Here is a 110694-nt window from a genome sequence, read left to right on the forward strand (position 1 = left end):
CCACAGGCCGACCACCACCAGGGCTGCCGGTCCCGCGAACTCGTACACCCCACGACGGTAGGTGCCGTCAACCCCTGGTCCCGGCAGGGTCTCCGGCGTGTCGAGCACGGGGAATCACACTGCTGTGATTCCACCCCCGCCCGGGCGCGTCGCCCGCCAGCGCGCGAGCAGCCCGCCGGGCACCTCCTCGGCGGTCAGCGCGAAGGTCCGGTGGTCCCGCCAGACGCCCTGGATGTGCAGGTAGCGCTCGCGCACGCCCTCGTCCCGGAAGCCCAGCTTCTCCACCACGCGCAGCGAGGGGCCGTTCTCCGGGCGGATGTTGATCTCGACCCGGTGCAGGCCGAGACCGCCGAAGCAGTGGTCGGCGGCCAGCGCCACCGCGGTCGGCGTGATGCCGAGGCCGGCGACGTGCTGGGAGATCCAGTAGCCGATCGACGCCGAGTACAGCGAGCCGTAGGTGATCCCGGAGACCGTGAGCTGCCCGACCAGCGCGCCCTCGTGCTCCACCGCGAACGGCAGCGACCCGCCCTGGCGCCCCTGCCGGTCCAGCGTCCGCACGAACTGCCCGAACGTCGGCCGCCGCCCCTCCACCGGCACCGGCGAGGTCGCGTCCCACGGCTCGAGCCAGCCCGCGTTCTCCGCACGCAGCCGCATCCATGCCGCCTCGTCCGACCGGCGCAGGGCGCGCAGCCGCACCGGCCCCTCGGTCAGCACCACCGGCCAGCCGCCGGTCATCAGCCCTCCAGCACCAGGCAGTGCACGACCTGCCCGGCACCGATCACGGTGTCCTGCTCGCCGACCACCGCGAGCGCGTTCGCCTGCGCCAGCGCACCGATCGACCAGGTCACCGGATCGCCCACCGGCGTCACCCGGTAGCCCTCGCGCGGGGTGCCGACCACCGCGGCGGGCACGAACTGGCGCACCCCCTCCGGCGAGGACCACGCCACCTCGGCGCGCGCGGTCACCGACGGGCGGAACAGGTCGGTGTGCCCGGCCATCGCCCGCAGCGCCGGCCGCACGAACACCTCGAAGGCCACCTGCGCCGCCACCGGGTGCCCGGGCAGCGCGAACAGCGGCACCGGTCGGTCGTGGCCGCCGTCGCTGCCGCTCACCGTGCCGAAGCCGTGCCGGAACCCCGGCGACATCGCCACCTGGTCGAACCGCACGGTGCCCAGCGGGGCCAGCACGTCCGCCAGCGTGTCGTGCGCGTACTCGGACAGGCCACCGGTGGTCACCACCACGTCGGCGCGCACCAGCTGGTCCTCCAGCGCCTCGCGCAGCACCGCCCGGTCGTCGGTCACCACGCCGACCCGCACCGGTGCGGCGCCGGTGTCGCGCACCGCCGCCTCCAGCGCGTGACCGGCCGCCTCGTACACGCCGCCGTCCCGCCCCGCGGCACCCGGCTCGACCAGCTCGGAGCCGATCGACACGATCACCACGCGCGGGGCCGGGTGCACCCGCAGGCGTCCACGACCCAGCGCGGCGGCCACCGCGAGCTGACGGGCGGCCAGGCGGGTCCCGGCGGCCAGCACCACCCGGCCCGCGACCGCGTCGGCGCCGGCGGCGCGCACGCCCTCGCCCGGCACCGGCAGCCGGTGCAGGGCCACCCGCACCGACCCGCGATCGGTGTCGTCGGCCGGCACCACCGCGTCGGCGCCCCCGGGCAGCGGCCCGCCGGACGCGATCCGGACCGCCTGGCCCGGCGCGAGCCGCAGCGCCGCGGGATCACCGGCGAGCACGTCGTGCGCGACCGGCACCACCACGGGCGCCCCGGGCACCGGCGTGCGCAGGTCACCGGTGGCGACCGCGTAGCCGTCGTACGCCGCGACCGGGACCGCCGGCACGGAGGCGGGGGCGACCAGGTCCTCCGCGAGGATGGTGCCCGACGCGTCCGCGAGCACGACGTCGAGCGGGGCCACCGGCCCGACCGCGGCCAGCACCGCGGCGAGCTGGTCCTGCACGGATCTCATGAGCGCATTCTGCACGCACCGGGGCGTGCGGCCCACGAGGCGGCCCGGGGCGTGCCGTGATCGGCGCGTCCCGGGCCCCCGTGGACGTCGTGGCCGGTCAGGAGTCCAGACCCGCCACGTACTCGACCAGCCAGGAGCGGAAGTCCGGCCCGAGGTCGTCCCGGTCGGCCGCGAGCCGCACCGTCGCCTTGAGGTAGTCCAGCCGGTCACCGGTGTCGTAGCGCCGGCCGCGGAACACCACCCCGTACACGCCGCCGCCCTGCTCGGCCGGCATGTCCGCCAGCGTCGCCAGCGCGTCGGTCAGCTGGATCTCGCCACCCCGGCCGGGCTCGGTGCGCCGCAGCACGTCGAAGGCCGCCGGGCTGAGCACGTACCGGCCGATCACCGCGAGGTTGCTCGGCGCCTCCTCCACCGGGGGCTTCTCCACCAGGGCGGTCACCTGCACCTGGTCCGGGTCGTCGCCGCCGTCGACCGGGCGGACCGCCGCCGCGCCGTACAGCGAGATCTGCGAGGGCTCCACCTCCAGCAGGGCGATCACCGATCCGCCGGTGCGCTCCTGCAGGGCGATCATCGTGGGGAGCAGCGGGTCGCGGGCGTCGATCAGGTCGTCGCCCAGCAGCACGGCGAAGGGCTCGTCGCCCACGTGGTCGGCGGCCTGGAGCACCGCGTGGCCCAGGCCCTTCGGCTCGCCCTGCCGGACGACGTGCACGTGCGCGAGCTCGGTGGAGGCGCGCACGGCCTCCAGGCGGGCGGTGTCGCCCTTCTTCTCCAGCGCCCGCTCCACCTCCGGCGCGGAGTCGAAGTGGTCCTCGATGGACCCCTTGTTGCGGCCGGTGATCACGAGCACGTCGTCCAGGCCCGCCGCGGCGGCCTCCTCGACGACGTACTGGATGGCGGGCTTGTCGACGACCGGGAGCATCTCCTTGGGCGTCGCCTTGGTGGCGGGCAGGAAGCGGGTGCCGAGTCCGGCAGCGGGAATGACAGCCTTGTGGATCGTCATGTCCGGACACTAACCGTGAGCCCGAGGTCCTGCCTGCCCTGACACAGATTTGTCACACTAGGAGTCATGAGCGCCGTGGCCCAGCCCTATCCGCACGCCCACGAGGGGCAGGAGGTGACGGAGACCAAGGACGAGATGCGCGGTCTGCTGCGCGCCGCCCGCGCCGCCCGCTCGCCCCGCCGACGGTCCGAGGCCGCCGCCGCCCTGGTCGACGTGCTGCTCACGCTGCCCGCGCTGGAGGGTGCCCGCACCGTCGCCGCCTACTCGGCCCGCCCCACCGAGCCGGACACGCTGCCGCTGCTCGACGCGCTCGACGCCCGCGGGATCACCGTGCTGCTGCCGGTGCTCGGCGCCGGGCTGTCCCGCGAGTGGGCGCGGTACGCCGGTGCCGACGACCTGCTCCAGCGCGCCCCCGGGCGTCCCACCGAGCCGAGCGGGCCGACCCTGGGCGCCGAGGGCCTCGCGCAGGCCGACCTGATCCTCGCCCCCGCGCTCGCCGTCGACACCGCCGGCACCCGGCTCGGCCAGGGCGGCGGCTGGTACGACCGCGCCCTCCAGCACGCCCGCCCCGGCGTGCCCGTGGTCGCGGTGGTCTTCGCCGAGGAGGTCTACGACGCCGACCGCCTGCCGCTGCCCCGCGAGGAGCACGACCGCCCGGTCGACCTGGCGATCACCCCGGAGCGCTGGCTGCCGCTCGGCGGCTGAACCTCCCGGTGAGGGGGCTGGACGACCGGCGTAGTATTGGCACTCGGTCCTGCGGAGTGCCAGCCGCGGTCGCGTCTCGCCGCGACGCCCGGCACGCCGCCACCCATCCGACCCTGACGTCCTCGCGGGAGACAGCAGTGCCCACCTACGCCTACACCTGCACCGAGTGCGGCCACGCGTTCGACATCCACCAGGCGTTCAGCGACGCCGCCCTGACCGAGTGCCCGAACTGCGGCGGCAAGCTGCGCAAGGTGTTCTCCAGCGTGGGCGTGGTCTTCAAGGGCTCCGGCTTCTACCGCACCGACTCGCGCTCCTCCGGCGGCAAGTCCACCGCGACCGCGACCAGCAGCACCCCCGCCGCGCCGAGCACGCCCTCGGCCCCGGCCGCGTCCTCGACCGGCTCCTCGACCAGCACGTCGTCGACCTCGACCTCCTCGTCCGGGTCGTCCGGCAGCACCGCCGCCGCGAAGCCCGCCGCCGGCTGACACGCTTCCGGGCGGCTTTCCGCTCCACGGGCGGGCGTCGAGCCGTCCACAGGCCGATCAACCCGTCGTCGTCCCCAGATCGCGCCTGCGCGACCTGCCGGGAGGATCCGGGGCGACCTAGCGTCGCGCCATGCTCCCCTTCACCTCGGCACCCTGGCTCCGCCTCCGAGCGTGGGCGTGGCGGCTGCGCGCCCCGCTGACCGCCGTCGCGCTCGCGCTGGCCGTCGTGCTCGTGCTCGCCCGCCTCGGCCCCGCGCCGCCGGCCACGCTCCCCGTGCTGGTGACCGCCCGCGCGCTGCCGGCCGGCGCCACCCTCGGCCCCGGCGACGTCGAACGGCGCGCGGTGCCGCTCGCCCTGGTGCCCGACGGGCTGGTCGCTGCCACGAGCACCTGGCCGACGCCTGGCGACGACTCCGCGGCCGACAGCGGTGCCCGGGCGCTCACCGGCCGCCGGCTCGCCGTCGCGGTCCCCGCCGGGCTGCCCCTCGTGCCCGGTCTGCTCACCGACCCCGCCGCCGAGCGGCCCGCCGGGTCCGTCGTCGTCCCGGTCCGGTTCGCCGATCCCGCGCTCGCCGCGCTGCTGCTGCCCGGCGCCCGGGTGGACGTCGTCGCCGCCCCGCCGGTGGACGGCGCCCCGGCCGAGCGGGTCGCGCAGGACGTGCTCGTGCTCGACGCCCCCGGGTGCGTGGCGGCCGACGAGGCCGGGGGCGCGGGCGGCGGGTCGGGCGGTGCGGGTGGATCGGGCGGTGCGGGCGGGTCGGGCGGTGCGGGTGGGTCGGGCGGCGTCGGCGGGTCAGGCGGGGTCGGGACGGGCGGGTCGGGGACCGCGGGGTGCGTGCCGCGGGACGGGCCGGTGCTGCTCGCCGTGCCGCCCGACCAGGCCGTCGCGCTGAGCGGTGCCGCGGCCTCCGCCGTGCTCAGCGCGGTGATCGTGGGATGATGCCGACGTTCGCGACATTCCGGATGTCAGGAGCAGACCATGAGCGACGTGCTGTCCAAGGGGCTGGGCGCAGCGAGCGAGCGGGCCCGTGGCCTCGCCGGCGTGTTCCAGGGGTTCAAGGACTTCATCTCCCGCGGGAACGCGATCGAGCTGGCCGTCGGTGTCGTCATCGGCGCCGCGTTCGGTGCGATCGTCACCGCCCTGCAGAACGGGCTGATCTCCCCGCTGATCGCGGCCATCGGCGGCAAGTCCGACATCGCCGGCCTGTGGCAGGTCACCATCCGCGAGAACAACCCGGCCGATCCGTCGGACGACGCGATCATCCAGTTCGGGCTGATCTTCGACGCGCTGCTCAAGTTCCTCATCACCGCGGCGGTCGTCTACTTCTTCATCGTGCTGCCGCTGAACAAGCTTGCCGAGCGACGCAAGAAGGGCATCGAGGAGGAACCGGCGCGCCCCTCCGAGGAGATCCTGCTGCTGCAGGAGATCCGCGACCTGCTCGCCGCCCAGCCCAGCGCGGCGCTGCGTCAGGACACCGGCACCTCCTCCGGGGGCGGCGCGCACGCCGCCCCCAGCACGCCGGACGCTCCGAGTGGCGCCGCAGGGCAGCCGCCGAGCGTCTGATCGGTAGGCGCCCCGACCGAGGGGCGTCCGGCCGCGCTGCGACCGTCCTGCGCGTGGCCGTCAGGCGTCCGGCCGCCGAGCGTCCAACCGTCTGGCGCACGGAGACAGCGAGCCGGTCGAGCCACCTCCCTGTGCGGCTCGACCGGCCGCCCCGGCTCAGTCGAGCCGGACGGCCTGCCCCGAGCGCGCGGAGGCGTAGACCGCCTCGATCACGCCGATCGACCGCCGGTTGACCTCCAGCGTCACGCGGGGCTCACGCCCGTCGCGGACCGCCGCGAGGAAGTCGAGGTACTGCGCGCGGTGGGCGCCCGACAGCCGGGTCGGGTCGGCAGCGGTCGATCCCGCCGCCTCCGCTGTCCTCCCGGCGTCCTGCGCGGCGGCCGCGACCTCGTCCAGCACGACGCCGTCCACCTCGCGGCGCAGCAGCACCAGCGCGTCGTCGTCGATCACCGCAGAGCCTCGGTCTCCGTGCACGTGCAGCCGCGCGGACAGCCCGGGGTTGGCGGCGGTGGTGGCGTGCACCACGCCGAGGGCGCCGCTCTCGAAGGTGATCAGCGCGACCGCGACGTCCTCGACCTCGATCCGCTCGTGGGCGAGCACGGCGGTGCGGGCGACGACCTCCACCGGGCGGCCCAGCGCGGCGATCAGCAGGTCGAGGGTGTGCACGCCCTGGTTCATCAGCGCGCCGCCGCCGTCCAGCGCCCAGGTGCCACGCCAGTCGCCCGAGTCGTAGTAGTCCTGGCTGCGCCACCAGTCGATCGCGGCGATCCCGGAGGTGATCCGTCCGAGGTCACCGGCGGCGACGGCATCGAGCACCCGCTCCGTGGACGGGTCGAAGCGGTGCTGCGAGATCACCGTGACCGTCCGGCCGGAGCGCTGCTGGGCGGCGATGATCTCGTCGGTGCGGGCGACCGTGGTCTCGGCGGGCTTCTCGACGATCACGTGCGCGCCGGCGTCGAGCGCCTGGATCGCGACCTCGCCGTGCAGGCCGGTCGGGGTGCACACCACGACGACGTCGAGTCCGGGCAGCGCGTCCAGCGCCTCGCCCAGCGATCCGAAGGGCGTGCCCCCGCGCTGGTCCGCGAGCGCCTGCGCCCGCTCGATCACGGTGTCCACCACGGCGACGAGCTCGACCTGCTCGGTCAGGGTGCTGACCACGAGGCCGTGGTGGCGGCCGATCACGCCGGCGCCGACGATGGCGAGGCGCAGCCGGTCGGGTGCGGGGGCGGGGTGGGTGCTCACGGGTGGCGGGTCCCTTCGTGGTCGGACGTCGGGCACGCCGCTCACCCAGGAGTCGGGCGGCGGGCACCGTGCCCCGATGCTCGCCGACCTGCTCGGCAGTGCACGAGCCGTTGCCGGGTGTTGCCGGGCGCCGCGCCTAGGCTCGGGGGGTGCCACGACGCCCGACGATCTACGACGTCGCCCGGGAGGCCGGTGTGGCGGCCTCGACGGTGTCGCGTGCCTACGGGCGTCCGGGCCGGGTGTCGCCGGAGACCGCACGCCGGGTGCTCGCCGCCGCCGCGCGCCTGGGCTACCGGGAGCGTCCGTCGGCGCCCGCGTTCCCGCCGTCGGCGCAGGCGCCCACGCGCACGATCGGGCTGGTGGTGCCGGACGTGACCAACCCGTTCTTCGGTGAGGTCGTCGCCGGGGCCGCGGAGGCCGCGCACGAGGCGGGCTACCTGCTGACGCTCTCGGACACCGGGGAGTCGGCGCAGACCGAGCGCGCCACGGTCGAGCAGGAGATCACGCAGGTGGACGGGCTGGTGATCGCCGGGTCACGGATGAGCGACTCCGCGCTGCGGATGATCGCGAAGCAGCGACCGGTGGTGCTGCTGCACCGGGTGATCCCCGAGGTCGGCTGCGTGGTCGGCGACGACCTGCTCGGCGCCCGGCAGGCGGTGGAGCACCTGGCCGCGCTCGGCCACCGCGACCTCTGCTACCTCGCGGGTCCTGAGGCGAGCTGGACCGACGGCGTGCGCTGGCGCGGGCTGCACGAGGCGGCCGGAGCGCTGGGCCTGAGCGTGCGGCGCGTCGGCCCGCACGAGCCGACCACTGCGGCGGGGGCGCGTGCCGTCGAGCGGGTAGCGACGTCCCGGGCGACCGCGGTGATCGCCTACGACGACGCGCTGGCGATCGGGCTGTCGCGCGGGCTGGCCCGCCTCGGCCTCGACGTGCCCCGCGACGTCAGCGTGCTCGGCTTCGACGGCACCGCGCTCGCCGCGATGGTCGACCCGCCGCTGACCACGGTCTCCGCTCCCCTGGCCGACCTGGGCCGCGCCGGGGTGCGGCTGTGCCTCGACCTCGCCGCCGGGGTCCGCACCGACCTGCCGACGACGGTGCTGCCGGTGGCGCTGGTGCCGCGGGCCTCGACCGCCCCGCCGCGCGTGGTCTCTCCCGCGCTGCGCTCCCGTGCGCACGGGCAACTCCCGGCAACGGCTCGGCCACGGGGTGCCACGCTCCCAGGATGATCGGCATGACGCCCGACGCCGACCGCCCGGACCCCGCCGTCACGCCCACGCACGCGCCGACGCCCACGTCGGATCGCGACCCCGGTGCGGCGCCCGCAACCGCGCCCGGCTCGACGTCCACGTCCGCCTCCGCATCTCGCCCCGCACCCGGTGACGGTGCCCCGCGCCGGCTGTCCCGCGCGACGGACGGCCGGCCTGCCGCCCCGGTGCGGATCGCCCACCTCGGCCTGGGCAACTTCTTCCGCGCGCACGCCGCCTGGTACACCGACCGCGCCACCGCCGACCCTGCCCGCCCCGAGCCCACCACCCCCACCGACCGCGCCGCGGACGCGTGGGGTATCGCCGCCTTCGCCGGGCGCAGCGGCCCTCCGGCAGGGCTGGCCGAGCAGGACGGCCTCTACACGCTCCTCGTCCGGGACGCCGACGGCGCGCACCCGGAGGTCGTCTCCGCGATCAGCGCCGTGCACGCGGCCACCGACGTCGCCGCCTGGCACGACGTGCTCACGCTGCCGGACCTCGCGATCGTCACCAGCACCGTGACCGAGGCGGGCTACTGCCGGGCGGGCGACGGCGGGCTGGACCTCGCCGACGCGCGGGTGCGCACCGATCTGGCGGCCCTGCGCGCCGAGGCCGGGCCGGTGGCGACGCTCACCGCGCCGGGCAGGTTCGTCAGCGGTCTGCGCGCGCGCCGGGCGGCGGGGCTGGGCGGCGTGACGTTCGTGCCCTGCGACAACCTGCCGGACAACGGCGTCGTGGTGCGGCGCGTGGTGCTCGACCTGGCCACCGCCGTGGACCCCGATCTCGCCGGGTGGATCGCGCGGACCTGCTCGTTCGTCACGTCGGTGGTGGACCGGATCACGCCGCGCACCACCGACGTCGACCGCGCCGAGGTGCTGGCCGCCACCGGTGTGGACGACCCCGCCTGCGTGGTCACCGAGGGGTGGTCGGAGTGGGTGCTGTCCGGTGAGTTCGTCGCCGGGCGTCCCGCGTGGGAGGCCGCCGGGGCGCGGTTCGTGCCGGACGTCCGCCCGTGGGAGCGCCGCAAGCTGTGGCTGCTGAACGGGGCGCACTCGCTGCTGGCCTACGCCGGACCGCTGCGCGGGCACACCACCGTCGCCGAGGCGGTCGCCGACCCCGAGGTGCGCGGCTGGGTGGAGCAGTGGTGGGACGAGGCCGGTGCGCTGCTGCCGCTGCCCGCCGACGAGGTGCGCGCCTACCGGGAGGCGCTGCTGCGCCGCTTCGCCGACCCGCAGGTGCGGCACCTGCTGGCCCAGATCGCCGCCGACGGCTCGCAGAAGCTACCGGTGCGGATCATGCCGGTGCTGCGGGCAGCCCTCGCCGCCGGCGACGTGCCGGCCGGCGCCGCCCGGGTGCTCGCCGCGTGGACCCTGCACCTGCGCGGCTTCGGCGCCCCGGTCTCGGATGACGGCGCCGCCGCCCTGCGCGAGGCGATCCGTGACGTGCCGCTGCCGGGCGCGGTGCACGCGGTGCTGTCCACGCTCGGTGTGCCGGACAGCCGCCTCGCGGCGGTGGTGCTGGCCGACGCCTGCGCCCTCTCCCCCGCCTGAACCCGCCCCGACCCGCGCGGACCCGCGTCAGAGCTTGAACGTCTGCCGCGGGTTCACCGTCACCAGGTCGTGCGCGATCCGCGCGGCCTCGTCCTCGGACAGCCGGTGCCGGACGACGAGGTCGGCGAGGTAGGCGCAGTCCAGCCGCCGGGCCATGTCGTGCCGGGCGGGGATCGAGCAGAACGCCCGGGTGTCGTCGATGAACCCCGAGGTCCGGGTGAAGCCGACGGTCTCGGTGACGGCGCCCTGGAACCGGCGGATCGCCTCCGGCGCGTCGAGGAACCACCACGGCGCCCCCACCCGCACGCTCGGGTAGAAGCCGGCGAGCGGGGCGATCTCCCGGGAGAGCGTCGTCTCGTCCAGGGTGAACAGCACCAGGTGGAAGCCCTCGGCGGTGCCGAAGCGGTCCAGCAGGTGCCGCAGCCCGCGGGTGTACTCCGCCGCCACGGGGACGTCGCAGCCGACGTCGTGGCCGAAGCGGGCGGCGGTGGGCGCGTGGTGGTCGCGCAGCACGGACGGGTGCAGGGTCATCACCAGCCCGTCCTCGACGGACATCCGGGCCATCTCGACCAGCAGGTGCCGGCGCAGGGCCACGCACTCCTCACCGGTGGCGGTGCCGGCGCGGGCGGCGGTGTAGATCCGGCGGGCCTCGGGCAGGTCCAGGGTGAGCGTCTCGACGTCGGCGTGGCTGTGGTCGGCGGACACCGCCCCGTGCTCGACGAAGTACCGGCGGCGGGCCTCCAGCGCGCGCACGAAGCCGTCGTAGTCACCGGTGTCGGTGCTTGCGGCGGCGGCCAGGTCGTCCATCAGCGCGGACCAGCCCACGCGGGCGGGCTCCAGGTAACGGTCCGGGCGGAAGGTCGGGAGCACGCGGGTGCGCACGGCGGGGTCGGCGGCGATCGTGGCGTGGTGGGCCAGGTCGTCGCAGGGGTCGTCGGTGGTGGCGAGGACGTCGATCCGGAACCGGTCGAGCAGGGCGCGCGGGCGCAGGTCGGGATCGGCCAGCCGCTCGCCGATCCGGTCGTAGAGGTCGTCGGCGGTCTCCGCGCTGGGCGTGGTGCCGATGCCGAAGACCTCGGTCAGCGACTGCTCCAGCCAGTACCGCGAGGGGGTGCCGGCGTAGACGTGCCAGCGCGCGCAGAACGCCCGCCACGCCTCGCGGCTCTGCTCCGGGGTGAGCGGGGTGCCGCCGACGCCGAGCCGGTCCAGCGGGACGCCGGAGGCGTGCAGCAGGCGGGTGACGTAGTGGTCCGGGGTGACCAGCAGCGAGGTCGCGTCGTGGAACGGCAGGTCCTGCGCGGGCCAGGCGGCGGGCACGTGGCCGTGCGGGCTGATGATCGGCAGGTCGCGCACGTGGGCGTGCAGCCGGCGGGCGACCGCGCGGGTGGCGGGGTCGGGCGGCAGCAGGCGGTCGGGGTGCAGGGTCTCGGCCATGCGCCGATCCTCGGACCGGTGCCGTGCGGCGGGCACACCCTTGCCGCGAGTTGCCCGGCGGACCCGGCCTGTACGGTCGTGCCGTGGCAGCGTCGTCGACCCCGGGCCCCCGGCCCTCGATGTCCGACGTGGCCCGCGAGGCGGGTGTCGCCGTGTCGACGGTGTCCCGCACCTACGCCCTGCCGGGCCGGGTCGGCGCCGACACCGCCCGCCGGGTGCGGGAGGCCGCCGATCGCCTCGGCTACTCCCCCGACCCCCGCCCCGCGCGGACGCCCGCACCGGGGTCGCGACGGGCGATCGGCCTGGTGGTCAGCGACGTCACCAACCCGTTCTACGCGGAGATCATCACCGGGGCGAGCGCGGCGGCACGGCAGACCGGGCACCGGCTGGTGCTGCTGCACACCGGCGAGCGCGCCGACCGCGAGCGCGAGACCGTCGAGGGCGCCGCCGCCCGGCTGGACGGTCTGGTGATCGCGTCCTCGCGGATGTCCGACGCCGATCTCACCGCCCTGGCCGCCCGCACCACGGTCGTGCTGCTGAACCGCACCGTCCCCGGGGTGGCCTGCGTGGTCGCGGACACCGCGCGCGGCGTGCGGGCGGTGGCCGAGCACCTGGCCGGGCTGGGGCACCGCACGCTGCTCTACCTGGCCGGCCCGGCGACCAGCCGCACCGACCTGCTGCGCTGGCAGACGCTCGAGCGCGCCGGACGGGACCTCGGGCTCGACGTGCGCCGGACCGGCCCGCACGACCCCACGCTCGCCGCCGGGGCCGCCGCCGCCGCGCTGGTGCCCGCCACCGGGGCCACCGCGGTCGTCGCGTACAACGACGCCATGGCGGTGGGGGTGATGCGCGGGCTGCGCGCCGCCGGGATCGCCGTGCCGGAGCAGGTGTCGGTGTCCGGCTTCGACGACGTGGCCCTCGCCGACCTGGTGGACCCTGCGCTGACCAGCGTCGCCGCCCCGCTGCGCCGGATGGGCGCGACCGGGGTGCGGAACTGCGTGGCGGTGGCGCGTGGCGCCCGGCCGACGGGGGTGCCGCTGGTCATGCCGGTGCGGCTGGTCCCCCGCGCGTCGACCGCACCGGCGGCGGGCTGAGCCTCACCAGTCGTGCACGGTCCCGTCGGCCAGCCGGTTGTACGGCAGGTAGGCGGTCTCGTAGGGGAACTTCCCCGCCTCGTCCACGTCCAGGTCGACGCCGAGCCCGGGGCGGTCGCCGGGGTGCAGATAGCCGTCGACGAAGGTCATCCCCTGGTCGAAGACCGCGTTGGTCCGCGACCCGTGCGGCATGTACTCCTGGATGCCGAAGTTGTGGATCGCCAGGCCGACGTGCAGCTGGGCGGCGAACCCCACCGGCGAGATGTCGGTCGGCCCGTGGAACCCCGACCTGATCTGGTACATCGCCGCCAGGTCCATCACCTTGCGCAGCGGTGTGATCCCGCCGAAGTGCGTGGAGGCGGCGCGCACGTAGTCGATCAGCTGCTCGGTGATCAGGTGCTGGAAGTCCCACGCGGTGTTGAAGACCTCGCCGATCGCCAGCGGCGTGGTGGTGTGCTGCCGGACGAGCCGCAGCGCCTCCTGGTTCTCTGCGGGCGTGCAGTCCTCCAGCCAGAACAGGTCGTAGGGCTCCAAGGCCTTGCCGAGCCGGGCCGCCTGGATCGGCGTCATGCGGTGGTGCCCGTCGTGCAGCAGCGGCAGCGCGGGGCCGAACTCGTTGCGCACCGCCTCGAACACCGTCGGCAGGTGCCGCAGGTAGGCGCCGGTGTCCCAGTCCTCCTCGGCGGGCAGCGCGCCGCGCTGGGCGGGCTCGTGGTCGTAGCGCTCCGCACCGGCGTCGGCGGGGCCGGACTGCGAGGCGATCCCGTAGATCTTGTGCAGCCCCGGCACCCCGGTCTGCACCCGGATCGACCGGTAGCCGGCGGCCTGGTGCGCGCGGATCGAGTCGAACAGCTCGGGCACGTCCACGCCCGACGCGTGCCCGTAGGCCATCAACCCGGTCCGGCTGGCGCCGCCGAGCAGCTGGTACACCGGCATCCCGGCGGCCTTGCCCTTGAGGTCCCACAGGGCCATGTCCACCGCGCCGATCGCGGCCATGGTCACCGGCCCGCGCCGCCAGTACGACCCGCGGTAGAGCAGCTGCCAGGTGTCCTCGATCCGGCTGGCGTCCCGCCCGATCAGCATCGGCACCACGTGCTCGCGCAGGTAGGCGACCACCGCCAGCTCACGGCCGTTCAGGGTCGCGTCGCCCAGGCCCACCAGCCCGTCGTCGGTGACGAGCCGCAGGGTGACGAAGTTGCGGTTCGGGCTGGTGACGACGACGTCGGCGGTCACGATCTTCATCGCGGGCTCTCCTGCGCTGGTGGGCGTCCCGCAGCGACCTCGCAGCGGTCCTCCCACCGAACCGTGCCCGCGCACCTGCGACAACCCGTTGCCACCGGTTGCCGCCCCACGGCGACGCGCGCCCCGACGGTGGGAGGATGTCCGGGTGAGCACCCCCACCCCCGACGACCGGGCGACCCGCCAGGACGACGCCCCGCTGATCCCGGACCGCAGCGCGGACGACACCGACACCGGCTGGGGCGACCGCGACGCCGACTCGAACGACGACCGCCTGCTGCGCGACGTCCCGCCGCACTGGTGAACCCGGCGCGCTGACCGCCGGCCCCGCGCGGCTCAGCCCAGCGGGCGACCCAGCGCGCGCTCCACGGCCGTCCGCACCACCGCGTCCACCCGGGCGCTGCGCCGGGTGAACCCCAGCTCGCGCCGCACCGCCGCGACCAGCTCGGCGTCGGTGCGCTCGGCCCCGTCGGACCGCAACCAGACCACGATCTCGTCCACCTGGTCGTCGGAGTAGGCGCTGATCGGCATCCCGGCGCGCACGGCCGGTCGGGGCGTGCCCGGCACCGGCAGCATCGGCTGCACCACCTGCATCGCCCCGGTCATCGGGGCGGCGGCCTCCATCACGCCCGGGATCGCGGCGGCGGACCCGGGCGGCGGACCCACCGGCGCGGGCTCGGCGGCCGGCTCCGGCTCGGGCGCACCGCCACCGGCGGGCAGACCGGCGTCGCCGGGCAGGCCGATCGTGGCCATCATCTGCGTGGTCGGCGCGACCACCGGGTCGTCCAGCGTCGGGATCAGCAGGCGTCCGCGCTCGCGCTCGGCCCGCGCGTCGGCCAGCCGGCGGTCGGCCACGGCGTGCAGCGCGCGGCGGATCCGGTCGACCTCGGCCTCCGGGTCGAGGAACGCGGCGGCGGACCACACGCGCAGCACCGTCCAGCCGAGGCGCTCCAGGCGCTGGGCCACCTGACGGTCACGCACCCGCACGCTCGGCTCGTCCACGTAGGCGGCGTCGTCGGTGAGCACGGCCACCAGCAGCTCGCCGGGCAGCTCGGGGTGACCGACCGCCATGGGCAGGTGCAGGCCGCCGGGCAGGCCGTGGTCGAGCTCGACCACCAGACCGTGCCGCCACAGCCGCTCCGCGAGGTCCACCACCAGCCGGTCCGGGACGGCAGCGGCGACCTCGGTGCTCTCGACGGGTGCCTCGGCCTGCGCGGTCTCGTCCTCCGGGACCACCGGCTCGATCGCGCGCTCGGTCTGGCCCTGCGCGCGCCGCTCGGCGAACCGCAGCAGGTCCGCGAGCAGCCGGGGGCCGGGTCCGCGCAGCCGCGCCGGGTCGATCTCGTCCGCGCCGATGCTCGACACCACGTCCAGCCGGTGCCGGGTCACGCCCAGCGCGGCGAGCAGCAGCGCGGCGCCACCGGGGTCGCTGACCGGGCCGAACTTGTGCAGCACGCGACCATGCGGGGTCTTGCCCAGGCCGAGGGACAACACCAGCGCGTCGCGGCGCAGCCCGGCCACGTTGGTCAGGTCGGTGACGACGAAGGGCTCCGGCCGGCTGCCGTCCAGGCAGGCGGCGAGCGCCGGGCTCTCCCGCACCTGGGACAGCACCGCCTCGCGCACCTGGGCGGTGTGCAGCGGGGACCCGGTGACCACGGCCAGCGACTCCTCCGGCCGGGTGAGCGCGTGCTCGATCACCAGCTCGACCACCCGGTCCACGTCGGCGCGGGTGCTCGGCACGGTGCCGGTGTCGTCCGGCATCCCCCGGCCGTCGACCAGGTGGTGCCCGACCGCCGCGGCACCCGCGGGCAGCGGGGTCGGGCTGAGCACCCCGGCGTAGCCGTGCGCGGCGAGGAACGCGGTGAGGTAGGGGTCGCGGCGGGAGGCGGCGGCGTGCAGCGGCACCGTCGGCAGCACCCGGGCCAGCTCGCCGATCGCCGATCCGGAGGCGCACCGGCTGTCACCGACCACGACCACCTGCCGACCACGGGCCAGCGCGGGCAGCGCCACCTCGATCGGCAGGTGCGCGGCGGCGTCCAGCACCACCAGGTCGACCGTGCGGGTCGCGGGCAGCACCTGCGGCACCAGCATCGGCGCGGCGGCGATCACCGGGCGCAGCCGGCGGGCGACGTCCGGGTAGCGCTCGAAGGTCTCGCGCAGCCCGGCCATCCGGTCCTCGACCAGCTCGCCGAACAGCGCCTCGGTCTGCTCCGGGTGCGCGGTCATCGCCGTGCGCGCGTGCCCGGCGGCACGGGCCCGCACCGGTCCGGCCAGCGCGGTCACGTGCGCCAGGTCCAGCTCGCGGTACTCCTGCGCGATCCGGCCCAGCGTGCGCCCGTCGTAGCCGGCCAGCGCCGGGTCGGCGGTGAGGATCTGCTCGAAGACGGTGCTCCACCAGGCCAGCTCGAGCTCCGCGCCGACCAGCGCGGCGGACTCGGCGGACAGCCGGCGGTCGGACAGGTCGTCCAGCAGGTCGCCCAGGCCGTCCGCGTGCAGCGAGCGCACCAGCCGGGTCCGCTCGGGCAGCACCGCCAGCGCCTCGCGGCCGTCGAGCAGCCGGCGCACCCGGTCCAGCACCTCGCCGATCGGGCGGGTCAGCATCTGGCCGCCCTCGGGCGTGGCGACCAGCACCCGGGCCAGCACCTCGATGTCGGCGCGCACCTCGCGGTGCTCCGCCTCGATCGCAGCCAGACCCTCGGGCAGCCGGGGCCAGCCGCCGGCCGGGCAGTGCGCCTGCCAGATCTCCCGCTGGTGCTGCACGTCGATCAGGGCGGTGTGCAGATCGGCCACCGGGCGCCCGGGGCGCACCAGGTCCTTGGCCTGCTTGCGCAGCCGGCGACGCAGCCAGTAGCCCATCGCCACGCCGTGCTCGGACCGCCAGTGCTTGCTCGCCGTCGCGGCCACCATGTCGGCGGCGCTGCGCTCGAAGACGATCGGCTGGAACACGTCCAGCGCACCGCGCACCCCGGCCAGCACGTCCAGCTGCTCCGCCCAGGCGGCCAGCGTGGTCGCGGGCGTGAAGCCGGTGACCTCCGCGACCTCGGCGATCCGGCGCTCGATCGCGGGCAGCCCGCCGTGACCGGCCAGCCGCTCCACCCGGGCCAGCGCGTCGGCGGCGGCCTGCTCGCTGTCCAGGTCCGCGCCGTACCAGGGGGTGTCCACCGGGCGCAGCGAGAACGCGCCCGCGCGGGCGGCCTCGGTCAGCTGGGCGGCGACGGCGGGGCGGCGCTCGGCGTCCAGCGCGCGCGCCACCTCGACCGTCAGCCGCACCGTCGTGCGCGGGGCGGGGCGGGCGGAGGTCAGCCGGGCCAGCGCCTGGAACGCGTCGTAGGCCGAGGCGCCCCACGGCTGGCGCTCGACGTGCAGACCGTCCACGTAGCCGCGCAGCCGCTCGCGGTGCTGCACCAGGGCGGCACGGGTCTCGGCGGCCCGCGCGGTGTCGCCCGGGTCCACCTCCAGGGTCATCGCGCCGAGCATCCGGCGGCCGGCGGCGGCGCGCCAGGCGGCGTCCGGGGCGATGTCCAGCACGATCTCGCCCACGCCCAGCGTCTCCAGGCGCTCGCGCAGCGCGACGGCGGCGCGTCGGTGGCCCGGCACGTAGAGCACGGTGCGCCCGCCGGCCGCCGCGTCCGCGACCAGCGCGGCCAGCGTGCCGGTGACGTCGCTGCCCGCCGGGGCGTCGACGAACAGGTGGCTGCCCTGCGCCACGACGTCCAGCACGTGCCGCTGCGCCGGGTCCAGGTCGCCGATACCGCGCTCGGTGGCCGGGTCGCGGTCGCCGCGCACCGGATCCGGCAGCGGCACCGCCAGCGCTTCGGCGGCCTCGGCCACCCCGGCGAGCGCCGCCACCACCTCGTGCCGCTCCAGCGCGGGCGCGAGCTTGTCCAGGTCGTCCACCAGCACCTGGCCGGGGTGCACGAAGGTGCCCACCACGATCCGGTCCACCAGCGTGAAGTCGTCCAGCACCGCACCGCCGAGCGCGGTCAGCCGGGAGATCGCGTCACGGGGGTCGAAGCCCGAGCCGGTGAACGCGCTGCGGGCCACGGCGCCGGGGTCGAGCAGGGCCCCGCGCGAGCGCAGCGCCCGGGCCAGCACCGGGTTCACCTCGAGCGAGGGCTCCAGGGTGAGCTCGTAGTCGCTCTCCGCGGTCCCGCGGGCGCTCAGCGACACCGGGCGCAGCAGCACCGGGGCGCGCACCGTGCGGGCGGTCGGGGCGGTCGGCTGCTCCGGGGCGCCGTCGGCGTCGTCGGACCGGGTGCCCGCGTGCTCCTTGGTGGCGGTGGCGAGCGCGGCCACGTCGTCGCTGGCCACGTCGGGGGTGGTCCGCTCGGTCCAGGTGGCGACGCCGATCGCCAGGTAGGTCGGCGCGATCCCGTACTGCTGGGCGTAGGTGCCCGCACGGGCGGCCACGGCACGGGCCCGGCGACGGGCGGTGCCGAGCGCGGCCCCCTCGCGCACCAGGTTCGACAGCCGGGTCTCGCGCCCGGCGAACAGCTGGGCGATCCCGGACGGGTGGGCGGCCGACAGGTCGAGGGCGGCCTCGCCGAGCAGCTCGACGTCGGCGAGCGTCGACCCGCCGGCGGCCTCGACCAGCGCGGCGCGCCAGGTGCTGGTGGACCCGGCGACCAGCTCCTCGGCCGACGGCGGCTCGACCAGCACGGGGCCGGAGGCGGCCTCGTCGGTCGCCTCGGCCTCGGCGGGCTGGACGGGGTCGGTGCCGGTCGCGGGCGTGCGGGCCTCGGCCTCGCCGGGAGCGGGGGTCCGCCCGGCGGGGTGGACGGTGCGGCGCACGGGGACAGTCACCCCGGCACGCTAACCGCCCGGGGCCGACGATCGGGGCGTGACGCGCCGCCGTGGCCGATGATGACGCGGTTCGCGGGTCTCGCGGAGGGGGTTCGTCCGGCGCTTCGCGGGGGCTGAGCCACACCTGCGCGCCGGGAAGATGATGTCGGTGCGCACCGCGCAGGGGGCAGGCGATGCGCACCGACTGGAAGAACTATGGCCCGCGGGTCGTACAGCGGTCAACCACCTGCGTGGCATCCGGGTGACCGCTCACACAGCGAGGTCACAGCGACGGGCCATCCGCGCAGGTCGGATCTTGAGGATGTGACGCAGGTCACACGGAACCGGTCCCGGCGCTCGGGGCTGCCGTGGCTGCCGACGGGGCCCGCCAGCCGTCGCCAGGCCCCGCCGACGCACCCTGTCTACCGGCCGCCGACCGGTCGCGTGCGCCCGCGTAGGGGATTCCACTGCCCGCGAGGGATATCCCTGCGCGGAGCGTGGGGCGTCCGGCACGATCGACGCATGTCCGCCGCCCGACGCCTGAGCGCCTCCGTCGTCCTCGCGCTGCTGCTCGGTGGCGCCCTCGGCGGCTGCACGCCGGACGAGCGGCACACCGTCGTCGGCACCGCCCACCGCCCCGACCCCACGGGCGGCACCACGCTCGTCGACGCCGAGGACCCGTACTACGAGCGGCTGGGGCTCAACCTCGACATGGTCCCGGTGGTCGGTCCCGACGGCGAGCCCGCGGACCTCGCCGACGGCGACACCGTCGAGGTCGTGATCGACGGCTCCTGCGCCGAGTCCTTCCCCGTGCAGTGCCCCGTCAGCGAGATCCGCATCATCGACTGACTCTGGCGATCAGGCCGATCAGCGGCTGATCAGCCAGAGGATCGTGTCGTGGATGTGCTTCGCCTTGTCGTTCCCGCGGAACGTCGCCTCCACGCTCGCCTGCCCCGCCGAGATCACCACGGTGGCCGAGGACGAGAACTTGCCGAACATCGACTTGTCCGACAGGAACGACACCGACTGGATCGACCGGATCGGCAGCGAGGTCACCGCCGACTTCCCACCCAGGAACGAGTTGTCCTGGAAGACCACGCGCAGGCTGGTCACCGCCACGAACCCGGTGCCGCCACCGTGGCAGTCGTACACCGCGTACACCTGCTCCCCGGCGATCAGGCCCGCCAGGATCGACTGGAGCTGCTCGGGCTTGTCGTGCGGGATCTGCTGGGCCTCGGTGCTCACGGGCGGGTCCTCCTGCGTCGTTCGTGCCGGCGCGGGTGCGCCGGTGGGTCGATGCTAGGGAGTACGCGGGCAGGTCAGCGACGGTGGCGCGGGCAGTGTCAGTCGTTCAGCGCTGCGGCGGCCCACCGCTCCTCGACCAGCCGGCAGATCCGGTCCGCCATCCGCTCCTCCCCCTCGCCCGCCCGCGGCTCCACCGCCAGCACCTCCTCGGTGCCGTCGGCCCGCGGCAGGCACAGGTGCACCGTCGTGCTCGTCCACGGCCACGCCGCCACCCAGCGCACGTCCGCCCCGCGCGGGTGCCCGTCCACGAGCCCGAACCGCCGACGCACCTCCCGCGCCACCCGCCGCCCCGACCCCTCACGCAGCACCGTCACCTCGCCGACCACCACCACCCGCTCCGCGGCAGCGGCGTCGACTGCGTCCAGGTACGGCAGCAGCCCGAACGCCACCGTCCGGTCCAACGTCTCCGCGGGACCGCCCGACGGACGCTCCGCCCTCGACGGCTCCCACAGCACCCGCCCGCCGACCCGCCGTACCCGCGCCACCAGCGCGCCGCACCCCTCCTCCCCGCAGGAGCACGTCCCGAGCACCACGTCCCGCCCCGCGGCCGTCGGCAGCAGGCGCGACGACAGCGGCGGCAGCAGCCGGTCCGGGTCGGGGCCGCGCGGGTTGCGGCAGCGCGCGAGCAGGTCTTCGCCGTCGACCAGGTAGCGCACCGACGGGGCGCCGTCGTCGAAGACGGTGTCCAGGCGCAGGGTCGAGACGCGCGAGTGATGGAGGTGGTGCGGGCCGGGGTGCGGCGTCGAGGTCATCGGTGCGGCGTGAGGTGCCGGGTCCCGTGAGGCGGTCGAGGTGGTGGTGCAGAGGTGCGCCTGGGCAGATTCGAACTGCCGACACCCGCTTTAGGAGAGCGGTGCTCTATCCCCTGAGCTACAGGCGCGCGGGACGACGCCGAGCCTACCGCCTCCTACCCGCTCGCCGACTGGCGCACCAGCGCGTCCCCCGGCCCCGACGAGATCACGTCCCCGTCCGGCAGGAACAGCATCCAGTGCTCCATGTCCGGCACCGGCGACGGTCCGACCCGGAGGGTCACGTCACCGCTGAACGCGATCGTCAGCGACGGCCCGAGAGGGTCGAACACCGCCTCGACGATGCTCTGCCCGTCGATCCGCGCCACCGCCCGCTCCATGGTCGGCCGGCAGTCGTCGGCGGTCGCGAGCAGGGAGCCGCCGCGCCAGATCGTCCAGTGCCCGCCGTACACCCAGAGGTGGTGCTCACCGACGACGGTGCCGAGGGAGTTGGTGCGGCGACCGCCGATCTGCAGGGTGGCGAAGCTGCCGTGGCCGACGTCCGGCTCCCACACGCGCCGGCCCTGGAGGTCGCGCAGCACGGATGTCAGCGCTGTCCGGTCGTCCTCGTCCGCCACGGTGCTCCTCTCGGTCTCTCGGCACGGTAGCGCGACGCGGTCCCCGTCATGCAGAGGGTTTCCCGGCTCACCCCGCCGCGCTGAGCACCGCCTCCGCACCTCAGGCCACGGCCCGAGCGGGCCCGACCCGTGCGGAGCCGGTGATCGGCGCGCGGGGGGGGACGGGCCAGCCGGACCTCCCCCGGGGCCCGGCCGACCCCACCGCCGGTCAGCGGTAGCAGTGCCAGCCGTTCCAGGTGCTCGTCGGGTTGAGCGCATACACCCCCGACCCGTACCAGTGCGAGCACGCCTGGTTCATGTCCACGCTGTAGAGCGCCGACATGAGGTTGCACCGCCACCCGTTCCAGGCGTTGTTGATGTTGACCGCGAACGACGCGGCACCGAACTTCCACGTGCAGTACTCGGCGATGTGCGCGTCGTTGCCGACGAGCGTCGCCGCCTGGGCGGGCGCGGGCCCGACGACGGCGATGCCTGCGGCGAGCGCGGCGGCTGCGAGGAAGCGGACCGTTCGACCTGTGCGCATTTCGACCTCCGGTGAAGGGTGAGCGGCAGAGCCCTGGTGACGACCGGTGCGCGACGCCGCGCGGACGTCGTCGGCCCGGTCGCGCCCCACGATGTCCGCGCCTCCGCCCGTCCGGGCGACGTCCGGGTCCGGATCGGACACTCCGGACCCCGATGACGTGGTTGTCTGGCTCCGACACGTGCTGCACACGTCCAGATATCCGGATCGCAGGGGCCCCGGTGTCTCAGCAGAACGCCCGCGCGGACGACGACGCGCCACGACCGTCCGCGGACGACTCGGCCGAGCGGTTCGCGCGCGACCTGCGCGAGCTGCGTCGCGCCGACGGAGACCCGACGCTGGCCGCCCTCGACCGCCTGTGCGGCGTCTCGAAGTCGGTGCTGTCCGACGCGTTCAGCGGACGGGTCCTGCCGACCGAGCGCACCGTCGAGCGGGTGGTCCGCGCCCTCGACGGCGACGTGGACGCGTGGCTCGCCCGGCGTCGACGGCTCGACCCGGGCGCGCGGGTGGATCGTCGCCCCGCACCCGGTACCCCGGTGACGGTCCGGCGGCGCACCGCCGTGGGCTGGGCGGTGGGCGCCGCCATGGCCGGGTCGGCGATCACGCTCGCGGTGGCGTGGGCGGTGTGGGCGCCGGCCGGCGCGAACGCCGAGGGCCCCCGGTTCGCGGTGGCGAACGGCACCGATCCCGCCCAGACGCCCTGCGTCGAGGATGCCGCGGTCGTCGCGAGCGAGACCCGGCAGCGCGACACCCAGCTCCAGATCGTGTACTCCGAGGCCTGCGAGGCCGCCTGGGCGCGCATCACCCGCTACGACGGCGACTCGGCGGGGAACACCGTGTCCGCGAGCACCTTCCGCCAGATCGCCCCGGACGCCTCCGACCGGCAGGACACCACCGAGCCCGACGCGCAGAGCGCCTACACGACGCTGATCGTGCGCAGCACCCCGCAGACCCGCCTGTGCGCGGTGGGGTCGATCAGCGTCCCGGGCGAGGAGATCGACCTGGGTGCACCCGTCTGCGTGTGATCCCCCTCGGGTCGGAGGACCCAGATCCACCTAGGACCTCCGTCCCAGATCACCCCCACGCCGGTGCTGTCTTCGGGGCAAACCGGACACCATCCGGCCGAACGCACAGGTGAACCGGGACCTACGACCTGGGCGGATGCCCCCGCGTAGTTGAAACATTGAGAACGCCATCACAAGCCCCCGCACGAACGAAGGCACCACTCATGACCACCACCGCCGCACGCCCCGACGAGACCGTCGAGGCCGGCACCGTCGTCCGTACCAGCGAGGACGTCGTCCGCTCCGTCACGGTCCGCCGCCTGCTCGCGGCGCTCCGCCTCACCGTCGGCTTCATCTTCCTCTGGGCGTTCCTGGACAAGATGTTCGGCTTCGGCTACTCCACCGCGTCGGAGAACGCCTGGATCAACGGCGGCAAGCCGAGCCAGGGCTTCCTGACCATGGGCACCATCGGCCCGTTCAAGGACGCGTTCTCCTCGATGGCGAGCCCGGCCACCGACGTGCTGTTCATGCTCGGCATGCTGGCCGTCGGCCTGGCCGTGATGCTGGGCATCGGCCTGCGGGTCTCCGCCGTCGCCGGCCCGATCATCATGGCGATGATGTGGCTGGCCGAGTGGCCGCTCCAGTCGGGCTCCTCGAACCCGCTGATCGACTACCACGTGATCTACGCCCTGGCGCTGGTGATCTTCGCAGTGACCTTCGCCGGCGACACCTGGGGCCTGGGCCGCTGGTGGCGCGAGCTGCCGATCGTGCGCCGCTTCGGCTGGCTGCGCTGATCACGACCGCAGGGCCTCGGGCCCTCGGCTGACCCCCGACCGGGGGCCCACCAGGACGGGGCGTCACGCGATCTGCGTGGCGCCCCGTCCTCGCGCGTGCGGGCGGGTCGCTTAGCGAATGTACGCAAATGGGAAACCCCGGCGAGATTTAGGAGGCTTTTCGCCGCATCAACGCGACCTGGCGCTTGTGCCGCATCTCGTCACGGAAAGCCGCAAGGCGGGCCGATTTCGCTTTATCACTGTCGTACTTTGTTGCTCGTTCGAACGCCAGTTCCACAAGCCTGGCCACGTCCCGGTCACCAAGCCGGCTCAGATATCGGATCCTCGGGCTGTGGCCATCTTGTCGCAAACGATCGACAATCGCATTCTCCGATCCTTGCCTACATCCCAATACGGTAAGGATCGGCCCGCCTTGGGCGACCTTTGACATCACCCGATCAAAGACCGACTTAACATCTGGATTGACGTCGTCAATCGTGAGGACGTACTCGGGAAGTTCAGCGCGCCTACGTCGCCATGGTGCTCGCCCAGGACACCGAGTACCTGCTGCTCGACGAGCCGCTGAACAACCTCGACATGCAGCACGCGGTCTCGATGATGGCGCGGCTGCGGCGGGCCGCCGACGACCTGGGCAAGACCGTCGTCGTGGTGGTGCACGACATCAACTTCGCCTCCGCCTACGCCGACCGGATCATCGCGATGACCGAGGGGCAGATCCGGTACGTCGGCACCCCGGCGGAGGTGATGACCTCGGCGGTGCTCAGCGACGTGTTCGCGACGCCGGTGACCGTGCTGGACGGGCCGGGGTACCCGCTGGCGGTGTACTACCGGGGGTGATCGGGACGGCGCCCAGACCGATGATCCAGGACAGGTCACCAGTCGGGGGTCGTGTCGCCTCGGACTCCGTCGGGCGAGACGAGGTCGTCCACCGTCCACACGCCCGAGTCCGCAGGCCCCGGGTCGAAGTACCCATAGCGCAGCCCCGCCATGGTGCCGTCGCACGGGCCGCCGAGACCCGCACCCGGGTCCTTGGTCGACGAGTAGCTGGGGTTGGTCACCTTGAGCACCCCGTCTTCGATCTCGAGCAACGACTCGATCAGCACGGGCTCAGCATCACGCAGATCCTGCCCGTTCACGTCACCGATGGGCACGCACGAACTCACCAGATAGGCACCATCAGCCCTTTCGACCACATCCACGATGACAGCGCTACCCGGGCCGTCCGGACCGTCATCCGTGGGCGTCACGCCCTCCGGATGACTCCGTGCCTCGCGCAGCTGTGCGTCGTAGTACTGCTCGTACAGCCACCTGCGGGTGGAGGCCGCGAGATCGGGCGATGACCAGTCGTGCGTGTAGCTCGCTACTGCGGTCGCCATCTCGTGCTGCCGGAGGGTCTGCACGGCGATGTCGTCTGCCCACTTCCCGTCGTCCGGCTCCCCGTAGGGCCACACGATCCGCAGCGGCTCACCTGCGGTCGTCTCACCGACCGTCACGGATGTCGATGGCCCCGGGGCCGGGGCCTGCCGATCCGACGGCAACGCGCACCCCGCGAGCAGCACGCCAGCCACCAGCACCCCACTCCATCGCGAGACCCTCCGCCAACCGTTCATGCTCCGGCCTCCACTGCGTGCCAGGCGAGGTTGCCTCGTCGCGCGTCGTAGTCGCTCATCGCGCTGTCCACCCATCCCTGCTGCCGGTCCGGTTCGATCGGGTTCCCGGTCGATCGCTCGTACGCCTCGGCGATCGCCTGCGCCGCCGCGTCCAGTGCGCTGCGTGCGGCCGCGTCGCGCTCGACCTGGGCCACGACGCTCTGGTCGAGCGCCTGCCGCATCGCTTCGAGGGGATCGGGGATCGCCGAGGCTGCGGCATCCTGCGCCAGGCCCGAACCCACGTCCCAGATCGCTGCGCCGAGGCCCGTGAGCGCGGGCGGGGTGTCGAGGGACAGGAGGCCGGTGACCGTGCCGACACCGTCGAAGAACGACTTCTCCACGAGGGCAGTTCGCACGGCCTCGGTGACGTGGACGCCGACCTCCGCCCCGTCGGCCAGGGCGAGCGTCGCGGCGATCTGCTTCATCGCCGCGGTGATGTCCTCGCCGTACGTTGCCGCGCTCGGATCGATCGACGACAACACAACAGTGGTCGTCTGCGCGACCGCCACCCCGTAGGCGTCGGTTCCCGCCTCCAGCGTTGCGGCGACCCCGAGCAGTTGGCCGAGATCGGCGAAGTCGAACACCGGGATCGACAACCCTGGCCCATATCGTGTGTCGGCGGCGGTGATGTGAGGCTTCTGCTCCTTCACCGCTACTGCGTACTCTCTCGGCATCTCCGTCAGCGGCACGTCGCAGATCAGCGGGAGCATGTCGCCGATCGCCCCGGCGATCGCCCCGCTGCCGGACGAGGAGATCGTCGCCGACGTGTACGACTCGTTCTGCGCGAGCTGTCCCATGATCTTCGAGACCGTATCGGCCCAGCGTTCGACGGTGTCCAGGTCCAAGGACTCAGGGTGATCGAGCCCGCCCTCGACGTGGAAGATCCCGTCCCACAGCGCACCGACGCCGGCGAACCCGTCACCGGGCAGCCCGCCGTCGCGTTCGCCGTACCAGTACTCGATCCGTCGATCCCCGAGGTCGGGGTCGGTGAGCCAGTCGAGCGCGGCGTCGGGGTACTGGCCGAGCGTCCCGAGCACCGCACCACCCGGGTCGACGCCGCGCCGGGGGTCGTCCAGCAGCCGGTTCGCTGCCAGCAGGGCCGCGCCCGAGGTCCCCACGCCCCACCAGCTCGTCCCCTGCTCGCGCTCGACGGCATCGATCCGGTCGGCCATCTCGACGGTGAGGTTCTTGCCCATCGGGTCGCTGCGCCAGTCGCCGAACAAGAACGCGACCGCACCACCGGCCCGGCCGGCACCCATCAGCTCATCAGCAAACGCCCGCGCCTGCGTGCGGCCCCAGGTCGCCGAGCCCGCCGACAACGCCGCCTGGACGGCCAGCGCGAGCGCCAGCGCAGAACCCGCCTGGTCACCCCCGCGCTGGAAGTCATCACCCAGGGCATTGACCAGCCCCGCTGTCTTCGCGCCCCCGAGGGTGTCGAAGTACTGGCTCATCAACCTCGCCGACCCGCCCCACGCCGCCAGCAACGCCGACAACCCCGCCACCGCATCCGGGTCACCGTCCAGGACCTGCTCGGACAGCTCGACCAGCGCATCACGCACCGCCAGGGTCGTGAACTCCTCCGGACGCGTCATCCCCGCCGCAGCCATCGCCGCACCCACCACCGTCCAGTCAGCCACCGGCGCGGCCTGCAACGCCCCGGCCGCGATCCGATCCGCGGACTGCCTGCGCGCCACCAGGTCCTCGCGCTGCAGCTCCAGACCTGACTGCACGCCGAGGGCCGCCGTCAGGCGAGCCTTCGCGCGCTTCTGCGCGTCGGTCAGATCGTCGCTCTGCGCGTAGTGCGGGACCACCCGCCGCGCCGCGGTGATGTCGTCCTGCGCGTCCTGCCACGACCGCTCGATCCGCGCAGCCTCCTCCGCGATCGACTCCACCTCACCCGCATACGTCTGCAACGCCGCCGCATACGGAGCCAACGCGTTGATCAACCCGCTGAGGTCAGCCAGATACGACGACCCCGTGGCACGGAACGCCTCACCGGCCTCCCCGGACCACACGGTCGGCGTCACCGCGTCGATGTGACCCCGGAAACGCGCGCGCGCCTCGTCCAGGCACCACACCAGGGTGTCCATCGTGATCGCCCGCGCACGCACTTCCGCGGTGTCACCCGCACCCGGATCCTGAGCAGTCCACTGCACCACGCCAACCCCCTCAGATCGCCGCGTCGGTCTCGAGGAACACCTGCACCGCATCAGCAGTCCCCTGACCGATCCGGAACATCTCCCCCGCGGCACCCAGCAGCTGGTTCACCACGATCGGGGTCAGCGCGCGCAACGCCGCATCGACATCCGCCGACCCGCTCGCGCACGACGGCCCCCACCCCGGGTCGGGCATCATCCGCGAGACATCACGGATACCGGAACCGGCATCACGGATGGCGGGAGCGTCGATCACCAGGTCAGCCACGGCGAGTCCTCACAGAGTCGAACGATCGGTCGGCGGGCGGGACCTGCTCCGCCCTCCGCGTCGCCCTTGACCTGAGAGAACGCCGGACGACGCTCCCCTCGAAGGGACCGTAACGACCGATCGCGGAGCGCGAGCGCCCGCGTAGGGGTTTCCACTCACGCGCGGGCGGGATCGGTCCGAGCCGGCTGTGCGCCACCGATCTGATCCGAGCAATTTGGCCAGATGACTTGGTCGTATGGCCAGATCGACGCACCGTGGTGCCACCAGCCCGGTCCGAGGAGGCCACCGTGATCGTCATCAGCCCCGCCGCACCCGCCCACACCGACGAGGCCGTCCGCGTCCTCACCCACGCGTTCCGCACCGATGCCGTCATGTCCGGGATGCTCGGCGGCCCCGAGGCCACCCGCACCGAGCGCCTGTCCCACCTGCTGCGCGCGATCGTCCGCGGCGGCCTGCGCTCCGGGCTGGTCGACCTCGCCCGCGAGGAGGGTGCGCCGGCGGTGCTCGGGGTCGCCGTCTGGGGCTCCCCGCGCACCCGACCGGGCACCCGGCTCGGCGACACGATCGCCGACCTCGGCTGCTACCTGCGCGCCTTCGGCCTGACCGGACTGCGCGGCGGCGCCCGGGTCGAGGCCCTGATGGAGGCGGCCCGCCCCGCCGAGCCGCACTGGTACCTCAAGGCGATCGGCGTGGACGCCACCGGGCAGGGGCGCGGCGTCGGCTCCGCGCTGCTCGACCACCGGCTGCGCCAGATCGGCACCTCCCCCGCCTACCTGGAGGCGTCCACCGACCGCTCCGCCGCCCTCTACGCCCGGCACGGCTTCACCTCCCTCGGCCCCGTGCCCGGCTTCGGCGGCCCCGCACCGATCTCCATGTGGCGGCCCGCCGCGGTGCTCGTCGCCGCCGGAGCCCGCTGAGCGTGCCCGTCGCACACCCGCCGACCGCAGGTCGTCCGGGATGATCGACCCCGTGACCCGAACCCGCCAGCACCTGCCCGCCGCCGAGCGCCGGGAGCAGCTCCTCGACGCCGCCGTCGACGTCATGCGCACCGGTGGCATCGCCGCCGCCACCACCCGCGCGATCACCGAGCGCGCCGGCGTGCCGCACGGGGTGTTCCACTACTGCTTCCGCAGCAAGGAGGAGCTGTTCGCCGCACTCCTCGACCGCGAGCTCGACGCCTCCCTGCGCCAGGCCTGGGACGCCGTCGGCACCGCTGACGACCTGCGCTCCGGCATCGCCGCCGCCCTGCACGCCCTGCTCGACCGGGTCCGCACCGACCCCGAGTACCACCTGCTCACCGCCGAGCTGGTGGACGTCGCCGCACGCACCCCCGACCTCGCGCACCTCGCGCTCCGCGAGCAGACCGCCTACGTCGACCACGCCGAGACCATGCTCCACACCTGGCAGGAGACCAGCGGCACCCGCGTCGCGGTCGACCTGCGCACCCTCGCGCACGCGCTGGTGTCGGCGTCGACCGGGATCGCGGCCTCCTGGCTCAGCACCCGCGACGACGCGGCGGCACGGGCGACGGTGGACCTGCTCGCGGAGGGGCTGGCGGCCGTCGCGCGGTGAGCGTCAGCCCGGCGGTGTGAGCGAGAAGGTCCAGGCACCGAGGGCGAACAGCGCGACGATCAGCAGATTGATCCCGGTGGCCAGCAGGTACTCCGACGGACGCACGCCGGGCGTGAACGGCTCCACCCACCTGCCGAGCATCACCCAGGTCAGGACGGCGCACGCTCCGAAGCACATGACCGCGACAGCTCCCTGCCAGCTCGGGTGCGAGATCAGCACGCCCGCCATCGCCAGCGCGACAGCACCGAAGACCCCGACGCAGGAGAGGCGGACCGCCAGCAGGCGCCGGCCGGTGAACTTCCGAGGAATGGCCACGGAAGCACGGTAACGACACGAAGCACCGCTCCAGGCTCGGGCATGTCGAAAACTACGCACGGCACGTCTGGACGATCCGGATCACCGCTACGTTCGAGGAATCCGATCGAGGAGGCACCGTGACGTTCCAGGTCGACATCGACAGCATCGACGAGGCCAGCAGCACATTCCTGAACCTCGCACCGGCCACAGCCTCGGCGACGACCTATCTGCACGCCCACGTCGGCCTCGACGGATTCGGTGACAGCGGGATCTTCGTCTCGGCGATCGGGGTCCTCGACCAGATCCGGAGCGCCGTGGACGACGAGCTGGCGCATCTGCGCGACCTGCTCACCGCGACAGCCACCGAGCTGGCCGCAACCGCGTCCCACTACCGCACCACCGATGAAGCGGCCGCCACGAGGCTCGACCGGCTCTATCACTACCAGGCGACGACGCAGTTCGGGTCGGGACGGCAGGAAGCCCGATGACCGACCCGGAAGCAACGCTCGTCGCCCCCGTCGCGTCCGCACCGATCCCTGACATCGTCGATCAGCTCCTGCACTTCCCCGACCTGGTCGCGCCGAGCACCTGGCTCGTCGCGATCCTCGACCAGGTCTGCGGGATGAATCCCGCCGACTGGCTGACCGCTCGCGTCTCCGGCGACTGGGAGCGGATGTCTCGAGCGTCGTCCGCGTTGGAGCACCTGGCGGAGTTCCACGAGTCCATGGCCACCGGGCTCATCGCCGCGCGCCGCGATCTCGGCGATGCGTGGGAAGGCGAGGCCGCCGAGGCAGCACTCGCGTATCTCGGCCGTCTGGCCAGGGCCACGGACGAGCAGGGCCCTCCGCTGCGCACGATCGCCGGGGAGGTCGACAACATCGCGCAGGGGATGAAGTCGACCCAGGAGACCCTGCTCGGTCTGCTCGGCATGCTGATCGACTACGCCATCGCCGCAGCCATCAGCGCGGCAGCCGCGGCGTCGACCTCGTGGACCGTGGTCGGCGGACTCGTCGGTGGCGGTGCGACCGCCTACTCCATCGCTCGGGCCGTGCAGCTCTGGCTCGAGATCATCGGCGTCCATGCACGGGCGGTGGCCATGGTGGACGCCCTGGTCGGTCTTGCCGCGGGCTACCTGGGATCCATCCACGGGTTCGCGACCCACCCGTTGCCCGCCGGTGCATATGACAACAGGCAGGTCCCGTGAACGACTCATCCCAGCCTCTGCTGAGCATCACCACGAACGATCCCGCCTTCGACCGACACCTGCGCCGACAGCTCGTCGAGCTTCGCGACCGAGATCCCCAGAGCCCGTTCGGGCAGATCCTCGACGACGTGCTGCGCGGACGCCGATCGCTCCGAGACGCTGCCCGCACGCCGGAGTGGGACGCAGCGATCTCTCCGGCCGCTGCCGCCCTCGCCGAGCACTGGGCCCAGCTGCCCGACGCGCAGCGCGAGGCCGTGCTGCGCGAGTCGCGTGATCGCGCCGGCCACCGCCAGGGCAGGGAGGAGCCGTGACGACAAGCCATCCCACCCCGCCGACCGACGATTCCTCCTTCACCCACCTCGCGGCGCTGGTCGGCGCCGCCGACTTCACGCTCGATCCGGCCGCTACCGCGGTTGTCGGCATCGGTGCGACGCCGGGTCGCGACTACCTCGCCCCCTTCCTGACCCCCGCGGAGCTGGACGCAGCGGTCCAGCGCGGCGCCTGAGCCAGCCCCTACCCCCGCACCAGCCGCTCCACCGCGCGCAGCTCCGCCCGCAGCCGCCACAGCGCGAACCGCCGGGTCGCGAACGCCTCCGCCCCGCGGTACCCGCGCGGCACGCCCTCGACGGCCATCACCGTGCACAGGTACGCCCGGTACAGCCCGAGCCGGGTCTGCACCTCGGGGGTGAACACCAGCGGCCGCCCGGTGGCCTCGGCCAGGCCTGCGAGGAAGTCGGTGGCGCGGCGCGGGTCGGTGAACAGGGAGGTCGAGACGAGCTCGGCGAGCGGGTCGCCCCAGAACGCGCGCTCGCCGTCGACCACGGCCTCGATGTGGTGGCCGCCCTGGTGCGGGACGACGAAGACGTTGCCCTCCCACAGGTCGAAGTGCGTGAGCACGGGTTCGCGGACGACCGCGAGCGCCGGGGTGGCCGCGTCGACCAGCGCGAGCACGCGGTCCGGCGACCAGGGCAGGCGCACGCCGAAGCGCTCGGCGTCGTCGAGCACGGCGGCCATCATGAGCCGGAACGCCTCCGGCCAGGTGTCGGCGGACAGCGCACCGTCCGGGCGGTCGTAGCCGAAGCGGGTGCCGGTGACGGCGCGCAGCCGGCCGACCAGGGCGCCGAGCTCGTGCTGGACGGCGGCACGGTCGGAGGCGGGCAGCGACCGGCGGACCGCGCGCAGCGGGCGGCCGTGCAGGCGCTCCATGAGGAACAGGTCGCGGGGCACGCGGGTGCGGGACAGGTCGACGCCGAGCACGGCGGGCACGGCGACGACGCCGGCGACACGCTGGTAGAAGTCGATCTCGGCGCGCATGAGGTCGCGCTCGTAGATCAGCAGCGGGACGTCGGGCGGCGGCGCGACCTTCAGCACGGCCTGCGTGCCGTCGGCGAGGGTGATCGCGCCGGCGGTGTTGAACATGCCGTCGGTGAGGTCCTCCACCCGCACCACCGGTGACGCGGTGCCCAGCACCTCGCGGACGACGGTCTCCAGGTCGGCGCGGTCGAGGGCGACCTTCGTGCGGCTGTGCATCGGGACCTCTCCGGTGGGGGCGCGGGTCCGGACCCGGCCGCGCTCCGGCGGGCGAGCGCCGATGCCGACCAGATGGTCCGTATCGGCACGGTAGCGCAGGTCAGACGCCGCTCAGGCCGCGGGCCACTCCGCGGGCCGCCCGAACAGGTAGCCCTGCCCGTACCGGACGCCGAGCGCGCGCAGCGTCCGGCACTCCTGCTCGGTCTCGACGCCCTCCGCGACGAGCACCGATCCCATCGACCCGGCGAACAGGTCCACGGACCGGGTGAGGGCCTGCCGGACGGGGTCGGCGTCGATCCCACGGATCAGCTCGATGTCGAGCTTGATCGCCGTCGGCCGGAGCTGGAGCACGTGCCGCAGGCTGGAGAACCCGGCGCCGGCGTCGTCCACGGCGACGTGCACCCCGTGCGCCTTGAGCTCCTCGGTGACCTCGACCAGCGCGCCGTAGTCGGGCACCGGCGTGTGCTCGGTGATCTCGACGCCGACCGCCGGGCCGTGCGGCAGCAGCAGCGCGGCGGCGCGCGGGTCCAGCAGCGCCTCGGCGGACAGGTTGACCGCGACCCAGGCGGGGTGGCCGAGCTGCTCCACCCGGTCCAGCGCGGACTCCACGGCCAGCAGCTCGAGCTCGACGCCCAGGCCGGCCTGCGTGGCGGCGGTGAAGGCGTGCACCGGCGTGGGGAACACCGCGGCGTCGAAGCGTGCGAGCGCCTCCAGCGCGACGGTCTCGCGGGTGTCGAGCCGGACGATCGGCTGGTAGACCATGTGCACGTCGCGGGTGTCCAGCAGGGCGCGCACCCGGCGCACCCGCTCGCTGACCGCCGGCCGGTGCGGCAGGCCCAGGCAGCCCATCCGGTCCTCGACCAGCGCCGCCGCCAGACCCATGATCCGCACGGCGTCCTCGTCCAGCAGCGGGTTCGCGCCCCGGCTCAGGCAGCACAGCATCCCCACCGGCCGCCCGTCCGGGCCGCGCAGCGGCGCACCGACGTAGGAGCCGATCCCGAGGTCCGCGGTGACGGCGAGCTCGCGCGTGACCGGGTGCCGTCGGGCGTCCGGGATCGCCGGCGGCAGCGCCCCGGACAGCACACGCACGCAGTACGTCTCGTCGATCCCCCGGCCCTTGCCGACCACCAGCCGCATCGGCCGCGGGTCGCCGCTGGTGGCGAGCACGACCTCGTCACCGCCGGTGAACGCGGACACGAACGCGATCTCCATGCCCAGGTGCTCGCGCACCCGCGCCAGGATCTGCCGGACGTCACGCTCGTCGTCGATCTGCGCGACCCGGTCCTCGGTGACACTCATGCAGCCCCCCGCTGACGAGCCATGACCTCGATCACGTCATGCTAGTGAGAGCATCGGCATCAGCCAGCCGGGCACGAGCCGGACCCGGGTGAATCGCCCGAGCGGAGCAGCGTGGACACCGACGTCCACCATCCGGTCGGGTGGCGCAGAGCACGCTGCCGACGCCCCGCCGGCGTGTGAGGATCGGGGGATGGAGACCCCTGTCACCGCGCCCGGAACCGGCGCGATCCCCGCCCCCGCCGCTCCTGCCGACCAGCCGACCCGGCTCTGGGTCGAGCGCACCGGCACCCGTACCTACACCGGACGCTCCTCGCGCGGCGCCGAGGTGCTGATGGGCCCGGTGTCCGCCGGTGCGGTGTTCACCCCCGGCGAGCTGCTGAAGATCGCGCTGGCCGGCTGCTCCGGCATGAGCGCGGACACGGCGCTCAGCCACCGTCTCGGCGACGACGTCGCGGTGACGATCCACGTGGACGGCGACAACCACCCCACCGAGGACCGCTACACCGCGATCCGCGAGCAGATGGTGGTCGACCTGACCGGGCTGGACGAGACCCAGCGCGAGCGGCTGCTGCGCGTGGTGCACCGCGCGATCGACGAGCACTGCACGGTCGGCCGCACGGTCAAGCAGGGCGCCACGGTGGACCTCGAGGTCACGGGCGAGTGAGCCCGCTCACGGGTGCGGGACCGGCGCGGCTGGTCGCGGCGGCGCTGGACCGCGCCGTCACGATCCCGTCCGCGACGATCCACGCGCACGTGGCCCAGGTCCGGCGCCGCCACCCGGAGGCCGGGCCGGCGGAGGTCGTCGCGCTGCTGGAGAAGGAGTACCTGCTGGTCGTGCAGGGCACCGGCGGTGCGGTCGGTGCCGCGGCGGCGGCCCCCGCGGTGGGGACCGGCGTGGCGCTGGCGCTGACCGTGGGGGACGTCGCGACGTTCTTCGGGGCGTCGGCGGCCTTCGCGCTGGCGGTGGCGAGCGTGCACGGGATCGAGGTGCACGACGCCGAGCGGCGCCGGGCGCTGCTGCTGGCGACGATCCTCGGCGAGTCCGGGGCGAAGGCGATCGCCGACGAGGGCGCGCTGACCGGCCTGCGCGGGGTGCGGATCGCCCGGGTGCTGCTGACCCGGATGCCGACCGGCACGATCAAGCGGGTCAACTCGCGGCTCACCCGCCAGCTGCTGCGCCGTCAGCTCGCCCGGCAGAGCGGTCTGGCCGTCGGCCGCCTGGTGCCCTTCGGCATCGGCGCGGTGATCGGCGTGACCGGGGCGCGGGCGCTGGGGCGCACGGTGGTCACCGGGGCGCGGTCGGCGTTCGGGCCGCCGCCGCCGGAGTTCGTCGGCCTGGTGCAGGTGGTGGAGACCGGCGCGGCGCCGCGCCTGGTGATCGAGGGGTCGGGCGCCGGCGGATCGGAGGCCCCGGACGCCCGCGCCGCGGCGCCGACGGACGGCTGGCACGAGGTGCGCTGACCGCACCGCCCGCTCGCACCGCCGCCCCGGGCCCGCCCCCGCCGCTCACCAGCGGTCGTGCACGTGCTCCCGCACCCGCTCGTCGTACACCCGGCGCAGCCCGTCCAGCGTGGTCGCGTCCAGCGGGTCGATCACGTCCGCGCCCGCGTTGGCCCGCGCCTGCTCGGGGCTGCGCGCCCCGGGGATCACGGTGCTCACCCCCGGCTGGTCGATGATCCAGCGCAGCGCGACCTGCGCGGTGCTCGCCCCGGCGGGCGTGAGCGCGGCGACCTCGCGGGCGGCGGCGACCCCGACCTCGTAGGGCACGCCGGAGAACGTCTCGCCGACGTCGAAGGCCTCGCCGTGCCGGTTGAAGGCGCGGTGGTCGGTCGGCGCGAAGGTGGTCTGCTCGGTGTACCGCCCGGACAGCAGCCCGCTGGCCAGCGGCACCCGCGCGACGATGCCGACCCCCGCCTCGGCGGCGGCGGGCAGCACCCGCTCCAGCGGCTTGCGCCGGAAGGCGTTGAGGATGATCTGCACGCTGGCCACGTGCGGGCGGGCGATGGCGGTCAGCGCCTCGTCCACCGTCTCCACCGAGACGCCGTAGGCGGCGACGCGCCCCTCGGCGACCAGCGTGTCCAGGGCGTCGTCGGTGGCGTCGCGGCCGAGCACGGCGGTCGGCGGGCAGTGCAGCTGCACCAGGTCGAGGGTGTCGACACCGAGGTTCGTGCGCGAGCGGTCGGTCCACGCCCGGAACGCGTCCAGGGTGTACGCCTCGGCGACGTGCGGGTCGGCACGCCGACCCATCTTGGTGGCGACGAACGGGCGGGGCGCCTCGGCGGGCAGCGCGGCGAGGTAGCGGCCGACCAGCCGCTCGGAGCGTCCGGCGCCGTAGACGTCGGCGGTGTCGAAGAACGTCACCCCGGCCTCGGCGGCCGCGGTGAGCACCGCGAGCGCGTCGCCCTCGGCCACCTCGCCCCAGTCCGCGCCCAGCTGCCAGCAGCCCAGACCGACCACCGAGACCTCATGACCCGTCCTGCCCAACATCCTCGTCCGCATGGCTCCGAGCGTATCGGCCTCTCAGGCGCGACAATGGTGCGACGCGGGCAGGGGGTCCGGTCTCCCCCGCGCACGCACGGGCGACGACAGGAGACCACCGAGTGATCGAGCTGGACCCCGGACGGGGGCCGACCGCACGCGTCTCGCGGATGCTGCCGCTGGACGCGACCGAGGCGTGGCCGCTGGTGGCCGACGCCCGCCACCACACGCGCTGGGTGCCGCTGACCCGGGTCGGGCTGGACGGCCGGGACGGCCCGGTGGCGCCGGACGCGGAGCCGCAGGTCGGCGACCTCGTCATGGCCGTCTCGGGGCCGGGTGCCCGTCGGGGCTGGCCGGGGCTGGTCGACCGGATGCGCGTCGAGCGCTACGAGTGCCCGCTGGACCCGGTGCCGGGTGTCGCCGTGTTCGTGAAGCTCGGCCCGGTGATCCTGGGCACCGCCCGGATCGAGGTCGAGCCGGTCGCGCCGGGCTGCTCGCGGGTGACCTGGTCGGAGTCGGTGCACCTGCGCGGGCTGCCCCGGGCGGCGACCTCGTGGATCGGCGCGGTGCTGCTGGACCTCATGGTGACGCTGGTCCTGCGCCGGATGCTGCGTGAGGCGCAGCGGCTCGCCGCCGGACGCCCCCGCCCGGAGGAGGACGAGGCTGCCCCGATCGCCACGCAACAGATCGCCGCCAGAACGCCGATCCACGCAACGAACTGCGGGCACCCGCGCAACGGCACGGACTGATCGGGGCGTCGATCGGCTCGTAGGCTCATCGGGACGTGCCCTCGACGACGCGGTCCCGTCTCCCGGATCCACCGCCCCCGAGGAGCCCTCGCGCATGACCACCCCGCAGCCGACCCCGCGCCGCTACCTGATGTGCGAGCCCACGCACTACACGGTGTCCTACGAGATCAACCCGTGGATGGACTCGACGCGATACACCGACGCGGACCTGGCCGTGCAGCAGTGGCGCACCCTGCGCGACACCTACCTGTCGCTCGGGCACACGGTCGAGACGATCGACCCGATCCCGGGCCTGCCGGACATGGTCTACGCCGCCAACGGCGCCACCGTGGTCGACGGCCTGGTCTACTCCGCGAAGTTCACCTACCCGGAGCGCCAGCCCGAGGGCCCGGCCTACGAGAAGTGGTTCGCGGACCACGGCTTCCTCACCCACACCGCCGAGCAGATCAACGAGGGCGAGGGCGACATCCTGTCCGTCGGTGACGTGCTGCTGGCCGGCACCGGCTTCCGCACCGACCGCGCCGCCCACCGCGAGCTCGCCGCGCTCACCGGTCGTGAGGTCGTCTCGCTCGAGCTGGTCGACCCGCACTACTACCACCTGGACACCGCGCTGGCCGTGATCGTCTCCGACGCCGCCGCCCCGCTGGTCGCCTACTACCCGCCGGCGTTCTCCGCCGACTCCCGCGCGGAGCTGGAGCGCCGGTTCCCGGACGCGCTGATCGCCACCGAGGCCGACGCCGCCTGCCTGGGTCTGAACGCGGTGAGCGACAACCTCAACGTGATCGTCGCCCCCGGCGCGGTCGACCTGGCCGCCCAGCTGACCGCGCACGGCTTCCGCCCGCACCCGGTCGACACCAGCGAGCTGCTCAAGGGTGGCGGCGGCGCCAAGTGCTGCACCCTGGAGATCCGACCCGCCCGCTGACCCCGCCGAGCCGTGCCCCGGCGGGTCGCAGGCCCGCCGGGCAGGCTCCCGACCCGTCGAGGTGCCCATGACCGCCACGCTCCCCGCTCCGCAGGCCACGCTCGCCCCGAACTACCACCCGCTGCCGGTCACGCTCGCCACCGGCGAGGGCGCCTGGGTGCGGGACACCGCGGGCCGCACGTACCTGGACATGCTCGCCGGGTACTCCGCGCTGAACTTCGGTCACCGGCACCCGGCGCTGATCGCCGCGGCGCGGGCGCAGCTCGACCGGCTGACCCTGTCGTCCCGGGCGTTCGACCACGATCTGCTGCACCCCTTCGCGGACGCGCTGTCCGAGCTGGCGCGCCCGGTGGTCGCCGGGGCCGGCCCGGACGCCGCGCCGATGGTGCTGCCGATGAACACCGGCGCCGAGGCGGTGGAGACCGCCGTCAAGACCGCCCGCCGCTGGGGCTACGAGGTGAAGGGCGTCGCCCCGGAGCAGGCCACGATCGTGGTCGCCGCCGGCAACTTCCACGGGCGCACCACGACGATCGTCTCCTTCTCCACCGACGAGGAGGCCCGCGCCGGCTTCGGCCCCTACACGCCCGGCTTCCGGGTGGTGCCGTTCGGCGACGCCGAGGCGATCCGCGCGGCGATCGACGAGACCACCGTGGCCGTGCTGCTCGAGCCGATCCAGGGCGAGCAGGGCGTGGTGATCCCCCCGGACACCTACTGGCCCGCCGTGCGGGAGATCTGCACGCAGGCGGACGTGCTGCTGGTGGCGGACGAGGTGCAGTCCGGGCTGGGCCGCACCGGCACGACCTTCGCGCTGGAGCTGTGGGGCGTGCGGGCCGACCTGGTGACGCTCGGCAAGGCGCTCGGCGGCGGCGTGGTGCCGGTGTCCGCGGTGGTCGGGCGCCCGGACGTGCTGGGGGTGCTCACCGCCGGCAGCCACGGCTCGACCTTCGGCGGCAACCCGCTGGCCTGCGCGGTGGCGCTCGCCGTGATCGACCTGCTGCGCCCCGGGACGTTCCAGGAGCGGGCCCGCGTGCTCGGCCTGCACCTGCGCGAGCGGCTGGCCACCCTGGTCGAGGCCGGGCTGGTGGAGCGCACCCGCACCGTCGGGCTGTGGGCGGGCGTGGACCTCGACCCGGCGCGCACCTCCGGACGGGCTCTGAGCGAGCGGCTGCTCGACCTCGGCGTGCTGGTCAAGGACACCCACGGCGCCACGATCCGCCTGGCCCCGCCGCTGGTGGTCGAGCGGGAGGACCTGGACCTGGCGATGGACCGTCTCGGGCAGGCGCTGCGCTGAGGCGCCGCCCGCCCGGACCGGTGACGGCCCGGACATGACGAGGCCGGTCGTGCGCAGGGCCCCCTGCGCACGACCGGCCTCGCCGGCTTCAGACGGTGCCGTGCCCGACGGTCAGGAGAAGACCATCGCGGTGTACAGGCGACCGTTGTAGGTCACCGCACCGATCGACACCGTGGACTTGCCCTCCTTGAGGATCCACGCGCGGTGCGCGGGCGAGTTCATGTACGCCTGGATCATCTGCTCGGCGCTCGCCGGCTGCACCCAGCCGACGATGTGGTCGCTGCCGGAGTGCCAGATGCTCCCCGCCGCCGCCATCTCGGCGGCGTGGTTCGCCATCGTGCTGGACCCGGTGACGGACAGCGCCGGCAGACCGTTGGCGGCCCGCTGCGCGTTGATCGCCGCACCGAGGCCGGAGATCCCGTAGGACTCCACCCCGGCCGCCCAGGAGGACGCCGGAGCGGCCGCAGGTGCAGCGGCGGCAGCGGCCGGGGCGGACCCGGTGCTGCGCGCGGCGCGCGGGGCGGACTGCCGGGAGGACGAACGCTGCGCGGCGGCAGCGGCAGCGGCCTGCTCGGCGGCGGCACGCTCGGCGGCGATCCGGGCGTCCTCGGCGGCCTGCCAGACGGCCTGCGCCTCGGCGGCGGCCTGCTGGGACGTCTGGACGGCCTGCTGCGACGCGCGGAGCGCCGCGAGGCTGGTGCCCTTGCCGACGCTCGCCGCCGAGGCGGACACCGCGTCCGCCGCCTGCTGCAGCGCGGCCAGGTTCTGGTCGCCCGCGTGCGGGGACGCCGCGAGCGTGCCCTGGGCGTCGGAGACCACCGTGCCGGCCTGCGCGACCGCAGCGGCCACCAGGGCGTCGTAGTCCGCCACGGTCACCGCGGCGGCACGCTCGGCGAAGAACCCCTCGTCGGCCTGCCGGGCGGCGACGTCGGCCGCGACCCGTCCCTCCGCGGCGGCCCAGGCGGCGGCCTCGGCGTCGCGGTCCAGCTTGATCGCGATGCCGGCGACGAGCGCGCCGAGCAGCAGGACGCTGGAACCGACCACGAGGGCGGCCGTGCGGCGCGGGTGGCGCGGCGCGGACGTCTCGTCGTGCGGGGCGGGCGGGGTGCTCTGCGTCGGCACGTTCTGGGTGAGCAGAGCGCGCTGCGTGGGCAGCGTGCCGGGCACGACCGTCGGACGAAGCGTGGGAAGCGTCGTCGTGGGGGCCTGGCGAGGGGCCGGGGGCGTAGATGCGACGCCCGGGGCCTGGTGCTGAACCGTCATCCTCTTTCCTCTCGTTCTGGCCCCCTGTCACGGACCTCATCGACGCCCCCGGGAAAGCGCTGAACACTGCGTGTGAGCGTTCACCCACGGGTGATCACGGGATCCGCGCACGGACAGAACAGGGCAGAACCGGGCACTCCCGGCTGCTGCCGGACGGGTGTCCCGATACCGACCGACCGCTCGGACGGGACCGGCTCGCAGGTCGCTCCGCGCGTCGCGGACCGACTGTGGCGGATGGGCGGCGCGACGAGGATCACCCGAACGGGCGACCCTCCCGGACCAGCCGCTTCACCCGCACCCGTTCACCCGTTCGGCGCAGCGTCGTCGGAGGTCTGCACGATCGGTCTCACCCGGTGGTCGCACGTCCGGGCCCTCCGACGCGCGGGATCCGGGCTTCGAGTGTACCTCCGGCTGGCGTGGAGGGGGGTGCGCCGGTGCGGGAGGATGGGCCCGTGGCGCACTCCTACACCGGCGGGCTCGACCCGATCGACGAGGCGATCCTGCGGGAGCTCGCGGTCGACGCCCGCGCCTCCTACGCCGACATCGGCGCCGTCGTCGCCCTGTCCGCCCCCGCCGTGAAGCGACGCGTCGACCGGCTGCGCGACCGTGGCGTGGTGCGCGGCTTCACCGTGCTGCTCGACCCCGCCGCCCTCGGCTGGGCCACCGAGGCGTTCATCGAGCTGTTCTGCCACGGCTCCACGAGCCCGGCCACCATGCGCGCCGCCGTTGAGCACTACCCCGAGGTCGTCGCCGCCAGCACCGTCACCGGCGACGTCGACGTGGTGGTGCAGGTGCGCGCTCGCGACATGCGCCACCTCGAGCAGGTGGTCGAGCGGCTGGCCGCCGAGCCCTTCGTCTCGCGCACCCGGTCGACCATCGTGCTCTCGGCGCTGCTGCGCCGGCCGGACGTGCCGCCGCCGCCCGCTGTCTGACGCGCGGCGGCAGCGCCTGCGGCCGGGACCGGCGCGGCGATCAGCCCTGCGCGGTCGCCCCGCCCTGCTCCTCCGCGGCGGTCACCCGCTCCAGGCACCGGTTGGTCACCACCATCACCGGGCATGCCGCGTGGTGCAGCACCGCCTGGCTGGTCGATCCGAGCAGCAGACCGGTGAACCCGCCGCGCCCGCGCGAGCCCACCACGATCAGGTCCGTCGCCGCCGAGAACTCCGTCAGCAGCTCGGCCCCGGTGCCGTCCAGCACCGTCCGGCGGACGGTCAGGTCGGTCTCCCCGGCCAGCGCACGGTCCACCACGACGTTCAGCCCCTCGGTGACGTCCGCCAGCACCTGCGCCTGGTCGATCGTCGCCGGCAGCCACGCCATCACGCCCGCACCCGCGCCCACCGGCACGCCCGCGACGGCGGTCAGCTCCGCGCCCCAGGCCTTCGCCTCGGAGATCGCGTAGCGCAGCGCCAGGTCCGCCTGCGGGGACCCGTCCACGCCGACCACGATCTTGCGCACCGGCCGCACCACCGGCACCGACTCGTCGCGCTGCACCACACCACCGCGCCGGCTGTCCCGCAGCGGGACCACCACGGTCGGGCAGTGCGCGTGCGCCGGCAGCGTCGAGGACACCGTGCCGAGCAGCCGGTCGGCGAACCCGCCCTTGCCCCGGGTGCCGACCACCGCCAGCGAGACGTCCTTGGACATCTCCACCAGCACCGCCGCGGCGTCGCCGGTGGCGACCGTCGTGCGCACCTCCACCGGGAGGTCGCCCACGCGCTGCCGCGCCTCGGCCAGCACCGCCTCGGCACCCGCCTGGATCGCGCTGTCGTCCAGCGCCGCGTAGCCGCCGTCCAGCGAGGCCGCCGTGAAGGACGGCAGCGTGTAGGAGCAGATCACGTGCAGCGCACGCCCTCGGGTCCGCGCCTCCGCAGCCGCCCAGTCCAGGGCGAGCATGCTCGCCGCCGACCCGTCCACACCGACGAGGATCTCCGCGTCACGGTTCACTTCCGACCTCCCTGCGAACTCCTGACCAGTCTGCTCCGATCATGCCAGGAGCGCACGTCCCGCGGGGCACGACGTGGGGATCCCTTGGTATCTGCTTGGTGCAGGCAGCGCCGCGCGACGCGTCGTCGTGCGGCGCGGGGCGACCGGAGAGGCCGACCGGTCAGGCGGCCGGGGCCAGGTACGCGCCCCACGCCGGCTCGTCCGCCACCGTGCCGCGCAGGAACGCCGCGGCGCCCCGGGGAGGGCGCGGCACGTACGGCAGCTCCCAGCCGATCTCGTGCAGCAGGCGGTCGGCCTTGCGGTGGTTGCACCGGCGGCAGGCGGCCACCACGTTGCTCCACTCGTGCCGACCGCCGCGCGAGCGCGGGTGCACGTGGTCCACCGTGTCGGCGTGGGAGCCGCAGTAGGCGCAGCGGTGGTCGTCCCGCTGCAGCACCGTGCGGCGGGTCGGCGGCTGCGGACGGCGCACCGGCACGTGCACGTAGCGGGTCAGGCACAGCACGACCGGCAGCGGCACGGAGGAGCGCTCGGAGTGCAGGGCCGCTCCCCCGCTCTCCAGCACGGTCGCCTTGCCCTGGAGGACGAGCGTCACGGCGCGCGGCAGGCTGACCACGCAGAGGGGCTCGAGGCTGGCGTTGAGCAGAAGCGTCCGGGGGGACGACGTCGAGGCAAGCAGCACGGCGTACTCCATGATCCAGACAGGGGACCCGCCTGGCTGGCGGGCCCGCTGGGTGAGCAAGCGCTGCCAGCGTACGCGCCCCACCGCCCGTCCGGCCCGGTCATTGCCGCGACCCGCGCCCGGGCGTGGCGCGGTCACCCGCCGGACGCGGCCCCGTCACCGTGCCGCCGCCCGTCCACCCGGCCGTGGGCGCCGGGCCGCGCGGCACGCCGGGGCCGACCCCGGGGACGACGAGACCCCCACCGCCGCGCGGGCGATGGGGGTCTCGTCGAGGTGCTGGGGCTCAGCCGACCCGGATGAACACCGGGGAGCTCTGCCAGATGCTGCGGAACTGGATCGTCTTGCCCGGGCGGGGCGAGTCGATCTGCTGGTCGCCGCCGGCGTAGATCGAGATGTGGCCGGGGCTCCAGATCAGGTCGCCGGCCTGGGCCTCGGACGCCGAGATGATCGTGCCGGCCGCCTTGATGCCGCTCGACGTGCGCGGCAGCTCGATCCCGAGCTGGGCGTACACGTAGGAGACGAAGCCGGAGCAGTCGAAGCCGTCGGGCGTGGTGCCGCCGGAGAGGTACGGGGTCCCGACGTAGCGGGCCGCGATCTCCAGCACCGCGTTGCCGGCCACCGACTGCGGGACGGCGGCGGCGGTGGCGACCTCGGCGGTGGCCGTGGTCTCGGTGGCGGCGGCACGGGCCTGGCTGCGCGAGGTGGTGGTGGTCGTGGCGCGCACCGGCTCGGGCTCGGGGACCACGGCGGTGACGGCCGGGGTCTCGAAGGTCCAGGCGGCGTCGACCGGGGCGGTGACGACCGGCGCGGTGTCCAGCACGGCACGGGCCGAGGCGGTCAGCGCGGTGGTGTCGACCGCGGGCAGCGCCGAGGTGTCACCCGAGGAGGTGGCGGCGCTGGCGGGGACGGCGATCATCGACACGACCAGGCCGGACGACGCCGCGACGACGGCGGTGCGGCGGCTCACCACGGCGATGGAGCCGGTGGCAGCGGTGGCGAGGTCGGTCAGGGGGGTGACGGGGCGGCGCGCGGAACGATGCCGGGCACGCGTGGAGCTTGCGGTCACGTACTGCCTCTCCTGGCGCCTACGAGGTGAGCTGTCGGGTTCGGGTTGGAGATACCCGGCCTCGTGACCCGTCCGGCGGACCGGACGTGACGCGTGGCTTCACCCCAAGGACACCGTGACTTCCGGTGCCCGCATGTGGTTCCCCCGCCCCTGCCGGCGAGTCGATCGGACCTCGGACGACGGCAGGGCTCGGCGTACCGTCCAAGGGCTCGAACGGAGGAGGGTTCCGACGAGCAGGACCGAACGTACCGGACACCGACCGGGATTGTCACGTTCCGGTCACGACGCGTTCGCCGGGATGTCGGCGGGGTGCGCGGCCGACCCGGACCGGACATGTGTGAGCGCTCGCACGGACCCCCTGGTGAGGGCCGTGCGAGCGCTCGTCGACCGGCGGGACGCACCCCGCCGGGGGTGCTCAGGACCGGGTGAGGAACACGTGCCGGGCGACCTCGTCGGGCAGGTCCAGCACCGTCTCGGCACCCGGCGCCGCCACGGTCACCACGCCGGCGCCGCGCTCCACGGTCACCACGCTGCCCGGACGCACCTGCGCCTGCGCCAGCCGCGCGAGCAGCTCCACGTCGGTCTGCAGGGGCTCGCCGAGGCGGGCCACCGTGCCGGTCACGGTGCCCTCGGCCTGATCGGCGACGGTCACCAGCGAGACGACGCCGTCGAGGAAGGACACCGGGGTCCGCTCCTCGCCGATCTCGTCCAGCCCGGGGATCGGGTTGCCGTACGGGTCGAAGTGCGGGTGGTCCAGCAGCCCCGCCAGACGCCGCTCCACCCGCTCGCTCATCACGTGCTCCCAGCGGCACGCCTCCTCGTGCACGAACTCCCAGTCGAGCCCGATCACGTCGGTCAGCAGGCGCTCGGCCAGCCGGTGCTTGCGCATGACGCGCATGGCCTTGCCCTCGCCCACGGGCGTGAGCTCGAGGTGCCGGTCGCCGGAGACGATCACCAGCCCGTCGCGCTCCATGCGCGCCACGGTCTGCGACACCGTCGGCCCGCTGTGACCGAGGCGCTCGGCGATCCGGGCCCGCAGAGGGGTGATGCCCTCCTCGGTGAGCTCGTAGATCGTCTTCAGGTACATCTCGGTCGTGTCGATCAGGTCACTCACGCCTGTGCCCTCCATGTCGTGCCCGTCCTGCGCAGTCGTCCGTCCACAGGCTAGCCGTCGTGCGCCGCGGTCGGTGCTGACGCGTATCGTCCCATCCGTGACCGCCACGCACCCGGCTGCCGCACCGCAGCCCGCCCTGCCCACGATCCCCGCCTCGCTGCTGCCCGCCGACGGGCGGTTCGGCTCCGGGCCGGCGAAGGTGCGCGACGCGCAGGTCGAGGCGCTGTCCGCCGCGGGCCGCACGCTGCTCGGCACCTCCCACCGGCAGGCGCCCGTGCGCGCGGTCGTCGGACGGGTGCGCGCCGGGCTGGCCGACCTCTTCTCCCTGCCGGAGGGCTACGAGGTGGTGCTCGGCAACGGCGGCACGACGGCCTTCTGGGACGCCGCCACGCTCTGCCTGGTCGAGCAGCGCTCCGCGCACGCCGTGTTCGGCGAGTTCGGCGCCAAGTTCGCCGCCGCGGCCGCCCGCGCCCCCTTCCTCGGCGACCCGGTGGTGACCGAGGTCGCCCCCGGCACCTCCGCGGTGCCCGCACCCGTCGAGGGCGTGGACGCCTACGCCTGGCCGCACAACGAGACCTCCACCGGCGCGATCGCCCCGGTGCGCCGGGTGCCGGGATCGCGCGAGCAGGGCGCCCTGACGCTGGTGGACGCGACCTCCGGCGCCGGCGGGCTGCCGGTGGACGTGTCGCAGACCGACGCCTACTACTTCGCCCCGCAGAAGTCCTTCTCCTCCGACGGCGGCCTCTGGCTGGCGCTGCTCTCCCCCGAGGCCGTCGAGCGCGCCGCCCGGATCGAGTCCGGCGACCGCTGGGTGCCCGAGTTCCTGTCCGTGACGACCGCGGTGCAGAGCTCCCGGCAGGACCAGACCCTCAACACCCCCGCCATCGCCACCCTGGTGCTGCTGGCCGAGCAGGTCGAGTGGATGCTGGCGCAGGGCGGCCTGGCCTGGTGCGCCGAGCGGACCGCGACCTCCGCGGGCCACCTGTACTCCTGGGCCGACGCGCGCGACTGGGCGAGCCCGTTCGTCGCCGACCCCGCGCAGCGCTCCACCGTGGTCGGCACGATCGACCTGGACCCGGCGATCGAGGCGGCCACCGTCACCCGCACGCTGCGCGCGCACGGGATCGTGGACGTCGAGCCCTACCGCAAGCTCGGCCGCAACCAGCTGCGCGTGGCGATGTTCCCCTCCGTCGAGCCGGAGGACGTGCTGGCGCTCACCGCGTGCATCGACCACGTGGTCGACCAGCTGCTCTGACCGCCGCGCGGGCCGCGCGGGTCCTGTCCGCGCGGCCCCGACCCGGCCTCAGGCGAGCCGGTGGTGGTGGCGGCGACGGGCGGCGAGGACGACCAGCAGCACGCCGGTCACCAGCAGCAGCCCGCCGATCGCGAGCGCCTGCTCGGCCTGGAGCCCGGTGGCGGCCAGCACCGCGGAGGTGAAGCCCGTGCCGAGCACGGCGGACGTCGGCTCGGCCGGGTCGTCCACGGCGAGCACCTGGGACATCACCGGGCCGGCGCAGGCCGCGGTGGCCGCGGGGTAGGAGACCGTGGTGGTCGCGGAGGGGTTGACCTCGAACAGCACCTGCACCTGCGAGCGCGCCCAGAGGTAGGGACCGCCCTCGGCCCAGGACCCGTCGGCGGCCTGCACCCGGCCCGGCCAGCCGACGGCCACGCCGTTCTCGACCACGGCCCCGGGCCACAGCACCTGCCCGGTCAGCGGCAGGCCGCTCTGCACGACGTCCACCCCGTCCGGGTTGACCCAGGTGATCGTCACGGTCTGGTTCGGCGTGCCCTCGGGGGTCACCGCGTAGTCGAGCATCGGGGTGTCGGACACGCAGACCCCGGCGGCCCGGGCGATCAGCAGCTGGCAGGCGGCGGGGGCGGCGTAGCCCTCGGCGACCTGGGCGCAGCCGCTCTCGGGGGCGGGCTCGACCACGGCGGGGGCCACCGGCGATCCGGCGAGCGCCGGACCGGCACCCATCCCGATCACCAGCACCGTCACCACCGCGACGAGCGCCGTACGGACTCGCGACATGACCCACCTCCACCTCACCCGGCCCCGTTGCCGGACCCTCGTCCCGATTCAGACAAATCGGCCATTTCGTACACAGGGTAACCCGAAGCGGGCGCGGGGCCAGACGTGGTCCGGGGTGAAGTTCCGCGGGATCACGCGGAAGTACGGACCCCGCCGCCGGGCAGGCGCTCCGATCGGCTGGTCAGCGCACCAGCCGTCGCTCAGCCCTGGGCGTCCGCGCAGGAGCCGGAGACCGACCCCGGGCCGGTGAGCGTCGGCGTGGTGCGCACGGTCAGCGCACCGGAGGGCGCGGGCACGGTCACCGTCCAGGTCTCGTGCGCGCCGGGGGCCAGCCGCGAGGTCAGCACCATCGCCGACCGCTCCCCGACCGTCGCCAGCAGGCCGCCGACCACCACGCCGTCGCGACGGACCTCCAGCAGCGTGCCGCCCCGCGCCGAGTACACCGAGACGTTCGTCGCGAGCCACCCCGCGGGCAGGCCCGAGCCGCCGTCACCCACCACCTGCGCGGGCAGGTCGGCGACGTCCGCCGGCGGGTCGTACCCGAGGTCCAGCGTCACCGTGGCCACCGGCGCGTCGGTCCCGCAGCCGGTCAGCGTGACGCTCACGGTGGCGTCCAGGTCGTAGTCGAGCTTGCCGGCGGTGCCGTCGTCCAGGAACAGCCCGACCGCCTGCGCCGTGGCCGTGTCCGACGCGGACAGGAACGCCGCGCCGACCGGCGAGGCCGCCAGCGCCGCCTGCTCGTCCGGGTGCGCCGACCACGCCCGCACCCGTCCCTGCTGCACCGACGCGGCCACCGCCTGCACGGCCGGGCGCGCCGTCGCCGGGTCGGACGCCGCGTCGCCGAGCATCCCGACCACCGCGGCGGCCACCCGCGCGTAGAACGCGTCGCCGTCCCGCGGGTCGCCGTTGTCCAGGTAGGTGTCGCGCAGCAGCGTCGCGAGCAGGGTGTCCGCGGTGATCTGCTGCCCGTCCACCTCGAGCCCCCGGCCGGTCGCCGCGAGCAGGTCGGCCACCGCCACCGGATCGGTCGCGAGCACCCCGTCCACCTGCTGACCGGTGGCGTCCGCCCAGAACGCCGCGGCGACCTCGGCGGCGCGCGGGAAGTCCGGCGTGAGCACCGTGTCCTGGATCCACCGCCCGAGCCGGTCGGTGTAGAGGGTCGTCTCGGCGTCGGTCAGCGGCAGCACGCTCGTCGCCCGCTCCGGCAGGTCCGCGGTGCTGCGCTGGCCGACCAGCCCGACGGCCCCGTCCCGCACCTGGAGCACCGCCACCGAGCCGACGATCCCGCCCTGCGCGCGCAGCTCGGCCGGGTTGAGCGTCAGCAGCAGATAGGTGCGCGGGCCGTCCGCGCCCAGCAGCCCCGGCGCGGCGGCCGCCAGGGCGCCGATCCCGTCCAGATCGATCCCCGCCAGCCCCTCCTGCACCCGGGCCACCGGGTCGGCGAGCGGACCCACCAGACCGTCGGGGTCGATCCCGTCCAGGGCGTCGCGCAGCGTGGTGGCCTCCTGCACCGCCCGCTGCACCTCAGGCGCCGCACGCAGCAGCACCGACAGGTCCACCCACCCGGCGGGGACCTCCGCGGCCGAGGCGCCGGCCGACGTCGTCGCGCCGCTGCCCAGGTCGTCCAGCGTGGCGAGCAGCCCGGGGGCGACGTCGTGGGACAGCCCGTCGGCCGCCGCACCCACCGCCCGCACCGCGCGCAGGTCGTCCCCCACCCAGGGCAGGTGCTCCGCGAGCGACCACAGCGGATCCGTGGACGCGTCGCTCAGGCGGGTGGCGGCGTCCTGCACCGCCGGCAGCCTGGCCGTCAGCGCCTCGGCGTCCAGCGACTCGACCTCCGTGCCCGCACCCTCGACGGCTGCCCGCAGGTCGCGCGCGGCCTCCGCCGCCTGCCAGACGCGGAGCCCCAGCCACCCCCCGGCGAGCAGCAGCACGCCGAGCAGCACGAGCAGGGGGACGAGCACGCGGCGCCTGCGGCGGCGGGGTGCGCGGGCGGCGCGGCGGTCGCGGCGCGTCTGGTCGGCGGGCGCGGGGCCGGCCAGCGCGGGACCGCCAGGCTCGGGATCGTCCCGCAGCGGACCCTCCGCCTCACCGTCGCGCGCACTCCCGGACGGCACGGCAGCGTCCGTCGGGTCGACGGCCTCCTCGCCGTCCGGTGCGCCTCGCATCCGTCGATCGTGACATACCGGACATATCGGACTGCGCGATCGAGGGCCAGTTCACCCGCGCGGGACCGGGTGAACCGGGGATCAGGCCACGGACGTCTGGTCCGCCGCCTCCTGCACACCGACCCGCTCAGGCGCCGCGCGGCGGGGCGTCGGCACATCCGGGTGCACGACCTCCAGGTGCGGGCGGGCGACCAGGTGGTAGCGCACCTCGACCCGCCACCGGCGCTTGGCCCAGATCGCCGCACCGCTCGCCACCAGCAGCGCCGTGATCGAGCCGATGCCGATCGACCAGCGCGGACCGAAGGTCTCGCCGATCCAGCCGACGATCGGCGACCCCACCGGCGTCGCCCCCAGCATCACCATCATGTAGAGCGACATCACCCGGCCGCGGACCTTCGGGTCCGTCGACATCTGGATCGTGGTGTTCGCGGCGGTCAGCATGGTCAGCGAGGCCAGCCCGACCGGGATGCACGCGATCGCGTAGGACGTGTAGGTCGGCATCAGGCTCAGCACGCCGGTCGCGATGCCGAAGGCGAAGGCCGAGCCGATCACCAGGCGCACCCGCGGGCGCTCGCGACGCGCGGCCAGCAGCGCACCGGTGAGCGAGCCGATCGCCAGGATCGACCCGAGGATCCCGTACTCCCCCGCACCCTTGCCGAACTCGGCGCGGGCCATCAGCGCGCTGGTCATCTGGAAGTTGAGGCCGAAGGTCGACACCACACCGATCACGACCATGATCACCAGGATGTCCGAGCGCCGGCGGACGTAGCGGATCCCCTCGCGGATCTGCCCCTTGGCGCGCGGCGCGACCGGCATCGGGTGCAGCTCCTCGCGGCGCATCTGCGTCAGCGCGAAGATCGTCGCCGCGAACGTGAGGCCGTTGATGACGAACACCCAGCCCGAGCCGACCGCCGCGATCAGCAGACCCGCCAGGCCGGGGCCGACCAGCCGCGCCGCGTTGAAGGACGCGCTGTTCAGGCCCACCGCGTTGGAGAGCTTGCTCGCCGGCACCAGCTCCGCCACGAAGGTCTGACGCACCGGCTGGTCGACCGCCGCCACGCACCCCAGCAGCAGCGCGAACACGTACACCTGCCACAGCCGCGCGTGCCCGGACAGCACCAGCGCACCCAGCCCGAACGCCAGCACGCCCTGCGCGACCTGGCTGAAGATCAGCAGCTTGCGCCGGTCCACCCGGTCGGCCAGCACACCGGCCCACGCCGACAGCAGCAGCGTCGGCGCGAACTGCAACGCCGTGGTGATGCCGACGGCGATGCCGGAGTCGTCGGACAGGTCGGTCAGCACCAGCCAGTCCTGGGCGACGCGCTGCATCCAGGTGCCGACGTTCGCGACGAGCGCGCCGGCGAACCAGAGGCGGTAGTTGAAGAAGCGGAGCGAGGCGAAGGTGGAGTTCATCGAGCGGTCGTCAATCTGCTGCCGCGATCCGACGCAGGAGCTGGGCCGCCTGCGCCAGCGTGGCGCGTTCGTCGGGGGTGAATGAGGAGAGCTGCTGGGCGAGCCACGCGTCCCGGCGGCGACGGGTCTCGCGGACCTCCGCCACGCCGGCCTCGGTCAGGCTGACCACGACCAGCCGCCCGTCGGTCGGGTGTTCCGACTTCTGCACGAAGCCGATCTCGACCAGGGCGTTGACCGTGCGGGTCATCGACGGGGGCTGCACGTGCTCGTGGTCCGCGAGCGCGCCCGGCGTCAGCGGCCCCTCACGGGTGAGGATCGCCAGCACGTTGAACTGCGGGTCCGGCAGGTCGGCGGCGCCGCGGCGGGACCGGATGCGGCGGGCGGCCTTGCTCAGCGCCACCCGCAGCTCGCCCGCGAGGGTCGTCGGCCGGCACTGCGACGCGGGGACGCCCGCCTTCTCGACCATGGACACGATCGTTACCCTAACTCATTACCCCCGCTAACGAAACCCCTGCGCACGACCTTCACCCACCCCGCACGCACGCTCGCGCACCGCGCACCCGCCCCGCGCCTGCGCCTGAACCCCGCGCCCGCGCACGCCCCGCACCCGCGCATTCGCCCGCCGCAGCGCCCACGCGCCCCATCACCGCCGAGTTGTCATCTCTTGTCGCTTCGGCGACGCGGGAAGCGACAAGAGATGACAACTCGCCGAGGGGCGGTTGGTCATCCACAGGGGCGCGAAGGGCGTTGTCGTCCACAGGGCGCGTCGCGCAGGGGTGCGGATCTGGCGCACGGGCGTGCAGCGTGGAGCGATGCCGACTCCGCTGACCCCGCTGCCCAGGCACCTGCGAGCCTCGACGTTCACGTACGCAGCCGCGCGCGGTGCCGGGGTGAGCGCCCGCCGACTGCGTCACGTCGGTCTGCGTGCGCCGGCGTGGGGTCTCCGGACTGCGCGCGCAGCACCGGCCGCAGGCCCTGAGCGGCTGGTGGAGCGCTGTCACGATCTCCTGTCCGTGCTCCCTGACGGGTCGGTGTTCTGCGACGAGACCGCCCTGGGGCTGCTCGGCATCGATCTCCCGCGGGGCGTGCACGCCGACGGAGATCTTCAGGTGGTTCTCCCACCCGGGTCCTCCCGTCCTCGTCGACGAGGGGTGCACGGCCGGCTCCGACCGATCGACACGGCGCGCGACCTGCGATGGCGGCACGGGCTGCCGGTGCTCGACCCGATCGCGGTGTGGGTGCAGCTGGCCGGGCGGCTGACCGTGGTCGAGCTGGTCGTGCTCGGTGACGCGCTGACCCGACGCAAGCGGCCGTGGTGCACACCCGCGGCGCTGGAGGCTCGGGTGGCCGCGCTGCCGGCGGGCACGCGGGGCGTCCGACGGCTGCGCGAGGCGGTCACGCTGGTCCGGGCGCGGACCGACTCGTGCATGGAGTCGCGGCTGCGGTACCTGCTGATCGACGGGGGCCTGCCGTGCCCGCTCGTCAACCACGAGGTCCAGGATGACGACGGGTGGTTCGTCGCGATGCCCGACCTGGCCTACCCAGCGCTGAAGATCGCGATCGAGTACGACGGCGACGTGCACCGCACGGACAGACGGACCTGGCGACGTGACATCGCCCGCCGTCAGGCCCTCGAAGCGCTGGGCTGGCGCGTGATCACCTGCACCGCCGACGACGTCGACCGCACACCCGACCGCACGCTCTCCTTGGTCCGTGCCGCGATCCGCTCTCGCCGGTGACCGCCCACGCCGCCCACGCGCGCCCACCCACGTCGCCGAGATGTCATCTCTTGTCGCTTCAGACGCGCCGGAAGCGACAAGAGATGACAACTCGGCGAAGGAGGGCCCCGAGGGAAGGCCCGATGCGCGAACGGTGGCGGCGCGGGACGCGCAGCAGGCGAGCAGCGCGCACAGCCGAGCGCACACCGCGCAGCGCGGGCGCGACGGGCGCTAGGGGCGGCCGAGGGCGCGGTAGGTCCAGCCGGCGGCGCGCCAGGACTCCGGGTCCAGGACGTTGCGGCCGTCGAGGATGCGGCGCTGGGCGACCGCAGCACCCAGCGCCGCGGGGTCGAGGGCGCGGTACTCGGGCCACTCGGTGGCGAGCAGCACGACGTCGGCACCGGCCACCGCCTCCGCCACGGAGTCGACCAGCGTCAGCCCGTGCCCCTCCGGCAGCATCGCCGCTGCCGTCGCGAGCGCCTGCGGGTCGGTCACGGTCACCTGGGCGCCCTGGCGCTGCATCTGCTGGGCGACGGCGAGCGCCGGGGAGTCGCGCACGTCGTCGGAGTCGGGCTTGAACGCGGCGCCGAGCACGGCGATCCGCCGGCCGACGATCGAGCCGCCGCAGACCTCGCGGGCCAGGTCGACCATGCGCACGCGCCGGCGCTCGTTGATCGCATCCACCTCGCGCAGGAAGGACAGGGCCTGGTCGACACCGAGCTCGCCGGCGCGGGCCATGAACGCGCGGATGTCCTTGGGCAGGCAGCCGCCGCCGAAGCCGAGACCGGCGTTGAGGAAGCGGCGGCCGATCCGGTCGTCGTAGCCGATGGCGTCGGCGAGGCGGGTGACGTCGGCGCCGGTCGCCTCGCACAGCTCGGCCATGGCGTTGATGAAGGAGATCTTGGTGGCGAGGAACGAGTTGGCGGCGACCTTGACCAGCTGGGCGGTGGCGTAGTCGGTGACCACCAGCGGGCAGCCCTCGGCGAGCGGGGCGGCGTAGACCTCGTCCAGGATCTCCCGCGCGGCGACCCCGGACGGCCCGTCGGGCACGCCGTAGACGAGCCGGTCGGGGTGCAGGGTGTCCTGCACGGCGAAGCCCTCGCGCAGGAACTCGGGGTTCCACACCAGGGTCGCGCCGGTGCCGGACAGGCGGGCGGCCAGCACCTCGGCGGTGCCGACCGGCACCGTCGACTTGCCGACCACGAGGTCGCCGGGGGCGAGGTGCGGCAGCAACCGGGCGAAGGCGTCCTCGACGTGGTGCAGGTCGGCGCGGAACTCGCCGTGCAGCTGCGGGGTGCCGACGCAGAGGAAGTGCACCTGCGCACCGGCGACCGCGCCGGGATCGGTGCTGAACGACAACCGCCCGGTCTCCCGCGCGTCGGCGAGCAGCGCGGGCAGGCCGGGCTCGTAGAACGGGGCGGCGCCCGCACGCAGCAGGTCGATCCGGGCGGGGTCGACGTCGACGCCGACCACCTCGTGCCCGAGGGTGGTCATGGCGGCGGCGTGCACCGCTCCGAGGTATCCGCAGCCGATCACCGAGACGCGCATGCGCCCATGATCGCGGGTGGCACGACGACGCCCCCGGCACCACGCGGGTGCCGGGGGCGTCGGACGAGCAGGTGCTACAGGCCGAGCCAGCTCTTGATCGGGCCGATGAGGAAGTACGCGACGAACAGCACGCCGGCCACCCACATCAGCGGGTGGACCTTGCGGAACTTGCCCAGCGCGGCCTTGATCACGATGAACGAGATGACGCCCGCGCCGATGCCGACGGTGATCGAGTAGGAGAACGGCATCAGGATGATGGTGAGGAACGCGGGCACCGCGACCTCGAGGTTCTTCCAGTCGATCCCGCTGATCTGCATGACCATCAGGAAGCCGACGACGACCAGCGCCGGGGTGGCGGCCTCGAAGGGCACCATGTCCACCAGCGGGGACAGGAAGGTCGCCAGCAGGAACGCGACGCCGGTGACGACCGAGGCCAGACCGGTGCGCGCGCCGTCGCCGACACCCGCGGCGGACTCCACGTAGGAGGTGTTGGACGAGACGCTGCCCGCACCACCGGCCGCTGCGGCCAGGGAGTCCACGATCAGGATCTGCTTGGTGCGGGGCGGGTTGCCCTCGTGGTCGAGCAGACCGGCCTCGCCGCCGACGGCGACCATGGTGCCCATCGTGTCGAAGAAGTCGGCCAGCATGACCGAGAACACCAGCAGGACGACCGCGACGATGCCGATCTTCTCGATCGACCCGAACAGCGAGAACTGGCCGAGCAGCGAGAAGTCCGGGGTGGCGACGACGGAGTCCGGGATGGCCGGGACGTTGAGCTCCCAGCCGGCGGGGTTGTCCGCGGTCTGCGAGCCGATCTTGCCGACGGCCTCCACGACGATCGCCAGCACGGTCGCCGAGACGATGGCGATGAGCAGCGCGCCCTTGACCTTGCGGGCCATGAGGATCACCGCGAGGAACAGGCCGACCACGAAGACCAGCAGCGGCCAGGAGCCGAGGGACCCGCCGATGCCGAGCTCGACCGGGGTGGCCTGGCTGAACGGGATCCGCACGAACCCGGAGTCGAACAGGCCGATGAAGGCGATGAACAGGCCGATGCCGACGCTGATCGCGGTCTTGAGCTCCATCGGGACCGCGCGGAACACGGCCTCCCGGAACCCGGTGAGCACGAGCACCAGGATGATGATGCCCTCGAGCACCACGATGCCCATGGCGTCGGCCCAGGTCATGTCGGGCAGCGAGGCGATGGAGAACGCGACGACCGCGTTCAGCCCGAGGCCGGCGGCCAGCGCGAGCGGGAAGTTGGCGACGACGCCCATCAGGATGGACATGACGCCGGCGACCAGCGCGGTGGTGGCCGCGATCATCGGGATGTTCGGGCCGTCACCCCCGCCGAGGAAGTTGCCGGTGCCGTCCTGGACGGTGCCGATGATGAGCGGGTTGAGCACGATGATGTAGCTCATCGCGAAGAACGTGACGAGGCCGCCGCGGATCTCCGTGCCGATCGTCGAGCCACGCTCGGAGATCTTGAAGAAGCGGTCGACAGCGTTCCGCGGGGCGGCGGGCGCGGGCGCCCCCGTGGAGGTGGTGGACATGGGACGAAGTGTGGCAGAACCGTGAAGGTCGCCGTGCACCCGCCCACGAAGGTTTACCGCCCGGAAACGCGACCGGCCGGCCACCCCGCGCGGGGCGACCGGCCGGTCGAGGACGATGACGTCAGATGACCAGCACCGACGTGCAGCCCGTGCCGTACCCGGCGACCTCGACCTCCAGGTCGAGCCGGCGCACGTAGGCGAGCACCCACTGCGCCACGTCGGCGGGCAGCGGCTCGCGCGGCGCGTACACCGCGTCGAGCTTGAGGTGCGGGGCGTCGCCCACGTTGAACAGCGAGGCGGTGACGTTGAGGATCTCGCCGGCGTTCTCGGACAGCGCGACCGGCAGCGTCTCCTCCTCGATGGCGGTCTCCGCGGTGCGCTGCGGCACCAGGGCGATCGCCGCACCCATCCGGGCGGCCAGCGGCAGGTCGAGCAGCACCAGGGCCGACAGCTTCATCATGCGGTCCACGAAGACGCCGACCATGGCACCGCCGCCCAGCACCGGGTCGACCATGGGGCCGCCGGTGGTCACGTCGATGTCGCGGCCGACCAGGCTCTCCCAGAGCTCACGGACCTCGAGCGCCGAGGGCAGCGGGGTCTGGTCGCTCATGCGAGCACCGGCTCGATGGCGTCGCGGAACGCCTCCGCGGTGAACGGCTTGGCGATGAGGAACAGCGCCCCGGCCTCGTCGGCCATGTCCCGCATCTCCTGCGAGCCCTCCGAGGTCACGAAGCCGAACGGCGTGGAGAAGCCCGCGGCGCGCAGCGCACGGATCAGCTCGATGCCCGTCATGTTCGGCATGTTCCAGTCGGAGAGCACCACGTCCGGTTCGTCGGCCTTGACCATCTCGAGCGCCTCGGCGCCGTCGGAGGCCTCCCGCACGTCCCAGTCGTAGCCGGCCTGGCGCAGCGTGCGGATCACGATCTGCCGCATCACGCGGCTGTCGTCAGCGATGAGCACGCGAATCATGGCTCGTCACTTCCCTTCGGTGTGTCGCGGCACCCGCCGCGTCGGACTTCAGCAGACCCGGTCTTTACTGGAACAGCCAGACGACCACGACGATCGACCGACCGCGCCAGTCCAGGCGCAGCTCGTGCGAGAGCGAGGTCCCCGGCACCACCGGGAGCTCGGAGGCGACCTGCGGCAGACCCAGGGTGCCCTGGCTCGGCAGCAGCGCCTTGACATTACCCCCCACGACGTTGGCGACCTCACCGAAAGCATCCACCAGATCGGCCTCGGACACCTCCTCGTCGGGGTTCATGCCGAGGAGCGCGCGGGCCAGCTCGTGCGCGGTGGCCAGGTCGGTGGTGACGGCGGCACGCCCGGCCAGCTCGCCGTGCACGTCCACCCAGGCGACCAGCGGCTCGGCGGGGGCGGGCACGTCGCCCTCCCAGGGGCGCAGGTAGCCGGGCTCGCCGTCGATCATGGCCGCGAAGACCTCTTCGGCGATGGCGTACACCTGGTCGTGCTCGACGGCGGCGGTCATACGGTCTCCTCAAGGGGGACGAGCCCGAGCAGGTCGAGCTTGTCGCGGATGGCGTCGGTGGTGAAAGGCTTGATCAGGTACTCGTGGGCACCGGCCGCCAGCGCGCGCACGATCTGGCCGTGCTCGCTCTCGGTGGTGACCATCATCAGGGTGATGCCGCGCCAGGCCTGGTTGGCCCGCACGCGGGTCACGAAGGTCAGCCCGTCCATCACGGGCATGTTCCAGTCGATGCAGGCGAGGTCGACGTCCTCGCCGGCCTCGAGGAGGTCGAGCGCCTGCTGGCCGTCGCCGGCCTGGAGCGTCTCGAACCCCAGCTCTTCCAGTGCGCCCGCGACGATGCGTCGCATCGTCCGCGAGTCGTCGATGACCAGGGCTCTCATCGCGTCACTCCTTGATCGAAGGCGGGTCCGGCCGGGCGCGGGCGCGCCGTCGGCAGCGTCGTCGCCGGCGGGGTGCCGGGACGCGCGAAGGTCGGGGTGGGGGCCAGCGCCGGCGGTCTGCTCGGTGCCGGCGGGAAGGCGGGCGCGGGCCGGGTCGCGGGGGTGCCGAACGCCGGGGCTGCCGCCGGGGTGGTGACGGCGGGGCGCGGGGTGGGCACGCCACCGGCGCCGACCGGTCGGTACACCGAGCCGCGCTCGACCGGCACCCGCTCCCAGTCGCCGTCCACGCCGATGGTGGTCTCCGCGGCGCCGAGCACCAGGAACCCGCCCGGGCGCAGCACGCGGTGCACCCGCGACAGGATCGAGCGCTTGGTCTCGAGGTCGAAGTAGATCAGCACGTTGCGCAGGAACACGATGTCGAACGGCCCGGCGGGGGGCATGTCGAGCAGGTTGTGCTTCTGGAAGGTGATCTGCGCGCGCAGCTCGTCGGCGATCTGCCAGTCGTGGCCGTTGCGGCGGAAGTAGCGGACCAGCATGGGCGCCGGCAGGCCGCGGTTGATCTCGAGCTGCGAGTAGCGCCCCTCCTTCGCCTGGTTGAGCACCTGGTCCGACAGGTCGGTGGCGACGATCTCGGTGCGGGTCGACGGGCCGAGCACCTCGGCGAGGGTCATCGCGATCGAGTACGGCTCCTGCCCGGTGGAGCAGGCCGCCGACCACACGCGCACCCGGTCGACGACCGGCCGGTCGGCGCGCAGCGCGGGGACGATGTGCGTGCGCAGCGCGCTGAACGGCGTGTTGTCGCGGAACCAGGAGGTCTCGTTGGTGGTGAGCGCCTCGACGATGTCCGCCAGGTCCTTCTCGCGCCGGGCGGCCCGCACCTCGCGGACGTAGGGGTCGACCCCGGCGTGGCCGGCGTCGCGGGCGAGCGGCAGCAGCCGGCTCTCGACCAGGTACTCCTTGCCGGCCTCGAGCTGGATGGCGCTGCGACGCCGCACGATGTCGGCGACGAAGTCGAACGTGTCCTGGGTCAGGCTCATGGCCGACCTCCGATCAACGGTGCAGGGCGGGGGCCCTGGGGCCGGGTGGCGCCGGACTGGCGCGCGAGGATCGACTCGATCGAGGCGGTGACCTCGCCGAGCGGGAGGATGCGGTGGGCCAGGCCCGCGGTCGCCACGGCGCCCGGCATGCCCCACACGACGCTGGTGGCCTCGTCCTGCACGACGACGGTGCCGCCGGCGGCGACCACGTCCTCGCAGCCGGTGCGGCCGTCCGCGCCCATGCCGGTCAGCACGACGGCGAGCAGCTGCCCGCCGAGCTCGCGGACCGCGGAGCGGAACAGCACGTCCACCGAGGGCCGGCAGAAGTTGACCGGCGGTCCGTCGGTGATCGCGGTGCGCAGCATCCCGGCGGACCTGCGCAGCTCGAGGTGGTGGTCGCCCGCGGCGATGTACACGGTGCCGGGCTCGAGCAGCTGGCCGTCGGTGGCCTCGACCACGGTGGCCGGGCCGAGCCGGTCGAGCCGCGCGGCGAGCTGCCGGGTGAACACCGGCGGCATGTGCTGCACGACGAGCACCGGCACCGGGGGCGCGGCGGACAGCCCGCCGAGCACCTTGGACAGCGCCTCGGGACCGCCGGTGGACGAGCCGATCACCAGCGCGCGCACCGGGTGCGGGGCGGGGGCCTCGCGCGGGACGGCGGTGCGCTTGGGCGCCGCGGACCCAGCGGAGAGCGGGGCGCGGGCGGCGGGCGCGGCGGCCGGACCGGCGGCGGGGCCACCGGCACCCGGGACCGACGCGCGCGGGGCCTCGTGACCGCCGGCGCGGCGCGGCACCAGGGCCTTGATCTTGGGGATGAGCTGGTCGGCGACCTGGGTCAGCGACTCCTGCACGCTGCCGACGTTCGCCGGCTTGGTGACGTAGTCGGTGGCCCCGGCGACCAGGGCGTCCAGGGTGGCGGACGCCCCGCGCTCGGTCAGCGTGGAGAACATGATGATCGGCATGGTGTGCCGGGCGCGACGCAGCGCGCGCACCGCCTCGATGCCGTTCATCTCCGGCATCTCGATGTCCATGGTCACGAGGTCCGGCGCGAGCTGGTCGACCTTCGCGAGCGCGATGCGGCCGTTGGACGCGAAGCCCACGACCTCGATGTCCGGGTCGCGCGAGAGCGAGTCCGTCACCAGCCGGCGGATGACGACCGAGTCGTCGACCACCAGCACACGGATCCTGGTCACAGGACCTTCCTCTCTCACGCGCAGACCAGCCGCACCGGCCGGTTCGAGTTGCCCATCGGTCGGTGCGGCCGGTTCCTGAGGCCCGCAGGCCCTCGGGAGAGCGCTGTCAGTAGGTGAAACGCTCGACCCGGGCGTGCAGGTCGGCGGAGAGGCTCGTCAGGTCCGCGACCTGCGAGGACACCTCGCCGAGCACGGTCACCGCGTGGGCCGCGGAGCCCGCGACCCCGGTGATGTTCGCGGCGATCTCACCCGATCCGGTGGCCGCCTCGGCGACCGAGCGCGACATCTCGTTCGTGGTGGCGGTCTGCTCCTCCACGGCGCTCGCGATCGTCAGCTGGTAGTCGTTGATCGAGGCGATGATCGTGCCGATCTCCCCGATCGCGACCACCGCCGCGCTGGTGTCCGCCTGGATCGCCTCCACCCGGCGGGCGATGTCCTCGGTCGCCTTCGCCGTCTCCTGGGCGAGCTCCTTCACCTCGCCGGCCACGACGGCGAAGCCCTTGCCCGCCTCACCGGCGCGCGCCGCCTCGATCGTGGCGTTCAGCGCCAGCAGGTTCGTCTGCTCCGCGATCGAGGTGATCACCTTGACCACGTTGCCGATCTCCTGCGAGGACGCGCCCAGGCGGGCGACCTGCGCGTTGGTGGCGGTCGCGACCTCGGTGGCCGCCCCGGCGACCTTGGCGGCCTGCGAGGCGTTCTGCGCGATCTCCCGGATGCTGGCACCCATCTGCTCGGCACCGGCCGCCGCCGCCTGCACGTTGCGGGACACCTGCTCGGCCGCCGCCGCGACCACCCCGGCCTGCGCGGAGGTCTCCTGCGAGCCGCTGACCACGTCGCCGTTGGAGGTGGTGAGCCGCTCGGCGGTGCGCTCCACCGAGCCGGCCGCCTGCACGACCCCGGCGAGGGTGGTGCGCAGCGAGCCCTGCGCGGTGGCGAGCGCGTGGGCCATCCGCCCGGTCTCGTCCTGCCACGGCACCTCGGCGGGGACGGTGAGATCGCCCTCGGCCATCGCCTCCAGCGCGCCCTGCACGGTACGCACCGCCCCGGTGATCCGCCGGGTGACCAGCACCGCGAGCGCCCCGGACAGACCGGCGCCGACCACGAAGGCCACCAGCAGCACCATGATCGTCCGGTCGACCTCGGCCCGGCCGTCGGCGAGGATCTGGTCGACCTGCGCGTCCACCTGGCCCTGGGCGAGGGCCAGCGCGCGGCCGGCCCACTCCGGGTCGGCGGAGGCGTCGGCGGCGAGCGCGGTGGTCAGTCCTGCGGTGTCCCCGGCCTCGACCAGCGGCATCAGCGTCGCGTCCCGGTAGGAGGTCCAGGCGTCCCAGCGGTCCTGGAAGTCCGCCCACTGGCGGGTCTGCGACTGCGGGTAGTCCGAGATCGCCTCGATCTGCGCGGCGACGTCCCGGTCGTTCCACGCCGAGGACTCGAGCAGCTGGGCGCGCACGGACTCGTCGGTGGCCTCGGCGGCGCGGTGCACCAGCAGGTGGCTGCGGGTCTGCGCGGTGCGCAGCTCGGACATCGCGGACTGCAGGTCGCCGGTGAGCCCGGACATCTGCTCCAGGTTCTGCCCGGCGCGCCACAGCGCGACCGCGCCGACCCCGCCGACCAGGGCGAAGGTGCCGCCCATCACGAGCAGGGACACCGCGATCTTCAGCGCGACCGGGCGGTCCCAGAACCAGGACGCGCCGCCGCGGCGACGGGCGGGGGTGACGGTGGTGGCGCTCATCTCAGCCCAGCTCCTCTGCGGTGTAGTACCCGCCGTCGACCAGCACCTGCTGGTAGTTCTGCGCCGTGACGACCTGCGGGGCGAGCAGGTAGGAGGCCACGACCTTGACCCCGTTGTCGTAGGTGCGGGTGTCGTTGGTCTCCGGCTCGGCGCCCTCCAGCAGGGCGCGCACCATGGAGACCGTCACCTCGGCGAGCTGCCGGGTGTCCTTGTAGATCGTGGCGTACTGCTCGCCGCCGGCGATCGACTGCGCGGAGGCGAGCTCGGCGTCCTGCCCGGTCACCACCGGCAGCGGCTGGTCGGCGGTGCCGTAGCCGATCGTCTTCACCGCGTCGAGCACGGCGATCGAGATGCCGTCGTAGGGCGAGAGCACCCCGTCGAGGCGCTGGTCGGCGTAGAGCGGCAGCAGCGTCTGCATCCGGGCGGTGGCGTTCTTCGGGTCCCACGCGTCGGTGGCGATGGTGGCGAAGTCGGTCTGGCCGGAGGCCACGGTCAGCACCCCGGAGTCGAGGTAGGGCCGGAGCACCTGCATCGCGCCGTCGTAGAACACGGTGGCGTTGTTGTCGTCCGGGGACCCGGCGAACAGCTCGATCGCGTACGGGCCGACGTCGCCGGTGGGCTCGCCGCCCGCGTCCAGCACGCCGAGGCCCTGGAGCAGGGTGGTCGCCTGGAGCACGCCGACCCGGGCGTTGTCGAAGGTGGCGTAGTAGTCGACGTCCGGGGACTCGCGGATCAGCCGGTCGTAGGCGATCAGGGCGATCCCGGCGTCGGAGGCCTCCGCGAGCACGTCCTTGAGGGCCACCCCGTCGATCGACCCGATCACGAGGGCGTCGGCCCCCTCGGCGATCATGTCCTCGATCTGGGCGACCTGGGTGGGCACGTCGTTCTCCGCGTACTGGAGGTCGACGTCGTAGCCCAGCGCCTCGAGCTGCGCCTGCACGTTCTCGCCGTCGGCGATCCAGCGCTCGGACGTGGTGGTGGGCATCGCCACCCCCACCAGGGGGCGGTCCTGCGCGGTGTCCCCGCTGCTCCCGCAGGCGCTGAGCGGGCCGACGGCCAGCAGCACCAGGGCGGCGAGCGCGGCGGGACCACGGGTACGGTTCCCGTGCCTCATCTGCGACTCCTTCGTCTCGGTCCGGCGGCCGTCCCCTGCTCCCTGTGAGCCGCCGATGCTCCCTGGATCGGACGTGGTCACGGCGATGTGAGCGTTCTCCCGTGGCACCAGGACGCCCCCGTCACCCCTCGGTGGAGGGGCGACGGGGGCGTCGAGGTCGGACGTGTTCTGGGTGGTTCTGCCCGTTCTGGGGCGGACGGGGACGTTCGTCCTGGTCAGGGCCCCGGGCGCCTCCCGTGGACGCCGGGGGGTCAGTAGGTGAACTGCGAGACGCGGCCGCGCAGGTTCTCCGACAGCCGGGCCAGCTCGGAGATCGAATCGCCCATCTGGCCCAGCGTCTGCGAGGAGGACGAGGCCGCCGAGGCGACGCCGGTGATGTTGACCGCGATCTCCCCGGAGCCGGTCGCCGCCTCGGCCACCGAGCGCGACATCTCCGTCGTGGTGGCGGTCTGCTCCTCCACCGCCGAGGCGATCGTCAGCTGGTAGTCGTTGATCGACGCGATGATGTGCGAGATCTCGCCGATGGCGGTGACGGCGGCGGTGGTGTCCTCCTGGATCGCCTCCACCCGACGCGCGATGTCCTCGGTGGCCTTGGCGGTCTCCTGCGCCAGCTCCTTGACCTCCCCCGCGACGACGGCGAAGCCCTTGCCGGCCTCCCCCGCCCGGGCGGCCTCGATCGTGGCGTTGAGGGCCAGCAGGTTGGTCTGCTCCGCGATCGACGTGATGACCTTGACGACGTTGCCGATCTCCTGCGAGGACGCGCCCAGACGCTCCACCTGGTCGTTGGTGGACGCCGCGACCTCGGTGGCCTGACCGGCGACCTTGGCGGCCTGCGAGGAGTTCTGCGCGATCTCCCGGATGCTGGCGCCCATCTGCTCGGCACCGGCGGCGACGGTCTGCACGTTGCGCGAGACCTGCTCGGCAGCCGCGGCGACCACGCCGGCCTGCGCGCTGGTCTCGTCGGAGCCCGCGACCACCTGCGAGGAGGCGGCGGACAGCTCCTCGGCGGCCGCCGCGACGGTCTGCGCGGTCTCCACCACGCCGGACACCAGGGCGCGCAGGTTCTGCTGCGTGCGCTCCAGGTCCTGCGCCAGGCGGCCCACCTCGTCCCGGCCGTCCACGTCCGCCGGCACGGTCAGGTCGCCGTCACCGGCCGCCGCCAGCGAGTGCGAGACCTTGCGCAGGCGGCGCACCAGCGTCGTCGCGACGACATAGGCCACGGCGGTCGCCCCGATCGCGCCGATCAGCGCGACGACGATCACGATCAGCACCGAGCGGTCCGCGCTGGAGTCGATCGAGGCGGCACGATCCGCCGCCTGCTCGCCCTGCGCGTCGGTCTCGACCTGGAGCGCGTCCATCACGGCGGTGGTCAGCGGGCGGACCGTGCCGTCGAAGTACGCGGCGAAGGCGTCGTCGTCCCCGGAGTCGGCCAGCGGGAACAGGTCGTCCTCGGCGGCGGAGTAGTACGCGTCGAAGGCTGCGACCACGTCGTCCACCGCACCCTGGTCCACGGCGCCGTCGCGGTACTCGGCGACCAGCGCGTCCAGGTCGCCGCGCCGGGTGGTCAGCTCGTCCCGCAGCGTGGCCCGGGTCTCGGCGTCGGCGATGCCGTACTGGATCACCCGGGCACGGTCGCCCTGGTAGGAGCGCTGGATCTCGGCCAGCGTCTGCAACGGCTGGACGTTGTCCGCGTACATCGCCTCCGACTCGTGGCGCAGGTTCTGCAACGAGGCCACCGCGACCACGGCGACGACCACCGTGGTCAGGGCCATGACCGAGACGGCCGTGAGGATCTTGACCAGGACCGGGCGGTCGGCCCAGATCCGCCGGGAGGGCTGCTGCGCGCTCATCGGTGCTCTTTCTGCTTGACCTGCATGACGTAGGACGTTCGTCCCCGCCTATCGGCGGGAAAGCGCCATCTGGGAGGAAATGGCGCCCCGGTCGCGGGTGCGACCGGGGCGCGCGCTCAGTACCGGAAGCGCGACACCCGGCCGCGCAGGTCCTCGGACAGCCGGGCGAGCTCGGCGATGGCGCCGCTCATCTGGTTGAGGGTCTGCGCCGACTCGGCGGCGGCGGAGGCCACTCCGGTGATGTTCCCGGCGATCTCGCCGGAGCCGGTGGCGGCCTCGGCGACGGAGCGGGACATCTCGTTGGTGGTGGCCGTCTGCTCCTCGACCGCGCTGGCGATGGTCAGCTGGTAGTCGTTGATGCTGGCGATGATCGTGCCGATCTCACCGATCGCCCCGACCGCGCCGACGGTGTCCGCCTGGATGGCCTCCACGCGGCGGGCGATGTCCTCGGTGGCCTTGGCGGTCTCCTGCGCGAGCTCCTTGACCTCACCGGCGACCACCGCGAACCCCTTGCCCGCCTCACCGGCGCGGGCGGCCTCGATCGTGGCGTTGAGCGCGAGCAGGTTCGTCTGCTCCGCGATGGCGGTGATCGCCTTGACCACCGCGCCGATCTCCTGCGAGGAGGTGCCGAGCCGGGCGACCTGGTCGTTGGTGCTGGCGGCGACCTCGGTGGCCTGACCGGCGACCTTGGCGGCCTGCGAGGAGTTCTGCGCGATCTCCCGGATCGAGGCGCCCATCTGCTCGGCACCCGCGGCGACGGTCTGCACGTTGCGCGACACCTGCTCGGCCGCGGCCGCGACCACACCGGCCTGCGCGGACGTCTCGTCCGAACCGGCCACCACCTGCGAGGACGCCGCGGACAGCTCCTCGGCGGCGGCCGCCACGGTCTGCGCGGTCTCCGCGACGCCGGCGATCGTCCCGCGGAGGTTCTCCTGCGCGCGGGTGAGCGCCCGGGACATCCGCCCGAGCTCGTCGTGGCTGTCGACCTGCGGCGCGACGGTGAGGTCGCCGTCGGCCATCGCCTCCACGGAGCGCTGCACCTCGACCACCTGCTTGCGGATCATCCCGGCGATCACCAGGCCGACCGCCGACACCAGGGCCAGACCGGCCACCAGCACCAGCACGAGCACCCAGGAGGCGCGGGACGCCGCGGCCTGCGCGGCGTTCGACACCGAGTCCACGTACGCGGCCACCTGCGCCTCGACGTCCTCCAGCGCGGTCACCATCTGGTCGATCACCGGCTGGGAGACCTCGTCGCTGACCTGACCGAACAGCGCCTCGTCCGAGTCGAAGGCCGCCGGCACGAGCTGGTCGTCGCGGATCTGCGTCCAGGCGTCCCAGGCGGCGCGGAAGTCCGCCCACGACTGGATCTGCTCGGCGCCCAGCCCGGCCTCGAACGCCGCGGCGGCGGTCTCGAGGTCCTGGTCGGTGGCGGCCATCTTGTCCAGGAACTCCTGCTGGGCGGCCGGGTCGTCGGTGGCCGAGGCACCCGCCTGCGCGATGAGCATCCGCGCCTTGATCTCCTCCTGGTGCACCACGGCCAGCGGCGCGGACACGTCGCGGCTGACGGTCTCGACCTGGGCGGTGCGCTCGGCGAGGTCGCGCAGCGACAGCGCGGCGTAGGTGCCCGTCGCGGCGATCACCACGCCGAGCAGCGCGAGCAGCAGCAGGATCTTGGTGCGGACCCCGCGGTCGCGGAACCAGGCGGTGCCGCCCCGTCCGCGCCGCGCCTCTCCCGGGGCCGACCCGGGGGCCGCGCCCCGCGGGGTCGGGACGGTGGTGAGCATCCGGCTCGATGCCGACGTCGTCGTGGCGCCCATGCGCGTGGTCCTTCCCTCGTATCCCCTGCTGCGCACCCAGATCGGCCACGTGCACCCGGTGCTGAGCCGGTTGGTCGGGTGAGACGAGGTGGAAGCGGAGCGGACCGAGGGCTGAACCGGATCACCCGGGACCTCGGGCTCAGCGGGGAGGGACCTGCCCGGTCGACTCGCGCCAGACCACCCGCTGCACGCCGGCCAGCGGCTCCGGGTCGGCCTCGCCGCGCACCCGGGCGACCAGGGTGCGCATCGCCCAGTCGCCGAGGGCGGCGAAGTCCACCCGCACGGTGGTGAGCGAGGGGCGCTGGAACGCGACCGTCGGGGCGTCGTCCCAGCCGGTGACCGCGACGTCCTGCGGCACCCGCCAGCCCCGGTCCAGGCAGGCGCGCACGGCGGCGGTGGCGACCAGGTCGTTGGCGGCGACCACCACCACCGGCGGCAGGTCGGCGGGCAGATCGCGCACCGCGGCCACGGCGTGCTCGCCGGACCAGCCGCAGACGTGCACGCCCAGGTCCTCGACCCCGAGGTCGGCGACGGTGGCGAGGTAGGCGTCGCGACGGGTGCGCGCGGAGTGGAAGCCCAGGTCGCCCGCGAGGTGCAGGAAGCGACGGTGGCCGCGCGCGGCCAGGGTGGTGACGATCTCGCGCACCGGCTCGGCGCCGAGCAGATCACCGGTGACGCGCAGCCGCTCGTCGAAGGCGTCGTGCACGGCGACGACCACCGGCGCGCCCGGGGCCTCGGCGGCGCCCGCGGGCAGGGGCAGGAAGGTCAGCACGCCCTCGAAGGCGCCCGCACCCAGCACCTCGGCCAGCACGGCGGCGCGGGCGGCCGGGTCGGCGGGCACGGTGCGGATCTCCAGCGTGCGACCGGCGGCGTCGGCCACCGCGCCGGCAGCGGCCAGCAGCCCGCCGGGGGCGTCGCCCGGGGTCGGCACCAGGATCGCCAGCCGGCCGGTGCGACCGGTGCGCATCGAGCGCGCCGCGAGGTTGGGCCGGTAGCCGAGGTCGGCGGCGGCGGCCAGCACGCGGGCCCGGGTGGCGTCGGTGATCTTCGGGCTGCCCGACAGCGCGTAGGACACGGTCGCCTGGGAGACCCCGGCGGCACGGGCCACGTCGCGGCTGGTCGGGCGGGCGGTCATGGCGACCAACCTAGCGGCCTGCCCTTGACGCTGCGGGGAGGCGGGCTGATCATGGGTGATACGTATCACCGACGATCCGTCCGACCCAGGAGCCATGGCATGAAGAAGTCCGAGGGCGCCGCCTTCGCCCCCGACCCGATCCCCCGCCCCGTCGTCGCGCCCGGCGAGCTGGTGTTCGCCGCCGCCCGCCTGGACCACGGGCACGTCTACGGCATGTGCGAGGGGTTGATCGGCGCCGGCGCCACCCTGGGCTGGGTGCACGACCGCGACCCGCAGAAGGTCGCCGAGTTCTGCGCCCGCTTCCCGCAGGCGAGGGTCGCCCGCAGCGAGGACGAGATCCTGGCCGACCCCGCGGTGCGGCTGGTGGCGGCGGCCGCGGTGCCCGACCAGCGCGCGCCCTTCGGAATCCGGGTGATGGACGCCGGCAAGGACTACTTCACCGACAAGTCCCCGCTGACCACGCTGGCGCAGGTCGCCGACGTGCGCGCCGCCGTCGCCCGGACCGGCCGGAAGTACGCCGTCTACTACTCCGAGCGGATCCACGTCGAGGCGGCGGTGCTCGCCGGTCAGCTGGTGGACCGCGGCACGATCGGCCGGGTGGTGCAGGTGCTGTCGATGGGCCCGCACCGGGTCGGCGACCCGCGCACCCGCCCCGACTGGTTCTTCGACAAGAACCGCTACGGCGGGATCCTCTGCGACATCGGCAGCCACAACTTCGAGCAGATCCTGCACTTCACCGGCTCCACCGACGCCGAGATCATCGGCTCCACGATCGGCAACTACCACCACCCGGCGCTCCCCGGCCTGGACGACTTCGGCGACGCCCACGTGGTGACCGACTCCGGCGCCACCGGCTACGTGCGGGTGGACTGGCTGACGCCGGACGGCCTGAGCACCTGGGGCGACGGCCGGACCTTCCTGCTCGGCACCGAGGGGTACATCGAGCTGCGCAAGTACGTCGACGTCGGCCGCGAGGCCGCCGGCGGGCACCTGTTCGTGGTGGACGGCGAGGGCGAGCGGCACCTGCGTGCCGACGGCAGCGTCGGGTACCCGTTCTTCGGGCAGCTGGCCCGCGACGTGCTGGACCGCACCGAGACCGCCATGGGCCAGGAGCACGCGCTCACGGCCGCCGAGCTGGCCGTGCGGGCTCAGCTCGCCGCCCGCGAGCTGACCGGGCGTGACCGGTGAGCGCCGGCACGCCGCTGCGGTTCGCGCTGGTGGGCTGCGGCAACATCGGGCGGACCCATGCCGAGGCGCTGGCCCGGCTCGCGGCTCACGGCCCCGGCGACGCCGCGCTGGTCGCCGTGCAGGACGTCGTGCCGGAGCGCGCCGCCGCCTTCGCCGCCGAGCACGGCGCCCGCGCGCTCACCTGGGCGCAGGTGCTCGCCGACCCCGAGATCGACGCGGTGACCATCTGCACCCCCAGCGGCACGCACGCCGACCTCGGCATCGCCGCGCTGGAGGCCGGCAAGCACGTGGTGGTCGAGAAGCCGATGGACGCCGACCTCGCGCAGGCCCGCCGGCTCCAGGACGCCGCCGACCGCACCGGCCTGACCCTCGCCGTGATCAGCCAGCACCGCTTCGACCCCGCCACCCGGGCCGCCGCCACGGTGGTCGCCGCCGGCGGGCTCGGCCGCACCACGCTGGTCGAGGTGTCGGTGCCGTGGTGGCGCCCGCAGGGGTACTACGACGCCGACGCCTGGCGCGGCACCCGGGCCGGGGACGGCGGCGGGGCGCTGATCAATCAGGCGATCCACACCGTCGACCTGATGCTCGCGCTCGCCGGGCCGGTGGTCCGGGTGCAGGCGGTGGCGGCCACCCTGGCGCACACGATCGAGGTGGAGGACGTGGTGGTCGCGACGCTCACCTTCGCCGACGGGGCGATCGGCACGCTGGCGGCCTCGACGGCGGTGAACCCCGGACGCCCGGCACGGCTCGCGCTGCACGGCGACGGCGGGGTGCTGGTGATCGAGGGGGACGCGGTGGTGCTGGACGAGCGGGCGGACGGGGGCGGCGGGGGCTCTGTCGTCGCGCCGACGGCGCCGACGGCCGACGCGCTGCGGGTCGCCGGGGCGGGCAGCACGGCGGTCGCCCCGGTGGCGGCGCAGGTGGTGGCCGAGTGGGGCCGCGCGCACACGGAGCAGCTGGCGGACGTGGTCGCGGCGGTCCGGGAGGGGCGGGCGCCGGAGGTCGGCGGGCCGGAAGGGCTGCGCGCGCTGGCGCTGGTGGACGCGGTGTACCGCGCGGCGCGCACCGGGACGGCGGTCGACCTGGCGGGGTGAGGCGCGGGCGAGGCCGGGGCGGCGCGAGGCCGGGCGGGATCGCACCGCCGGTGGCCGCGGCCGGCCGCGCGCGCCCGCCCGGCCGCGCGCGGGGGGTCAGCGCAGGATGACCGAGAACGGCACCGCGTGGTGCCCCGGCGCCGAGCGGTCCACCCCGGTCAGCAGGTCCAGCGCCCGCTCCGCCACGCCGGATCGCCCGGGGTCGACGGTGGAGAACGCCGGCACCGAGAACCGCCCCTCGGCGATGTCGTCGAAGCCCATCACCTCGACGTCCTCCGGCACCCGCACCCCGCGCACCCCCAGCGTGTACAGCGCGCCGAGGGCGAGCGAGTCGCTGAAGCAGAGCAGCGCGTCGGGGGCGGCCCCGGCGTCCAGCAGCCGCTCGGCGGCCACCGATCCCTCGGCGCGGTTGAAGTCGCCGACGTGCCCGAGCAGCGCCGGGTCGACCGGGATGCCCGCCTCGTCGAGCGCCCGCCGGTAGCCGGCGTACCGCAGCCGCGAGGTGTCGTCCTGGGCGCCCTCGTCCTGCACGCCGATCGCGGCGATCCGGCGGTGCCCGCGGTCCAGCAGCGCGCGGGTGGCCGCGGCTGCCGCGCCGACGTTGTCCACGCCGACGTGGTGCACGTCGTCGCCGGCCAGGGCCTCGCCGTGCTCGCCGAGCAGCACCAGCGCGGAGCGGCTGCGCCGGGCGTCCAGGTCGGCGCGGGTGAGCGCGAGCGGGCTGAGGATCAGGCCGTCCAGCGCAGGCAGCCGGACGCCCTCGAGCATGTCGATCTCGATCTCGCGGCGGCCGCCGGTCTGCGCGACGAGCACGGTGAGACCGCGGGCCTGCGCGGCGTCCACGAAGACGGCGGCCAGCTCGGCGAAGTACGGCTCGGCGAGCGAGGGCAGCACCAGCGCCAGCACCCCGCTGGTCCCGCTGCGCAGGTGGCGGGCGGCGAGGTTGGGGCGGTAGCCGAGCTCCTCGATCGCGGCCTCGACCCGGGCGCGCACCTCGGCGCCGACCCACCCGGTGCCGTTGACCACGTTCGACACCGTCTTGCTGCTCACCCCGACCTGCGCGGCGATGTCCGCCAGCGTGACGCGCGTGCCGGCCACGGCAGCCTCCTCCCGCGCCTGTCCCCGACGCGATCGTCCGATGCTAGCGGCCCCGTCGTCCGGCACCGCTCAACGTCGAACTATGCCGTGCATGCTGCTAGCGTTCAACGTTGAACCACCGATCCGGTCCTGCCGGGTCACGACGCCCGGATCGACGACGACCCGGTGCGCGGCCGGAGCCCGCGGACCGACGACACCGAAGGACTGCGCCCATGACCGACTGGTCCCCGACCTTCGCCCTGCGGGCGAGCACGCAGGACGGGCAGCGCCTGCGTCCGCAGCTGCTCCGCGAGCGCTACCACGACCTCAGCGGCCCCTGGGGCTTCGCCCACGACGACCTGGACGTCGGCGAGGCCGAGGGCTGGCACGACGGCCGGGCCCTGCCGCGCACGATCACCGTGCCGTTCCCGCCCGAGTCCGCGGACTCCGGGATCGGCGACACCGGCTTCCACCCCGTCGTCTGGTACCGCCGCGACCTCACCCCCGCCGACCTCGCCGCCGCCGGTGACGCCCCGGGCCGCCGGCTGCAGCTGCACCTGGGCGCGGTCGACCACCGCGCGCGGGTGTGGGTGGACGGCGCGCTGGTCGGCGAGCACGAGGGCGGGCACACCCCGTTCACCGTGGACGTCACCGACGTGGTGCGGCGCACCGGCACCGACGCGCCGCACGTGGTCGTGGTCCGGGCGCAGGACGACCCGCAGGACCTCGCGCAGCCGCGCGGCAAGCAGGAGTGGCAGGACGCCCCGCACGCGATCTGGTACCACCGCACCACGGGCATCTGGCAGCCGGTCTGGCTGGAGGCGGTCGACCCGGTGCACGTCGAGCGCCTGTGGTGGACCTGCGACGTCACCGACGGCACCGCCACCGCGCGGGTCACGCTGAGCCGCGCCGTCGCCGCGACCGTCGAGGTCACCGTCGCCCACGAGGGGCGCCCGCTCGGCGGCGCCGCGGTCACGGTGGTGGACAGCGACTGCGACCAGCGCGAGGTGGTGGTCACCGTGCCGCTGGCGGGCCAGCGCAACGGGCAGGGCTACGAGCACCTGCTGTGGCGGCCGGGCGCGCCGGTGCTGCTGGACGCCTGGGTCTCGGTCGCCGTGGCCGGCGCCACCCGGGACGTGGTCGCCAGCTACCTGGGCCTGCGCAGCGTCGGCACCGCCGAGGGCCACCTGCTGGTGAACGACCGTCCGGTGGTGCTGCGCTCGGTGCTCAGCCAGGGCTACTGGCCCTCCTCGCACCTGGCGGCACCCTCCGCCGACGCGCTGCGCCGCGAGGCCGAGCTGATCGCCGAGCTGGGCTTCAACGCGGTGCGGGCGCACCAGAAGGTCGAGGACCCGCGCTTCCTGTTCCACGCCGACCGGCTGGGCCTGCTGGTCTGGGGCGAGATGGCCGCGACCTACACGTTCTCCGACACCGCCGTGCGCCGCACGGTGACCGAGTGGACGCAGGCGGTGCTGCGGGACCGCTCGCACCCGAGCATCGTCACCTGGGTCCCGCTGAACGAGAGCTGGGGCGTGCAGCACATCGCGCACCGCCCGGAGCAGCGCGCGCTCGCCGAGACGCTCTACCACCTGACCAAGGCGCTGGACCCGACCCGGCCGGTGATCTCGAACGACGGCTGGGAGCACGGCACCTCCGACCTGTGGACGATCCACGACTACGAGTCCGCGGGCGCGGTGCTGTCCGGACGCTACGACGTGCCGGCGGCCACGCTGCGCGCGTGGGTGGCGGGCATGGGCCCGGCGGGCCGGCGGATCCGGCTGGACGGCGCGGCGGAGCACGGGCAGCCGATCATGCTCACCGAGTTCGGCGGCGTGAAGTGGTCCGCGGACGCCGAGCCCGGCGACGCCTGGGGGTACTCGGCGGCGAGCGACGCGGCCGACTTCGACCGCCGGATCGCCGAGATCCTGGCCGCGGTGGAGCCGGCGCTGTCCTCCGCGACGGATCGCGGGCTGGCCGGCTGGTGCTGGACCCAGCTCACCGACACCCTGCAGGAGCGCAACGGCCTGCTCACCGAGCAGCGCGAGCCCAAGCTGCCGATCGAGCGGCTGCGCGCGCTGATCCAGGGGACCGCCGCCGTGGGCGTCGCGGGGACTCGCGAGGGCGTTGTCGGCGACGCGGACGGGTGCTAGCGTGACCGAGCGCCTAGTTCAACGTCGTACTACGCACGCAGGCTCCCCGCACGCCCCCGGATCAGCGGGGACGTCCGTTCCATGGTTCAACGATGAACTCGGTGCGATGCCGCACCCCACCGACCCGGCCCGGCGAACCCCGCCGACGGCCACCGCACGGCCCGGACGACCCGGGAGCTCAAGGAGGAGTGACATGACGAGGAAGACCATCGCGGCCCTGGTCGCCGCCGGCACGGCGCTGGCCATGGCAGCCTGCGGCAGCGGAGGCAGCGGGTCCGACAGCTCCGGCGGGTCCGGGGACGGCTCCGGCGAGATCACCTTCACCTGGTGGGGCAACGAGGAGCGCGCCGCCCAGTTCGAGGAGGCGATCGGCCTGTTCGAGGAGCAGAACCCGGACATCGACGTGGTCCGGAACTTCAACTCGTGGAGCGACTACTGGACCGCCCGCAACACCGAGGCCGCCGGCCGCGCGCTGCCCGACGTCGTCATGATGGACGTCGGTTACCTGGGCCAGTACGCGCAGAAGGGCCTGTTCCTCGACCTCACCGACTACCAGGGCGACGCGCTGGACACCTCCGGCTTCACCGACACCCTGCTCGGCTCGGGCGAGGTGGACGGCCAGCTGGTCGGCGTCCCGCTCGGCTCCGGCGTCTGGTCGATGATGTACAACAAGGACCTGCTGGACGGCCTCGGCATCGACCACCCCACCGAGGACATGGACTGGGACGACTTCCAGACCTGGTCCGCCGAGGTCAACGCCGCCGGCGCCTCGGTCTCCCCCGCGCAGTACGGCGCGGACGACTTCACCGGCAGCCTGCCCGCGTTCATGTACCACCTGATGCAGGACGGCAGCGAGGTCTTCACCGAGGACGGCCAGCCCGACTTCACCGAGCAGGACGTGGTCGACTTCCTCGAGACCGGCACCGACTCGCGCACGGACGGCACGTTCTTCCCGATCGAGCGGTCGATGGCGCTGGCCCCGGTCGGCGGCTTCGGCTCCGGCGAGGTCGCGACCTGGTTCAACTGGAGCACCACGCTCACGCAGGGCATGGCCGACACCGGCACCGAGAACCTCGGCATGATCACCCCGCCGCTGGAGCCCGGCGCCGACTCCCACGTGCTGTCGGAGAAGGCGAGCATGCTGCTCACCGTCGCCCAGAACTCGAAGAACCCCGACGCCGCCGTGGCCCTGGTGGACTTCCTCGCCAACTCGCCCGAGGTCGCCGCGATCTTCGGCACCTCGCTGGGCACCCCCGCCACCGACGCCCGCCGTGAGGCCGTCGACAAGTCCGCGGCCGACGAGGTGATCGACGCGTACCTGACGCACGTCGCCGACCAGGTGACCGTCAGCTACCCGCTGCTGCCCACCGGCTACGGCTCGGTCGAGGCGAAGTGGGTCGAGCTGCACGAGCAGCTGCGCTACGGCCAGATCGACGAGGAGGAGTTCGCCTCGACGCTGTTCTCCGAGATGGACCTCGCGCTCAACGGCTGACCCCACCGCCGGGGCGGGCGCGCACCCACCGCCCGCCCCGGCCACCATCCCCCGAGCAGAGGAGGTCTGGTCATGGCAGCACCCGCTGTGACGCCGGATCCCGGCCGCGCGCGCGCGGCCCGTCGCACCAAGCGCGCGGACACCCGCGCGGGATACGCGTTCCTGTCGCCCTGGCTGATCGGGTTCTTCGCCCTGACCGCCGGCCCGATGATCGCGTCGCTGTACCTGTCGTTCACCGACTACGACCTGTTCTCCTCGCCGCAGTGGACCGGGCTGGAGAACTACCAGCGCCTGCTGGACGACCCGAACTTCGTGCAGGCCGCCAAGGTGACGCTGCTGTACGTGCTGGTCGGGACCCCGGTGAAGCTGATCGGGGCCCTGGCGGTGGCGATGCTGCTGAACAGCTCGCGCCGCGGCCAGGGGTTCTACCGCTCGGCGTACTACCTGCCCTCGCTGATCGGCGGCAGCGTGTCGATCGCGATCGTGTGGAAGGCGATCTTCATCGACGACGGCGTGGTCGCCCGGATCACCGACGCCCTCGGCGGTCCCGACGCCGCGCAGGGCGGCTGGGTGGGCGACCCGACCCGCACCATGCCGATGCTGATCCTGCTGACGGTCTGGCAGTTCGGCGCCCCGATGGTGATCTTCCTGGCCGGGCTCAAGCAGGTGCCCGCCGAGCTGTACGAGGCCGCCGAGGTGGACGGCGCCGGCGCGATCCGCAAGTTCTGGCGGATCACCGTGCCGATGCTCTCGCCGGTGCTGTTCTTCAACCTGCTGCTCGAGACGATCCACGCGTTCCAGATCTTCAACTCCGCGTTCATCATCTCCGGCGGCACCGGCGGGCCCGCCCGCTCCACGCTCTTCTACACGCTGTACCTCTACTTCCGCGGGTTCCGGGACTTCCAGATGGGCTACGCCTCCGCGATGGCGTGGGTGCTCGTGGTGGTCGTCGGGCTCGTCACGCTCGTGCTGTTCCGCACCTCGAAGGCGTGGGTGCACTACTCCGGAGGCAACCGATGAGCGCGTCCACCACGGTCCGCGGACCGCGCACCCCCGACGCCCCGGCCCCGTCCACGGCGACCCTGCGCACCGCCGCGCGCCGCCGCCGGGGCCTGCGCTCGGCGGTGTTCCACGTCGGGGCGCTCGCCATGCTGGCGGTGATCCTCTACCCGGCGGTGTGGATGCTGATGTCCACCTTCAAGCCGTCGAACCAGATCGTCGGCTCCGTGTCCCCGATCCCGAGCTCGTTCACGCTGGACAACTACGTGACGGCGCTGGGCGGGATCGGCGGCATCTCGTTCTGGACGTTCGTCACCAACTCGCTGATCCTGGCGGTGGCCAGCGTGGTCGGCGTGCTGGTGTCCTGCTCGCTGACGGCCTACGCCTTCGCCCGGGTGCAGTTCCCCGGCCGCAACGTGTTCTTCGTCTGCATGATCGGCACGATGCTGCTGCCGTTCCACGTGGTGATCATCCCGCAGTACATCGTGTTCAACGATCTCGGCCTGGTGAACACCTACTGGCCGCTGCTGCTGGGCAAGTTCCTCGCCGCCGACGCGTTCTTCGTGTTCCTGATGATCCAGTTCATGCGCGGGCTGCCCGGCGAGCTGGACGAGGCGGCGCGGATCGACGGCGCGGGCCACCCGCGGATCTTCGTCTCGATCATGCTGCCGCTGATGCAGCCCGCCCTGGTCACCAGCGCGATCTTCGCGTTCATCTGGTCGTGGAACGACTTCTTCGGGCCGCTGCTCTACCTCAAGAGCCCGAGCATGTACACGATGCCGATCGCGCTGCGCGCCTACGTGGACCAGACCTCCACCAGCGACTACGGCGCGCAGATGGCGATGGCGGTGCTCGCGCTGCTGCCGGTGATGCTGTTCTTCTTCGCCTTCCAGCGGCACCTGGTCGGCGGCGTCGCCACGCAGGGGCTGAAGGGATGAGCCGGCCGGCGGCGCGGACCTCGACCGTGGCCCCCGAGCACCTGCGGCGGTTCGGCGGCGGAGCGGTGGCGCCGTTCAGCCAGATGCTCACCGTCGGCCTGGTGGTGTGCGCGCTGTCGCTGCCGCTGGTCACCGCCCTGCCTGCGCTGGCCGCCGGGGTGCACCACCTGGACGAGCACCTGCGCGCCGGGCGGGACGGCTGGGGCGACCTGCTCCGGCGGTGCTGGGACGCGATCCGCACCGGCTGGTGGCTCGGCCTCGCCGTGGTGGCGCTGACCGGGCTGCTGGCCGTCGACGTCATGGCGGGGCTGCGCGGGCTGGTGCCCGGCGGCGCGCTCGTCGCGGTGACCAGCGGCGTGCTGCTCGCCGGGGTCGTGGTGGTCGCCGCACGCACGGCCGCGCTGTGGACCCCGGGGGCACGGTGGGCGGACCTGGTGCGCACCGGGGCGCGGGTGGCCGGGGCCGACCCGGTCGGCTCGGTGTTCGTGCTGCTCGGCGTGGGGGTGTCCGCGGTGGTGGTGTGGATGCTGCCGCCGCTGGTGGTGATCACCCCGGGGATGCTGGCCGTGGCGCTGCTCGCCGCCGAGCGCCGCCGCACCGCCCGGGCGGAGGCCGTCGCCGGCTGATCCGCGTGCCCGTACGACGAGGCCCCCGCCACCGGGTCGCGGTGACGGGGGCCTCGTGGCGCGGGCGGATCAGGCGGCGGTGGCCTGATCCACGTCGAGGACCAGCAGCAGCCGGCCGTCCAGCTTGTGCGCACCGAGGATCAGCGGGCGCAGCGCGGCGTCCAGCGTCTCCGGCGGGGCCTCGAAGGTCTCCGGACCGACCTCCATCACGTCGCCGATCTCGTCGACCAGCAGGCTGACGGGCTCCCCCGCCACCTGCACGACGACCATCATCGGCTCCGCGTCCTCGCCGAGGGCGGCCAAGCCGAGACGCGGACGCAGGTCCACGGTCAGCACGACCTGCCCGCGCAGGTTCACCAGGCCGGCGACCCCGGGCGGGGCCAGCGGGACGCGGGTGCGCACGTGCGAGCGCAGCGCCTCCTGCACGCGGGTGACGTCGACGCCGTACAGGCTGCCGCCCAGCGTGAACGTGACGTACTGGCTCATCGGGCCGCTCCCACCAGCTCGGCCTCGCCGACCTGCGTCGGGAGGGTGTCGTACCCGATGCCGGTCGGCTCGGGACGCTCGTCGTAGAACGCGGCGTCGGCGGCGAGGATCGCGCGGCGCACGTCCAGCAGCTCGGTGACGCGCTCGCCGAGCACCGTGGAGCCGACCAGGCCGGCGTCCTCGATGTCGGAGTGCCGGGCGGAGTCGTCGTCCACGATGTCCACGATCTCGCGGACCACCAGGCCGACGCTGCGGCCTGCGCGGCTGTAGACCACCAGCAGCAGCTCGGAGGTCTCCTCGGAGCCGTAGGCGCCCAGCAGCCGGTCCAGGCGGGCCAGCGGCAGGATCGTGCCGCGGTACTGGACCACCTCGCGACCGCCGACGTACTCGACCTGCTCGGCCTGCACGTGCTCCAGACGGGCGACCGACGCGAGCGGCATGGCGACCTGACGGCCACCGCCGATCCCGACCACCAGCACCTGCTGCACCTCGTGCGCGGCACCGGCACCGGCACCGGCCCGGGCGTCGCGGGAGGCGACGTCGAGCTCGCCGGCCAGGGCGCGGCGGGCGATGGCCTGCACGTCCAGGATCAGCGCGACGTGACCGTCACCCAGCACGGTGGCACCGGCGTACGCGCCGATCGCCTTGAGCCGGGCGGACAGCGGCTTGACCACGATCTCCTCGGTGTTGAGGACGCGGTCGACCAGCATGCCGAAGCGCTGGTGGTCGGACTGCACGACCGCGATCACCGAGGACTCGGAGCGGGCGGCCAGCTCGGCGACGTCCGAGGACCCGGCGCCGTCCACCTCGAGCACCGAGGCCAGCGACACCAGCGGCAGCAGCTCGCCGCGCAGGCGGTACACCGGGGCCTCGTGGATGTGCTCGATGCCGGACTCGGAACGCTGGGAGTCCAGCGCCACCAGCTCCAGCAGGTTGACCTGCGGGATCGCGTAGAGGTCGCCGGCGCTCTCCACGGTGAGCGCGGGCATGATCGCCAGCGTCAGCGGGATGCGCAGCCGCCAGGTGGTGCCGCGGCCGACGACCGAGTCGACGTCCACCGCCCCGCCGATGGCCTCGATCTTGGTGCGGACCACGTCCATGCCGACACCGCGGCCGGAGACGTTGGTGACCGCCTCGGCGGTGGAGAAGCCGGGCAGGAAGAGCAGCTGGAGCAGGTCCGCCGGGCTCATCGCAGCCGCCTGGTCGGCGGTGCGCAGCCCCTTCTGGACCGCCTTGGCGCCGATCTTCTCCGGGTCGATGCCGCGACCGTCGTCCGCAACCTCCACGACCACCTGGCCGGAGGCGTGGTAGGCGCGCAGGGTCAGCACGCCGCGCGGCGACTTGCCGGCGGCCACGCGGTCCTCGACGGCCTCGATGCCGTGGTCCACCGCGTTGCGCACCAGGTGCGTCAGCGGGTCCTTGACGGCCTCGAGCAGCGAGCGGTCGAGCTCGGTGTCGCCACCGGACAGCTCCAGGTGCACCTCGCGGTGGCAGGCCGCCGCCAGGTCGCGCACGATGCGCGGCATCTTGGACCACAGGTGCTCGATGGGCTGCATGCGGGTCTTCATGACCCCCTCCTGCAGCTCACCGGCGATGAGGTTCAGCCGCTGCGCGGAGCGGGCGAGGTCGACGTCGTCGGTGCCCGTGGCGAGCCGGCTGATCTGGTTGCGGGCCAGCACGAGCTCGCCGACCTGACGCATCAGGGCGTCCAGCAGGTCCACGTCCACGCGGATCGACGCGTCGGCCGCGCCACCGCGCAGGGTGCCGAGCTCCTCGGCAGCAGCAGCGGCGGGCGCGGCGGCCGGGGCAGCAGCAGCCGGGGCCGCGACGGGCTCGGGGGCCGGTGCCGGCTCCGGGGCGCGCGGGGTCGGCACCGCCGGGGCGGCGGCGACGGGCGCGGGCTCGACAGCGACCGGCTCGACAGCGACCGGCTCGGCGGCGACCGGCTCGGGCTCGACGGCGACCGGCTCGGGGACCACCGGCGCGGGCGCTGCGGCGACCGGCTCGGCGGCAGGGGCAGCGGGCGCGGGGGCGGCCTCGGCGGCGGCACCCGGCTCACGGCTCTGGATGTCCTCGATCGCCGCGACCACCGGGGCGATGTCCACGGAGCCCTCGCCACCGTCGACCTCGATCGCGCGCAGGATCTCGCGGATCGTGTCGACCAGGCGCAGCAGCACGTCGGTCGTCGGCTGGTCCATCGAGCGCCGGCCGTCGCGCAGCTCCACCAGCAGGTTCTCGCCCGCGTGGGCCACCCGCTCGAGCTGCGAGAACGCCAGGAACCCGCTCGTGCCCTTGATCGTGTGGATCGTCCGGAAGACGCTCGCGATCAGCGCGCGTGATCCGGGCTCGCTCTCGAGCGCCACCAGGTCCTGATCGAGCTGGTCGAGATTCTCGTGACTCTCGACCAGGAACTCGCGGACGATCTCGTCCATGTCCTCCACCGCTGCCTCCTACCGGGACGCCCCGTCATCGGTGAGGATCGGCGGGCACGCCCGCTGCGTGAGACATTCCGGCCTCGCGGTGCCCCGGACGGCGGGTGAGAACGCCCCGACCACCCGCCCGGGTGAACGCCCGGGGAAGCGCGTGCCGCACCCCCAGGGCCGTTCGGGTGGCCCCGCGAGCGATCGCGCAGGTCAGCACCCCTGCCCGTCGCCCACCGACGAGGTCGGTGGTTCATGCGCAATCATGCGGGCCGCTGGCCCGTGATCGCGTCGCAACCACCGACCTCGCGGGGAAGGTGGGCGCGTGCAGGGTGGGGTGCGGGTCAGTCCTGGGGGTCTGCAGGCGTGGCGGGGTCCGCGCCGCCGAGCAGGGAGCGCAGGGACTCGGCCGCCTCGTCGCCACCCTCGGTCGCGGCGACGTTCGCGGCGGTGACGGCCTCCAGCACCTCGGCGCGGTGCACGGCGACCGAGCGGGGGGCGTCGATGCCGAGGCGGACACCGTCGCTGCGCACCTCGATCACGGTCACGACCACGTCGTCCCCGATCACGAGTCGCTCTCCGACGCGCCTGCTCAGCACCAGCATGGCGCCGACCCTACCTGGCGTGGGCGCGCCGTCCAGAGTCCCGCGCCCGAGGTGGCGGATGACGAACCGGGACGGATACGACGCCGGGGCACCCGTCCGGCCGCTCAGGTGCACCCGTCCGTGCGCGTCGCACACCCCTGACCAGCGCCGGTGCGGTCGCATTCCGCCGCCGAGTTCGGTGGTTCGTGCAGGAAATGGGCCCCCGAACCACCGAGCTCGGCCCGAACCACCGAACTCACGGGAGGAGGAGAGCGGAGGATGCAGGAAGGGGTGCGCGGGAAGGGAAGCGCGGCGCTCAGCCCCAGACGGTGCCGTCGGGGAGGTGCTCGCCGAGGGCTGCCGCCCAGGCCACGCGGGAGGCGGGCACGCCGTCGATCCACGCGACCGGGATGCCGAGGCCGAGCACGGTGCCGGGCTCGCTGGTGTCGAACAGCCCGGAGACCGCGAGCGCGTCGATCGGCCGCAGCGACCCGACCGCGCCGAGCCAGCGCACGCAGTCGCGCACCTTGGAGCGCGCGTCCACGGCGGCCCACACCTGGTCGGGGGCCAGGGCGGCGAGCAGCTCGGCGCCCGCGGCCTCGCGGGTGCGGCCGGGGCGGACGCCGAGGGCGACGACGGTGAGCTCCTCGGCCTCGCCGGCACGGGCACGCCAGCGCTCGGCGGCCTGCGGGGTGGTGAGGCGGCGGCCGTGGCCGGTGGTGGGCTCGACGTCACCGGCGTGCACGACGGAGCCTGCCCCGCCGGCGCCGGAGCGCAGGGCGAGCAGGTCGGCGGTGCGCACGGCGTCCTCGGGCGGGCCGACGACCACCAGCACCGTGCCGGGCTCCCGGGGCACCGGCGGGGCGGTGGGCACGTGCGCGAGCAGGCGGGACAGCTCGACGGGGCCGCTGCCGGCGGCGTCGAGCAGGGCGGCGGGCAGGCCGAGCTCCTCCAGGTCGGCGCGGGCGACTCCCCCACCGGGGACCGGCACGGCCGGAGCGACCGGCGCAGGCACGGCCGCAGCAGTAGCGGCCACCGGGGCCGCGGTCACCGCCGGGGCGGCCAGCGGCTCGAACGTCCGGGCGTCCGCCTCCGGCACCACCGGCGCCGCAGCGGCGGCGCCGGCGGGCGGCGGCACCTCGAGCTGGTGGTCCTCGCCGATCCCGCCGGTGAGCTGGCGCATCCGCTCCAGCACGGAGGCGAAGGCCTCCTCGCCGGTGGACACCCGCGGGCCGGGCTTCTCGACGGCACCCGGTCCGCCGGGCGCACCCGGCGCGAGCACCGTGGACCCGGGCGGGCCGTCGTCGCCGGCGTCGGCCGCGGCGAGCAGCCCCTCCAGCCCGACCGGGCCGGACGAGCCCGCTCCGCCCTGCACCACGCCGCCGGGGCCGAGGCGTCGGCGCAGCAGCGTGGGCTGCGGGGCGCTGCTCTCGTCCGGCACGTCGATCGTCAGCTCGTACCGCTCGCGGGCGAAGAACCCCGCGACACCGCCGGTCCGGACACGCTCGGCGCGCACCACCCGGGCGGTGGGACCGAACTCGGCGCGCACGTGCACCATGAGCTCGGCCAGATCAGCACCCTCAAGCAGCAATCGCGTGGGCACCCGTCACCGTCCCGACCGTCTCGATCCGCACGCCGCCGCCGGTGACCTCGGGGTACGACAGCACCGCGAGCCGGTCCAGGCCCAGCAGCACGACCTTGCGCAGCGCGGGCCGCAGGGCGGGCGCGCAGACCAGCACCACGGTGCGGCCGGTGGCCTCGGCCTCGCTCACGGCGATGCGCAGACGGTCGAGCATGGCCTCCAGTCTGGCGGGGTCGGTGACGATCTGCACACCTGCGTCCGAGGGACGGAGCGACTCGACCAGCTGCTGCTCGAACACCGGGTCCAGGGTGAGCACCCGCAGCACGCCGTCCTGCACGTAGGGGGTGCACAGCGCGGCGCCGAGCGAGGTGCGGGCGGCCTCGACCAGGCCCTCCGGGTCGGTGCTGACCTTGGCGCGCAGGGTGAGCGACTCGTAGATCCGGCCGAGGTCGCGGATCGGCACCTCCTCGGCCAGCAGGCCCTGGAGCACGCGCTGCACCTCGCCCAGGCTGAGCAGCCCGGGGATCAGCTCGTCCACCACGGACGGGTTGACCTGCTTGACGCCCTCGGTGAGCACCCGCACGTCCTCGCGGCCGAGCAGGCGCGGGGCGTTGCGGGTGATGATCGCGCCCAGGTGGGTGATCAGCACGGACACCCGGTCGACCACGGTGGCGCCGGCCATCTCGGCGGCGTGCCGCAGCTCGGCGGGCACCCACTTGCCGGGCAGGCCGAACACCGGCTCCACCACCTGCTGGCCGGGCAGCGAGGCCAGGTCGTCGCCGAGCGCGAGCACCCGTCCCGACGGGGTCTCGCCGCGGCCGACCTCGACACCGGCGATCCGCACCACGTAGGTGGAGCGCGGCAGGTCCACCGAGTCGCGGGTGCGCACCGGCGGCACGACGATGCCGAGGTCCATCGCGATCTTGCGGCGCAGGCCGCGCACCCGGTGCAGCAGGTCCTGGTCGGGGCCGTTGCCGACCATGTCGACCAGGTCGGGGGCGAGCAGGATCTCCAGCGCGTGCACCCGCATCTGCTCGATCAGCTGCTCGGGGGTCTCGGCGGTGGCCGGTGCGTCGGTCACCTGCCCGACCTGCGCGGCGAGCTCGGCGGCGGCCTTCTCCTTCTTCTCGGTCGACTTGATCCGCTGGGCCAGCACGATCAGCGTCGCGCCGACCAGCACGAAGGGCAGCTTCGGCATGCCGGGCAGCAGGGCCAGGGCGATGGCGCCGCCGCCGGCGATCATCAGGGCGTTGCGGCTCTGCAGCAGCTGCTTGGACGCCGCGGTGCCCATGTCGCCCTCGGCGGTGGCACGGGTGACGACGATGCCGGTGGACACCGACAGCAGCAGGGCGGGGATCTGGGTGACCAGGCCGTCACCGATGGTCAGCAGCGAGAACTTCTCCACCGACTCCGCGACAGTCAGGCCCATCTGCATCATGCCGATGACGATGCCGCCGACCAGGTTGATCAGCGTGATCACGATGCCGGCGATGGCGTCGCCCTTGACGAACTTCGAGCCACCGTCCATCGCGCCGTAGAAGTCGGCCTCGGCGGCCACGTCGGCGCGGCGCTGCCGGGCGGTGTTCTCGTCGATCAGGCCGGAGTTCAGGTCGGCGTCGATCGCCATCTGCTTGCCGGGCATCGCGTCCAGGGTGAAGCGCGCGCCGACCTCGGCCACGCGGCCGGCACCGTTGGTGATCACGACGAACTGGATGACCACCAGGATCAGGAAGATCACCAGGCCGATCACCAGCGATCCGCCGACCACGAAGTGCCCGAAGGCGTCGATCACGGCACCGGCGTAGCCGTCGCGCAGCACCAGGCGGGTCGAGGCCACGTTGAGCCCGAGCCGGAACAGCGTGAACACCAGGATCAGCGAGGGGAACACGCTGAAGTCCAGCGGCCGCTGCACGTACATGCTGGTGAGCAGGATGACCAGCGAGGCGGTGATGTTCACCGCGATCAGCACGTCCAGCAGGGCGGCCGGCAGGGGCACGACCAGCAGCAGGACGATGCCGACCACGCCCACCGGGACGGCGAGCTGGGAGATCGACCGGTTCCTCATCGGTGCTCCTTCTTCATGCGGCACGCTCGGCGCGTGCGCGGCGACGTGCGTCGACGACGGTGGTGGGGACGCCCTCGGGGGCGACGGAGCCGCCCGGCATCGTGTGCTTGCCCATCGCGGAGCCACGGCGCTTGAGCGCCATGACGAAGGCGAGCACGCGGGCGACCGCGGTGAACAGGTAGGCGGGGATCTCCTGGTCCACCTCGCAGGCGGCGTGCAGGGCACGGGCCAGCGGGATGTCCTCGATCATCGGGATCTTCTTGTCGGTGGCCTCGGCGCGGATCCGCGCGGCGACGGCACCGGCCCCCTTGGCGACCACGCGCGGGGCGCCGGTGCCGGGGACGTAGCGCAGGGCGACGGCCACGTGGGTCGGGTTGACGACCACCACGTCGGCGTCGGCGACCGCGGCCATCATGCGGTTGCGGCTCATCGCCATCTGCTTGGAGCGGATCGCGCCCTTGAGCTGCGGGTCGCCCTCGGTGCGCTTGTTCTCCTCTTTCAGCTCCTGCTTCGACATCCGGGTCTGCTTGCGGTTGCGCCGGATGACGACGATCAGGTCGATCAGGGCGAGCAGCACGCCGGCGGCGATCCCGAGCCGGAGCAGGTTGGTGACGCCGCCGCTGACGGTGCCGAGGATGTGCTCCAGCGGGAGCCGCCCGGTGCCCATGAGCTGCGGGACCAGGCCCTGCACCACGGAGTAGAGCACCAGGCCCACGACGGCGGTCTTCAGCAGGGTCTTGGCGCCCTCCCACCAGGCCTGCTTGCCGAACAGCCGCTTGATCCCGTTGACCGGGTTGAACTGCTGCACCTGCGGCTTGAACTTCTTCGGGTGCACCCCGCCCTGGGCCGCGGCGGTGATGATCACGGTGAGCGCGACCACGGCGAGCATCGGCGTGAGCGTGCCGATGATCGTGCCGAAGCCCTCGAACAGCAGGTCGACCACGGTGCCGGCGTCCGGGCTGGCGACGGCCGAGCGCACGGCGGCCATCTGGTCCCGGGCGGCGTCGGCGGCGTTGGTCGCGACCATCGGCAGCGTGAGCGCCGCGGCGGCCAGGCCCACCCAGGCGGTCAGGTCGGAGGACCGCTGGAGCTTGCCGTCGCGGTGCACCTCCTTCATCCGCTGGGCAGAGGCCTTCTCGGTCTTCTCCCCGCCGTCGCCCCCGCCGCTCATCTCGGGGTCCCCGCGGGAACGGGAGCGCAGCGAGCGGTCTCGTGGGGGGAGATCATGACGCGACCCGGATCATCGAGCGGACGGCCCCGGTGACGAGGTCGTTGATCACGCCCGGCATCGCGAGGTAGGCGAAGCCGGCGAAGGTGACGGTCATCAAGATCTTCAGCGGGAAGCCCATCGCGAACGCGTTCAGCGCGGGCGAGACCCGGGTCAGCAGGCCGAGGCCGACGTCGGTGAGGAACAGCACCGCGACCAGCGGGCCGGCGATCTGCAACGACGCCAGGAACATCTGGCTCAGCCCGGTGGTGACCGACGAGCCCATCTTCGCCAGGTCCAGGGTGGCGTCCAGCGGCACCGCGTCGAAGGAGCGGACCAGCCCGCTGATCAGCACCCCGTACCCGCCGGAGACGAACAGCAGGACGGTGGCCGTCCACTGGTAGAGCTTCGCGAACTGCGCGCCCGAGGTCATGCTCATCGGGTCGAAGGCCTGCGCCAGCTGGAAACCGCCGAACAGGTCGATCAGGTTGCCGGCGGACTGCACCGCCGAGAACACCAGCGACACCAGGAAGCCCAGGCCGCCGCCGATCACCACCTGCATGACGAGCTGCCCGACGAACTGGCCGGTGGAACCGACGACGTGCCCCTCGACCCGCGGGAGCACCGCGAGCGCCAGGCCGACGGCGAGCATCGCCTTGACCTGGCCCGGGATCGCCCGGTGCGCGAAGGGCGGCGCGATCACGAGGAACGCGGCGAACCGGACCCCCGCGAGCATGGCCGCCTCCACGGAGGCGAGCGGCAGCGTGACGTCCATCAGCCCCCCAGCAGCGCCGGGATGCGGGTGAACAGCTCCTGCGTGAAGGTCACCAGCTCGGAGATCATCCAGTGCCCGCAGATCAGCAGCGCCGCCGCGGCAGCGATGGCCTTGGGCACGAAGCTGAGCGTGACCTCCTGGATCTGGGTGACCGACTGCACCAGGGAGACGACGAAGCCGACGACCAGCGCGGTGATCAGCACCGGGGCGGCGAGCTTGGCGGTGATGATCAGCGCGTCCAGGCCGATGTCGAGGACGGCGGAGGTGTCCACGTCAGCCACCACCCGTCGCGGCGCCGACCAGGGCGGTGACGATCAGGCCCCACCCGTCGACCAGCACGAACAGCAGCAGCTTGAACGGCAGGGACACCATCACCGGCGGCAGCATCATCATGCCCATGCTCATCAGCACCGAGGAGACGACCAGGTCGATCACCAGGAACGGGATGAAGATGACGAAGCCGATGATGAACGCGGCCCGCAGCTCGGAGAGCATGAACGCCGGGATCAGCGTGAGCATCGACACCGAGGACGGGTCCTCGGGGTTGGGCTGGTCGGCGGCGCGGGTGATCAGCGCCAGGTCCTGCTCGCGGGTGTGCTCGAGCATGTAGTCGCGCAACGGCGCGGAGCCGGCGTCGACCGCGGTGGCGAAGTCCATCGAGCCGTCGAGGTAGGGCTGCACGCCGGCGGTGTTCACGTCGGAGAGCACCGGCGCCATCACGAACAGCGACAGGAACAGCGCGAGGCCGGCGATCACCTGGTTCGGCGGGACGCCCTGGAGCCCGAGGGCGTTCCGGGTGAGGGACAGCACCACGAAGATCTTGGTGAAGCCGGTCATCATCAGCAGCAGCGCCGGGGCGACCGACAGCAGGGTGATGCCGATCAGCACCACGACCGAGCTGCTGGGCGAGCCGTTCACGCCGTTGATCGAGACGGAGACCGTGCCGGCGGCCGGGTCGACCGGGGCGGTGGGGTCGGTGGGCGGCGTCGGGGCCGCGTGGGCGATCCCGGAGCCGAGCACGACCAGCGCGACGCCGAGGGCGGCGACCAGCAGCGCGACCAGCAGCCAGCGGCGCCGGCGCGGGCGGGGCGCGGCGGCCGCGGGGACGGTGCCCGCGTACTCGTCGGTGCGCGGGGCGAGGAGCGTGGTGGTCACCGGCGCACCGTCCGCTCCTGGAGCGCGGACAGCGCCTGCTTCCAGGTGGAGGGCGCCAGGATCGAGCCGTTCAGCGAACCGTTGGCCTGCGCCGCCGAGGCGGAGGCGGCCGAGGAGGCGCGCACCGCGGCGGTGGCGCGCTCGATGTCGGTGAGGTCGACCGGCTCGGCGGTCACCGGACCCGGCACGGGAGCCGGCTCGGCGGCGAGCACCGTCGTGGGGACGGTCTCCACCACCGCGACGGGCTCGGCCTCGGGGTCGAGCTCGGTCAGCATGGTCACCTGCTGCTCGCCGAAGCCGAGCAGCAGCCGACGCTCGCCCACCGCGACCACGGCGACACCGGCGTGCCGGCCCAGGGCCTGCCGACCGACGACCCGGACCTCCGGGCCGGCCGGCCGGCGCGCGCCCGAGCCCCAGCCCGCACGGCGCGCCACGACCCAGATGAGTCCGACCACGCACGCCAGGGCCAGGAGGACGCGCGCGCCGAGGACCAGCTCGTCCATCAGGCCGCGCCGTCCCCGGTCACGATCTCGGTGATGCGGATGCCGAACTCCTCGTCGATGACGACGACCTCGCCGCGGGCGATCAGCCGGCCGTTGACCATGACGTCGGCGGGGCTGCCCGCGGCGCGGTCCAGCTCCAGCACGGAGCCCGGGGTCAGCTCGAGCACCTGGCGCACCGGCAGGCGCGTGCGGCCGAGCTCGGCGGTCAGGGTCATCTCGACGTCGTAGAGCACGTTCAGGCTGGCGCGCTGGGTGGGCACACCGGCGGCGCGCGGGGAGGTCTCGGCGCGCATCCGCAGCGCGAACCAGGCCTGCACCCCGTCCTCGCCCTGGAGCGCGACCAGGTGGGCGTCGGCGGGCAGGGCGGTGGCGACCGGCTCGGTGCGCGCGGCCTCGAGCACCCCGGCGCCGAGCTCGGCGACGGCGGCCTCCAGCGCGGGGCGCAGGGCGTCGGCCAGGTCCAGGGTGGTGCCGTCGGCGGCGCCGGACGCCAGCGCGTCCCGCACGGCCTGGTCCGCGACGATCAGCACGTCGGCGCTGTTCGGGCCGACGAAGGAGGCGACCACGGCCAGCGCGTCGGCGTCCGGGCCGATCCCGGCGGCGGCCGGCACAGGGCTCAGCGGGGCGACGGCGGGCAGCAGGCGCGCGGCGGCGGTCGCGGCGGCGAGGGCGAGCGCGGCGTCGTCGCGGACGTCGGCGGTGGGGACGGCGTTCATCAGTTCTTCTCCTCGACGGTGACGACCATGCAGGCGAGGCGGGAACCGTTGTTCCCCGCGGCGGCTCGCGCGAGCACGACGCCGTCCACCACCACGTCGAGCGGCTGGGACGACGGGTGGGACAGGGGCAGCAGGTCGCCGACCGCGAGGTCGACCACCTCCCGCGGGCGGACGGTGACCGGGCTGAAGCGCACGGCGACCTCGACCGGGACCTCCTCGACGGCGGACTCCAGGTCGGCGACGGCGAGCTCGTGGGCGCGCTGGTCCTCCAGCGAGCGGCCCCCGGCGCCGTCGGCCTGCCGCACCGCCGCGAGCAGCAGCTCGGCGGGGAACATGACCGTGGCCATGTCGTCGCGCTCGCCGACGCGCAGCAGGAAGGTGGCGACCAGCACCGCGTCGGAGGCCGGCACGGCCTGCACGAACTGCGGGTTGTACTGCACCGCGCGCACCGTGACGTCCAGCGGGGTGAGCGAGGTGAAGGCGTAGCCGAGGTCGCCGAGGGCCGCCTGCATCAGGCCGCGGACCAGCGTGAACTCGATCTCGGTGAGCTCGCGGCCCTCCCGGACGTCGCCGGTGCCCGGGCCGCCGAGCATGTAGTCGACCCACACCATCGTGGCGGTGACCGGCACCTGCACCACGGCGGTCTGCCGGGTCTGCTCGACGGTGCACAGCATCATCGCGGTGGTGGTCGGCAGGGTGCGGACGTACTCGTCGTACGAGGTGAGCGTCAGGCCGTCGAAGGTGACCTGCGCCATCGCGCGCAGCCGCGCGGTGAGCTGGTTGCCCCACTGCCGGGCGAAGGTCTCGAAGGCCATCTCCAGCACACGGGCGTGCTCGCGGGCCATCGTCATCGGCCGGCGGAAGTCGTAGGGCTCGGGGACGTGCGTGCGTCGCCGCGAGCGGGCGGGGGCCTGCCCCGAGGTGTGGACCGTCACGCCCCCTCACATCGGCGCGCGCGCAGCCCTGCTGAGAGGTCGCCTCAAAGTGGGCGATATGAGCACTTCGTGCTGCCTCCGCCACCGGTCCCTCGTGGACCGTCGTGCTGCGGATCGATGCGGCGCCCTCCATGGCGCCCCGGGCGGGCGACGCGTCGGGCTCATGTCCGACGCGCGGGTCCTCACTGCGTCACGTAGTTGGTCAGGTAGACGTCCATCACCTCGCCCTCGTAGGCCTCGGCCAGCTCGGCCGCGAACTCGACCTTCAGCGCCTCGCGGGAGGTCGGGTCGGAGATCTCCGCGACCGTCTTGCCGGAGAACAGCTCGATCGCCATGTCGATCGCCTTGGAGGTGTCCGGGGACTCCTCGCCGACGTCGGCGGTGAGCTGCAGCGCGAAGCCGAGGCGCAGGTAGTGCCCGTCGGCCAGGTTCAGGCTGATCGGCTCCACGGTGACCACGGCGCCGGGCTCGTGCGTCGGCTCCGGCTCCGGCTCGGCCGCGGCGCTCCCGCCGCCCTTGCCCAGGAAGAAGTACGCCGCGGCGCCTCCGGCGACCAGCACGATCGCGATGATCGCGATCAGCAGGCCCTTCTTGCTCTTCTTGGTGGTCTCCGGCTCGGCGGCAGGCGCGTCCTTCGCCCCGATCGACCCGGAGCTCTTGCCCCCGATCTTCTGGCCACCGCCCGAGATCACACGCTGCTCGATCGGCATTCGTCTACCCTCCCGTCGTCTCTGAGGCCGCCACGCTGGGCAGCAGGGCGCGCACCGCCTCCGGTGCCACGCTGAGGATCACCATGTCGACCCGCCGGTTGGCGGTCATGGCGTCGTCCCCGGTCCCGTCCACCAGGGGACGGGTGTCGCCGTAGCCGACCGCCTGGATGCGGGTGCCCGGCATGCCGTCGGTCTCCACCAGGTGCCGGAGGACCTGCGTGGCGCGGTCGGAGGACAGCTCCCAGTTGGTCGCGTACCGGCCGGAGATCGGCACGGTGTTCGCGTGCCCCTCCACCGAGATCTGCTCCTGCAGGGCGACCAGCGTCGGCCCGGCCAGGTCGAGCACCTGCATCGCGGTCGGCGTGAGCTGCGCGGATCCCTGGGCGAAGAACACGTCGTCCGCCACCAGCCCGAGCACCAGCCCGCGCTCGTCCATCCGGAACCGCACCGCGTCACCGAGACCCTGGCTGTTCAGCGCGTTCTCGATGATCTGCCGCACCTCGTCCAGGTGGGCGGCCTCGGCCCGCGCCGCGGCGAGCACCGAGGGGTCCACCTGGTCCGGGGAGGTCGCCGGCGCCGGGTCGGAGGCCTGCATCCCGAGACCCTCGTCCGCGTCCACCATGCCCGCGGTGCCCGCGTCCGGGGCGTCGTTCGAGGAGGACGTGCCGTCCATGATCCCGTCGGTGCCGTCCAGCACCGACTCGGCCACCGTGCCGTCGCCGAACCCCGCCGCCAGCGAGGCCTTGAGCGCCACGTACTTGTCGTTGTCGACCTGGCTGATCGCGTAGAGCACGATGAACAGCGCCATCAGGACGGTGATCATGTCCGAGTAGGACACCAGCCACCGCTCGTGGTTGACGTGCTCCTCCTCGTGCCCGCCGCCCCGGCGGCTGCGACCGCCGTGCCCGGCGCTCATCCGAGGGCCCCCCGGGAGGCCATCACGCGGCCTCCTTCTCCTTGTCGGCGCCCTGGTCCGGCAGCAGGGAGCGCAGGCGCTCGCCCACCAGACGCGGGTTCGCACCGGCCTGCACCGCCAGCAGACCCTCCAGGGTCACCTCCATCTGCGCGCACTCCAGGTCGGAGATGCGGCGGATGCGGGTGCCCAGCGGCAGCCAGACGACGTTCGCGGAGAGGATGCCCCACAGGGTCGCGACGAAGGCCGCCGCGATCGAGTGGCCCAGCGACGACGGGTCGGACAGGTTCTCCAGCACGTGCACCAGCGAGATGACCGTGCCGATGATGCCGATGGTCGGCGCGTAGCCGCCCATGTCCTGGAAGTACTTGGAGTGCATCCGCTCGCGCGTGCGCTTGGTGGCGATCTTGTCCTCGAGGATCAGCCGCAGGTCGTCCGGGTCCGTGCCGTCGATCGCCGCCTGCAGGCCGCTGCGCAGGAACGGGTCGTTGATGTCGCGGGCGGCGTCCTCCAGCGCGAGCAGGCCCTCGCGGCGGGCGCGGTCGGCCAGCGACACCAGCGTGTCCACCGTCTCGGTCGGGTCCGGCACCTTGCTGGTCAGCGCCCGCGGGATCGCCTGGAACGACGCGATGACGTCCTTCAGCGTGTGCCCGGCGATGCCCACGCCGATCGTGCCGACCCACACCAGCAGCAGCGGCGCGGGCAGCATGATCGACATCGGGTTGGCGCCCTCCATGATGAGGGCACCGAAGATCGCGCCGAACGCGACGACCAGTCCGATGAAGCCAGCGGGATCCATCAACGGCTCCTCGGTCGCAGCGGTACGGGATCGGCGAGCGGGACGTGGTCGTCCTCGCCGTCGTGGTCGTGGGGGCCGTCGGCCTCGTCGTCGCGGTCACGGACCAGCTCGACGGTCGGCACGGGGCCGGCCTGGATCTCCTGCGCGCGGGCCAGGAGCTGCGCACGGTGCTCGTTGACCCGTGCGATGACCTCGGCCATCGACTCGCGGACGATGTACTTCGTCCCGTCGATGAGGGTCAGGATGGTGTCGGGCGCGCTGTCGACACGCTGGAGCAGATCCGGGTTGACCCCGAACTGGGCCCCGTTCAGGCGCGTCACGATGATCACAGCGGTATCCCGTCCTTGGTGGTGCAGCGCGGCAGGTGCCGCTGCCGGCCCATCCGTGGGCCGTACCCCCCTCCCATCGGCCGCCGGTCCCTCGCGTTGAGGGCTTCCGGCGGCCGACGGGGGTGGATCTGGAGGGCGCGTCAGCGCTTGAGGTTCACGAGCTCCTGGAGCACCTCGTCGGAGGTGGTGATGACCCGCGAGTTCGCCTGGAAACCGCGCTGGGCGATGATCAGGGAGGTGAACTCGCTCGACAGGTCCACGTTCGACATCTCGAGCGCGCCGCCCGCGAGCGAGCCGCGGCCGCCGGCGCCGGGGACGCCGACCTGGGCGTCGCCGGAGTTCACCGAGGTCTCGAACAGCGAGCCGCCGGCCTTCTGCAGACCGGCCGGGTTGGTGAAGTTCGCCAGCGCGATGCGGCCGATCGCCTGCTTGAGGCCGTTGCTGAACGAACCGGTGATGGTGCCGTCGGCACCGAGCTCGAAGGACTGGAGCACGCCGGCCTCGCGACCGTTCTGCACGCCCTTCTGCACGGTGTCCACGCCGGCGTAGCCGGTGATCGCGCCGAGGTTCACCGTGACGCCGCCCAGGGCGAAGGTGGTCGGCGAGGTCAGGGTGTTGTCGGCGGCGAAGACCATCGGGGTGGCGGCCTGGGTGTTGGTGCCGTCGGTGGCCGACATGCTCCAGCCGGTGGCCGACTTGGTCAGGGTGACGCTGATGTCGCGCGCGGTGCCGTTGGCGTCGTAGACCTCGAGGTCGAGGGTCTTGATGGTGCCGTCGGCGGCGTCGGAGGGCAGGTTGCCGATGAAGGACGCGGTGGTGGAGGCGATGGCGCCCATGACCGTGCCGGTGGGGACGGTGAGGTCGGTCAGCGGCTGGTTGGTGTCGATCACGCCGTTCACGGCCATCCAGCCCTGGACCAGCGCGCCGTCGCCCGGCAGCGTCATCTGGCCGGTGGAGTCGAAGTCGAAGGACCCGGCACGCGTGTAGAAGGTCTCGGTGCCCTTGCGGACCACGAAGAAGCCGTCGCCCTGGATCATCATGTCGGTGCTGCGGCCGGTGAGCTGCGAGGCGCCCTGGGTGAAGCTGGTGGTGATGCCGGCGACGCGCACGCCCAGGCCGACCTGCGCCGGGTTGGTGCCGCCGACACCGTTCTGCGCGGCGCCCGCGTTGGTGAGCACCTGGCTCAGGGTGTCCTGGAACTGGGTCTGCGAGGACTTGAAGCCGGTGGTGTTGACGTTGGCGATGTTGTTGCCGGTGACGTCGAGCATGGTCTGGTGGCTGCGGAGACCGGAGATGCCGGAGAAGAGCGAGCGGAGCATGGTGGGTTCCCCTTCGGGTGGGATGCGGGTCGGGTCGGGTGTGCGGGCGGCCGGCCGTCAGGCCGTGGTGCCGGTGCCGCTGGTGTCGGACCCGGCATCCGTGCCGGAGTCGTCGGTGTCCTTGGTGCCGGGCAGCGTGGTCGGGCCGCCCGGGGTGGTGACGAGGGAGACGTTGTCGAGGCTGATGACCTCCTTGCCGACCATGACCAGCGGCACGGAGTTGGCGTAGGAGACGCCGGTCACGGTGCCGCTCTGGGTCGTGCCGTCGGCGTCGGTCCAGGAGACCTGCTTGCCGACCAGGTCGGAGGCGGTCAGGCGCATCTGGAGCGCGAAGGCCTCGCGGGAGGTGGAGGCGATCTCCTCCAGGGACTCCATGGTCGCGAGCTGGGTGGTCTGCGCCATCATCTGCGAGGTGTCCATCGGGCTGCTCGGGTCCTGGTACTTGAGCTGGGCCACGAAGAGCTCGAGGAAGGCCTGCTTGTCGAGCTCGTTGCTCGCGGTCTTCGTCGTGGTGGTCTTGCCGGTCCCGTTGGTGATGTACGAGACGTCGATGGGCGTGGTCACGGTGCTCCTCGGGGTCAGACCAGCAGGTCGAGGCCGCCGGCGGTGGCCGGGGTGCGGACGGTGGGGGTGGTGCGGTCGGCGGGCTCGGCGCCGGTGGCGGAGCCGGACGACCCGGTGCCGGCCGCACGGCCGGAGCCCTCGCGGGAGCCGGTGCGGTCGCCGCCGGTGGAGCCCTCGCCGAGTCCGAGGTCCTGCAGGCCGGCCTGCGCGAGGTCGCGGCGCAGGTCGGGCAGGGCGGCCTTGAGCTGCTCACGGGCCTGGTCGGTGGCGCCGACCAGCTCGACCCGCACCGACTCCGCCGAGATGTGCGCGACGACCTTGACCGGACCGAAGTGCTCCGGGTCGACCGCCAGGGTCAGCACGTGCCGGCCGGAGCCGGCGGCGCGCAGGGCGGGCAGCGCCTCGCCGAGCTTGGCGGCGAGCTGGTCGGACAGCGGCGCGGCGGTGCTCGCCGGTGCGGCGGCGCCCTCGGCGCCGCGGGAGGCGGCCACGGTGCCCACGTGCAGCGGGGTGCTGCTCGTGGTGGCGGTGGTCGGGGTGGCCTCGGCCGACGCGCCGGCACCGGCTGCGGCGGCGACCGGGCGGGCGGCCGCGGCGGCGGCGTCCGGGGTGACGGCGGCCGGGGCGGTGGCGGTCGGGGTCGTGGCGGCCTCGGCGGCGTTCCGGGCGGTGCCGGTGGCGGCGGGTGCCGCGGCGGACGACGCCGGGTCGGCCGGTGCCGGGGTGGCCGGACCGGCGGCGGTGGTGGTGCTCGCGGCGCCGGCCGTGCCGCCGGCCGCCGGGGCGCCCGGGGTGGCAGCAGCGGCGGTGTCCGGCTCGGTCGCGGTCGCCGGGGTGGCGGTGGCGCCGGCGGTCGCGGCGGTCGTCGTGGTGGCCGCAGCGGGCACGGCACCGGTGGGCTGCGCGGTCGTCGCGGCGGCGGTCGGCGCGGCCGTGCCCGCCGGAACGGCGGTCTCCCCCTCGGCGGTGGCCGGGGCGGTCGCGACGGCGCCCTCGACCGGGGCGGTGGCGGCCGCGAGCGCGGCGGCGACCAGTCCGGTGGTCGGGGTCGCGGCCGGGGTGGTGGTCGGGGTGGCCACCTGAGCGGCGGCATCGGCGGTGGTGCCGGTGGTCGCCGCGGTGTCGGTGCCCTCGGCGGTCGGCTGCCCGGCCTCGGTGGCGTCGGCGGGACGGTCGGCGTCCTGCGTGCGGTCGGTGCCCGTCGCCCGGTCGGCGCGGTCGGTCCGGTCGGCGCGCGAGCGGTCGGCCCGATCGGTGCGCGAGCGGTCCGTGCGGTCGGTGCGCGTCCGGTCGTTCCGCGCGCGGTCGTCGTCGCGCCGGGTCACCCGGTCGTTGGTCGCGGAGCGGTCCGGGGTCGCCGAGCGGTCCGAGGCCGAGGAGCGGGTGCTGCTCGTCGGCCGGTCGTTCGCCAGCGTGCCCTGGAGCACCGCGTCGAAGCCGGTGCCGGTGCCGGTGGCCACGCGGGCGGAGCCGGCGGCGGCGCGCGCCTGGGCGACCAGGCCGATCGTCGGGGTGCTCATGCGGACACCCCCTGCAGCAGCGAGGACAGCGAGGCGGTGGACAGGCCCGAGGTCGAGGAGCCCAGCAGCGACGACAGCGAGGCCGTCGAGGACGAGGAGCCCAGCAGCGACAGCGCGGACTGCCCGGCGGAGGTGGAGGCGAGCGCGGAGGCCAGCGTCGAGGACGCGCCCGTGGAGGCGACCTCGGCCGCGCTCGGCAGGATGCGCCGGATCGTGGTCGGCTCGGTGTACACGTCCCGGATGGTCACGCTCTGACCGGGCTTCGGTGCGTCGATCATCTTCCCGTCCCCTACGTAGATGCCGATGTGGGTGCCGCCGCCGAACACGACCAGGTCGCCGGCCCGGGCCTCCGCGAGGGAGGCGACCTCGGTGCCGAGGGTCATCTGGTCGCGGGCGACCCGCGGCACGTCGGTGACGCCGAGGTCGGCCAGCGCGCGCTGCACGAGGCCGGAGCAGTCCAGCCCGCCCTCCTCCAGCGACTCGCCGCCCCAGACGTAGGGCGTCCCGAGGTACTTCGTGGCGGCGGCGACCAGCGCCTCGCCGGTGACGCCGGAGCCCGGCGCGATCGAGGTGGTGGCCTCGGTGGTGCCGGTGACCGAGGCGAGCGCGTCCGCGAAGGACGTGCCCGTGCTCGTCGTGGTCGTGGTGCTCGTGGCGGTCGTGGGCGCGAGCAGCTGGTTCAGCTCGACCATCCGCGCCTGCACCGCGGCGATGCCGCCGGTCATGCGTCCTCCCCCGTCCCCGGGACCGGGACCGCGCGGCGGCCGGCGATCTCGTCCAGGACCTTCTGCTCGGCGCTCTGCTCCTCGGCCAGCACCGTGCGCTCGTGCTTCTCCTGGAGCTTCTCCAGGGTGCGGGTGCGGGTGCGGGCCTCGGACCACGCGGCCCCGGCCTCGTCCACCTCGTCCTGCGCGACCGTGACCTGCGCGGTGCGGTCCACCAGCAGGCTGCTCAGCGCCATCCGGCTCGCGATCACCGCACGCATCCCGAGCGCGTCGGTCTGCTGCGGGATCTGCGCCTCGGCCAGCGCGGCCTGGGTGGCGCGACGGCGCGCGTCGGCGACGTCCCGCTCCCGGGTGCTCTGCGCGAGCTGCACCGCGGCCTGCTCCTCGGCCATCGAGCGCAGCCGCAGCAGGCCGGCCAGCCGGAACGCGCGGCTCACGGCAGGTCTCCCATCGCGGCGACCAGCGCGTCCAGGCGCTGCCAGGAGTCGGCCGAGGGCGCGCGCTCGTCCATGCCCTGCCGCAGGAAGCCGTCGATCTCGGCGCTGTGCGCCACCGCGGCGTCCACCAGCGGGTTGCTGCCGGCCACGTACGCACCGACGTCGAGCAGGTCCTGCGCCTGACGGCGGGCGGCCATCACGCGGCGGAGCCGGGTGGCGAGGTCCTTCTGCTCCGGCCCGAGCACCCGGGAAGCCACGCGGGAGATCGACCCCAGCGCGTCCACCGAGGGGAAGTGCCCCTGCACGGCCAGCGAGCGCTCCAGCACCACGTGCCCGTCCAGGATCGAGCGGGCGGCGTCGGCGATCGGCTCGTTGTGGTCGTCGCCGTCCACCAGCACCGTGTACAGGCCGGTGACCGAGCCGGTGGCGCCGGTGCCGGCGCGCTCGAGCAGCTGGGCGAGCAGCGCGAAGGTGCTCGGCGGGTAGCCGCGGGTGGCCGGCGGCTCGCCGACGGACAGGCCGATCTCGCGCTGGGCCATCGCCACGCGGGTCAGCGAGTCCATCATCAGCACCACGTCGTCGCCGCGGTCGCGGAACCACTCGGCGATCCGGGTCGCCACGAAGGCGGAGCGCAGCCGGACCAGCGGGGGCTCGTCCGAGGTCGCCACGACCACCACGGAGCGGGCCAGGCCCTCGGGGCCGAGGTCGTCCTCGAGGAACTCGCGGACCTCGCGCCCGCGCTCGCCGACCAGGGCGATCACCGAGACCTGCGCGTCGGTGCCGCGCGCGATCATCGACAGCAGGGAGGACTTGCCGACGCCGGAGCCCGCGAACAGGCCGAGGCGCTGGCCGCGACCGGCGGTGACCAGGGTGTCCAGCACCCGCACGCCGAGGTCCAGCGGCTGCGCGACGCGCGCCCGGGCCAGCGGGTGCGGGGCGTGGCCGGTGACCGGGACGCTGCCGGTGCCGATCAGCGGGCCGCGCCCGTCGATCGGGCGGCCGAGGCCGTCCAGCACGCGGCCGAGCAGGCCGGGGCCGACCGGGGCGGTGAGCGCGGTGCCCCGCGGGCGCACGGCCATGCCGGCGCGCAGCCCGTGGGTGGGGCCGAGCGGCATGCACTGCGCGGCGGTGCGGCTGGTCGCCACCACCTCGGCGGGCACCTCCTCGGCGTCCGTGGTGATCGCGACGAGCTCGCCGACGGCGGCGCCGGTGCCGGCGACCTCGACGGTCAGGCCGACGACGCCCCGCACGGTGCCGACCCGCTCGGGCCGGGCGGCCAGCAGCGCGTCGGCCCAGTCGCCGTCCAGCACGGGGGCGGCCGGGGACGCGCCCAGCGGCGCGGGCTCGGGCGCGCCACCGCGCGGGGTGGGCAGCAGGGAGGTCGTCGGCGCGCTCATGCCTGCGCCTCGGGAGCAGCGATCTCGACGTGGACCGGCACCGGCACGGCCAGGGCGGCGCGCGCCCGGTCCAGGGCGTCGACGATCCGCGCGTCCAGGTAGCCGTCCGGGTACTCCCCCACGGCGTCGCCGGGGGCGAGCGCGGGGTCGGCGACCAGCTCGACGCCGGTGAGCGCGGGCAGGTCGGCGAGCACGGCGGCGCCGTCGGTGGCCATCGCGACGCGCAGCACCTCGTGGTCGCGCGGGCTCAGCCGCACGGTGTGCACCTCGAGGCCGGCGCGCAGCACCCGGTCCAGGGCGGCGCGCGCGGAGGCCGGACCGTCGGCGAGCTCGCGGCCGAGCACCGCGGCGGCCAGCTGGACCGCGGCGGCGTGCAGGGTCGACTCCGCGGAGGCGAGCACCGGGGCGCTGCGGTCGGCGGCGGCCCGGGCGGCCGCGGTCAGCACGGCGAGGGAGTCGGCGTGCTCGGCGGCGCGCCGGGCGTCGGCCTCGGCACGCTGCTGCTGCACGCGCGCGGCCTCTGCCTCGGCGGCGCGGGCGGCCTCGCGGGCACCGGCGGCGTAGCCCGCGGCGTAGCCACCGGCGTACCCCGCAGCGCGCGCGACGTCCTCCGACACCGGCGCCGGGGCACCGTAGGCGGCCTGGGTGAAGGTGCGGGCCTCAGGAGACATACTCGTCCTCGCCCTCGCGGCGGATGACGATCTGGCCGCTCTCCTCCAGACGACGGATCGACTGCACGATGCCGGCGCGGGCCTCCTCGACCTGCGAGAGGCGCACCGGGCCGAGCAGCTCGATCTCCTCCTCGAGGTTCTCGCGGGCACGCTCGGACAGGTTGCGCAGGATCTTGTCCCGGACCTCCGGCGCGACGCCCTTGAGGGCCACCGACAGCTCGTTGGTCTCCACCGAGCGCAGCACGAGCTGCATGGCGCGGTCCTCGAGCAGCACGATGTCGCCGAAGACGAACATCCTGCTGCGGACCTCGTCGGCCAGCGCCTCGTCCCGGTCCTGCAGACCCTCGAGGATCAGCTTCTCGGTGGTCGGGTCGGCGCGGTTGATGATCTCGACCAGCGGCTGCACGCCACCGATCGCGGACATCTCGTTCGGGGTCAGCACGGTCGACGCCTTGCGCTGGAGGCTCTCCGCGATCACCTGCACCACGTCCGGCGAGGCGCGCTCCATCAGAGCGATCCGGTGCGCGACCTCGGACTGCTGGTCGTGCGGCAGACCGGCGAGGATCGCCGAGGCGTGCTCCGGCCGCAGGTGCGCGAGCACCAGGGCCACCGCCTGCGGGTGCTCGCCGTTCAGCAGCGAGAGCACCTGGCGGGCGTCGGCGTGCTGGAGGAACTCGAAGGGCTGCCCGGCCATGGAGGTCTGCAGCCGCTCGATCATCCCGGCGGCCTCGTCGCGCCCGAGGGCGCCCTCCAGCAGCTGGGTGGCGTAGCCCAGGCCGCCGCCGACGCCCGGGCCGATCATCGAGGCGCTGTAGAACTCCTCGACGACCTCGTCCGCGAGCGTCTGGTCCACGCGGTCCAGCCGCATGATCTCGGCGGTGAGCTCCTCGATCTCGGTGGTGTCGAGCTCCTGCATCACCTTGGCGGCGCGCTCCCGGCCGAGCTGCATGAGCAGCATGGCGGCCTTCTGCGTGCCGCTGAGCAGCGCGGCCATCAGCGACGACCGCCCGGCGTGGCCAGCCAGCCGCGCAGCAGGTCGGCGACCTCGGCCGGCTGGGCGTCGGCCAGCGCGGAGATCTCGGCGCGCTTGACCGCCAGCGACTCCTGCACCGGGTCGGCCTCGGCAGGGCCGGGCAGGGCCGGCGGAATCTCCGGCAGGTCGTCCAGCTCGGCGGCGGGCTCCGGGCCGTCCATCAGCGGCAGCTCGCCGATGTCGAGCGCCTCGCGCTTGCTGCGCCGCGAGCGGCGGGCCAGCACGATCGCGACGACGATCACCAGCAGCAGCAGGATCCCGGCGATGCCGGCCTGCCGGATCAGCGACTCGCGCTGCGCGGCGGCCGCCTCGGCGTCGGCGGCCGCCAGGGCCTCCTGCGCGGCCTCGGCGCTCGTGGTGTCGAAGGCCATCCGCTGCACGGAGATCGTGTCGCCCCGGGTGGCGTCGATGCCGGCGGCGGCCGTCAGCATCTCGGTCAGCTGGGTCATGTCGATCCCGGCCGCGGCGGTGGCGTCCACCGCGACGGCCAGCGACTGCCGCCGCACGGCGCCGGGCGCCTGCTGGGTGACCTCGGTGACCTTGTTCACCGCGTTGGTGACGTCCTCGGTGGTCGAGGAGTAGGTGCCGTCGGTGGCGGTGCCGGTGGGGACCGCGATGTTGTCCGGGCCGAGCACGCCGGTGGCGGTGCCGGTGCCCGCACCGGTGTAGGTCTCCGAGGTGGTGGACGAGGCCAGCGGCGGCACGCCCTCGGTGGCGGTGAACTCCTCCGTGGTGCGCTGCGTCTGGTCGTAGTCCAGATCGGCGGTGACGGTCACCGCGGACTTGCCCGTGCCGACCACCTGGTCGAGCAGGGCCTGCACCGCGGAGGTGACGCGCTGCTCGTAGTCGTCGGTCTTCTCGCCGCCGGTGCCGGAGCCGGTGACCCCGGTGCCGACCGCGGACAGCACCTGCCCGGAGGCGTCGATCACCGCGACGTCGGTGGCCTGCATGCCCTCGATGCCCGCGGACACCAGGTGCACGATCGCCTCGACCTGCTCGGTGCTCAGCGAGGAGCCGGCGCGGGTGCGGACGAACACGGAGGCCGTCGGGTCCTGCTGCTCGGAGACGAACACGGACTCGGTCGGCAGCGCGAGCTTCACGGTGGCGCTCTCGACGCCCTGCATGGCGGAGACCGTCTTGGCGATCTCGCCCTCCAGCGCACGCTGGTACGTGGTCTGCTGCTGGAACTCGCTGGAGGTCATCGACATGCCGTCGAGCAGCGAGTAGCCGCCGCCGTCCGCGTCGGCGGGCAGGCCCGCGGCGGCCAGCTTGAGCCGCTCCGCGTAGAGGTTGGCCTCCGGCACCAGGACGGTGCCGCCGCCGTCGGCGAGCTCGTACTTCACGCCGTCGGCGGTCAGCTGGTCCACCACGGCGGAGGCGTCGGTGGCCGACAGGCCGGAGAACAGCGGGGTCATGGTCGGCTTGGTCAGCCAGCCGGCGACCGCCACGCCACCGAGCACCAGGGCGGCGACGGCGATGATCGCGAAGGTGCTCTGCACCAGCGAGAACTGCTTGACGGCCCCGGACACCCGGCCGAACAGGGACTTCACCTGGGCGGGCATCAGGCCTGCATCCTCATGATCTCGGTGAACGCGTCGACGGCCTTGTTGCGCACGGCGGCGGTGAGCTCGAGGGCGAGCTTGGCCTCGGAGGACGCGACGGTGTAGTCGTGCACGTCGTCGAGGTCGCCGGTGACGGCCTTGATCGCGAGCTCGTTGCTGGTGGACTGCATCTGGGTCAGGTTGTCGACCTGGCCGAGCACGGTGGCGAAGCCGTTGTCGGCGGCGCCCACCGATCCGGTGGCCCCGGTGGAGCCCGTGCCGGTGAGGGACGACAGGTACGCGGTGGGGCTGACGCCCTGCACACCGCCGGAGACGGCGGAGATGGCGGGGATGCTCATGAGCTGCGTCCGATCTGGAGAGCGGCCTCGTAGGAGGCCTTGGCACGGTCGACCACGGCGGCGTTGGCCTGGTAGCCGCGCTGCGCCATGATCAGCTGGCCCATCTGGCTGGCCATGTCGATGTCGGGGTACTTCACGTAGCCGTCCTCGTCCGCGAGCGCGTTGTCCGGCTCGTAGACCATCCGGCCCTCCGCGGAGCCGAGCGAGATGCCGGCCACCTGGACGCCGCCGCCGTTCGCGGTGGAGATCTCCTGCGCGATCACTGACTTGGCCTGGTAGGCGTCCTCGTTCGTGGAGCGGACCGTGTTGAGGTTCGCCAGGTTGTCGCTGACCGCGTCCAGCCACTTGCGGTAGACGGTCATGCCGGTGCTCGCGATGCCGATCGCGCCGAAGGTGGTCATCAGGAAGTCCTCATCGCGATCCGGACGGACGAGAACGTGCCGTCGACCGCCTGCGTGGCCAGCTGGTAGCGCAGGTTCGTGTCGACGTTCAGCAGCGTCTCGGTGTCGAGGTTGACGTTGTTGCCGTCCTCGCGCGTGGGCTCCAGGGACCGGGCCGTCGTGGCCTCGGCCGCACCCGACCCTCCCCGGACGGCCCGTGCGAGGGCGTCCTCGAAGCTCACGCGCTTGGCGTGGTAGTTGGGGGTCTGGATGTTCGCCACGTTCTCGGCGATCGTGCGCTGGCGCAGCGCCAGGCCGTCGAGCGCGCTGTTCAGCGCGACGAAGCTCACGGAGTCGAACATGCCCATGACAGGGTCACCCTCACCGACGATGGTCCTGGTCGGCCTGTCCGTGGCCTGCTGCGCGAGCGATCCATGCTCAGCCCTCCCATCGGACGCCGGTGTCCGGGGCTGAGGAGCCCGAGAGGGTTTTTCTTCGCGTCACCCCGGAGGGCGAGGAGGTATCGGGGGGCTTGTCCGATCCCTGCGGGTTTGCGGGTCCGCCATCCGGCGGAGAGGCGGGTCAGCCCTCGGCGTCGAGGTAGACCGGGACGGCCGGCGGCCGGGTGGAGAGCTGGTCGGCGACCCGGGCCTGACGACGGCTCATCCGGGCGGCCTCGGCGGTGCGCCGGGCCAGGTCGCGCTGGCGGGAGACGAGCGCCTCGGCGCGCTCCTTCAGCGAGTACGGCAGCGGGCCCAGCCCGTGCGGCGGACGCCAGGCGGCCACCTGGGCGACCTGCGCGGTCGACGGCAGGTGCGCCATCGAGAGCAGGCGCTCGGCCTCGTCGGCGGCGACCTCCAGGTCGGTCAGGGCCTGCGCCCAGGCGTGGTCCCAGTCCGGGGCGTCCTGCGGCGCCGCGCCGACGGGCGGTGCGGGTGCGGGGTGCGACGGCGCGAGGGCCGTCTCAGCCGACACCGAGCACCCCGAGGCCGGCGCTCTCCGACACGGGGGCTGGGCGCGGGGTCGGCACGTCGTCCGCCAGCGAGCGTGCGGCCTCGTGCCAGGCCTCGCCGAGCGGGGCCAGCACCTCGCGGCACGCCTTCGCGCGCGCGGCGTCCCCGGTCAGGCTGGTCTCGATCAGCTCCGACAGCGCGAAGGTGTAGATCGACAGCAGGCCCTCGCCGCCCTCCCAGGCGCCGACGTTCAGGTCGGCGATGAGCTCGGCCAGGATCTCCTGCGCGTGCGCGAGGTGCTGGGTGCCCTCCGGGCGACGGCCCTCGCGGAGCGCGACCTCGCCGCGGTCCAGGTCCAGCAGCAGGCGGTCGAACAGCATGGTCAGCAGCTTCGCCGGGCCGGCGGTGGCGACGGCATCGGCCAGGAAGCGGGATCGGACGTCGTACACGGCGATCCTTTCGGGTGGACGGGCGGGGCGGGCGGTGAGGCCCGCACCCGGTCAGGACGTCAGGAGCTCGACGAGCCGGTGAGCTGGGCGAGCTGGGTGGTCAGGTAGTCGGACTGCGAGTTGAGGTTCGACAGCTGGACCTCCATCGCGGCGTACATCGTCGTGAGCGACGCGCGGCGGGCCTCGAGCCGGATGTCCCAGTCGGCGATCCGGTCGGTGAGGTCCTTGACCTCGCTGTCGTAGCTCTGGATCTGCAGGGTCAGCGTGCCCTTGCTCGCGTCCGAGGCGGTCTCACCGATCTTCTGGACCGTCGACGCGACGCCGGTCACGGCCTTCTGCACCGCGTCCGGGTCCTTGGCCAGCGCCGCGGCGAACACGGTGGTGTCGAAGGCGAAGGTGCCGTCCTTGGCGAGGGTGATGCCGATCGCGGCCAGCGAGGTCCCGCTCGACGAGGACGACCCGGCGCTCAGCAGCTCCTGCTGGAGACCACGGATCGTCGCGTTCCCGGAGAACAGCCCGCCGGTGAGGATCGAGGTGCCCTCGTCGTTGGTGCTGGTCTTGCTCGTGGTGTACGAGGTGATGTCGCCCAGCACCGCGTTCAGGTTGTTCACCAGCGCGGCGGCCAGGTTGCTCAGCTTCGAGTCGTCCCGGGTGACGTCGACCGTCACGGCGTCGGTGGTCTTGGCGGTCACGGTGACCGAGACGCCGGTGACCAGGTTCTCGAAGGTGTTGCCGGAGGAGATCACCTTCTGCTCGGCACCGCTGCCCGGCCACAGCACGATCTCGGCGTCCGCGGCGGCGCGGATCTCGCTGCCGACCATGCTGGTGCCGTCGAGCGCGTTGTCGACCGTGACGCTGAAGATGTTGTCCTTGCCGGTCTCGGTGCCGGTCAGCTGGAGCTTGTAGACCGGCTCCGCGGTGGTGCCGACGTTCAGCGCGGAGGCCTTGACCCCGGTGCCCTCGGCGTTGAAGGCCGCGACGATGTCGCCGATGTTCTTGCTCAGCGCGGTCACCGAGACGGTCTCGCCGTCGGCGCGGGTCAGCGTGAAGCTCGGGGTGTCCGACTCGTAGCCGGTGGGCATCGTGTAGAGCGTGGACTGGGACGCGGCCACGGAGTCGACCCGGAAGGTCACGCTCGACGGGCGGGCGTCCTCGGTGGTGGTCGCGGTCACCGACTCGGCGGAGGACTTCGCCTTCACGGCCTCCCACGAGGACGCGGTCGCAGCGGACTTCGCCGCGGTGGCGAGCGAGGCGACCTTGGTGTTCAGCGCCTGCAACGCCGAGGACAGCGACGAGATGCTGGTCTTCTTCTGCGACAGCAGCGTCTGCTGGTTCGCCTCCAGCGCGATGGTGGAGTCGATCAGGTCTGCCGTGGGGAAGTTGCTGATCAGTCCGGTGCTGAAGGTGATGCCGGCCATCGGGTCCTGTCCTCCTGGTGGTGCCCTGCGGGTGCGGGTCCTGCGTCGGGATGCGGCACGGGCGGTGGTGGACGGTGAGTCCACACACCGCCCGCGTCGGTCGTGCTGGTCCTGCTTCACGTGCGTCCTCGGTGGGACGCCGACCCCGGCCCGGTCACCGCGAGGCGAGACGGGCCGGAGCCGGGCGGCTCACTGGAGGAGCTGGAGCACGCTCTGCGGGATCGACTTCGCCTGGGCGAGCATCGCGGTGCCGGCCTGCGACAGGATCTGGGCCCGGGTGAACGAGACCATCTCCGACGCCATGTCGGTGTCGCGGATGCGGCTCTCGGAGGAGGTCAGGTTCTCGACCGCCACGTTGAGGTTGTTGATGGTGTGGTCGAAGCGGTTCTGGACCGCACCGAGCTGCGAACGCACCTTCGACACGTCGGTGATGGCCGCGTCGATCTTGGTGATCGCCTCGACCGCGCCGGACTTCTGGGTGAAGACCGGGGTGGCCGCCGCGAGCTGCGCCGCCGTGGGGGTGGGGGTGGCAGCCGGGGTGTAGGCGGTGCCGGAGAAGGTGACCGAGATGCCGGCCGTGGTCGCGGCGACGGTCACCGAGCCCGCGGCGGTGGCACCGAATGCCTTCTCGGCGGCGGCCTGGAGCTTCGCCACGCGGGCCGTCACCGTGGTGTCGGAGGAGGCGTAGGACACCGTCGACAGGTCCAGGGACTTGCCACCGATCGAGATGGTGCCGTTCAGCTTCTCGAAGTCGGCGATGTTCGCGACGGCGGTCAGGTCGGAGCCCGCACCCAGACCGGCGTTCACGCCCACGGCACCGGCGGTGCCCGCGACGGCGTTGGTCACCGTGGCGCTGACCGCGTCGGTGGCGACGCCGGTCACGTTGACGCCGTTGACCCCGAGGCCGGTGGCCGACAGGCCGTTGCTCCGGACCAGGTTGACGGTGATCTTGTCCTGGTCGGACGTGTTGGCGCCGACCTGGAAGGTGCCGGTGTAGTTGCCGTCCAGCAGCTTGGTGCCGTTGAACTGCGTGGTGTCGGAGATGCGGGTCAGCTCGGTCTTGAGCTGGTCCATCTCGTCCTGGATGTTGCCCTTGGCGGTGGCGGAGAGGCCACCGTCGTTCGCCGCCTGCACGGACAGGGTCCGCATGCGCTGCAGGATGGAGTGCGTCTCGGTGAGCGCACCCTCAGCGGTCTGGACGACGGAGATGCCGTCCTGGGCGTTGCGCACGGCCTGCTTGGTGCCACCGATCTGGGCACGCAGGCCCTCGGAGATCGCCAGACCAGCAGCGTCGTCCGCGGCGCGGTTGATGCGCAGGCCGCTCGACAACTTCTCGAGCGACTTGCTCAGGTCGTTCTGCGTGTTGGACAGGTTGCGGTACGAGTTCAGCGCCGCGATGTTCTGGTTGATCGAGAGAGCCATGATCTTCTTCCTCCGTGAGTGGGCTCAGTGGTGGCCCATCCGTGGGCACACCTTGGACATCGGATGCTCGCCGGGACCCTTGAGAGGTTTTCCGCGACAGATCCGAAGTTCGTCAGACCGCGGCCCCGACCAGGCCGGGAGCCACGATCTCAAGCTGGACGGCGAGCTCCGCCTCGTGCGCCGGGTCGACCTGCACCAGCGCCTGCTCCAGCGCCGTCAGACCGCGGTCGTCCCCGTACGCGCTGAAGGCGAGCGCGCCGGCCAGCGCGCGCTGGCGCGGGTCCATCCGCTCGTCCTCGGCGATCCGCACCAGCGGGCACTCCCCCGCCTGCCCCGCGGCCCGGAGGTGGACCGCCCACTGCGCGGCCTCCTCCAGGGACATCGCCGGTGCGAGCAGGGACGCGGCACCCAGCACCGCGGCGTCGCCCGGGCGCACGTCGTGCATCCAGCCGAGGAAGGTGCGCGACTCCGCCCCGGGGTCCAGCACGCACCAGGTGGTGTACTCCCGCCAGAGCGCATCGGGCAGCGCCTCGATCACCGCGTGCCCGCGCTCGTCGCCGAGCAGGGAGACCAGCCCGGCAGGCGTGCCCGGGGCGACGCCGGCGGCGGCCGACTCCCGCGCGACCCGGCCCGCGGCCCGGCGGTCACCGGTCGCCGCGAGCGCCCAGACCTCGACGGTGACGAGCTCCGCCCGGTCCTGCCGCGTCCCGTCGGCGTGCACGACGGTGGTCGGGATCCGGCCCAGCGCCGCCAGCGCCGCCGGCGCGTCCCCGCGCGCGGCTGCGGTCCGAGCCCGCGCGGCGAGCGCGAACGCGGGGTTCGAGTCGTGCTCCTCCCACACCCGCAGCCACCGGTCCAGCGCGGCGACATCCGCCACTGCGAGCGCAGCCCCGATCATCGACCGGGCCAGGATCGTGGCGTACGAGCTGAGCACGAACCCGTCCGCGAGGATCTCGTCGGCCGCGGCCAGCGCCTCCGCCGGCCGACCGGCGGTGATCAGCGCCCGCGCGAGGTGCACGCGCTGCGGCTCGAGCTCCGCCACGCCGAGGCCGGCCGCGCGCCCGACGTCCAGCTGGGCCTGCGCGATCACCAGGTTGCGCTCGCCCTTGTCCTTGTCTTCGGCGATCTCGGAGAGGTAGCCCACGTGCACCAGCGCGACGTTCGGCAGCGGCCGCACCACGGCGTATCCGGTGCCGCGCAGATCGACGGGCTGCTCGTGCAGCGCCCCCTCCCACCGGACGGCCTCACGGCGGAACACCCGGGTCACGGCGGTGTCCTGGCTGAGCGGGGCGAGGTGCAGCGGGAGCGCGGCGACGCCGGTGAGGTTGCGCTGCGCCACGACGTGCGCGTCGACCCCGCCGCCGCCCAGCAGCTCGCGCATCCGCTCGTGGTCGCCCTCGAACACCTCGTCGGCGTCGATGGACAGCACCCACTCGCCGGTGGCGTGGGACAGCGCACGGTTGCGGGCGGCGGCGAAGTCGTCGTCCCAGTACCCCTCGACCACCACGTCGGTGTGGCGGCGGGCGATCTCCACCGTGGCGTCCGTGGAGCCGGTGTCGTACACGACGATCTCGTCGGCCCAGGCGACCGAGGCGAGGCAGGCGTCGAGCACGGCCTCCTCGTCCTTGACGATCAGGACCGCGGACACGGTGGGGCGAGCGGGCATGAGTTCCTCCGGTGGGTGTCACCCACCCGATCGGCCCTGCCGGCGGAGTCCTGAGGGATCGGGCAACCCGTTGGCCGCCCGGGAGCGGACCCGTCAGACCGCGGCGGCGGGCTGCTCGTAGGCCTCGGCCGGGCTGCCCGCGACGAACGGCGACGGCACGGAGCGGACGGCCTCGGCGGAGTGCGAGGCGGCGGTCATCGCGGCGCGGGTGGCGACCGCGGCGAAGTAGGTGCGGCGGCGGCGCTCGGCCACCCCGTCCGGACGCTCGGCGGCCGGGACCAGCTGCGGGTCCAGGTTCGCGTTCAGCCCGTCGCGCATCAGGCCGAGGCCCTCGGTGCGCAGCTGGCTGATCCGGGACTGGGTGACGCCGAGCTCGTCGGCCAGGTCGGCGACGGACCGGTCCTGGAGGAACAGGCCCTCGATCACCAGGCGGAGCCGGTCCGGCAGCGTCTCGACAGCGGCGCGCAGGTAGCGCAGGCGCTCGTCGATCAGCACGGAGTCCTCCGGGCCGGGCGCCTCGTCACGGACCAGGTCGGCGACCGGGTGCACGGTGGCGTCCATGGACAGCACCCGGCGCTCGGCGTCCTGCCGGGCCTGGTCGACCGCGGCCACGTCGGTGCCGAGCTCGGAGGCGAGCTCGCCGCGCGTGGGGGTGCGACCCAGGGTGGCGGTGAGCCGGTCGCTGGCGGCGGACAGCTCACGGGCGCGGTGCCGGGCCCCGCGGCTCGCCCAGTCCATCGAGCGGAGCTCGTCGATCAGGGCACCGCGGATGCGCAGCGCGGCGTACCGGGCGAACGGCACCCCGGTGGCGGCGTCGTAGGCACGGGAGGCGAGCACCAGTGCCAGGTGGCCGGCGGACACGAGGTCCTCCCGGCTGACGGTGGCGGGCACCCGGGACAGGACCTCGCTCACGTGGTACCCGACGAGGGGCATGTGCGCGACCACGAGGTCGTCGACGGAGGTGTCTGCTGCGCTGTTCACACCGGCGTTCTCGGCGGCGCCAGAACCGGGCTTGAGCGTTTCTCATGAAGTTCCAAGGGACCCGTCTTTTGCGACGTTGCGGGCCATTTCGGACCTTCCGGAAGGACGAATCGGTCATTGGACCCCATAGCTCCGCCGTCACCGAGAAGAGTGTGATGCACGTCACCTTTCATCCCTCGTCCACTAAGTCCGATCTGCACGGATCGCCCGTCTGGCACGCTGACGACGACCTGCGAGCCGGGCCCGCGCTTTCCCGACCGTCCATACCGTTCAGGATCGGGCGCACCTCGCCGATAGGACAGGTCGAGCCCCGCTGGACGGACCACCACCGGCGCGGCCCGCCCCGACCGGCACCCCCGCGCCGTCACGACGCCGCACGGAAGGAACACCTCCCGATGGCCCTGAGCCAGCTCTCCGACGTCCTCTGGAAGGAGCGCAACCTTCTGGAGCTGCTGCTGTTCAAGCTCGAGGAGGAGCAGCTCGTGCTCACCAGCGGGCGCACCCGGTGGCTCGGCCACGCCACCCGCGAGGTGGAGACCGTGCTCGACCAGATCCGCGACGCCGAGCTCGGCCGCTCCACGGAGGCCGACGAGGTCGCCCGCGAGCTCGGGCTCGAGGAGGGCGTCAGCCTGCTGACCCTCTCCGAGCACGCGCCCGCCCCGTGGGACGAGCTGCTGCGCGCCCACCGCGACGCCTTCGTCACCCTCACCACCGAGATCAGCCAGCTGGCCGACGGCAACCGCGAGCTGCTGGCGATGTCGCACCGCGCCACGCAGGAGACGCTGCTGTCCCTCCAGGAGACCGTGCAGACCTACGACGGACAGGGTCACTCGTCCGCCACGCCCGACCGCAGCGCCCAGCTGCTCGACCAGTCGTTCTGACCAGAGCAGACAAGGACCCGATGTGAGCACCTTCTCCGGTCTCGGCACCGCCCTCAGCTCCCTGATCGCCCAGCGCCAGGGGCTCGAGGTGTCCGGGCAGAACGTGGCCAACGCGAACACCGTCGGCTACACCCGCCAGCGCGCCACGCTGACCGCGCTGCCCGCCAGCACCGTGCCGTCCATGTTCGCCACCAGCACCGGCGTCGGCCAGGGGGTCATGGTGTCCGGCATCGAGCGCCTCGGTGACCTGTTCGCCACCAACCGGCTGCGCACCGAGACCTCCGGCTCCGCCTACCTGGGCCAGATCGCCACCTCGTACACCCAGCTCGAGAAGAGCATCGGCGAGCCGGCCAAGACCGCGCTGTCGGGCCAGCTCTCCGACATGTGGGCCGCGTGGAACGACGTGGTCAACGGCTCCGACAAGGAGTCGGCCCGCGGCGTGCTGCTCGAGCGCTCCGCCGCCGTGGTGAACCAGGTCGGCACCCTGTACAAGGCCGCCGAGACCCAGTGGAACCAGGCGCTCACCACCACGAACTCGCTGGTGACGCAGGTCAACACCACCGCGCAGAACCTGGCCGACCTGAACGAGAAGATCCTCGCGATCACCAACGCCGGCGGCTCCGCCAACGAGCTGATGGACCAGCGCGACCTGCTGATCACCTCGCTGTCCGGCCTGGTCGGCGCCAGCGCCCGCGTGCAGGAGAACGGCACCGTGGACGTGCTGGTCGGCGGCAACGCGCTGGTCAACGGCTCCAAGGCCAACCTGCTCGCGGTGTCCACCGACAGCCCGACCACCTTCGCCGGCGCGACCGGCGGCGACGCGGTCAGCATCGTCTGGCAGCGCACCGGCTCCACCGCCAGCCTGGAGGGCGGCACCGTCGCCGGCCTGCTCACGGTGCTCGCGCCGGCGGACAAGGGCGGGATGCTCACCCAGGCCGCCGCGTCCTACGACGCCCTGGCGAAGACCATCGCCGACCAGGTGAACGCCCTGCACACGACGGGCTACACCACCGACGGCACGGCGGGCACGGCGTTCTTCACCTACGACTCGGCCAAGCCCGCGCAGAGCCTGGCGGTCGCGATCACCGACACCGACGACATCGCCATCGCGGGCGCCGGCCTCGGCGGCTACGACGGCAGCGTGGGCGAGAAGATCGCCGCGCTCGGCTCCGCCTCCGACGGCCCCGACGCCCTCTGGTCCGCCGCGGTGGTCCAGCTCGGCGTCCGCACCGCCTCCGCCTCGTCGCGGGCCACCGTGGCCGAGGCCGCGCGCACCA

General features: G+C 73.9%; 110 protein-coding genes, 1 tRNA gene, 1 pseudogene and 1 riboswitch (2 of these 113 running past the window's edge). Of the genes and pseudogenes, 35 read left to right on the forward strand and 77 right to left on the reverse strand.

The window, feature by feature from the left end; translation table 11 throughout:
- The 4 genes from ACZ5HG_RS15515 to galU all read right to left on the reverse strand — a co-directional run.
- On the reverse strand, positions 1-48 hold the 5' end (the start) of the coding sequence (locus ACZ5HG_RS15515) for a hypothetical protein (protein ID WP_464177903.1). 1035 nt of this gene lie to the left of the window's left edge; only the first 48 of its 1083 coding nucleotides appear in the window; the start codon lies at positions 46-48; its stop codon lies off the left edge, out of view.
- A gap of 66 nt (positions 49-114) precedes the next feature.
- Positions 115-735 (reverse strand): GNAT family N-acetyltransferase, encoded by a 621-nt coding sequence (locus tag ACZ5HG_RS15520; protein WP_464177906.1) that lies wholly within the window; start codon positions 733-735, stop codon positions 115-117.
- Complete coding sequence (locus tag ACZ5HG_RS15525; protein ID WP_464177908.1) at positions 735-1970, reverse strand: molybdopterin molybdotransferase MoeA; 1236 nt, start codon at positions 1968-1970, stop codon at positions 735-737. Before ACZ5HG_RS15525 ends, ACZ5HG_RS15520 begins: the two co-directional genes overlap by 1 nt.
- Before the next feature lie 97 nt (positions 1971-2067).
- Entirely contained in the window at positions 2068-2970 is a 903-nt protein-coding gene (galU, locus tag ACZ5HG_RS15530) for a UTP--glucose-1-phosphate uridylyltransferase GalU (RefSeq protein ID WP_464177910.1), read from the reverse strand.
- A gap of 66 nt (positions 2971-3036) precedes the next feature.
- Between galU and ACZ5HG_RS15535 the strand changes: the two genes are divergently transcribed.
- The 4 genes from ACZ5HG_RS15535 (at position 3037) to mscL (ending at position 5724) form a co-directional block, all read left to right on the forward strand.
- Positions 3037-3675: a 5-formyltetrahydrofolate cyclo-ligase gene (locus tag ACZ5HG_RS15535; protein ID WP_464177912.1), complete on the forward strand. Its 639-nt coding sequence runs from the start codon at positions 3037-3039 to the stop codon at positions 3673-3675.
- A gap of 137 nt (positions 3676-3812) precedes the next feature.
- Positions 3813-4160: an FmdB family zinc ribbon protein gene (locus ACZ5HG_RS15540; RefSeq protein WP_464177914.1), complete on the forward strand. Its 348-nt coding sequence runs from the start codon at positions 3813-3815 to the stop codon at positions 4158-4160.
- Positions 4161-4290: 130 nt separating this feature from the next.
- Positions 4291-5100: an SAF domain-containing protein gene (locus tag ACZ5HG_RS15545; RefSeq protein WP_464177916.1), complete on the forward strand. Its 810-nt coding sequence runs from the start codon at positions 4291-4293 to the stop codon at positions 5098-5100.
- A 39-nt stretch (positions 5101-5139) separates the two neighbouring features.
- Entirely contained in the window at positions 5140-5724 is a 585-nt protein-coding gene (gene mscL / locus ACZ5HG_RS15550; protein WP_464177918.1) for a large conductance mechanosensitive channel protein MscL, read from the forward strand.
- Positions 5725-5880: 156 nt separating this feature from the next.
- Here mscL and ACZ5HG_RS15555 read toward each other — a convergent pair whose 3' ends face one another.
- Positions 5881-6966: a Gfo/Idh/MocA family protein gene (locus ACZ5HG_RS15555; RefSeq protein WP_464177920.1), complete on the reverse strand. Its 1086-nt coding sequence runs from the start codon at positions 6964-6966 to the stop codon at positions 5881-5883.
- 149 nt (positions 6967-7115) lie between these two features.
- Between ACZ5HG_RS15555 and ACZ5HG_RS15560 the strand changes: the two genes are divergently transcribed.
- Both ACZ5HG_RS15560 and ACZ5HG_RS15565 read left to right on the forward strand, forming a co-directional pair.
- Positions 7116-8192 (forward strand): LacI family DNA-binding transcriptional regulator, encoded by a 1077-nt coding sequence (locus ACZ5HG_RS15560; RefSeq protein ID WP_464177922.1) that lies wholly within the window; start codon positions 7116-7118, stop codon positions 8190-8192.
- Between the two features lie 5 nt (positions 8193-8197).
- Positions 8198-9760, forward strand: a complete 1563-nt coding sequence (locus ACZ5HG_RS15565; RefSeq protein WP_464177924.1) for a mannitol dehydrogenase family protein — start codon at positions 8198-8200, stop codon at positions 9758-9760.
- 27 nt (positions 9761-9787) lie between these two features.
- Here the strand turns inward: ACZ5HG_RS15565 and uxaC are convergent, their stop codons facing one another.
- A complete protein-coding gene (uxaC, locus tag ACZ5HG_RS15570; RefSeq protein WP_464177926.1) occupies positions 9788-11194 on the reverse strand; it encodes a glucuronate isomerase in 1407 nt (468 codons plus the stop codon).
- Positions 11195-11277: 83 nt separating this feature from the next.
- On the opposite strand from uxaC, the gene ACZ5HG_RS15575 reads away from it, so the two are divergent.
- Positions 11278-12288, forward strand: coding sequence for a LacI family DNA-binding transcriptional regulator (locus ACZ5HG_RS15575; RefSeq protein WP_464177928.1), 1011 nt, complete (start codon positions 11278-11280; stop codon positions 12286-12288).
- 3 nt (positions 12289-12291) lie between these two features.
- On the opposite strand, the gene manD is transcribed toward ACZ5HG_RS15575, so the two are convergent.
- Positions 12292-13530 carry a D-mannonate dehydratase ManD gene (manD, locus tag ACZ5HG_RS15580; protein WP_464177930.1) on the reverse strand — a complete coding sequence of 413 codons (1239 nt, stop codon included), beginning with the start codon at positions 13528-13530 and terminating at the stop codon, positions 12292-12294.
- A 145-nt stretch (positions 13531-13675) separates the two neighbouring features.
- On the opposite strand from manD, the gene ACZ5HG_RS15585 reads away from it, so the two are divergent.
- Positions 13676-13831: a hypothetical protein gene (locus ACZ5HG_RS15585; RefSeq protein WP_464177932.1), complete on the forward strand. Its 156-nt coding sequence runs from the start codon at positions 13676-13678 to the stop codon at positions 13829-13831.
- Between the two features lie 32 nt (positions 13832-13863).
- Here the strand turns inward: ACZ5HG_RS15585 and ACZ5HG_RS15590 are convergent, their stop codons facing one another.
- A complete protein-coding gene (locus tag ACZ5HG_RS15590) occupies positions 13864-18330 on the reverse strand; it encodes a hypothetical protein (protein ID WP_464177934.1) in 4467 nt (1488 codons plus the stop codon).
- Positions 18331-18831: 501 nt separating this feature from the next.
- Between ACZ5HG_RS15590 and ACZ5HG_RS15595 the strand changes: the two genes are divergently transcribed.
- Positions 18832-19158: a hypothetical protein gene (locus tag ACZ5HG_RS15595; RefSeq protein WP_464177936.1), complete on the forward strand. Its 327-nt coding sequence runs from the start codon at positions 18832-18834 to the stop codon at positions 19156-19158.
- A gap of 18 nt (positions 19159-19176) precedes the next feature.
- Here the strand turns inward: ACZ5HG_RS15595 and ACZ5HG_RS15600 are convergent, their stop codons facing one another.
- The 5 genes from ACZ5HG_RS15600 to ACZ5HG_RS15620 all read right to left on the reverse strand — a co-directional run bounded on the left by ACZ5HG_RS15600 (position 19177) and on the right by ACZ5HG_RS15620 (position 21503).
- On the reverse strand, positions 19177-19554 hold the full coding sequence (locus ACZ5HG_RS15600; protein ID WP_464177938.1) for a hypothetical protein: 378 nt from the start codon (positions 19552-19554) through the stop codon (positions 19177-19179).
- 98 nt (positions 19555-19652) lie between these two features.
- Entirely contained in the window at positions 19653-20366 is a 714-nt protein-coding gene (locus tag ACZ5HG_RS15605) for a hypothetical protein (protein WP_464177940.1), read from the reverse strand.
- A 55-nt stretch (positions 20367-20421) separates the two neighbouring features.
- A tRNA-Arg gene (locus ACZ5HG_RS15610) sits at positions 20422-20494 on the reverse strand.
- A 27-nt stretch (positions 20495-20521) separates the two neighbouring features.
- Positions 20522-20980 (reverse strand): hypothetical protein, encoded by a 459-nt coding sequence (locus ACZ5HG_RS15615; RefSeq protein ID WP_464177942.1) that lies wholly within the window; start codon positions 20978-20980, stop codon positions 20522-20524.
- A 208-nt stretch (positions 20981-21188) separates the two neighbouring features.
- Positions 21189-21503 carry a hypothetical protein gene (locus ACZ5HG_RS15620; protein ID WP_464177944.1) on the reverse strand — a complete coding sequence of 105 codons (315 nt, stop codon included), beginning with the start codon at positions 21501-21503 and terminating at the stop codon, positions 21189-21191.
- A 218-nt stretch (positions 21504-21721) separates the two neighbouring features.
- Here ACZ5HG_RS15620 and ACZ5HG_RS15625 point away from each other — a divergent pair, with 218 nt between their 5' ends.
- The 3 genes and pseudogenes from ACZ5HG_RS15625 to ACZ5HG_RS15635 form a co-directional block, all read left to right on the forward strand.
- Positions 21722-22525, forward strand: a complete 804-nt coding sequence (locus tag ACZ5HG_RS15625) for a DUF2690 domain-containing protein (protein WP_464177946.1) — start codon at positions 21722-21724, stop codon at positions 22523-22525.
- A gap of 203 nt (positions 22526-22728) precedes the next feature.
- Positions 22729-23298, forward strand: a complete 570-nt coding sequence (locus ACZ5HG_RS15630) for a DoxX family protein (RefSeq protein WP_464177948.1) — start codon at positions 22729-22731, stop codon at positions 23296-23298.
- A 498-nt stretch (positions 23299-23796) separates the two neighbouring features.
- Positions 23797-24135 (forward strand): annotated as a pseudogene (locus ACZ5HG_RS15635) (ATP-binding cassette domain-containing protein); the annotation flags it as partial.
- A gap of 35 nt (positions 24136-24170) precedes the next feature.
- On the opposite strand, the gene ACZ5HG_RS15640 reads toward ACZ5HG_RS15635, so the two are convergent.
- From ACZ5HG_RS15640 to ACZ5HG_RS15650, 3 genes are read right to left on the reverse strand one after another with little or no spacing between them, the layout of a single operon-like run.
- Complete coding sequence (locus ACZ5HG_RS15640) at positions 24171-24866, reverse strand: hypothetical protein (RefSeq protein ID WP_464177950.1); 696 nt, start codon at positions 24864-24866, stop codon at positions 24171-24173.
- 38 nt (positions 24867-24904) lie between these two features.
- Entirely contained in the window at positions 24905-27106 is a 2202-nt protein-coding gene (locus ACZ5HG_RS15645; protein ID WP_464177952.1) for a hypothetical protein, read from the reverse strand.
- Positions 27107-27116: 10 nt separating this feature from the next.
- Positions 27117-27371 (reverse strand): hypothetical protein, encoded by a 255-nt coding sequence (locus ACZ5HG_RS15650; protein ID WP_464177954.1) that lies wholly within the window; start codon positions 27369-27371, stop codon positions 27117-27119.
- A 287-nt stretch (positions 27372-27658) separates the two neighbouring features.
- Between ACZ5HG_RS15650 and ACZ5HG_RS15655 the strand changes: the two genes are divergently transcribed.
- Together ACZ5HG_RS15655 and ACZ5HG_RS15660 are read left to right on the forward strand one after the other, a co-directional pair.
- Positions 27659-28288 (forward strand): GNAT family N-acetyltransferase, encoded by a 630-nt coding sequence (locus ACZ5HG_RS15655; RefSeq protein ID WP_464177956.1) that lies wholly within the window; start codon positions 27659-27661, stop codon positions 28286-28288.
- Positions 28289-28340: 52 nt separating this feature from the next.
- Positions 28341-28943, forward strand: a complete 603-nt coding sequence (locus tag ACZ5HG_RS15660; RefSeq protein WP_464177958.1) for a TetR/AcrR family transcriptional regulator — start codon at positions 28341-28343, stop codon at positions 28941-28943.
- A 3-nt stretch (positions 28944-28946) separates the two neighbouring features.
- On the opposite strand, the gene ACZ5HG_RS15665 is transcribed toward ACZ5HG_RS15660, so the two are convergent.
- Entirely contained in the window at positions 28947-29258 is a 312-nt protein-coding gene (locus ACZ5HG_RS15665) for a hypothetical protein (protein ID WP_464177960.1), read from the reverse strand.
- Positions 29259-29377: 119 nt separating this feature from the next.
- Between ACZ5HG_RS15665 and ACZ5HG_RS15670 the strand changes: the two genes are divergently transcribed.
- Genes ACZ5HG_RS15670 through ACZ5HG_RS15685 form a run of 4 tightly spaced genes read left to right on the forward strand, consistent with a single transcriptional unit; the run spans position 29378 to position 30949 of the window.
- The gene (locus ACZ5HG_RS15670; RefSeq protein WP_464177962.1) at positions 29378-29728 is read left to right on the forward strand and encodes a hypothetical protein; all 351 of its coding nucleotides are present in this window, start codon (positions 29378-29380) and stop codon (positions 29726-29728) included.
- On the forward strand, positions 29725-30444 hold the full coding sequence (locus ACZ5HG_RS15675) for a hypothetical protein (RefSeq protein ID WP_464177964.1): 720 nt from the start codon (positions 29725-29727) through the stop codon (positions 30442-30444). Before ACZ5HG_RS15670 ends, ACZ5HG_RS15675 begins: the two co-directional genes overlap by 4 nt.
- Positions 30441-30755 carry a hypothetical protein gene (locus ACZ5HG_RS15680; RefSeq protein WP_464177966.1) on the forward strand — a complete coding sequence of 105 codons (315 nt, stop codon included), beginning with the start codon at positions 30441-30443 and terminating at the stop codon, positions 30753-30755. The genes ACZ5HG_RS15675 and ACZ5HG_RS15680 overlap by 4 nt, the downstream gene beginning before the upstream one ends.
- Complete coding sequence (locus tag ACZ5HG_RS15685) at positions 30752-30949, forward strand: hypothetical protein (RefSeq protein WP_464177968.1); 198 nt, start codon at positions 30752-30754, stop codon at positions 30947-30949. Before ACZ5HG_RS15680 ends, ACZ5HG_RS15685 begins: the two co-directional genes overlap by 4 nt.
- 8 nt (positions 30950-30957) lie before the next feature.
- On the opposite strand, the gene ACZ5HG_RS15690 is transcribed toward ACZ5HG_RS15685, so the two are convergent.
- On the reverse strand, positions 30958-31974 hold the full coding sequence (locus ACZ5HG_RS15690) for a phosphotransferase family protein (RefSeq protein WP_464177970.1): 1017 nt from the start codon (positions 31972-31974) through the stop codon (positions 30958-30960).
- Between the two features lie 111 nt (positions 31975-32085).
- Positions 32086-33273 carry a sensor domain-containing phosphodiesterase gene (locus ACZ5HG_RS15695; protein ID WP_464177972.1) on the reverse strand — a complete coding sequence of 396 codons (1188 nt, stop codon included), beginning with the start codon at positions 33271-33273 and terminating at the stop codon, positions 32086-32088.
- Between the two features lie 190 nt (positions 33274-33463).
- Here ACZ5HG_RS15695 and ACZ5HG_RS15700 point away from each other — a divergent pair, with 190 nt between their 5' ends.
- Positions 33464-33937, forward strand: coding sequence for an OsmC family protein (locus ACZ5HG_RS15700; protein WP_464177975.1), 474 nt, complete (start codon positions 33464-33466; stop codon positions 33935-33937).
- On the forward strand, positions 33934-34734 hold the full coding sequence (locus tag ACZ5HG_RS15705; RefSeq protein ID WP_464177977.1) for a hypothetical protein: 801 nt from the start codon (positions 33934-33936) through the stop codon (positions 34732-34734). The genes ACZ5HG_RS15700 and ACZ5HG_RS15705 overlap by 4 nt, the downstream gene beginning before the upstream one ends.
- 45 nt (positions 34735-34779) lie before the next feature.
- Here the strand turns inward: ACZ5HG_RS15705 and ACZ5HG_RS15710 are convergent, their stop codons facing one another.
- Positions 34780-35772, reverse strand: coding sequence for an aldo/keto reductase (locus ACZ5HG_RS15710; protein WP_464177980.1), 993 nt, complete (start codon positions 35770-35772; stop codon positions 34780-34782).
- 101 nt (positions 35773-35873) lie between these two features.
- On the opposite strand from ACZ5HG_RS15710, the gene ACZ5HG_RS15715 reads away from it, so the two are divergent.
- The 3 genes from ACZ5HG_RS15715 (at position 35874) to rocD (ending at position 38713) form a co-directional block, all read left to right on the forward strand.
- Complete coding sequence (locus ACZ5HG_RS15715; RefSeq protein WP_464177982.1) at positions 35874-36500, forward strand: SRPBCC family protein; 627 nt, start codon at positions 35874-35876, stop codon at positions 36498-36500.
- Between the two features lie 94 nt (positions 36501-36594).
- Positions 36595-37422: a dimethylargininase gene (ddaH, locus tag ACZ5HG_RS15720; protein ID WP_464177985.1), complete on the forward strand. Its 828-nt coding sequence runs from the start codon at positions 36595-36597 to the stop codon at positions 37420-37422.
- A 67-nt stretch (positions 37423-37489) separates the two neighbouring features.
- A complete protein-coding gene (rocD, locus tag ACZ5HG_RS15725) occupies positions 37490-38713 on the forward strand; it encodes an ornithine--oxo-acid transaminase (protein WP_464177987.1) in 1224 nt (407 codons plus the stop codon).
- Positions 38714-38824: 111 nt separating this feature from the next.
- On the opposite strand, the gene ACZ5HG_RS15730 is transcribed toward rocD, so the two are convergent.
- Positions 38825-39880 (reverse strand): CAP domain-containing protein, encoded by a 1056-nt coding sequence (locus ACZ5HG_RS15730; protein WP_464177989.1) that lies wholly within the window; start codon positions 39878-39880, stop codon positions 38825-38827.
- 548 nt (positions 39881-40428) lie between these two features.
- Here ACZ5HG_RS15730 and ACZ5HG_RS15735 point away from each other — a divergent pair.
- Complete coding sequence (locus ACZ5HG_RS15735; RefSeq protein ID WP_464177991.1) at positions 40429-40908, forward strand: Lrp/AsnC family transcriptional regulator; 480 nt, start codon at positions 40429-40431, stop codon at positions 40906-40908.
- Positions 40909-40948: 40 nt separating this feature from the next.
- Here ACZ5HG_RS15735 and ACZ5HG_RS15740 read toward each other — a convergent pair whose 3' ends face one another.
- The 4 genes from ACZ5HG_RS15740 to ACZ5HG_RS15755 all read right to left on the reverse strand — a co-directional run bounded on the left by ACZ5HG_RS15740 (position 40949) and on the right by ACZ5HG_RS15755 (position 44779).
- A complete protein-coding gene (locus ACZ5HG_RS15740) occupies positions 40949-41920 on the reverse strand; it encodes a universal stress protein (protein WP_464177993.1) in 972 nt (323 codons plus the stop codon).
- Between the two features lie 160 nt (positions 41921-42080).
- A complete protein-coding gene (locus ACZ5HG_RS15745; protein WP_464177995.1) occupies positions 42081-42599 on the reverse strand; it encodes an HNH endonuclease in 519 nt (172 codons plus the stop codon).
- 283 nt (positions 42600-42882) lie between these two features.
- On the reverse strand, positions 42883-43665 hold the full coding sequence (locus ACZ5HG_RS15750; protein ID WP_464177997.1) for a C40 family peptidase: 783 nt from the start codon (positions 43663-43665) through the stop codon (positions 42883-42885).
- Positions 43666-43667: 2 nt separating this feature from the next.
- A riboswitch (cyclic di-AMP (ydaO/yuaA leader) is annotated at positions 43668-43834 on the reverse strand.
- Positions 43835-44080: 246 nt separating this feature from the next.
- The gene (locus ACZ5HG_RS15755; RefSeq protein ID WP_464177999.1) at positions 44081-44779 is read right to left on the reverse strand and encodes a metal-dependent transcriptional regulator; all 699 of its coding nucleotides are present in this window, start codon (positions 44777-44779) and stop codon (positions 44081-44083) included.
- 97 nt (positions 44780-44876) lie between these two features.
- Between ACZ5HG_RS15755 and serC the strand changes: the two genes are divergently transcribed.
- Positions 44877-46034 (forward strand): phosphoserine transaminase, encoded by a 1158-nt coding sequence (gene serC, locus ACZ5HG_RS15760; RefSeq protein WP_464178001.1) that lies wholly within the window; start codon positions 44877-44879, stop codon positions 46032-46034.
- 48 nt (positions 46035-46082) lie between these two features.
- Here the strand turns inward: serC and ACZ5HG_RS15765 are convergent, their stop codons facing one another.
- The 4 genes from ACZ5HG_RS15765 to ACZ5HG_RS15780 form a co-directional block, all read right to left on the reverse strand.
- Entirely contained in the window at positions 46083-46811 is a 729-nt protein-coding gene (locus tag ACZ5HG_RS15765) for a peptidase (RefSeq protein ID WP_464178003.1), read from the reverse strand.
- Between the two features lie 200 nt (positions 46812-47011).
- Positions 47012-48979: a DUF4012 domain-containing protein gene (locus ACZ5HG_RS15770; RefSeq protein ID WP_464178005.1), complete on the reverse strand. Its 1968-nt coding sequence runs from the start codon at positions 48977-48979 to the stop codon at positions 47012-47014.
- An 81-nt stretch (positions 48980-49060) separates the two neighbouring features.
- Complete coding sequence (locus ACZ5HG_RS15775) at positions 49061-50392, reverse strand: MFS transporter (protein WP_464178007.1); 1332 nt, start codon at positions 50390-50392, stop codon at positions 49061-49063.
- A gap of 10 nt (positions 50393-50402) precedes the next feature.
- On the reverse strand, positions 50403-50858 hold the full coding sequence (locus tag ACZ5HG_RS15780) for a MarR family winged helix-turn-helix transcriptional regulator (protein WP_464182185.1): 456 nt from the start codon (positions 50856-50858) through the stop codon (positions 50403-50405).
- A 346-nt stretch (positions 50859-51204) separates the two neighbouring features.
- Here ACZ5HG_RS15780 and ACZ5HG_RS15785 point away from each other — a divergent pair, with 346 nt between their 5' ends.
- On the forward strand, positions 51205-52131 hold the full coding sequence (locus tag ACZ5HG_RS15785) for a DUF559 domain-containing protein (RefSeq protein ID WP_464178009.1): 927 nt from the start codon (positions 51205-51207) through the stop codon (positions 52129-52131).
- Positions 52132-52341: 210 nt separating this feature from the next.
- On the opposite strand, the gene ACZ5HG_RS15790 is transcribed toward ACZ5HG_RS15785, so the two are convergent.
- The 13 genes from ACZ5HG_RS15790 to ACZ5HG_RS15850 all read right to left on the reverse strand — a co-directional run bounded on the left by ACZ5HG_RS15790 (position 52342) and on the right by ACZ5HG_RS15850 (position 66958).
- Positions 52342-53658 (reverse strand): UDP-glucose dehydrogenase family protein, encoded by a 1317-nt coding sequence (locus tag ACZ5HG_RS15790; RefSeq protein WP_464178011.1) that lies wholly within the window; start codon positions 53656-53658, stop codon positions 52342-52344.
- Between the two features lie 74 nt (positions 53659-53732).
- Complete coding sequence (locus tag ACZ5HG_RS15795; protein ID WP_464178013.1) at positions 53733-55211, reverse strand: NCS2 family permease; 1479 nt, start codon at positions 55209-55211, stop codon at positions 53733-53735.
- A gap of 121 nt (positions 55212-55332) precedes the next feature.
- Positions 55333-55821 carry a hypothetical protein gene (locus tag ACZ5HG_RS15800; RefSeq protein WP_464178015.1) on the reverse strand — a complete coding sequence of 163 codons (489 nt, stop codon included), beginning with the start codon at positions 55819-55821 and terminating at the stop codon, positions 55333-55335.
- Complete coding sequence (locus ACZ5HG_RS15805; protein WP_464178017.1) at positions 55818-56180, reverse strand: response regulator; 363 nt, start codon at positions 56178-56180, stop codon at positions 55818-55820. Before ACZ5HG_RS15805 ends, ACZ5HG_RS15800 begins: the two co-directional genes overlap by 4 nt.
- Before the next feature lie 64 nt (positions 56181-56244).
- Positions 56245-56697 (reverse strand): chemotaxis protein CheX, encoded by a 453-nt coding sequence (locus tag ACZ5HG_RS15810; RefSeq protein WP_464178019.1) that lies wholly within the window; start codon positions 56695-56697, stop codon positions 56245-56247.
- Positions 56694-57077: a response regulator gene (locus tag ACZ5HG_RS15815; protein WP_464178021.1), complete on the reverse strand. Its 384-nt coding sequence runs from the start codon at positions 57075-57077 to the stop codon at positions 56694-56696. Before ACZ5HG_RS15815 ends, ACZ5HG_RS15810 begins: the two co-directional genes overlap by 4 nt.
- A complete protein-coding gene (locus ACZ5HG_RS15820; RefSeq protein ID WP_464178023.1) occupies positions 57074-58114 on the reverse strand; it encodes a CheR family methyltransferase in 1041 nt (346 codons plus the stop codon). Before ACZ5HG_RS15820 ends, ACZ5HG_RS15815 begins: the two co-directional genes overlap by 4 nt.
- On the reverse strand, positions 58111-59307 hold the full coding sequence (locus ACZ5HG_RS15825; RefSeq protein ID WP_464178025.1) for a protein-glutamate methylesterase/protein-glutamine glutaminase: 1197 nt from the start codon (positions 59305-59307) through the stop codon (positions 58111-58113). Before ACZ5HG_RS15825 ends, ACZ5HG_RS15820 begins: the two co-directional genes overlap by 4 nt.
- Before the next feature lie 106 nt (positions 59308-59413).
- Positions 59414-61039: a methyl-accepting chemotaxis protein gene (locus ACZ5HG_RS15830; RefSeq protein ID WP_464178027.1), complete on the reverse strand. Its 1626-nt coding sequence runs from the start codon at positions 61037-61039 to the stop codon at positions 59414-59416.
- A 1-nt stretch (position 61040) separates the two neighbouring features.
- Positions 61041-62153, reverse strand: coding sequence for a multiple monosaccharide ABC transporter substrate-binding protein (gene chvE, locus ACZ5HG_RS15835; RefSeq protein WP_464178029.1), 1113 nt, complete (start codon positions 62151-62153; stop codon positions 61041-61043).
- 251 nt (positions 62154-62404) lie between these two features.
- Complete coding sequence (locus ACZ5HG_RS15840; protein ID WP_464178031.1) at positions 62405-64003, reverse strand: methyl-accepting chemotaxis protein; 1599 nt, start codon at positions 64001-64003, stop codon at positions 62405-62407.
- A 116-nt stretch (positions 64004-64119) separates the two neighbouring features.
- Positions 64120-65823 (reverse strand): methyl-accepting chemotaxis protein, encoded by a 1704-nt coding sequence (locus ACZ5HG_RS15845; protein ID WP_464178033.1) that lies wholly within the window; start codon positions 65821-65823, stop codon positions 64120-64122.
- 139 nt (positions 65824-65962) lie between these two features.
- A complete protein-coding gene (locus ACZ5HG_RS15850) occupies positions 65963-66958 on the reverse strand; it encodes a LacI family DNA-binding transcriptional regulator (protein WP_464178035.1) in 996 nt (331 codons plus the stop codon).
- Positions 66959-67057: 99 nt separating this feature from the next.
- Here ACZ5HG_RS15850 and ACZ5HG_RS15855 point away from each other — a divergent pair, with 99 nt between their 5' ends.
- Both ACZ5HG_RS15855 and ACZ5HG_RS15860 read left to right on the forward strand, forming a co-directional pair.
- Entirely contained in the window at positions 67058-68146 is a 1089-nt protein-coding gene (locus tag ACZ5HG_RS15855) for a Gfo/Idh/MocA family protein (RefSeq protein ID WP_464178037.1), read from the forward strand.
- Positions 68143-69240 carry a Gfo/Idh/MocA family protein gene (locus ACZ5HG_RS15860; protein ID WP_464178039.1) on the forward strand — a complete coding sequence of 366 codons (1098 nt, stop codon included), beginning with the start codon at positions 68143-68145 and terminating at the stop codon, positions 69238-69240. Before ACZ5HG_RS15855 ends, ACZ5HG_RS15860 begins: the two co-directional genes overlap by 4 nt.
- Positions 69241-69336: 96 nt before the next feature.
- On the opposite strand, the gene ACZ5HG_RS15865 is transcribed toward ACZ5HG_RS15860, so the two are convergent.
- Positions 69337-70338: a LacI family DNA-binding transcriptional regulator gene (locus ACZ5HG_RS15865; RefSeq protein WP_464178041.1), complete on the reverse strand. Its 1002-nt coding sequence runs from the start codon at positions 70336-70338 to the stop codon at positions 69337-69339.
- Between the two features lie 212 nt (positions 70339-70550).
- Here ACZ5HG_RS15865 and ACZ5HG_RS15870 point away from each other — a divergent pair, with 212 nt between their 5' ends.
- The 5 genes from ACZ5HG_RS15870 to ACZ5HG_RS15890 all read left to right on the forward strand — a co-directional run bounded on the left by ACZ5HG_RS15870 (position 70551) and on the right by ACZ5HG_RS15890 (position 76522).
- A complete protein-coding gene (locus ACZ5HG_RS15870) occupies positions 70551-72467 on the forward strand; it encodes a glycoside hydrolase family 2 protein (RefSeq protein ID WP_464178044.1) in 1917 nt (638 codons plus the stop codon).
- 193 nt (positions 72468-72660) lie between these two features.
- Positions 72661-73959 carry an ABC transporter substrate-binding protein gene (locus tag ACZ5HG_RS15875; protein ID WP_464178046.1) on the forward strand — a complete coding sequence of 433 codons (1299 nt, stop codon included), beginning with the start codon at positions 72661-72663 and terminating at the stop codon, positions 73957-73959.
- Positions 73960-74031: 72 nt separating this feature from the next.
- Positions 74032-74979, forward strand: a complete 948-nt coding sequence (locus ACZ5HG_RS15880) for a carbohydrate ABC transporter permease (RefSeq protein ID WP_464178048.1) — start codon at positions 74032-74034, stop codon at positions 74977-74979.
- Positions 74976-75896, forward strand: a complete 921-nt coding sequence (locus ACZ5HG_RS15885; protein WP_464178051.1) for a carbohydrate ABC transporter permease — start codon at positions 74976-74978, stop codon at positions 75894-75896. The genes ACZ5HG_RS15880 and ACZ5HG_RS15885 overlap by 4 nt, the downstream gene beginning before the upstream one ends.
- The gene (locus ACZ5HG_RS15890; protein ID WP_464178053.1) at positions 75893-76522 is read left to right on the forward strand and encodes a hypothetical protein; all 630 of its coding nucleotides are present in this window, start codon (positions 75893-75895) and stop codon (positions 76520-76522) included. Before ACZ5HG_RS15885 ends, ACZ5HG_RS15890 begins: the two co-directional genes overlap by 4 nt.
- Positions 76523-76591: 69 nt before the next feature.
- Here ACZ5HG_RS15890 and ACZ5HG_RS15895 read toward each other — a convergent pair whose 3' ends face one another.
- From ACZ5HG_RS15895 to ACZ5HG_RS16060, 34 genes are all read right to left on the reverse strand, one after another.
- Positions 76592-77008 (reverse strand): chemotaxis protein CheW, encoded by a 417-nt coding sequence (locus tag ACZ5HG_RS15895; RefSeq protein ID WP_464178054.1) that lies wholly within the window; start codon positions 77006-77008, stop codon positions 76592-76594.
- Positions 77005-79440 (reverse strand): chemotaxis protein CheA, encoded by a 2436-nt coding sequence (locus ACZ5HG_RS15900; protein WP_464178056.1) that lies wholly within the window; start codon positions 79438-79440, stop codon positions 77005-77007. The genes ACZ5HG_RS15895 and ACZ5HG_RS15900 overlap by 4 nt, the downstream gene beginning before the upstream one ends.
- 332 nt (positions 79441-79772) lie before the next feature.
- Positions 79773-80033: a carbon storage regulator CsrA gene (gene csrA, locus ACZ5HG_RS15905; protein ID WP_464178058.1), complete on the reverse strand. Its 261-nt coding sequence runs from the start codon at positions 80031-80033 to the stop codon at positions 79773-79775.
- 295 nt (positions 80034-80328) lie between these two features.
- The gene (locus ACZ5HG_RS15910; protein ID WP_464178060.1) at positions 80329-81615 is read right to left on the reverse strand and encodes a hypothetical protein; all 1287 of its coding nucleotides are present in this window, start codon (positions 81613-81615) and stop codon (positions 80329-80331) included.
- Complete coding sequence (locus ACZ5HG_RS15915; RefSeq protein ID WP_464178062.1) at positions 81593-83659, reverse strand: flagellar biosynthesis protein FlhA; 2067 nt, start codon at positions 83657-83659, stop codon at positions 81593-81595. The genes ACZ5HG_RS15910 and ACZ5HG_RS15915 overlap by 23 nt, the downstream gene beginning before the upstream one ends.
- Positions 83660-83672: 13 nt before the next feature.
- Positions 83673-84830, reverse strand: coding sequence for an EscU/YscU/HrcU family type III secretion system export apparatus switch protein (locus ACZ5HG_RS15920; protein WP_464178064.1), 1158 nt, complete (start codon positions 84828-84830; stop codon positions 83673-83675).
- A gap of 52 nt (positions 84831-84882) precedes the next feature.
- Positions 84883-85641 carry a flagellar biosynthetic protein FliR gene (locus tag ACZ5HG_RS15925; RefSeq protein ID WP_464178066.1) on the reverse strand — a complete coding sequence of 253 codons (759 nt, stop codon included), beginning with the start codon at positions 85639-85641 and terminating at the stop codon, positions 84883-84885.
- Positions 85641-85913 carry a flagellar biosynthesis protein FliQ gene (fliQ, locus tag ACZ5HG_RS15930; RefSeq protein ID WP_464178068.1) on the reverse strand — a complete coding sequence of 91 codons (273 nt, stop codon included), beginning with the start codon at positions 85911-85913 and terminating at the stop codon, positions 85641-85643. Before fliQ ends, ACZ5HG_RS15925 begins: the two co-directional genes overlap by 1 nt.
- Before the next feature lies 1 nt (position 85914).
- A complete protein-coding gene (fliP, locus tag ACZ5HG_RS15935) occupies positions 85915-86706 on the reverse strand; it encodes a flagellar type III secretion system pore protein FliP (protein WP_464182187.1) in 792 nt (263 codons plus the stop codon).
- An 86-nt stretch (positions 86707-86792) separates the two neighbouring features.
- Positions 86793-87299, reverse strand: a complete 507-nt coding sequence (fliO, locus tag ACZ5HG_RS15940) for a flagellar biosynthetic protein FliO (RefSeq protein ID WP_464178070.1) — start codon at positions 87297-87299, stop codon at positions 86793-86795.
- Positions 87299-88015: a flagellar motor switch protein FliN gene (gene fliN, locus ACZ5HG_RS15945; protein ID WP_464178072.1), complete on the reverse strand. Its 717-nt coding sequence runs from the start codon at positions 88013-88015 to the stop codon at positions 87299-87301. Before fliN ends, fliO begins: the two co-directional genes overlap by 1 nt.
- The gene (locus tag ACZ5HG_RS15950; RefSeq protein WP_464178074.1) at positions 88015-88950 is read right to left on the reverse strand and encodes a FliM/FliN family flagellar motor switch protein; all 936 of its coding nucleotides are present in this window, start codon (positions 88948-88950) and stop codon (positions 88015-88017) included. Before ACZ5HG_RS15950 ends, fliN begins: the two co-directional genes overlap by 1 nt.
- A gap of 182 nt (positions 88951-89132) precedes the next feature.
- Positions 89133-89660 (reverse strand): flagellar basal body-associated FliL family protein, encoded by a 528-nt coding sequence (locus tag ACZ5HG_RS15955; protein WP_464178076.1) that lies wholly within the window; start codon positions 89658-89660, stop codon positions 89133-89135.
- 4 nt (positions 89661-89664) lie between these two features.
- Positions 89665-90576, reverse strand: a complete 912-nt coding sequence (locus ACZ5HG_RS15960; RefSeq protein ID WP_464178078.1) for an OmpA/MotB family protein — start codon at positions 90574-90576, stop codon at positions 89665-89667.
- A gap of 22 nt (positions 90577-90598) precedes the next feature.
- Entirely contained in the window at positions 90599-91372 is a 774-nt protein-coding gene (locus tag ACZ5HG_RS15965) for a motility protein A (RefSeq protein WP_464178080.1), read from the reverse strand.
- Positions 91372-91701, reverse strand: coding sequence for a flagellar FlbD family protein (locus tag ACZ5HG_RS15970; RefSeq protein ID WP_464178082.1), 330 nt, complete (start codon positions 91699-91701; stop codon positions 91372-91374). The genes ACZ5HG_RS15965 and ACZ5HG_RS15970 overlap by 1 nt, the downstream gene beginning before the upstream one ends.
- Before the next feature lie 140 nt (positions 91702-91841).
- Complete coding sequence (locus ACZ5HG_RS15975) at positions 91842-93020, reverse strand: flagellar hook protein FlgE (RefSeq protein WP_464178085.1); 1179 nt, start codon at positions 93018-93020, stop codon at positions 91842-91844.
- Positions 93021-93077: 57 nt separating this feature from the next.
- Entirely contained in the window at positions 93078-93584 is a 507-nt protein-coding gene (locus tag ACZ5HG_RS15980; protein WP_464178087.1) for a flagellar hook capping FlgD N-terminal domain-containing protein, read from the reverse strand.
- A gap of 14 nt (positions 93585-93598) precedes the next feature.
- Complete coding sequence (locus ACZ5HG_RS15985; protein ID WP_464178089.1) at positions 93599-95104, reverse strand: flagellar hook-length control protein FliK; 1506 nt, start codon at positions 95102-95104, stop codon at positions 93599-93601.
- Entirely contained in the window at positions 95101-95829 is a 729-nt protein-coding gene (locus ACZ5HG_RS15990) for a C40 family peptidase (RefSeq protein WP_464178091.1), read from the reverse strand. The genes ACZ5HG_RS15985 and ACZ5HG_RS15990 overlap by 4 nt, the downstream gene beginning before the upstream one ends.
- Entirely contained in the window at positions 95826-96266 is a 441-nt protein-coding gene (locus tag ACZ5HG_RS15995) for a flagellar export protein FliJ (protein ID WP_464178093.1), read from the reverse strand. Before ACZ5HG_RS15995 ends, ACZ5HG_RS15990 begins: the two co-directional genes overlap by 4 nt.
- Complete coding sequence (locus ACZ5HG_RS16000) at positions 96263-97663, reverse strand: FliI/YscN family ATPase (RefSeq protein ID WP_464178095.1); 1401 nt, start codon at positions 97661-97663, stop codon at positions 96263-96265. The genes ACZ5HG_RS15995 and ACZ5HG_RS16000 overlap by 4 nt, the downstream gene beginning before the upstream one ends.
- Positions 97660-98334 (reverse strand): FliH/SctL family protein, encoded by a 675-nt coding sequence (locus ACZ5HG_RS16005; RefSeq protein ID WP_464178097.1) that lies wholly within the window; start codon positions 98332-98334, stop codon positions 97660-97662. The genes ACZ5HG_RS16000 and ACZ5HG_RS16005 overlap by 4 nt, the downstream gene beginning before the upstream one ends.
- Positions 98324-99328 (reverse strand): flagellar motor switch protein FliG, encoded by a 1005-nt coding sequence (fliG, locus tag ACZ5HG_RS16010; RefSeq protein ID WP_464178100.1) that lies wholly within the window; start codon positions 99326-99328, stop codon positions 98324-98326. Before fliG ends, ACZ5HG_RS16005 begins: the two co-directional genes overlap by 11 nt.
- Positions 99328-100929, reverse strand: coding sequence for a flagellar basal-body MS-ring/collar protein FliF (gene fliF / locus ACZ5HG_RS16015; protein WP_464178102.1), 1602 nt, complete (start codon positions 100927-100929; stop codon positions 99328-99330). The genes fliG and fliF overlap by 1 nt, the downstream gene beginning before the upstream one ends.
- Positions 100929-101267 (reverse strand): flagellar hook-basal body complex protein FliE, encoded by a 339-nt coding sequence (locus ACZ5HG_RS16020; RefSeq protein ID WP_464178104.1) that lies wholly within the window; start codon positions 101265-101267, stop codon positions 100929-100931. Before ACZ5HG_RS16020 ends, fliF begins: the two co-directional genes overlap by 1 nt.
- Positions 101264-101668 carry a flagellar basal body rod protein FlgC gene (gene flgC, locus ACZ5HG_RS16025; RefSeq protein ID WP_464178106.1) on the reverse strand — a complete coding sequence of 135 codons (405 nt, stop codon included), beginning with the start codon at positions 101666-101668 and terminating at the stop codon, positions 101264-101266. The genes ACZ5HG_RS16020 and flgC overlap by 4 nt, the downstream gene beginning before the upstream one ends.
- On the reverse strand, positions 101668-102009 hold the full coding sequence (locus ACZ5HG_RS16030) for a flagellar basal body rod protein FlgB (RefSeq protein WP_464182189.1): 342 nt from the start codon (positions 102007-102009) through the stop codon (positions 101668-101670). The genes flgC and ACZ5HG_RS16030 overlap by 1 nt, the downstream gene beginning before the upstream one ends.
- A 220-nt stretch (positions 102010-102229) precedes the next feature.
- Complete coding sequence (locus ACZ5HG_RS16035) at positions 102230-102622, reverse strand: hypothetical protein (RefSeq protein WP_464178109.1); 393 nt, start codon at positions 102620-102622, stop codon at positions 102230-102232.
- Complete coding sequence (locus ACZ5HG_RS16040) at positions 102612-103049, reverse strand: flagellar export chaperone FliS (RefSeq protein WP_464178110.1); 438 nt, start codon at positions 103047-103049, stop codon at positions 102612-102614. Before ACZ5HG_RS16040 ends, ACZ5HG_RS16035 begins: the two co-directional genes overlap by 11 nt.
- Positions 103050-103108: 59 nt before the next feature.
- On the reverse strand, positions 103109-104467 hold the full coding sequence (gene fliD / locus ACZ5HG_RS16045) for a flagellar filament capping protein FliD (RefSeq protein ID WP_464178112.1): 1359 nt from the start codon (positions 104465-104467) through the stop codon (positions 103109-103111).
- 189 nt (positions 104468-104656) lie between these two features.
- Complete coding sequence (locus tag ACZ5HG_RS16050; protein WP_464178114.1) at positions 104657-105889, reverse strand: flagellin N-terminal helical domain-containing protein; 1233 nt, start codon at positions 105887-105889, stop codon at positions 104657-104659.
- 112 nt (positions 105890-106001) lie between these two features.
- Positions 106002-107555, reverse strand: a complete 1554-nt coding sequence (locus tag ACZ5HG_RS16055) for a glycosyltransferase family 2 protein (protein WP_464178116.1) — start codon at positions 107553-107555, stop codon at positions 106002-106004.
- A gap of 93 nt (positions 107556-107648) precedes the next feature.
- Entirely contained in the window at positions 107649-108536 is an 888-nt protein-coding gene (locus ACZ5HG_RS16060) for a sigma-70 family RNA polymerase sigma factor (protein ID WP_464178118.1), read from the reverse strand.
- Between the two features lie 395 nt (positions 108537-108931).
- On the opposite strand from ACZ5HG_RS16060, the gene flgN reads away from it, so the two are divergent.
- Positions 108932-109417, forward strand: a complete 486-nt coding sequence (flgN, locus tag ACZ5HG_RS16065; RefSeq protein WP_464178120.1) for a flagellar export chaperone FlgN — start codon at positions 108932-108934, stop codon at positions 109415-109417.
- Positions 109418-109439: 22 nt separating this feature from the next.
- On the forward strand, positions 109440-110694 hold the 5' portion of the coding sequence (gene flgK, locus ACZ5HG_RS16070) for a flagellar hook-associated protein FlgK (protein ID WP_464178122.1). 164 nt of this gene lie beyond the right edge of the window; the window shows 1255 of its 1419 coding nt (coding positions 1-1255); it begins with the start codon at positions 109440-109442; its stop codon lies beyond the right edge, outside the window.

The organism is Cellulomonas sp. GTC20042 (genome assembly GCF_055389595.1).

What these genes read in the sequence shown, in the direction of transcription:
- ACZ5HG_RS16005 (WP_464178097.1), bottom strand. Translation starts at nt 98,334, where the DNA reads ATGTCTCCTGAGGCCCGCACCTTCACCCAGGCCGCCTACGGTGCCCCG.
- ACZ5HG_RS16050 (WP_464178114.1), bottom strand. Translation starts at nt 105,889, where the DNA reads ATGGCTCTCTCGATCAACCAGAACATCGCGGCGCTGAACTCGTACCGC.
- ACZ5HG_RS15925 (WP_464178066.1), bottom strand. Translation starts at nt 85,641, where the DNA reads ATGGACGTCACGCTGCCGCTCGCCTCCGTGGAGGCGGCCATGCTCGCG.
- ddaH (WP_464177985.1), top strand. Translation starts at nt 36,595, where the DNA reads ATGACCACCCCGCAGCCGACCCCGCGCCGCTACCTGATGTGCGAGCCC.
- ACZ5HG_RS16000 (WP_464178095.1), bottom strand. Translation starts at nt 97,663, where the DNA reads ATGAGCGCGCCGACGACCTCCCTGCTGCCCACCCCGCGCGGTGGCGCG.
- ACZ5HG_RS15965 (WP_464178080.1), bottom strand. Translation starts at nt 91,372, where the DNA reads ATGGATCCCGCTGGCTTCATCGGACTGGTCGTCGCGTTCGGCGCGATC.
- manD (WP_464177930.1), bottom strand. Translation starts at nt 13,530, where the DNA reads ATGAAGATCGTGACCGCCGACGTCGTCGTCACCAGCCCGAACCGCAAC.
- ACZ5HG_RS15895 (WP_464178054.1), bottom strand. Translation starts at nt 77,008, where the DNA reads ATGAGCCAGTACGTCACGTTCACGCTGGGCGGCAGCCTGTACGGCGTC.
- csrA (WP_464178058.1), bottom strand. Translation starts at nt 80,033, where the DNA reads ATGCTGGTGCTGAGCAGGCGCGTCGGAGAGCGACTCGTGATCGGGGAC.
- ACZ5HG_RS15810 (WP_464178019.1), bottom strand. Translation starts at nt 56,697, where the DNA reads ATGACCGCCGCCGTCGAGCACGACCAGGTGTACGCCATCGCCGAAGAG.
- ACZ5HG_RS15915 (WP_464178062.1), bottom strand. Translation starts at nt 83,659, where the DNA reads ATGAGGAACCGGTCGATCTCCCAGCTCGCCGTCCCGGTGGGCGTGGTC.
- ACZ5HG_RS15850 (WP_464178035.1), bottom strand. Translation starts at nt 66,958, where the DNA reads ATGACCGCCCGCCCGACCAGCCGCGACGTGGCCCGTGCCGCCGGGGTC.
- ACZ5HG_RS15900 (WP_464178056.1), bottom strand. Translation starts at nt 79,440, where the DNA reads ATGGACGAGATCGTCCGCGAGTTCCTGGTCGAGAGTCACGAGAATCTC.
- ACZ5HG_RS15785 (WP_464178009.1), top strand. Translation starts at nt 51,205, where the DNA reads ATGCCGACTCCGCTGACCCCGCTGCCCAGGCACCTGCGAGCCTCGACG.
- flgC (WP_464178106.1), bottom strand. Translation starts at nt 101,668, where the DNA reads ATGACCACCTTCGGCGCGATCGGCATCGCGAGCACCGGCATGACCGTC.
- ACZ5HG_RS15535 (WP_464177912.1), top strand. Translation starts at nt 3,037, where the DNA reads ATGAGCGCCGTGGCCCAGCCCTATCCGCACGCCCACGAGGGGCAGGAG.
- ACZ5HG_RS15985 (WP_464178089.1), bottom strand. Translation starts at nt 95,104, where the DNA reads ATGAGCACCCCGACGATCGGCCTGGTCGCCCAGGCGCGCGCCGCCGCC.
- ACZ5HG_RS15795 (WP_464178013.1), bottom strand. Translation starts at nt 55,211, where the DNA reads ATGTCCACCACCTCCACGGGGGCGCCCGCGCCCGCCGCCCCGCGGAAC.
- mscL (WP_464177918.1), top strand. Translation starts at nt 5,140, where the DNA reads ATGAGCGACGTGCTGTCCAAGGGGCTGGGCGCAGCGAGCGAGCGGGCC.
- ACZ5HG_RS15990 (WP_464178091.1), bottom strand. Translation starts at nt 95,829, where the DNA reads ATGACCGGCGGCATCGCCGCGGTGCAGGCGCGGATGGTCGAGCTGAAC.
- ACZ5HG_RS15920 (WP_464178064.1), bottom strand. Translation starts at nt 84,830, where the DNA reads ATGAGCGGCGGGGGCGACGGCGGGGAGAAGACCGAGAAGGCCTCTGCC.
- flgN (WP_464178120.1), top strand. Translation starts at nt 108,932, where the DNA reads ATGGCCCTGAGCCAGCTCTCCGACGTCCTCTGGAAGGAGCGCAACCTT.
- ACZ5HG_RS15520 (WP_464177906.1), bottom strand. Translation starts at nt 735, where the DNA reads ATGACCGGCGGCTGGCCGGTGGTGCTGACCGAGGGGCCGGTGCGGCTG.
- ACZ5HG_RS15855 (WP_464178037.1), top strand. Translation starts at nt 67,058, where the DNA reads ATGAAGAAGTCCGAGGGCGCCGCCTTCGCCCCCGACCCGATCCCCCGC.
- ACZ5HG_RS15690 (WP_464177970.1), bottom strand. Translation starts at nt 31,974, where the DNA reads ATGCACAGCCGCACGAAGGTCGCCCTCGACCGCGCCGACCTGGAGACC.
- ACZ5HG_RS15775 (WP_464178007.1), bottom strand. Translation starts at nt 50,392, where the DNA reads ATGAACTCCACCTTCGCCTCGCTCCGCTTCTTCAACTACCGCCTCTGG.
- ACZ5HG_RS15770 (WP_464178005.1), bottom strand. Translation starts at nt 48,979, where the DNA reads ATGCGAGGCGCACCGGACGGCGAGGAGGCCGTCGACCCGACGGACGCT.
- chvE (WP_464178029.1), bottom strand. Translation starts at nt 62,153, where the DNA reads ATGAGGCACGGGAACCGTACCCGTGGTCCCGCCGCGCTCGCCGCCCTG.
- ACZ5HG_RS15815 (WP_464178021.1), bottom strand. Translation starts at nt 57,077, where the DNA reads ATGAGAGCCCTGGTCATCGACGACTCGCGGACGATGCGACGCATCGTC.
- ACZ5HG_RS15595 (WP_464177936.1), top strand. Translation starts at nt 18,832, where the DNA reads ATGTCCGCCGCCCGACGCCTGAGCGCCTCCGTCGTCCTCGCGCTGCTG.
- ACZ5HG_RS15870 (WP_464178044.1), top strand. Translation starts at nt 70,551, where the DNA reads ATGACCGACTGGTCCCCGACCTTCGCCCTGCGGGCGAGCACGCAGGAC.
- ACZ5HG_RS15820 (WP_464178023.1), bottom strand. Translation starts at nt 58,114, where the DNA reads ATGAGCCTGACCCAGGACACGTTCGACTTCGTCGCCGACATCGTGCGG.
- ACZ5HG_RS15545 (WP_464177916.1), top strand. Translation starts at nt 4,291, where the DNA reads ATGCTCCCCTTCACCTCGGCACCCTGGCTCCGCCTCCGAGCGTGGGCG.
- ACZ5HG_RS15620 (WP_464177944.1), bottom strand. Translation starts at nt 21,503, where the DNA reads ATGCGCACAGGTCGAACGGTCCGCTTCCTCGCAGCCGCCGCGCTCGCC.
- ACZ5HG_RS15710 (WP_464177980.1), bottom strand. Translation starts at nt 35,772, where the DNA reads ATGCGGACGAGGATGTTGGGCAGGACGGGTCATGAGGTCTCGGTGGTC.
- ACZ5HG_RS15890 (WP_464178053.1), top strand. Translation starts at nt 75,893, where the DNA reads ATGAGCCGGCCGGCGGCGCGGACCTCGACCGTGGCCCCCGAGCACCTG.
- ACZ5HG_RS15565 (WP_464177924.1), top strand. Translation starts at nt 8,198, where the DNA reads ATGACGCCCGACGCCGACCGCCCGGACCCCGCCGTCACGCCCACGCAC.
- fliO (WP_464178070.1), bottom strand. Translation starts at nt 87,299, where the DNA reads ATGGACGAGCTGGTCCTCGGCGCGCGCGTCCTCCTGGCCCTGGCGTGC.
- ACZ5HG_RS16030 (WP_464182189.1), bottom strand. Translation starts at nt 102,009, where the DNA reads ATGTTCGACTCCGTGAGCTTCGTCGCGCTGAACAGCGCGCTCGACGGC.
- ACZ5HG_RS15765 (WP_464178003.1), bottom strand. Translation starts at nt 46,811, where the DNA reads ATGTCGCGAGTCCGTACGGCGCTCGTCGCGGTGGTGACGGTGCTGGTG.
- ACZ5HG_RS15805 (WP_464178017.1), bottom strand. Translation starts at nt 56,180, where the DNA reads ATGATTCGCGTGCTCATCGCTGACGACAGCCGCGTGATGCGGCAGATC.
- ACZ5HG_RS15960 (WP_464178078.1), bottom strand. Translation starts at nt 90,576, where the DNA reads ATGAGCGCCGGGCACGGCGGTCGCAGCCGCCGGGGCGGCGGGCACGAG.
- ACZ5HG_RS15700 (WP_464177975.1), top strand. Translation starts at nt 33,464, where the DNA reads ATGGAGACCCCTGTCACCGCGCCCGGAACCGGCGCGATCCCCGCCCCC.
- ACZ5HG_RS16055 (WP_464178116.1), bottom strand. Translation starts at nt 107,555, where the DNA reads ATGCCCGCTCGCCCCACCGTGTCCGCGGTCCTGATCGTCAAGGACGAG.
- ACZ5HG_RS15790 (WP_464178011.1), bottom strand. Translation starts at nt 53,658, where the DNA reads ATGCGCGTCTCGGTGATCGGCTGCGGATACCTCGGAGCGGTGCACGCC.
- ACZ5HG_RS15695 (WP_464177972.1), bottom strand. Translation starts at nt 33,273, where the DNA reads ATGAGTGTCACCGAGGACCGGGTCGCGCAGATCGACGACGAGCGTGAC.
- ACZ5HG_RS15840 (WP_464178031.1), bottom strand. Translation starts at nt 64,003, where the DNA reads ATGAGCGCGCAGCAGCCCTCCCGGCGGATCTGGGCCGACCGCCCGGTC.
- ACZ5HG_RS15780 (WP_464182185.1), bottom strand. Translation starts at nt 50,858, where the DNA reads ATGGTCGAGAAGGCGGGCGTCCCCGCGTCGCAGTGCCGGCCGACGACC.
- ACZ5HG_RS15845 (WP_464178033.1), bottom strand. Translation starts at nt 65,823, where the DNA reads ATGGGCGCCACGACGACGTCGGCATCGAGCCGGATGCTCACCACCGTC.
- ACZ5HG_RS15955 (WP_464178076.1), bottom strand. Translation starts at nt 89,660, where the DNA reads ATGCCGATCGAGCAGCGTGTGATCTCGGGCGGTGGCCAGAAGATCGGG.
- ACZ5HG_RS15630 (WP_464177948.1), top strand. Translation starts at nt 22,729, where the DNA reads ATGACCACCACCGCCGCACGCCCCGACGAGACCGTCGAGGCCGGCACC.
- ACZ5HG_RS15800 (WP_464178015.1), bottom strand. Translation starts at nt 55,821, where the DNA reads ATGAGCGACCAGACCCCGCTGCCCTCGGCGCTCGAGGTCCGTGAGCTC.
- ACZ5HG_RS15975 (WP_464178085.1), bottom strand. Translation starts at nt 93,020, where the DNA reads ATGCTCCGCTCGCTCTTCTCCGGCATCTCCGGTCTCCGCAGCCACCAG.
- ACZ5HG_RS15875 (WP_464178046.1), top strand. Translation starts at nt 72,661, where the DNA reads ATGACGAGGAAGACCATCGCGGCCCTGGTCGCCGCCGGCACGGCGCTG.
- fliN (WP_464178072.1), bottom strand. Translation starts at nt 88,015, where the DNA reads ATGAACGCCGTCCCCACCGCCGACGTCCGCGACGACGCCGCGCTCGCC.
- galU (WP_464177910.1), bottom strand. Translation starts at nt 2,970, where the DNA reads ATGACGATCCACAAGGCTGTCATTCCCGCTGCCGGACTCGGCACCCGC.
- fliF (WP_464178102.1), bottom strand. Translation starts at nt 100,929, where the DNA reads ATGCCCGCCCAGGTGAAGTCCCTGTTCGGCCGGGTGTCCGGGGCCGTC.
- ACZ5HG_RS15880 (WP_464178048.1), top strand. Translation starts at nt 74,032, where the DNA reads ATGGCAGCACCCGCTGTGACGCCGGATCCCGGCCGCGCGCGCGCGGCC.
- fliD (WP_464178112.1), bottom strand. Translation starts at nt 104,467, where the DNA reads ATGGCCGGCATCACCTTCAGCACCGGACTGATCAGCAACTTCCCCACG.
- rocD (WP_464177987.1), top strand. Translation starts at nt 37,490, where the DNA reads ATGACCGCCACGCTCCCCGCTCCGCAGGCCACGCTCGCCCCGAACTAC.
- ACZ5HG_RS15675 (WP_464177964.1), top strand. Translation starts at nt 29,725, where the DNA reads ATGACCGACCCGGAAGCAACGCTCGTCGCCCCCGTCGCGTCCGCACCG.
- ACZ5HG_RS15885 (WP_464178051.1), top strand. Translation starts at nt 74,976, where the DNA reads ATGAGCGCGTCCACCACGGTCCGCGGACCGCGCACCCCCGACGCCCCG.
- ACZ5HG_RS15605 (WP_464177940.1), bottom strand. Translation starts at nt 20,366, where the DNA reads ATGACCTCGACGCCGCACCCCGGCCCGCACCACCTCCATCACTCGCGC.
- uxaC (WP_464177926.1), bottom strand. Translation starts at nt 11,194, where the DNA reads ATGGCCGAGACCCTGCACCCCGACCGCCTGCTGCCGCCCGACCCCGCC.
- fliG (WP_464178100.1), bottom strand. Translation starts at nt 99,328, where the DNA reads ATGGCCGCGCTGCTCAGCGGCACGCAGAAGGCCGCCATGCTGCTCATG.
- ACZ5HG_RS16020 (WP_464178104.1), bottom strand. Translation starts at nt 101,267, where the DNA reads ATGAGCATCCCCGCCATCTCCGCCGTCTCCGGCGGTGTGCAGGGCGTC.
- ACZ5HG_RS15830 (WP_464178027.1), bottom strand. Translation starts at nt 61,039, where the DNA reads ATGAGCGCCACCACCGTCACCCCCGCCCGTCGCCGCGGCGGCGCGTCC.
- ACZ5HG_RS15525 (WP_464177908.1), bottom strand. Translation starts at nt 1,970, where the DNA reads ATGAGATCCGTGCAGGACCAGCTCGCCGCGGTGCTGGCCGCGGTCGGG.